Origin of the sequence: Methylobacterium sp. NMS14P, assembly GCF_028583545.1 — a bacterium.
Lineage (GTDB): Bacteria > Pseudomonadota > Alphaproteobacteria > Rhizobiales > Beijerinckiaceae > Methylobacterium.
This window is the reverse complement of record NZ_CP087106.1, coordinates 4,128,962-4,238,386: the sequence shown is the minus strand read 5'-3', so window position 1 is coordinate 4,238,386 and position 109,425 is coordinate 4,128,962. Positions and strand designations below refer to the sequence as shown.

108 protein-coding genes (2 of these 108 only partly in view) are annotated in these 109,425 nt (G+C 72.5%); 57 read left to right on the top strand and 51 right to left on the bottom strand.

The window, feature by feature from the left end; translation table 11 throughout:
• Positions 1-1,338: the 5' portion of a type II and III secretion system protein family protein gene (locus tag LOK46_RS20080; protein WP_273560106.1), read on the bottom strand. Its footprint begins 315 nt before the window's first position; the window shows 1,338 of its 1,653 coding nt (coding positions 1-1,338); it begins with the start codon at positions 1,336-1,338; its stop codon lies beyond the left edge, outside the window.
• Between the two features lie 5 nt (positions 1,339-1,343).
• Positions 1,344-2,159 carry a Flp pilus assembly protein CpaB gene (gene cpaB / locus LOK46_RS20075; RefSeq protein WP_273560105.1) on the bottom strand — a complete coding sequence of 272 codons (816 nt, stop codon included), beginning with the start codon at positions 2,157-2,159 and terminating at the stop codon, positions 1,344-1,346.
• A 257-nt stretch (positions 2,160-2,416) separates the two neighbouring features.
• Between cpaB and LOK46_RS20070 the strand changes: the two genes are divergently transcribed.
• The gene (locus LOK46_RS20070) at positions 2,417-3,646 is read left to right on the top strand and encodes an ABC transporter substrate-binding protein (RefSeq protein ID WP_441011108.1); all 1,230 of its coding nucleotides are present in this window, start codon (positions 2,417-2,419) and stop codon (positions 3,644-3,646) included.
• Positions 3,647-3,771: 125 nt separating this feature from the next.
• Here LOK46_RS20070 and LOK46_RS20065 read toward each other — a convergent pair whose 3' ends face one another.
• Positions 3,772-4,935: an iron-containing alcohol dehydrogenase gene (locus LOK46_RS20065; RefSeq protein WP_273560104.1), complete on the bottom strand. Its 1,164-nt coding sequence runs from the start codon at positions 4,933-4,935 to the stop codon at positions 3,772-3,774.
• 87 nt (positions 4,936-5,022) lie between these two features.
• Positions 5,023-5,931, bottom strand: a complete 909-nt coding sequence (locus LOK46_RS20060) for a LysR family transcriptional regulator (RefSeq protein ID WP_273560103.1) — start codon at positions 5,929-5,931, stop codon at positions 5,023-5,025.
• A 116-nt stretch (positions 5,932-6,047) separates the two neighbouring features.
• Here LOK46_RS20060 and LOK46_RS20055 point away from each other — a divergent pair, with 116 nt between their 5' ends.
• The 7 genes from LOK46_RS20055 (at position 6,048) to LOK46_RS20025 (ending at position 14,526) form a co-directional block, all read left to right on the top strand.
• Positions 6,048-7,544 (top strand): CoA-acylating methylmalonate-semialdehyde dehydrogenase, encoded by a 1,497-nt coding sequence (locus LOK46_RS20055; protein ID WP_273560102.1) that lies wholly within the window; start codon positions 6,048-6,050, stop codon positions 7,542-7,544.
• 122 nt (positions 7,545-7,666) lie between these two features.
• Complete coding sequence (locus LOK46_RS20050) at positions 7,667-8,812, top strand: isobutyryl-CoA dehydrogenase (protein ID WP_273560101.1); 1,146 nt, start codon at positions 7,667-7,669, stop codon at positions 8,810-8,812.
• Positions 8,809-9,870: an enoyl-CoA hydratase/isomerase family protein gene (locus LOK46_RS20045; RefSeq protein WP_273560100.1), complete on the top strand. Its 1,062-nt coding sequence runs from the start codon at positions 8,809-8,811 to the stop codon at positions 9,868-9,870. The genes LOK46_RS20050 and LOK46_RS20045 overlap by 4 nt, the downstream gene beginning before the upstream one ends.
• A 234-nt stretch (positions 9,871-10,104) precedes the next feature.
• Positions 10,105-10,998: a 3-hydroxyisobutyrate dehydrogenase gene (gene mmsB / locus LOK46_RS20040; protein WP_273560099.1), complete on the top strand. Its 894-nt coding sequence runs from the start codon at positions 10,105-10,107 to the stop codon at positions 10,996-10,998.
• On the top strand, positions 10,995-11,774 hold the full coding sequence (locus LOK46_RS20035; protein ID WP_273560098.1) for an enoyl-CoA hydratase: 780 nt from the start codon (positions 10,995-10,997) through the stop codon (positions 11,772-11,774). Before mmsB ends, LOK46_RS20035 begins: the two co-directional genes overlap by 4 nt.
• A 62-nt stretch (positions 11,775-11,836) precedes the next feature.
• The gene (locus LOK46_RS20030) at positions 11,837-13,570 is read left to right on the top strand and encodes an AMP-binding protein (RefSeq protein WP_273560097.1); all 1,734 of its coding nucleotides are present in this window, start codon (positions 11,837-11,839) and stop codon (positions 13,568-13,570) included.
• Positions 13,571-13,926: 356 nt separating this feature from the next.
• The gene (locus LOK46_RS20025) at positions 13,927-14,526 is read left to right on the top strand and encodes a transglutaminase-like cysteine peptidase (RefSeq protein WP_273560096.1); all 600 of its coding nucleotides are present in this window, start codon (positions 13,927-13,929) and stop codon (positions 14,524-14,526) included.
• Between the two features lie 7 nt (positions 14,527-14,533).
• Here the strand turns inward: LOK46_RS20025 and LOK46_RS20020 are convergent, their stop codons facing one another.
• Entirely contained in the window at positions 14,534-14,791 is a 258-nt protein-coding gene (locus tag LOK46_RS20020; protein ID WP_273560095.1) for a hypothetical protein, read from the bottom strand.
• Positions 14,792-15,110: 319 nt separating this feature from the next.
• Here LOK46_RS20020 and LOK46_RS20015 point away from each other — a divergent pair, with 319 nt between their 5' ends.
• Positions 15,111-15,818 (top strand): transglutaminase-like cysteine peptidase, encoded by a 708-nt coding sequence (locus LOK46_RS20015; RefSeq protein ID WP_273560094.1) that lies wholly within the window; start codon positions 15,111-15,113, stop codon positions 15,816-15,818.
• Positions 15,819-15,824: 6 nt separating this feature from the next.
• On the opposite strand, the gene LOK46_RS20010 is transcribed toward LOK46_RS20015, so the two are convergent.
• The 7 genes from LOK46_RS20010 to LOK46_RS19980 form a co-directional block, all read right to left on the bottom strand.
• On the bottom strand, positions 15,825-16,154 hold the full coding sequence (locus LOK46_RS20010; protein WP_020095662.1) for a DUF6949 family protein: 330 nt from the start codon (positions 16,152-16,154) through the stop codon (positions 15,825-15,827).
• Positions 16,155-16,301: 147 nt separating this feature from the next.
• Positions 16,302-16,517: a DUF3126 family protein gene (locus LOK46_RS20005; protein ID WP_007565940.1), complete on the bottom strand. Its 216-nt coding sequence runs from the start codon at positions 16,515-16,517 to the stop codon at positions 16,302-16,304.
• A gap of 91 nt (positions 16,518-16,608) precedes the next feature.
• A complete protein-coding gene (gene cysE / locus LOK46_RS20000; protein ID WP_273560091.1) occupies positions 16,609-17,460 on the bottom strand; it encodes a serine O-acetyltransferase in 852 nt (283 codons plus the stop codon).
• Positions 17,461-17,665: 205 nt separating this feature from the next.
• The gene (locus tag LOK46_RS19995; protein ID WP_273560089.1) at positions 17,666-18,550 is read right to left on the bottom strand and encodes a helix-turn-helix transcriptional regulator; all 885 of its coding nucleotides are present in this window, start codon (positions 18,548-18,550) and stop codon (positions 17,666-17,668) included.
• Between the two features lie 337 nt (positions 18,551-18,887).
• Positions 18,888-19,874 (bottom strand): lytic transglycosylase domain-containing protein, encoded by a 987-nt coding sequence (locus LOK46_RS19990; protein WP_273560087.1) that lies wholly within the window; start codon positions 19,872-19,874, stop codon positions 18,888-18,890.
• A gap of 154 nt (positions 19,875-20,028) precedes the next feature.
• Positions 20,029-20,850, bottom strand: a complete 822-nt coding sequence (locus LOK46_RS19985) for a Cof-type HAD-IIB family hydrolase (RefSeq protein ID WP_273560086.1) — start codon at positions 20,848-20,850, stop codon at positions 20,029-20,031.
• A gap of 4 nt (positions 20,851-20,854) precedes the next feature.
• Positions 20,855-21,421: a gluconokinase gene (locus LOK46_RS19980; RefSeq protein WP_273560085.1), complete on the bottom strand. Its 567-nt coding sequence runs from the start codon at positions 21,419-21,421 to the stop codon at positions 20,855-20,857.
• 174 nt (positions 21,422-21,595) lie between these two features.
• Between LOK46_RS19980 and LOK46_RS19975 the strand changes: the two genes are divergently transcribed.
• The 4 genes from LOK46_RS19975 to LOK46_RS19960 all read left to right on the top strand — a co-directional run bounded on the left by LOK46_RS19975 (position 21,596) and on the right by LOK46_RS19960 (position 25,043).
• Complete coding sequence (locus LOK46_RS19975; RefSeq protein WP_273560083.1) at positions 21,596-21,880, top strand: DUF3072 domain-containing protein; 285 nt, start codon at positions 21,596-21,598, stop codon at positions 21,878-21,880.
• A 185-nt stretch (positions 21,881-22,065) separates the two neighbouring features.
• Positions 22,066-22,314, top strand: a complete 249-nt coding sequence (locus tag LOK46_RS19970; RefSeq protein WP_273560082.1) for a Flp family type IVb pilin — start codon at positions 22,066-22,068, stop codon at positions 22,312-22,314.
• Between the two features lie 272 nt (positions 22,315-22,586).
• Entirely contained in the window at positions 22,587-23,756 is a 1,170-nt protein-coding gene (locus tag LOK46_RS19965; RefSeq protein WP_273564646.1) for a polysaccharide biosynthesis/export family protein, read from the top strand.
• A gap of 150 nt (positions 23,757-23,906) precedes the next feature.
• Complete coding sequence (locus LOK46_RS19960) at positions 23,907-25,043, top strand: branched-chain amino acid ABC transporter substrate-binding protein (RefSeq protein ID WP_273560080.1); 1,137 nt, start codon at positions 23,907-23,909, stop codon at positions 25,041-25,043.
• A gap of 24 nt (positions 25,044-25,067) precedes the next feature.
• Here LOK46_RS19960 and LOK46_RS19955 read toward each other — a convergent pair whose 3' ends face one another.
• Complete coding sequence (locus LOK46_RS19955) at positions 25,068-25,637, bottom strand: tyrosine phosphatase family protein (protein ID WP_273560079.1); 570 nt, start codon at positions 25,635-25,637, stop codon at positions 25,068-25,070.
• Between the two features lie 147 nt (positions 25,638-25,784).
• Between LOK46_RS19955 and LOK46_RS19950 the strand changes: the two genes are divergently transcribed.
• The 7 genes from LOK46_RS19950 (at position 25,785) to LOK46_RS19920 (ending at position 33,679) form a co-directional block, all read left to right on the top strand.
• A complete protein-coding gene (locus tag LOK46_RS19950) occupies positions 25,785-26,918 on the top strand; it encodes a TRAP transporter substrate-binding protein (protein WP_273560077.1) in 1,134 nt (377 codons plus the stop codon).
• A gap of 109 nt (positions 26,919-27,027) precedes the next feature.
• Complete coding sequence (locus LOK46_RS19945; RefSeq protein WP_273560075.1) at positions 27,028-28,440, top strand: phosphatase PAP2 family protein; 1,413 nt, start codon at positions 27,028-27,030, stop codon at positions 28,438-28,440.
• Positions 28,441-29,033: 593 nt separating this feature from the next.
• Entirely contained in the window at positions 29,034-30,422 is a 1,389-nt protein-coding gene (locus tag LOK46_RS19940) for a deoxyribodipyrimidine photo-lyase (protein ID WP_273564645.1), read from the top strand.
• Between the two features lie 271 nt (positions 30,423-30,693).
• On the top strand, positions 30,694-30,999 hold the full coding sequence (locus LOK46_RS19935; protein WP_337251945.1) for a GCG_CRPN prefix-to-repeats domain-containing protein: 306 nt from the start codon (positions 30,694-30,696) through the stop codon (positions 30,997-30,999).
• 119 nt (positions 31,000-31,118) lie between these two features.
• Entirely contained in the window at positions 31,119-32,498 is a 1,380-nt protein-coding gene (locus tag LOK46_RS19930; RefSeq protein WP_273560073.1) for a chloride channel protein, read from the top strand.
• Between the two features lie 136 nt (positions 32,499-32,634).
• Positions 32,635-32,814: a DUF1328 domain-containing protein gene (locus tag LOK46_RS19925; RefSeq protein WP_010685332.1), complete on the top strand. Its 180-nt coding sequence runs from the start codon at positions 32,635-32,637 to the stop codon at positions 32,812-32,814.
• A gap of 10 nt (positions 32,815-32,824) precedes the next feature.
• Entirely contained in the window at positions 32,825-33,679 is an 855-nt protein-coding gene (locus tag LOK46_RS19920; RefSeq protein ID WP_273560068.1) for an SDR family oxidoreductase, read from the top strand.
• A 26-nt stretch (positions 33,680-33,705) separates the two neighbouring features.
• Here LOK46_RS19920 and LOK46_RS19915 read toward each other — a convergent pair whose 3' ends face one another.
• Positions 33,706-34,104 carry a nuclear transport factor 2 family protein gene (locus LOK46_RS19915; protein ID WP_273560066.1) on the bottom strand — a complete coding sequence of 133 codons (399 nt, stop codon included), beginning with the start codon at positions 34,102-34,104 and terminating at the stop codon, positions 33,706-33,708.
• A gap of 33 nt (positions 34,105-34,137) precedes the next feature.
• Positions 34,138-34,860, bottom strand: coding sequence for an SDR family oxidoreductase (locus LOK46_RS19910; protein ID WP_273560064.1), 723 nt, complete (start codon positions 34,858-34,860; stop codon positions 34,138-34,140).
• A gap of 107 nt (positions 34,861-34,967) precedes the next feature.
• Between LOK46_RS19910 and LOK46_RS19905 the strand changes: the two genes are divergently transcribed.
• Complete coding sequence (locus LOK46_RS19905; protein WP_273560062.1) at positions 34,968-35,927, top strand: LysR family transcriptional regulator; 960 nt, start codon at positions 34,968-34,970, stop codon at positions 35,925-35,927.
• Positions 35,928-35,963: 36 nt separating this feature from the next.
• Here LOK46_RS19905 and LOK46_RS19900 read toward each other — a convergent pair whose 3' ends face one another.
• The gene (locus LOK46_RS19900; protein WP_273560060.1) at positions 35,964-36,923 is read right to left on the bottom strand and encodes a cation diffusion facilitator family transporter; all 960 of its coding nucleotides are present in this window, start codon (positions 36,921-36,923) and stop codon (positions 35,964-35,966) included.
• A 158-nt stretch (positions 36,924-37,081) separates the two neighbouring features.
• Here LOK46_RS19900 and LOK46_RS19895 point away from each other — a divergent pair, with 158 nt between their 5' ends.
• Entirely contained in the window at positions 37,082-37,519 is a 438-nt protein-coding gene (locus tag LOK46_RS19895) for an HIT family protein (protein ID WP_273560058.1), read from the top strand.
• Between the two features lie 16 nt (positions 37,520-37,535).
• Here the strand turns inward: LOK46_RS19895 and LOK46_RS19890 are convergent, their stop codons facing one another.
• The 3 genes from LOK46_RS19890 to LOK46_RS19880 form a co-directional block, all read right to left on the bottom strand.
• Entirely contained in the window at positions 37,536-37,946 is a 411-nt protein-coding gene (locus LOK46_RS19890) for a PilZ domain-containing protein (protein ID WP_273560057.1), read from the bottom strand.
• A 354-nt stretch (positions 37,947-38,300) separates the two neighbouring features.
• Positions 38,301-38,531 (bottom strand): hypothetical protein, encoded by a 231-nt coding sequence (locus tag LOK46_RS19885; protein WP_273560055.1) that lies wholly within the window; start codon positions 38,529-38,531, stop codon positions 38,301-38,303.
• Between the two features lie 115 nt (positions 38,532-38,646).
• Positions 38,647-40,746, bottom strand: a complete 2,100-nt coding sequence (locus tag LOK46_RS19880; RefSeq protein WP_273560053.1) for an NAD(+) synthase — start codon at positions 40,744-40,746, stop codon at positions 38,647-38,649.
• A 340-nt stretch (positions 40,747-41,086) separates the two neighbouring features.
• On the opposite strand from LOK46_RS19880, the gene LOK46_RS19875 reads away from it, so the two are divergent.
• Positions 41,087-44,557 (top strand): DNA translocase FtsK, encoded by a 3,471-nt coding sequence (locus LOK46_RS19875; RefSeq protein WP_443192829.1) that lies wholly within the window; start codon positions 41,087-41,089, stop codon positions 44,555-44,557.
• Between the two features lie 139 nt (positions 44,558-44,696).
• Positions 44,697-45,605, top strand: a complete 909-nt coding sequence (locus LOK46_RS19870) for a LolA family protein (protein ID WP_273560051.1) — start codon at positions 44,697-44,699, stop codon at positions 45,603-45,605.
• An 11-nt stretch (positions 45,606-45,616) separates the two neighbouring features.
• Here LOK46_RS19870 and LOK46_RS19865 read toward each other — a convergent pair whose 3' ends face one another.
• Positions 45,617-46,351 (bottom strand): lysophospholipid acyltransferase family protein, encoded by a 735-nt coding sequence (locus LOK46_RS19865; protein WP_273560049.1) that lies wholly within the window; start codon positions 46,349-46,351, stop codon positions 45,617-45,619.
• 159 nt (positions 46,352-46,510) lie between these two features.
• Between LOK46_RS19865 and xth the strand changes: the two genes are divergently transcribed.
• Both xth and LOK46_RS19855 read left to right on the top strand, forming a co-directional pair.
• A complete protein-coding gene (gene xth / locus LOK46_RS19860; protein ID WP_273560047.1) occupies positions 46,511-47,320 on the top strand; it encodes an exodeoxyribonuclease III in 810 nt (269 codons plus the stop codon).
• 268 nt (positions 47,321-47,588) lie between these two features.
• On the top strand, positions 47,589-48,467 hold the full coding sequence (locus LOK46_RS19855) for an SDR family oxidoreductase (protein ID WP_273560045.1): 879 nt from the start codon (positions 47,589-47,591) through the stop codon (positions 48,465-48,467).
• A gap of 111 nt (positions 48,468-48,578) precedes the next feature.
• Here LOK46_RS19855 and LOK46_RS19850 read toward each other — a convergent pair whose 3' ends face one another.
• Positions 48,579-50,909, bottom strand: a complete 2,331-nt coding sequence (locus tag LOK46_RS19850) for an FdhF/YdeP family oxidoreductase (protein WP_273560043.1) — start codon at positions 50,907-50,909, stop codon at positions 48,579-48,581.
• Positions 50,910-51,050: 141 nt separating this feature from the next.
• On the opposite strand from LOK46_RS19850, the gene LOK46_RS19845 reads away from it, so the two are divergent.
• The 6 genes from LOK46_RS19845 to LOK46_RS19820 all read left to right on the top strand — a co-directional run bounded on the left by LOK46_RS19845 (position 51,051) and on the right by LOK46_RS19820 (position 54,199).
• Entirely contained in the window at positions 51,051-51,281 is a 231-nt protein-coding gene (locus LOK46_RS19845; RefSeq protein WP_273560041.1) for a hypothetical protein, read from the top strand.
• Between the two features lie 175 nt (positions 51,282-51,456).
• On the top strand, positions 51,457-52,239 hold the full coding sequence (locus LOK46_RS19840; protein WP_273560040.1) for an SDR family NAD(P)-dependent oxidoreductase: 783 nt from the start codon (positions 51,457-51,459) through the stop codon (positions 52,237-52,239).
• A gap of 105 nt (positions 52,240-52,344) precedes the next feature.
• The gene (locus LOK46_RS19835; protein ID WP_273560038.1) at positions 52,345-52,611 is read left to right on the top strand and encodes a hypothetical protein; all 267 of its coding nucleotides are present in this window, start codon (positions 52,345-52,347) and stop codon (positions 52,609-52,611) included.
• Positions 52,612-52,747: 136 nt separating this feature from the next.
• Complete coding sequence (locus LOK46_RS19830) at positions 52,748-53,062, top strand: hypothetical protein (protein WP_273560036.1); 315 nt, start codon at positions 52,748-52,750, stop codon at positions 53,060-53,062.
• A gap of 139 nt (positions 53,063-53,201) precedes the next feature.
• The gene (locus LOK46_RS19825) at positions 53,202-53,522 is read left to right on the top strand and encodes a GCG_CRPN prefix-to-repeats domain-containing protein (RefSeq protein ID WP_273560034.1); all 321 of its coding nucleotides are present in this window, start codon (positions 53,202-53,204) and stop codon (positions 53,520-53,522) included.
• A 203-nt stretch (positions 53,523-53,725) separates the two neighbouring features.
• A complete protein-coding gene (locus LOK46_RS19820; protein WP_273560032.1) occupies positions 53,726-54,199 on the top strand; it encodes a hypothetical protein in 474 nt (157 codons plus the stop codon).
• Between the two features lie 161 nt (positions 54,200-54,360).
• Here LOK46_RS19820 and ssb read toward each other — a convergent pair whose 3' ends face one another.
• Positions 54,361-54,933 (bottom strand): single-stranded DNA-binding protein, encoded by a 573-nt coding sequence (gene ssb, locus LOK46_RS19815; RefSeq protein ID WP_273560030.1) that lies wholly within the window; start codon positions 54,931-54,933, stop codon positions 54,361-54,363.
• Positions 54,934-55,101: 168 nt separating this feature from the next.
• The gene (locus LOK46_RS19810; RefSeq protein ID WP_273560027.1) at positions 55,102-56,118 is read right to left on the bottom strand and encodes an NADP-dependent oxidoreductase; all 1,017 of its coding nucleotides are present in this window, start codon (positions 56,116-56,118) and stop codon (positions 55,102-55,104) included.
• 123 nt (positions 56,119-56,241) lie between these two features.
• On the opposite strand from LOK46_RS19810, the gene LOK46_RS19805 reads away from it, so the two are divergent.
• Both LOK46_RS19805 and LOK46_RS19800 read left to right on the top strand, forming a co-directional pair.
• Complete coding sequence (locus LOK46_RS19805) at positions 56,242-56,658, top strand: DUF4174 domain-containing protein (RefSeq protein WP_273560025.1); 417 nt, start codon at positions 56,242-56,244, stop codon at positions 56,656-56,658.
• A 149-nt stretch (positions 56,659-56,807) separates the two neighbouring features.
• Complete coding sequence (locus tag LOK46_RS19800; protein WP_012320668.1) at positions 56,808-56,984, top strand: hypothetical protein; 177 nt, start codon at positions 56,808-56,810, stop codon at positions 56,982-56,984.
• 14 nt (positions 56,985-56,998) lie between these two features.
• Here the strand turns inward: LOK46_RS19800 and LOK46_RS19795 are convergent, their stop codons facing one another.
• The 3 genes from LOK46_RS19795 to LOK46_RS19785 all read right to left on the bottom strand — a co-directional run bounded on the left by LOK46_RS19795 (position 56,999) and on the right by LOK46_RS19785 (position 58,916).
• Positions 56,999-57,394: a hypothetical protein gene (locus tag LOK46_RS19795; protein ID WP_273560023.1), complete on the bottom strand. Its 396-nt coding sequence runs from the start codon at positions 57,392-57,394 to the stop codon at positions 56,999-57,001.
• A gap of 110 nt (positions 57,395-57,504) precedes the next feature.
• On the bottom strand, positions 57,505-57,906 hold the full coding sequence (locus LOK46_RS19790) for a hypothetical protein (protein ID WP_273560021.1): 402 nt from the start codon (positions 57,904-57,906) through the stop codon (positions 57,505-57,507).
• A 68-nt stretch (positions 57,907-57,974) separates the two neighbouring features.
• Positions 57,975-58,916 carry a sulfite oxidase heme-binding subunit YedZ gene (locus LOK46_RS19785; RefSeq protein ID WP_273560019.1) on the bottom strand — a complete coding sequence of 314 codons (942 nt, stop codon included), beginning with the start codon at positions 58,914-58,916 and terminating at the stop codon, positions 57,975-57,977.
• Between the two features lie 207 nt (positions 58,917-59,123).
• Between LOK46_RS19785 and LOK46_RS19780 the strand changes: the two genes are divergently transcribed.
• The 11 genes from LOK46_RS19780 (at position 59,124) to LOK46_RS19730 (ending at position 73,683) form a co-directional block, all read left to right on the top strand.
• Positions 59,124-60,134 (top strand): aldo/keto reductase, encoded by a 1,011-nt coding sequence (locus LOK46_RS19780; RefSeq protein WP_273560017.1) that lies wholly within the window; start codon positions 59,124-59,126, stop codon positions 60,132-60,134.
• Between the two features lie 321 nt (positions 60,135-60,455).
• Complete coding sequence (gene rimP, locus LOK46_RS19775; protein ID WP_273560016.1) at positions 60,456-61,223, top strand: ribosome maturation factor RimP; 768 nt, start codon at positions 60,456-60,458, stop codon at positions 61,221-61,223.
• Between the two features lie 64 nt (positions 61,224-61,287).
• The gene (nusA, locus tag LOK46_RS19770) at positions 61,288-62,913 is read left to right on the top strand and encodes a transcription termination factor NusA (protein ID WP_273560014.1); all 1,626 of its coding nucleotides are present in this window, start codon (positions 61,288-61,290) and stop codon (positions 62,911-62,913) included.
• Between the two features lie 23 nt (positions 62,914-62,936).
• Entirely contained in the window at positions 62,937-63,659 is a 723-nt protein-coding gene (locus LOK46_RS19765; protein ID WP_273560012.1) for an RNA-binding protein, read from the top strand.
• A gap of 76 nt (positions 63,660-63,735) precedes the next feature.
• Positions 63,736-66,672 (top strand): translation initiation factor IF-2, encoded by a 2,937-nt coding sequence (gene infB, locus LOK46_RS19760; protein ID WP_273560011.1) that lies wholly within the window; start codon positions 63,736-63,738, stop codon positions 66,670-66,672.
• 104 nt (positions 66,673-66,776) lie between these two features.
• A complete protein-coding gene (rbfA, locus tag LOK46_RS19755; RefSeq protein ID WP_012320660.1) occupies positions 66,777-67,205 on the top strand; it encodes a 30S ribosome-binding factor RbfA in 429 nt (142 codons plus the stop codon).
• 66 nt (positions 67,206-67,271) lie between these two features.
• A complete protein-coding gene (gene truB / locus LOK46_RS19750) occupies positions 67,272-68,288 on the top strand; it encodes a tRNA pseudouridine(55) synthase TruB (RefSeq protein WP_443192902.1) in 1,017 nt (338 codons plus the stop codon).
• A gap of 134 nt (positions 68,289-68,422) precedes the next feature.
• Complete coding sequence (locus LOK46_RS19745; protein ID WP_273564641.1) at positions 68,423-69,808, top strand: dihydrolipoyl dehydrogenase; 1,386 nt, start codon at positions 68,423-68,425, stop codon at positions 69,806-69,808.
• Between the two features lie 84 nt (positions 69,809-69,892).
• Entirely contained in the window at positions 69,893-72,508 is a 2,616-nt protein-coding gene (locus LOK46_RS19740; protein ID WP_273560007.1) for a histidine kinase dimerization/phosphoacceptor domain -containing protein, read from the top strand.
• The gene (locus LOK46_RS19735; protein WP_273560005.1) at positions 72,505-73,098 is read left to right on the top strand and encodes a biliverdin-producing heme oxygenase; all 594 of its coding nucleotides are present in this window, start codon (positions 72,505-72,507) and stop codon (positions 73,096-73,098) included. Before LOK46_RS19740 ends, LOK46_RS19735 begins: the two co-directional genes overlap by 4 nt.
• 138 nt (positions 73,099-73,236) lie before the next feature.
• Positions 73,237-73,683, top strand: a complete 447-nt coding sequence (locus LOK46_RS19730) for a DMT family transporter (RefSeq protein ID WP_273560003.1) — start codon at positions 73,237-73,239, stop codon at positions 73,681-73,683.
• Between the two features lie 70 nt (positions 73,684-73,753).
• On the opposite strand, the gene gmk is transcribed toward LOK46_RS19730, so the two are convergent.
• Together gmk and LOK46_RS19720 are read right to left on the bottom strand one after the other, a co-directional pair.
• The gene (gene gmk / locus LOK46_RS19725) at positions 73,754-74,416 is read right to left on the bottom strand and encodes a guanylate kinase (protein WP_012320654.1); all 663 of its coding nucleotides are present in this window, start codon (positions 74,414-74,416) and stop codon (positions 73,754-73,756) included.
• A gap of 76 nt (positions 74,417-74,492) precedes the next feature.
• Positions 74,493-75,350 carry a YicC/YloC family endoribonuclease gene (locus LOK46_RS19720; protein ID WP_273564640.1) on the bottom strand — a complete coding sequence of 286 codons (858 nt, stop codon included), beginning with the start codon at positions 75,348-75,350 and terminating at the stop codon, positions 74,493-74,495.
• 477 nt (positions 75,351-75,827) lie between these two features.
• Here LOK46_RS19720 and LOK46_RS19715 point away from each other — a divergent pair, with 477 nt between their 5' ends.
• Positions 75,828-76,349 carry a PAS domain-containing protein gene (locus LOK46_RS19715; RefSeq protein ID WP_273560001.1) on the top strand — a complete coding sequence of 174 codons (522 nt, stop codon included), beginning with the start codon at positions 75,828-75,830 and terminating at the stop codon, positions 76,347-76,349.
• Positions 76,350-76,372: 23 nt separating this feature from the next.
• Here LOK46_RS19715 and mltG read toward each other — a convergent pair whose 3' ends face one another.
• The 5 genes from mltG to LOK46_RS19690 all read right to left on the bottom strand — a co-directional run bounded on the left by mltG (position 76,373) and on the right by LOK46_RS19690 (position 81,589).
• Positions 76,373-77,788, bottom strand: coding sequence for an endolytic transglycosylase MltG (mltG, locus tag LOK46_RS19710; protein WP_273559999.1), 1,416 nt, complete (start codon positions 77,786-77,788; stop codon positions 76,373-76,375).
• Between the two features lie 150 nt (positions 77,789-77,938).
• Positions 77,939-78,829, bottom strand: a complete 891-nt coding sequence (gene mutM, locus LOK46_RS19705; protein WP_273559997.1) for a bifunctional DNA-formamidopyrimidine glycosylase/DNA-(apurinic or apyrimidinic site) lyase — start codon at positions 78,827-78,829, stop codon at positions 77,939-77,941.
• A 173-nt stretch (positions 78,830-79,002) separates the two neighbouring features.
• Positions 79,003-79,650 (bottom strand): Smr/MutS family protein, encoded by a 648-nt coding sequence (locus LOK46_RS19700; RefSeq protein ID WP_273559995.1) that lies wholly within the window; start codon positions 79,648-79,650, stop codon positions 79,003-79,005.
• Positions 79,647-80,843 (bottom strand): MltA domain-containing protein, encoded by a 1,197-nt coding sequence (locus LOK46_RS19695; RefSeq protein ID WP_273559993.1) that lies wholly within the window; start codon positions 80,841-80,843, stop codon positions 79,647-79,649. The genes LOK46_RS19700 and LOK46_RS19695 overlap by 4 nt, the downstream gene beginning before the upstream one ends.
• 32 nt (positions 80,844-80,875) lie before the next feature.
• Positions 80,876-81,589, bottom strand: a complete 714-nt coding sequence (locus LOK46_RS19690; protein WP_273559991.1) for a Tim44/TimA family putative adaptor protein — start codon at positions 81,587-81,589, stop codon at positions 80,876-80,878.
• Between the two features lie 347 nt (positions 81,590-81,936).
• On the opposite strand from LOK46_RS19690, the gene secB reads away from it, so the two are divergent.
• The gene (secB, locus tag LOK46_RS19685) at positions 81,937-82,437 is read left to right on the top strand and encodes a protein-export chaperone SecB (protein ID WP_012320646.1); all 501 of its coding nucleotides are present in this window, start codon (positions 81,937-81,939) and stop codon (positions 82,435-82,437) included.
• 22 nt (positions 82,438-82,459) lie between these two features.
• On the opposite strand, the gene LOK46_RS19680 is transcribed toward secB, so the two are convergent.
• Positions 82,460-83,338 (bottom strand): LysR family transcriptional regulator, encoded by an 879-nt coding sequence (locus tag LOK46_RS19680; protein ID WP_273559987.1) that lies wholly within the window; start codon positions 83,336-83,338, stop codon positions 82,460-82,462.
• A gap of 87 nt (positions 83,339-83,425) precedes the next feature.
• On the opposite strand from LOK46_RS19680, the gene LOK46_RS19675 reads away from it, so the two are divergent.
• From LOK46_RS19675 to LOK46_RS19665, 3 genes are all read left to right on the top strand, one after another.
• Positions 83,426-83,986, top strand: a complete 561-nt coding sequence (locus LOK46_RS19675) for a DUF4865 family protein (RefSeq protein ID WP_273559985.1) — start codon at positions 83,426-83,428, stop codon at positions 83,984-83,986.
• A 27-nt stretch (positions 83,987-84,013) separates the two neighbouring features.
• On the top strand, positions 84,014-84,406 hold the full coding sequence (locus LOK46_RS19670) for a tautomerase family protein (RefSeq protein WP_273559984.1): 393 nt from the start codon (positions 84,014-84,016) through the stop codon (positions 84,404-84,406).
• A gap of 114 nt (positions 84,407-84,520) precedes the next feature.
• Entirely contained in the window at positions 84,521-85,753 is a 1,233-nt protein-coding gene (locus tag LOK46_RS19665; protein WP_273559982.1) for an MFS transporter, read from the top strand.
• Positions 85,754-85,908: 155 nt separating this feature from the next.
• Here LOK46_RS19665 and LOK46_RS19660 read toward each other — a convergent pair whose 3' ends face one another.
• From LOK46_RS19660 to LOK46_RS19625, 8 genes are all read right to left on the bottom strand, one after another.
• Complete coding sequence (locus tag LOK46_RS19660; protein ID WP_012320644.1) at positions 85,909-86,784, bottom strand: RNA polymerase factor sigma-32; 876 nt, start codon at positions 86,782-86,784, stop codon at positions 85,909-85,911.
• A 313-nt stretch (positions 86,785-87,097) separates the two neighbouring features.
• Complete coding sequence (locus LOK46_RS19655) at positions 87,098-87,703, bottom strand: CarD family transcriptional regulator (RefSeq protein WP_273559979.1); 606 nt, start codon at positions 87,701-87,703, stop codon at positions 87,098-87,100.
• Positions 87,704-88,206: 503 nt separating this feature from the next.
• Entirely contained in the window at positions 88,207-88,545 is a 339-nt protein-coding gene (gene fdxA / locus LOK46_RS19650) for a ferredoxin FdxA (protein ID WP_273559977.1), read from the bottom strand.
• 217 nt (positions 88,546-88,762) lie between these two features.
• The gene (locus tag LOK46_RS19645) at positions 88,763-89,071 is read right to left on the bottom strand and encodes an RNA-binding S4 domain-containing protein (protein WP_273559975.1); all 309 of its coding nucleotides are present in this window, start codon (positions 89,069-89,071) and stop codon (positions 88,763-88,765) included.
• A 10-nt stretch (positions 89,072-89,081) separates the two neighbouring features.
• Positions 89,082-92,420 carry a helicase-related protein gene (locus tag LOK46_RS19640; protein ID WP_443192901.1) on the bottom strand — a complete coding sequence of 1,113 codons (3,339 nt, stop codon included), beginning with the start codon at positions 92,418-92,420 and terminating at the stop codon, positions 89,082-89,084.
• 101 nt (positions 92,421-92,521) lie between these two features.
• Positions 92,522-92,830: a hypothetical protein gene (locus LOK46_RS19635; RefSeq protein WP_273559970.1), complete on the bottom strand. Its 309-nt coding sequence runs from the start codon at positions 92,828-92,830 to the stop codon at positions 92,522-92,524.
• Between the two features lie 156 nt (positions 92,831-92,986).
• Entirely contained in the window at positions 92,987-93,277 is a 291-nt protein-coding gene (locus LOK46_RS19630; protein ID WP_273559969.1) for a DUF1330 domain-containing protein, read from the bottom strand.
• Between the two features lie 93 nt (positions 93,278-93,370).
• Complete coding sequence (locus LOK46_RS19625) at positions 93,371-94,300, bottom strand: DUF3108 domain-containing protein (RefSeq protein WP_273559967.1); 930 nt, start codon at positions 94,298-94,300, stop codon at positions 93,371-93,373.
• 379 nt (positions 94,301-94,679) lie between these two features.
• On the opposite strand from LOK46_RS19625, the gene rpmB reads away from it, so the two are divergent.
• The gene (gene rpmB, locus LOK46_RS19620) at positions 94,680-94,982 is read left to right on the top strand and encodes a 50S ribosomal protein L28 (protein ID WP_012320636.1); all 303 of its coding nucleotides are present in this window, start codon (positions 94,680-94,682) and stop codon (positions 94,980-94,982) included.
• Positions 94,983-95,340: 358 nt separating this feature from the next.
• On the opposite strand, the gene cobT is transcribed toward rpmB, so the two are convergent.
• The 4 genes from cobT to LOK46_RS19600 form a co-directional block, all read right to left on the bottom strand.
• Positions 95,341-97,245 carry a cobaltochelatase subunit CobT gene (gene cobT, locus LOK46_RS19615; protein WP_273559963.1) on the bottom strand — a complete coding sequence of 635 codons (1,905 nt, stop codon included), beginning with the start codon at positions 97,243-97,245 and terminating at the stop codon, positions 95,341-95,343.
• Positions 97,246-97,250: 5 nt separating this feature from the next.
• The gene (locus LOK46_RS19610; protein ID WP_273559961.1) at positions 97,251-97,748 is read right to left on the bottom strand and encodes a DUF29 domain-containing protein; all 498 of its coding nucleotides are present in this window, start codon (positions 97,746-97,748) and stop codon (positions 97,251-97,253) included.
• Positions 97,749-97,765: 17 nt separating this feature from the next.
• Complete coding sequence (gene cobS, locus LOK46_RS19605) at positions 97,766-98,749, bottom strand: cobaltochelatase subunit CobS (RefSeq protein ID WP_273559960.1); 984 nt, start codon at positions 98,747-98,749, stop codon at positions 97,766-97,768.
• 208 nt (positions 98,750-98,957) lie between these two features.
• Positions 98,958-99,584 (bottom strand): J domain-containing protein, encoded by a 627-nt coding sequence (locus tag LOK46_RS19600; protein ID WP_273559958.1) that lies wholly within the window; start codon positions 99,582-99,584, stop codon positions 98,958-98,960.
• Positions 99,585-99,692: 108 nt separating this feature from the next.
• On the opposite strand from LOK46_RS19600, the gene LOK46_RS19595 reads away from it, so the two are divergent.
• Positions 99,693-99,989 (top strand): BolA family protein, encoded by a 297-nt coding sequence (locus LOK46_RS19595; protein WP_024829170.1) that lies wholly within the window; start codon positions 99,693-99,695, stop codon positions 99,987-99,989.
• A 204-nt stretch (positions 99,990-100,193) separates the two neighbouring features.
• The gene (arfB, locus tag LOK46_RS19590; protein ID WP_273559953.1) at positions 100,194-100,625 is read left to right on the top strand and encodes an alternative ribosome rescue aminoacyl-tRNA hydrolase ArfB; all 432 of its coding nucleotides are present in this window, start codon (positions 100,194-100,196) and stop codon (positions 100,623-100,625) included.
• Between the two features lie 23 nt (positions 100,626-100,648).
• On the opposite strand, the gene LOK46_RS19585 is transcribed toward arfB, so the two are convergent.
• Both LOK46_RS19585 and LOK46_RS19580 read right to left on the bottom strand, forming a co-directional pair.
• Positions 100,649-101,443 (bottom strand): YoaK family protein, encoded by a 795-nt coding sequence (locus LOK46_RS19585; RefSeq protein WP_273559951.1) that lies wholly within the window; start codon positions 101,441-101,443, stop codon positions 100,649-100,651.
• Between the two features lie 69 nt (positions 101,444-101,512).
• Positions 101,513-102,460: a class I SAM-dependent DNA methyltransferase gene (locus LOK46_RS19580; RefSeq protein ID WP_273559949.1), complete on the bottom strand. Its 948-nt coding sequence runs from the start codon at positions 102,458-102,460 to the stop codon at positions 101,513-101,515.
• A 68-nt stretch (positions 102,461-102,528) separates the two neighbouring features.
• On the opposite strand from LOK46_RS19580, the gene LOK46_RS19575 reads away from it, so the two are divergent.
• From LOK46_RS19575 to LOK46_RS19560, 4 genes are all read left to right on the top strand, one after another.
• Positions 102,529-103,584, top strand: a complete 1,056-nt coding sequence (locus LOK46_RS19575) for a ligase-associated DNA damage response exonuclease (RefSeq protein WP_273559947.1) — start codon at positions 102,529-102,531, stop codon at positions 103,582-103,584.
• The gene (locus tag LOK46_RS19570) at positions 103,581-105,299 is read left to right on the top strand and encodes a cisplatin damage response ATP-dependent DNA ligase (protein WP_273559945.1); all 1,719 of its coding nucleotides are present in this window, start codon (positions 103,581-103,583) and stop codon (positions 105,297-105,299) included. Before LOK46_RS19575 ends, LOK46_RS19570 begins: the two co-directional genes overlap by 4 nt.
• Positions 105,296-105,778, top strand: a complete 483-nt coding sequence (locus LOK46_RS19565) for a secondary thiamine-phosphate synthase enzyme YjbQ (RefSeq protein WP_273559943.1) — start codon at positions 105,296-105,298, stop codon at positions 105,776-105,778. The genes LOK46_RS19570 and LOK46_RS19565 overlap by 4 nt, the downstream gene beginning before the upstream one ends.
• Before the next feature lie 136 nt (positions 105,779-105,914).
• Entirely contained in the window at positions 105,915-106,706 is a 792-nt protein-coding gene (locus LOK46_RS19560) for a flagellar hook basal-body protein (protein ID WP_273559941.1), read from the top strand.
• A 21-nt stretch (positions 106,707-106,727) separates the two neighbouring features.
• Here the strand turns inward: LOK46_RS19560 and LOK46_RS19555 are convergent, their stop codons facing one another.
• The 3 genes in view from LOK46_RS19555 to LOK46_RS19545 are tightly spaced (at most 16 nt apart) and all read right to left on the bottom strand, a layout consistent with a single transcriptional unit that may run on beyond the window.
• On the bottom strand, positions 106,728-108,056 hold the full coding sequence (locus LOK46_RS19555; RefSeq protein WP_273559939.1) for an SDR family oxidoreductase: 1,329 nt from the start codon (positions 108,054-108,056) through the stop codon (positions 106,728-106,730).
• Positions 108,053-108,520 carry a DUF2269 family protein gene (locus LOK46_RS19550; protein ID WP_273559937.1) on the bottom strand — a complete coding sequence of 156 codons (468 nt, stop codon included), beginning with the start codon at positions 108,518-108,520 and terminating at the stop codon, positions 108,053-108,055. Before LOK46_RS19550 ends, LOK46_RS19555 begins: the two co-directional genes overlap by 4 nt.
• Positions 108,521-108,536: 16 nt before the next feature.
• On the bottom strand, positions 108,537-109,425 hold the 3' portion of the coding sequence (locus LOK46_RS19545; protein WP_273559935.1) for an efflux transporter outer membrane subunit. 647 nt of this gene lie beyond the right edge of the window; only the last 889 of its 1,536 coding nucleotides appear in the window; its start codon lies off the right edge, out of view; it ends in the stop codon at positions 108,537-108,539.

Sequence of the window (109,425 nt, the reverse complement as noted above, 5' to 3'; positions counted from 1 at the left end):
CTGGATTAGGCCGGCGGTCATCATCACGCCGCCGGAGGGCAGCTCGACGGTGGTCTCGGACCGGCGCACCCGGGTGCCCGGCACCGCGACCGAGGTGTTGCCGATGACGTAGCTGAAGCTCTGCTGCGGATCGATCTCGGTCACGTCCGTGGCGACGCGGATCGAGATCCGGTTGTCGGCCAGCACCGTCGGGGTGAACGACAGGGCGACGCCGTAGGGCTTGTAGGTGATGCCGGGCGAGCAGACGCCGCCGACCGCGCAGGTCGCTGAGGCCGGGACCGCGAACTCGCCGCCGGCCAGGAACTTGGCGGCCTCGCCCGAGATGGCGGTCAGCGTCGGCTCGGCCAGGATGCGCGAGACGCCGGCCTGCTCGAACGCCTTCAGGGTCGCCTGGAGCGAGAAGCCGCCCCCCTGCACGGAGGCCTGGATCAGATTCCCGCTCGGCGTGTTCGTGTTGATCGGGAAGGGCAGGTTGTTGGTGAGCACGTTCGGGTTCATCGCCGGCACCTGCGTGGCCGCCGCGGTCCCGCCGTTCACGAGCGCCTGGCCCAGGTTCCCGACCGGGTTCAGCGCCGACCAATTGCCGGCCATGTTGATCCCGAACTGCTTCACGACGTTGCGGGACACCTCCACCACGGTGACGCGGAGCATCACCTGATCCTTGTTGCGGATCGTGAGGTTGTTGATCACCGCGCCCCGCGACCCGGCGGCGACGCCGCCGCTCGCCGCGCCCGCCGGCCCGGCGGCCCCGCCGCCGCCCAGACCCACGAAGGCGTTGGCGATGTCGATCGCCTGCTGCGCGTCCGCCGAGGAGTTGACCGAGCCCGACAGGAGCACCGACGCGCCCGAGGAGCGCACGTCGAAACGGCCGCCCGGGATGCTCTGGTTGAGCAGCTCGCGCAGGGTCCCGAGGTTGAGGTCCCGCGCCACCGTCACGTCGAGGGCGGCGATCTGGCGCCCCTCGGCATCCATGATGAAGATCGAGGTCGCGCCGTCGGCCATGCCGATCACGAAGACCTTGCGGGTCGAGCGGACCACCGCGTTGGCCACCGCGGGGTTGGCCACGAACACCTCCTTGGCGTCCCGCGGCAGGTCGACGATGACGGAGCGGCCCGCGGTCAGCTCGACCCGGCGGGTCGCGTTGGCTTCCGCGGCCCCGACCGTCAGCACCGGTGCGGGACCGAAGGTCTGGCGGTCCTGGGCGGGGGCCGGCCCGGTCAGGGCGGCCAGCAGGGCGAGGGCGCCGGCCGAGCGGCGGCGCGGGCCGCGGTCAGGGCGCCGCAGCGGGCGGGCGTCGGGCAGCGTGGCGGGCAGGGAGGCGGGCAGCGGAGCGGTCATGGCGGTCACGGCGTCTGCTGCCGCGCGACGCCGAAGCGCACCACGGTCAGGGCGGGTTCGGGCATCTGCGCGGCGGGCGCGTCGGCCAGCGGCGTGGCTTCGGGCGGGCGCCCGGCATCGGCGAGGCTGCGCAGGGACAGGGTCAGGGCGCCGACCTTCTGGGCGAGGGCCAGGGTCTCGGCCTGCGCGGGCGTGACCGCCAGCGTCGCGGTCTCGCCGGTGACGACGTTGGTGCCGTTCTTCTCTTGGACCAGCTGACCGATCGCCAGGACGCGGATGTCGGTCAGGATCGTCTGGGAGAGCTGCACGTCGCTGTTGTTGGCCCGCGAATTGGACTCGTCGCGGAAGGTGCGGATCACGTCGACTCGGTCGTTCGGCAGGATGAAGCCGCCGGCCGAGTTGGTGCCGCGGCTGTCGGTGACGATGGCGACCGCGCGCATGCCGGGCGACAGGATCGCCGCCATGAACCCGCTCTCCGGGCGCACCAGCTTCTGCGCGCGGATCGGCTCGCCCGTCAGGAATCCCGAGCGCACGGACGCGCCCACGGTCTCCTCGAGGGCCTTGGGGTTGATCGTACGGGTCATGTAGCCGTTGGCCACGGCGCCGTCCGGCCAGGGCTGCCAGCGCAGGTCCGCGGCCCGGAGCACCTGGCCCATCGGCATGTCGATGGCGGCCACGAGCACGTCGGTCGTCGGCTGCGGCGGCGCCTCGGCCTTCGGCGGCGGCGGCGGCGGTGGCGGGTCGCCGCCGCTCATCAGGAAGGCCGCCCCGGTCCCCGCCGCGAGGGCGATACCGAGGACGGCGAAACGGGCTGGGTTCATCGCATCGCCACGCGCCGGAGACGGCCGGATTGCCGTCCATGACCGGAACCTGCGCGGGGATTCGTGTAATTATGGTTAAGGTATTATAACCTCTGCCGTTGTCGCCGGTCCGGAAACGGGGCGACCGGAATCGCGTCACAATCCGCGGAATCCTTCAGCCTCGGCCCGACCTCGGCCGTGGCGCGGCGCCGGGTCGTCCCCTATCGTGCCGCCGGAACCGCCTCAGAAGCGGGCACTCGGGCGAACCGGGGGGAGACATGATCAGGACAATCGGCGGCGCGGTGATGGCGGCCGCTCTCGCGGGGACCGCGCTCGGCTCCGCTCCGGCGGCCGCGCAAGGAAGCTTCTCGGACAACGCGATACGGATCGGCGTCCTCAACGACCAGTCCGGCCTCTACGCCGAGTACGGCGGCCAGGGCTCGGTCGAGGCGGCCCGGATGGCGGTGGAGGACATGGGCGGCAAGATCGGCAGCGTGCCGATTGAGATCCTCACGGCCGACCACCAGAACAAGCCCGACATCGCCTCGGCGATCGCCCGGCAATGGTACGACCGCGACAATGTCGACGCGATCATGGAGCTGACCACCTCCTCGGTGGCGCTGGCGGTCCAGGGCCTGTCCAAGGAGAAGAAGAAGATCACCATCACCACCGGGGCCGCGACCAGCGACCTCACCGGCAAGGCGTGCTCGCCCTACGGCTACCACTGGGCGTTCGACACGCGGGCGCTGGCGGTGGGCACCGGCGGCGCGCTGACCCGGGCGGGCGGCAACACGTGGTTCTTCCTCACCGCCGACTACGCCTTCGGTTCGGCGCTGGAGGCCGACACCAGCAAGGTCGTGCTCGCCAACGGCGGCAAGGTGCTGGGCAGCGTCCGGCACCCGCTCTCGAACCAGGACTTCTCGTCGTTCCTGCTCCAGGCGCAGGGCTCGAAGGCCAAGGTGATCGGGCTCGCCAATGCCGGCCTCGACACCTCGAACGCGATCAAGCAGGCGGCCGAGTACGGCATCGTCGAGGGCGGCCAGAAGCTCGCGGCCCTGCTGTTCACCCTCTCGGAGGTGCACGGGCTCGGCCTCAAGGTCGCCCAGGGCCTGACGCTCACCGAGGGCTGGTACTGGGACGCCAACGACGAGACCCGCGCCTTCGGCCAGCGCTACATGAAGCGCACCGGCCGGATGCCCAACATGATCCAGGCCGGCACCTACTCGGCGGTCCTGTCCTACCTGAAGGCCGTCAAGGCGGCCGGCACCGACGAGACCGACGCGGTCAACGCCAAGCTCAAGGAGCTGCCGGTGGACGACGTCTTCGCCCATGGCGGGATCGTGCAGCCGAACGGCCGCATGGTCCACGACATGTACCTGTTCGAGGTCAAGAAGCCGGCCGAGTCGAAGGGTCCGTGGGACCTCTACAAGCTGATCTCGACCATCCCCGGCAAGGAGGCCTTCGCCACCGCGGCCGAGAGCGGCTGCCCGTTGACGGCGGCGAAGTAGGTCGCCCCGTCATCGCGCGCGCAGCGACCCAGGCTGCGCGACCGTGGAGAGCGTAGCGCTGCTGGATTGCTTCGCTCCGCTCGCACGGACGACGGCGCTCACGGTCCGCCGATGGGACGCCGTCGTCACCCCGCCCAGACGCGCCGGTACAGCGCCACGATCTCGTCGGCACTGGGCTCCACCGGGTTGTTGGCCGGGGAGCCGGAGGCCAGCGCCTGGGCCGCCATGGTGGGGAGCAGCGCCTCCCAGCGGGCCGGGTCGATGCCGTATTCCTGCGGCCCCGGCACGTCGAGGTCGTCATTCAGCGCCTCGAGCTCGGTCACCAGGGCCGACACCGCCGAGCGGTCGTCGGTGTCCGGGCCGGCGATCTTCATGGCGCGGGCGCAGGCGGCGTAGCGGTCGATCGCGGCCGGGGCCGAGAAGGCCGTGACCGCCGGCAGCAGCATCGCGTTCGAGAGCCCGTGCGCCACGTGGAAATGCGCGCCGATCGGCCGGCTCATGCCGTGGACGAGCGCCACCGAGGCGTTCGAGAACGCGATGCCCGCCTGGGTGGCGCCGAGCATCATCGCCTCGCGCGCCGCCCGGTCGCCGGGATCGGTCCAGACCCGGCGCAGGTTCGGGGCGATCAGCCGCATCGCCTGCAGCGCCAGCCCGTCCGAGAACAGGTTCGACTTGCGCGAGACGTAGGCCTCGATCGCGTGGGTCAGGGCGTCGATCCCGGTATCGGCGGTGAGCCGCTTGGGCTTGGTGAGCGTCAGCTCGTAATCGACCAAGGCCGCCACCGGCAGGTAGGCGAGGCCGATGCAGAGCATCTTCTCGTCCGAGGTCTCGTCGGTCACGATGGTGAAGCGGGTCGCCTCCGAGCCGGTGCCGGCGGTGGTCGGGATCGCCACAATCGGCAGGCCGGGCTCGTCCTGCTGGCGCGGCGCCTTGTAGTCGCGCATGTGGCCGCCGTGGCGGGCGAGCACCGCCACCGCCTTGGCGGTGTCCATCGGGCTGCCGCCGCCGAAGCCGACCACGCAGTCAAAATCGCCCGCCTGGAGGGCCGCCAGCGCCGCCTCCACGGAGGCGACGGTCGGATCCGGCACGGTCTCGGAGAAGATCGTGGCCCGCGCGCCCGCCTTGGTGAGCCGCTCCAGCAGCGTGTCGGTGCGGCCGCTGCCGGCGAGGTAGGGATCGGTGACCACGAAGGGCCGCGACAGGCCGAGCTGGCCGAGCACCTCCGGCAGGAGCCGCGAGGCGCCGGCGCCGACGCGCATCAGCCGGGGCAGGGCGATCGAGGCGACCATTCTCTTGCTTCTCCCACCCGGCGCCTCTGCTGGTCGGCCGGGACGGTGATCTTAGGACCTGCGCCCGCCGGGCGAAACTGCCGGCGCTTACACTGCCGGTCCGGCGAACAGGCCGGCGGCGGCCTCCACCTCGCCCGCGATGAACCCCGCCACCGCGCGGATATGGGCCGCCTTCCGGTGATCCTCGTGGATGTGCATGTGGAATGAGCGGGTCAGGGACACCGCCCCGGGCAGCACCGGCACGAGGCCCGGATGGGCCGCCGCGATGAAGGCCGGCAGCACGCAGAGGCCGGCGCCGCCGAGCGTCGCGTGGACCTGGGCCAGGAGGTTGGTGGAGCGCAGCCGCGCGGAGACCGGCGGACCCAGGGCGCCGAGGTAGTTCAGCTCGCGCGTGAACAGCATGTCCTCGATGTAGCCGACGAAGGGGTGCCCTGAGAGGTCCCCGACCTCCGCGATCGGACCGGCCCCCGCGAGGTAGGACTCGGACGCGTAGACGAGCAGCCGGTAATCGGTCAGGCGGCGCGCCACCACACGCGCCTGCTGCGGGCCGGAGAGGCTGATGACGATGTCGGCCTCGCGCTTCGACAGGCTGAAGATCCGGGCGGTCGCCATGATCTCGACCTCCAGGCCCGGGTGGCGGGCGGTGAGCCGGTGCATCCGGGGGGCGAGGAACACGCTGCCGAACCCGTCCGGCGCGCCGATCCGGACCGTGCCGGAGACCGCCTGGGCGGCCTCCGTGGCGGCGCTCGCCGAGAGGAACGCGCTCTCCATGGCCTCGGCGACGCCGAGCAGGTTCGCGCCGTCCTCGGTGAGCGCGTAGCCGAGGTTGCTGCGGTGGAACAGCCGGGCGCCGAGCCCTTCCTCCAGGGCGCGGATCCGGCGCCCGACCGTGGTGTGCTCGGTGCCGGTGCGGGCCCCGGCGGCGCTCAGCGTTCCCGTCCGCGCCACCGCGAGGAAGAAGCGGAGGTCGTCCCAGTTGGGCCCCGTCCTGGCCATGGCCGCACCCTCGCTGTGCATCGATGCACGACGGCTGTAAGCGCATCCGGCTTTATCGCTCAAGCGATCCTGATAGGGTTCGCCAAAATCGAACGCCACATCACAGGGAGGCGCACATGCGCACGATCGGGCACTACATCGGCGGCCAGAACGTCGGCGGCGAGAGCGGGCGGTTCGCCGACGTCTTCCATCCCTCGACCGGCGAGGTCCAGGCCAAGGTCGCGCTGGCCAGCAAGGCGGAGCTCCGCGCCGCCGTCGAGAACGCCAAGGCGGCCCAGCCGGCCTGGGCGGCGACCAACCCGCAGAAGCGCGCCCGCGTGATGATGCGCTTCCTAGAGCTGATCCGCGGCGAGAACGACGCGCTGGCCGAGCTCCTCGCCTCCGAGCACGGCAAGACTGTGCCGGACGCCAAGGGCGACATTCAGCGCGGCGTCGAGGTCGTGGAGTTCGCCTGCGGCATCCCGCACCTGCTCAAGGGCGAGTACACGGAAGGGGCGGGCCCCGGGATCGACGTCTACTCCCTGCGCCAGCCGCTGGGCGTCGTCGCCGGCATCACGCCGTTCAACTTCCCGGCCATGATCCCGCTGTGGAAATGCGCCCCGGCGATCGCCTGCGGCAACGCCTTCATCCTGAAGCCGTCCGAGCGCGACCCGAGCGTGCCGATCCGCATCGCCGAGATCTTCCTGGAGGCCGGCCTGCCGCCGGGCATCCTCAACGTCGTCAACGGCGACAAGGAGGCGGTCGACGCCATCCTCGACGACGAGGACATCAAGGCGGTGGGCTTCGTCGGCTCCTCGCACATCGCCGAGTACATCTACGTCCGCTCCGCCCAGACGGGGAAGCGCGCCCAGTGCTTCGGCGGCGCCAAGAACCACATGATCATCATGCCGGACGCCGATATGGGCCAGGCGGTCGACGCGCTGATCGGCGCCGGCTACGGCTCGGCCGGCGAGCGCTGCATGGCGATCTCGGTGGCGGTGCCGGTGGGCGAGCAGACCGCCGACCGCCTGATGGAGCGGCTGATCCCGCGGGTCGAGTCGCTCAAGATCGGCCCGTCGCACGACGGCTCGGCCGATTACGGCCCGCTGGTCACCGCGGAAGCGGTGCAGAAGGTCGCGAGCTACATCGACAAGGGCGTCGCCGAGGGCGCGCAGCTCGCCGTCGACGGCCGCGGCTTCAAGCTCCAGGGCTACGAGAACGGCTTCTACATGGGCGGCTCGCTGTTCGACCGCGTGACGCCCGACATGACGATCTACAAGGAGGAGATCTTCGGCCCCGTGCTCTCGGTGGTGCGGGCCAGGGATTACGAGGAGGCGCTGGCGCTGCCCTCGACCCACCAGTACGGCAACGGCGTCGCGATCTTCACCCAGGACGGCGACGCGGCCCGCGACTTCACCGCCCGGGTCAACGTCGGCATGGTCGGCGTGAACGTGCCGATCCCGGTCCCGATCGCCTACCACACCTTCGGCGGCTGGAAGCGCTCCGGCTTCGGCGACCTGAACCAGCACGGGCCGGACTCGATCCGCTTCTACACGAAGACCAAGACCGTGACGCAGCGCTGGCCGAGCGGCATCAAGAGCGGGGCGGAGTTCTCCATCCCGACGATGCGGTAGAGCAAGACGGCTCAAGGTTGGGGGCGGGTCCCCTCTCCCGTTCGGGAGAGGGGGCACCTCGCGACTCATGCGGCGGAGGTGCAAGCCTCGCGCGGTTGAGTGGCGAATCAGAGGAAGCGTTCATGATTTTCGGGCTCGACGAGGACCGGACCGCGATCCGCGAGATGGCCCTCGGCTTCGCGGCCGAGCACGTCGCGCCGCACGCCCTCGACTGGGACCGGGACAAGACCTTCCCGGTCGAGACCCTGCGGGCGGCCGCTGCCCTCGGCATGGCGGGTATCTACGTCCGCGAGGATGTCGGCGGGTCGGGCCTGTCGCGCCTCGACGCGACCCTGATCTTCGAGGCGCTCAGCACCGGCTGCCCGACCGTGGCGGCGTTCCTGTCGATCCACAACATGTGCGCCTGGATGATCGACGCCTACGGCGGCGACGATCAGCGCCAGCGCTGGCTGCCGTCGCTCATGGGCATGGAGCGCATCGCCAGCTACTGCCTGACCGAGCCGGGCTCCGGCTCCGACGCGGCGGCGCTCCGCACCCGCGCCGAGCGGGACGGCGACCATTACGTGCTCACCGGCGAGAAGCAGTTCATCTCCGGCGCCGGCGCCAGCGACCTCTACGTCTGCATGGTCCGCACCGGCGCGGCCGGCCCGGCGGGCATCTCGGCGGTCGTGGTCGAGAAGGGCACGCCCGGCCTGTCCTTCGGGGCCGACGAGCGCAAGATGGGCTGGAACGCCCAGCCGACCCGCGCCGTGCGCTTCGACGGCTGCCGCGTGCCGGTGGCGAACCGTCTCGGCGCCGAGGGCCAGGGCTTCAAGATCGCCATGAGCGGTCTCGACGGGGGTCGGCTCAACATCGCGGCCTGCTCGCTCGGCGGCGCGCAGGCGGCCCTCGACAAGGCGCTCGCCTACATGGGCGACCGGCGCGCCTTCGGGGCGAAGCTCACCGACTTCCAGGCGCTGCAGTTCCGGCTCGCCGACATGGCGACCAGCCTGGAGGTGTCGCGCACCTTCCTGCGCCACGCGGCCGCCGCGCTCGACGCGAAGGACCCGGCCGCGACGCAGCTCTGCGCCATGGCCAAGCGCCACGTCACCGACGCGGCCTTTGACGTGGCCAACCAGGCGCTCCAGCTGCACGGCGGCTACGGCTACCTCGCCGAGTACGGCGTGGAGAAGATCGTCCGGGACCTGCGCGTGCATCAGATCCTCGAAGGCACGAACGAGATCATGCGGCTGATCATCGCCCGCGGGCTGACCGGGGGGCGCCGATGACCGACGTGATCGTCGAGCGGGTCGGCGCCCTTGGGCGCCTGCGCCTCGACCGACCGAAGGCCCTGAACGCCCTGACACACGGCATGGTCCTGGCGATCGACCGGGCCCTCGACCAGTTCTCCGCCGATCCCGGCATCGCCGCGGTGCTGCTCACCGGCGAGGGGGAGCGCGGCCTGTGCGCGGGCGGCGATCTGCGCGGCCTGTACGAAAGCCAGGGCACCGCCTTCGCCGAGGCCTTCTGGCGCGACGAGTACCGGCTCGATGCCCGGATCGCCGATTACGAGAAGCCGTTCGTGGCGGTGATGGACGGCATCACCATGGGCGGCGGCGTCGGGCTCGCCGGCCATGCCGCCCACCGCATCGTCACCGAGCGCTCCCGCGTCGCCATGCCGGAGACCGGCATCGGCTACCTGCCGGATGTCGGCGGCACGTGGCTGCTGCCCCGGGCTCCCGGGGAGCTCGGCACCTATCTCGGCCTGACCGGCGAGCCGGTCGGTGCCGCCGACGCGATGCTCTGCCGGCTGGCCGACGCCCAGGTGCCGTCCGCCGGGCTGCCGGACCTGATCGACGCCCTCGTGGCGCTCGATCCGGATGCCGGGCACGACGGCGTGCGGGACGCGATCGCCCGGTTCGCGCAGGATCCGGGCCCGCCGCCGCTGGCGGAACACCGGGCCCTGATCGATCGCTGCTTCGCCTTCGACATGGTCGACGAGATCCTGTCCGCCCTCGACGCGGACGGCTCGGGCTTCGCGGCCGCGACCCGGAAGACCCTGCTGACCAAGGCGCCGTCGAGCCTCGTCCTGACGCTGTGCCTGCTGCGGCTCGGTCGCGGTGCCCCGAACCTGGAGGCCTGCCTGGAACGCGAGTACCACGCGTCGCTGGCCCTGCTGGAGGAGGGCGATTTCCGCGAGGGGATCCGCGCCGCGGTGATCGACAAGGACAAGCACCCGCGCTGGAACCCGCCGACCCTCGACGCGGTCGATCCGGCGCGGATCGCCCACTGGCTGGAGAAGCGGGCCGAGCCGGTTTTCTCGGACGCCCGCACGGGGCCGGTGTGATGTGAGATCGCGCGTCCCCGCATCGCTTCAAGGGCGCCTCCGGATCCCTTCGGAGCGCGGGTCCCCTCTCCCGTGCGGGAGCGGGACAGGGTGAGGGACCAGGTTTTTCCGGAGAGGGCGTATCCCTCACCCCGACCCTCTCCCGCACGGGAGAGGGGGCGTGTCGCGCTCGGTGCAGACCGACGGGGCCTGCCGTCGAGGTGAGGGTGCGCGAGGAGAGCAGGGAGAAGCAGGATGGCGCAGACCATCGGGTTCATCGGTCTCGGCAACATGGGCGGGCCCATGGCGGCCAACCTCGTGAAGGTGGGCCATACGGTGCGCGGCTTCGATCTGGTGCCGGCCTCGCTGGAGGCGGCGCGCGCCGAGGGGATCGCGGTCGCGGGCTCGGCCCTGGAGGCGGCCGAAGGGGCGGATGTCGTGATCACCATGCTGCCCGCCGGGCGGCACGTGGTCGAAGTCTGGACGCGGCTCGCCGAGGCGCTGCCCGCCGGCACGCTGCTGATCGATTCCTCGACGGTCGACGTGGAGAGCGCCCACAGGGCCCACGCCCTCGCGGAGGCGCGGGGCTGCCTGTCGGTCGACGCGCCGGTCTCCGGCGGGACCGGCGGCGCCAAGGCCGGGACGCTGACCTTCATGGCGGGCGGCGCCGCGGCGGCGTTCTCGCGGGCCGAGCCACTGCTCAAGGCGATGGGCAAGAACGTGTTCCATTGCGGCGATGCCGGCGCCGGGCAGGCGGCCAAGATCTGCAACAACATGATCCTCGGCATCTCGATGATCGGCGTCAGCGAGGCCTTCGCGCTCGGCGAGAAGCTCGGGCTGTCGCACCAGGCGCTCTACGACGTGGCCTCGGTCTCCTCGGGACAGTGCTGGTCGCTGACCACCTACTGCCCGGTGCCGGGACCGGTGCCGACCTCGCCGGCCAACAACGGCTACAAGCCGGGCTTCGCCGCCGCGCTGATGCTCAAGGACCTCCGGCTCGCCCAGGCCGCGGCACTCGCCTCCGGCGCCGCGACGCCGCTCGGTGCCGAGGCGGCGCAGATCTACGGATTGTTCGAGAGCGCGGGCCACGGGGGAGAGGACTTTTCCGCGATCATCCGTATGCTCCGCGGGCAGGGAGGCGAGTCGTGAGCGACACGTACGAGACGATCCTGACGGAGACGCGCGGGCGCGTCCTGCTGATCACCCTCAACCGGCCGAAGGCGCTGAACGCCCTCAACGCGCAGCTCACCCGGGAGGTGATCCGGGCGGCCACCGAGGCCGATGCCGATCCGGGGATCGGCTGCATCGTCCTCACCGGCTCGGCCAAGGCCTTCGCGGCCGGCGCCGACATCAAGGAGATGCAGCACGCCACCTACGCGGAGATGTACGCCGGCGACCGGTTCGCCGACTGGGACCGCTTCGTCGCGGTGCGCAAGCCGATCATCGCCGCGGTGGCGGGCTACGCGCTGGGCGGCGGCTGCGAGCTCGCCATGATGTGCGACATCATCCTGGCGGCCGACACGGCGCAGTTCGGCCAGCCCGAGATCAAGCTCGGCGTGATGCCGGGGATCGGCGGCAGCCAGCGGCTGACCCGCTTCGTCGGCAAGGCCAAGGCCATGGAGATGTGCCTGACCGGCCGGATGATGGACGCCGCCGAGGCCGAGCGCGCCGGCCTCGTCTCGCGGGTGATCGCCGCGGACCAGCTCCTCGACGAGGCGCTGAAGGCGGCCGAGACGATCGCGTCGATGTCGCTGCCGATCGCCATGATGACCAAGGAGGCGGTCAACCGGTCCTACGAGACCACGCTGACCGAGGGGATCCGGTTCGAGCGGCGGGTCTTCCACGCGATGTTCGCCACCAAGGACCAGAAGGAGGGCATGGCCGCCTTCGTGGAGAAGCGGCCGCCCCGGTTCGAGAACACCTGAACGCGGCCCGCCCCGGTGGAGGGGGCGGGAAGCAAGACTATGAGACGGGGAGGGGAACGACCATGCCGAGCTTCCGGGAGGCCCGCGACCTTCTGCTGGCCCATCGCACCGACTACGCCGCCGCCGTCTCGGCCTTCGCGTGGCCGGACCCGGTGCCGTTCAACTGGGCGCTCGACTGGTTCGACGCCGTCCTCGCGGGTCCCGAGAGCCGCGACCGCGCCGCCCTGCGGATCGTCGAGGCCGGCAGCGGGGCCGAGCAGAGCCTCACCTTCGGCGAGCTCGCCCGCCGCTCCGACCAGGTGGCCAACCACCTGCGGCAGCTGGGCCTGAAGCGCGGCGACCACCTGCTCCTGCTGCTCGGCAACGTGCCGGCCCTGTGGGAGACCATGCTGGCCGCGATGAAGCTCGGCGCGGTGGTCATCCCGGCGACCACGCTGCTCACCGCCGACGAGCTCGCCGACCGCCTCGCCCGCGGGCGCCCGCGCGCGATCGTGGCCGGACCGGAGCAGATCGCGCGGTTCGCCGGCCTCGACACGGGCGGCGCCGTCCGCCTCGTCACCGGGGCTCCGACGGAGGGCTGGGCGGCCTACGACGACGCGTTCGGGGCGGCCGAGACCTTCGCGCCCGACGGTCCCACCGGCGCCGACGACCCGCTGCTCCTCTACTTCACCTCCGGCACCACGGCGAAGCCGAAGCTGGTGCGCCACAGCCACCGCTCCTACCCGGTGGGGGCGCTCTCGACGATGTACTGGCTCGGGCTGCAGCCGGGGGACGTGCACTGCAACGTCTCCTCGCCGGGCTGGGCGAAGCACGCGTGGTCCTCGCTCTTCGCGCCCTGGAACGCCGGGGCGACGATCCTGGTGATCAACCAGGCGCCGTTCAACGCGGCCGCGCTGCTGGCGCAGCTGGAGCGCACCGGCGCCACCACGCTCTGCGCGCCGCCGACCGTCTGGCGGATGATCATCCAGGAGGACCTGACCGGGAAGCGTCTCGCCCTGCGCGAGGTCTGCGCGGCGGGCGAGCCCTTGAATCCCGAGGTGATCGAGCGCGTGAAGACCGCCTGGGGCCTCACGATCCGCGACGGCTACGGCCAGACCGAGACCACCGCGCTCATGGCCAACACGCCGGGGCAGCCGGTGGTGCCGGGCGCCCTGGGGCGGCCCCTCCCGGGCTACCGGGTGCGCGTCCTCGACCTCGACGGCCAGCCGGCCGCGGAGGGCGAGGTCTGCCTCGAACTCGGGGCCCACCGCCCCGCCGGCCTGATGCAGGGCTACGACGACGGCCAGGGCCGCCTATCGGGGGCGGAGGGTGACCTCTACCACACCGGCGACGTCGCCTTCGTGGACGAGCAGGGCTGCTACACGTTCGTGGGCCGCGCCGACGACGTGTTCAAGTCGTCGGGCTACCGGATCAGCCCCTTCGAGCTGGAGAGCGTGCTGATCGAGCACCCGGCCGTGGCCGAGGCGGCCGTGGTGCCGGTGCCCGATCCGATGCGCCACACCATCCCGAAGGCCTACGTGTCCCTCGTGGCCGGAGCCAGCCCGGGGCCCGAGACGGCGCTCGACATCTTCCGCTTCACCAACGCCCGGCTCGCGACCTTCAAGCGCCTGCGCGGGCTCGAGTTCGTCACCGACCTGCCCAAGACGATCTCGGGCAAGATCCGGCGGGTGCAGCTGCGCCGCCTGGAGCACGAGGGCATCACCGAGGACCCGCACCGGGGCCGCGCGTACACGCAGGCGGACTTCCCGGAGCTGAAGGGCGAGGCCGAGCGCAAGCTCGACCAGACGGCGGGGTGAGCGTTCCCGCCCCGTCATCGCGCGCGCAGCGAGGCGACCCAGGGCAGCGCGACATCGGTCGGCGTGGCGCAGTCCTGGGTCGCCTCGTGCTGCTCGCAAAGACGGCGGCGCACCTGACGGCTCAGGTCCGCGGGTGACGAACCCTCAAGGTTTCCGGTTTCCGAAGCCGAAGCCAGCGATTTACGGGGGTTCTCAAGCCTCCCGTCGACGCTGTCGCGCGTGACCGGGCCCGCACCGGCGGATCGATAAAATTGCGCGCATCCGCTTCAGCGCCGCGGAGGCTCTGCGGCGCAATCCTGTCCTCAACAACGGGGACGGGTTCGATGGGCGCGGGGCTTCTCAGGACGGTTCGGGGGATGCTGGTCGGAGCGGCGACGCTGCTCGGCCTCGCCGCTCCGGTTCAGGCGCAGACGCTGGCGAGCCTGCCCGCGGACGTGGGCGCCAAGATCCTGGGCGACGCCAAGCCGATCGCGGCGTGGGTGACGTTCTGCCAGACCTACGCGGCGGAGTGCGCACTGGACCGGGGCGAGCCGGCCCGGATCAGCCTGACGCCGGCGACCTGGGCGACGATCGTGTCGGTGAACCGGCGGGTCAACAAGGCGGTCGAGCCGATGACCGACCAGGACCACCTGCACGTGGCCGACCGCTGGGACCTGGCCGAGGACGGCATCGGCGACTGCGAGGACTTCCAGCTGCTCAAGCGCCACCTGCTGGCCGAGGCCGGCCTACCGCGACGGGCGATGCGCATGACCGTGGTGATCGACGAGAAAGGCGAGGGCCACGCCGTGCTGACCCTGATCACCGACCGGGGCGATCTGGTGCTCGACAACAAGACCAGCGCGATCCTGCCCTGGCACAAGACCGGCTACGTGTTCATCAAGCGCGAGAGCCAGGACGCCGTCGCCTGGGTCTCCCTCGGCGGCGTCACCTCGCCGGTCACGACCGCCAACCGGTGACGCGGCTTCAGGCCGCCCGGCTCAGGGACGGCCGGGCGAGGCTCGCCACGTAGGACTCGACCCGGCCGATGAAGGCCGCGAGATGCGGGGCGACGCCCCGGAGGCTAGCGAGATCCCGCACCAGGATGTCCCGCGACAGCGCCCTGTCGCCCTCGCTCGGCGCGTCGGCGAGATAGGAATCGACCGCGTGCTCCGCGATATTGATCGCGCCGGCCCGACCATCCTCGGCGAGCGCTCTGATCACCTGCTGGATGGCGGGCTGCATTGCGGGTCCTTTCCTGGGGCGCGGCCCAGTCCGCGACGGGCTGGCCGGCTTCACGCGCTTCGATCGGGCCCGCCGCGAATCCGCCGCGCGAGCCGTTCTGAGAAGCCGGCAAAGCTGACCTGAATCAAGGCCTTCCGAGAGGGCGCAGAGCGGCTATTCCCTGAGCGCATGCGTTCTCGCCGAGCTCCGCGGATGCAACACTCTCTTAAATCGGAACCGATACGGCTCCCCGCGCGTTATCGACCTTGCCCTGACCCATTGTGCGTCGCACGTGGCCGTGTCACCCTTCCGTCATCATCGGGCGGCGGGGGCTTGAACCATGCGGCACGCGGATGGCGGTATCTCGTGTCAGGTCTTCGGCCCGCTGCGATGGCGCGGGTGGACGCACGCGGCGTGCCGGGCGCGGCAGGCGGCCAGTTTCGCCCTGCTGGGCACGATCCTCGCGATGGGCGGAGCCACGACCCACGCCCACGCGCGGCTGGTCCTGCCGGATCAGGTGACCGCCGCCGAACCGACCGGGACGGTGCGGGCGATCGCCGGCTGGACGGATTTCTGCACCCGCACACCCCAGGAATGCACGGTCGACACGGCCGAGCCGGCCGAGATCCCGCTGTCCGTGGCGGTGTGGCGAACCCTCCAGAGCGTCAACCGCCGCGTGAACGCGCGCATCCGGCCGATCACCGATCAGGCGCACTGGGGCGTCGTCGACCGCTGGGACTTCCCGGATGACGGGTTCGGCGATTGCGAGGATTACCAGCTGCTGAAGCGGCGGATGCTGGTGGAGCGCGGCCTGCCGCGGCGCGCCCTGCTGATGACCGTGGTGATCGACGAGACCAACGAGGGCCACGCGGTGCTGACGGTCCGGACCGACCGCGGCGACTTCATCCTCGACAACAAGACCGACGCGATCCGCTCCTGGCGCCGCACCGGCTACAACTTCATCAAGCGGGCCGGCCAGGACGGCGCGGCCTGGGTGTCCCTGGAGGGCAAGGACGGCACCGCGCAGGTGGCCACCGCCGAGCCCTGAGCCCGCTCAGGCGCCCACCAGCATCGCGGCGAGGTCGAGGGCGACACGGCCCGAGAGCAGGCTCCAGCCGCACGCGATGACCGTCGCCAGCATCACGAACGGGATCGGACGCCCCTCGATCCGCCGGCCTCGCACCGTGTTGCGCAGGATGATGAACGGCGCCGAGAAAGCCAGCATCGGCAGGGCGGCCACCGCCGGCAGGCCGCCGCGCTCCAGCAGGCTGAAGCTCGCCCGCCGCGCCGCGAACAGCTCGAAGGCGCTGGCGATCAGGCCGGACAGCGCCAGTCCGATGCACAGGGTCCGGATCGACTCGAGGGCGACGGGCGTGAGAACCATTATTCGCGCTCCTGATACAGGTTGCGCGCACTGTACTCACGCCGTTTACCGCTTGTTAAGCACGACCCGCCGTTAGCGTTAATCCGTGCACAGGCGCGGGCCGGCGGGACCCGGCCCGGGAGGTGGGGTCAGCCGAGGCGCGGTGCCTCAGGCCTCTTCCTCGAGATCGATGTCGAGGATCGCCATCCGGAAGACGAAGGAATCGTCGCCGTCCTCCTTGTCGTCAGCGATCACGCCGATCGACTCCTCGCCGATGAACACCTCGGCGGAGTCGCCGGTCTTCATCGCGGTGAGGCGGATATTGTTGTTCGCGAACTTGCGGCGCAGATAATCCTGAAGCTTCGCGGTCTCGGCTTTGGTCACGCTGGTCGATCTCCCCTGGCGGCGCTGGCGCCGCGGATGGGTCGAGGGCTTGCCACGCCGCGGGCGGAGCGGCAAGCGCGACGGCCCCGGGTCAGATCCCGTCGCCCAAGTGGATGAACTGGTCGAGGGCGACGAGCTGGTCCATCGCCCGGGCCGGATCGTCGCAGCCGGCGGTGCCGACCACGCGCGCCGGCACGCCGACGACCGTCGTGTTCGGCGGGACCGGCCGCAGCACCACCGAGCCCGCCGCCACCCGGGCGCAGGCCCCGACCTCGATGTTGCCCAGGATCTTGGCGCCAGCGCCGATCATCACGCCGCGGCGGATCTTGGGGTGGCGGTCGCCGCGCTGCTTGCCGGTGCCGCCCAGGGTCACGGCGTGGAGGATCGACACGTCGTCCTCGATCACCGCGGTCGAGCCGACCACGAGGCCGGTGGCGTGGTCGAGGAAGACGCCCCGCCCGATCCGCGCCGCCGGATGGATGTCGCACTGGAACACCTCCGAGACCCGGCTCTGGAGGTAGAGGGCGAGGTCGCGCCGGCCGCGATTCCAGACATGGTGGGCGAGGCGGTAGGCCTGCAGCGCGTGGAAGCCCTTGAAGTACAGGACCGGCTCCAGGGCCCGGAGCGTCGCCGGATCCCTGTCGATCACCGCGCCGATATCGGCGCGGAACGCCTGCCCGATCGCCGGATCCACCGCGATCGCCTCGTGGAAGGCGTGGGCCACGAGTTCGGCCGGCAGCGACGGGTGCCCGAGCCGGGCCGCGACCCGGTGGGAGACCGCGCCTTCCAGCGTGGTGTGGTTCAGGATCGTCGCCACGATGAAGGAGGCGAGCTGCGGCTCGGTCCGCAGGACGTCCTCCGCCTCGTCCCGCAGCCGCGACCAGACCGGATCGACGACCGCGAGATCGTGGGCTTTGTGATTGAAGGCTGGACTGGCGCTCATAGGCGGATGCTCATGTCCGGGACTTCGCAGGGTTGGCCGGTCGCGCGTGCGGCGGGGCCGGTCCAGCGCCCGCCCGGGACGGGAGCGGGCCGCGACGACGCCGGACCGCGGGTTCGGCCCTAGCGTGGTGCGCTGCACCGCGGCGATCAAGGGCCGGGGCGGCCCGGAGGTCGCATCGGCCGCGTGGCTGTCAGCGAACGGCGGGTCAGTCCGCCAGCGGCACCGCCTGCCCGAACCGCGCCTCGATCGCCGCCGTCAGGCGGTCCAGCATCGCCTGGACCGGGATGTTGGAGGTGTCCACCGTGGCCGGGGCCCGGGCGTAGAGCGGCTCGCGGCTCGCCAGCACGGCGCGCAGCTCCTGCATCGCGGAGGCGTGGTCGCCGGTCGTGGCGAGGTGCCCCTGCTCGCGGACGCGGCTCATGTGCTCCTCCGGCCGGGCGCGCAGCCAGACCGTGTAGAACGCCTGCAGGAGCAGATCGTAGGTGAGCGGTTCCGCGACGATGCCGCCGCTCGTCGCGAGGATCAGCGGCCCGGGATGCTCGGTGAGGCGCCGCAGGGCCGCCTGCTCCAGGCGGCGATAGCCCTCCTGGCCGTAGATCGCGAAGATCTCCTGGACCGAGAGGGCGTTCTCCCGCTCGATCTCGGCGTTGAGCTCCACGAAGGTCCAGCCGAGGCGCTCGGCCGCGAGCTTGCCCAGGGTCGACTTGCCGGCGCCGCGCAGGCCGATCAGCGCCACGCGCGGCCGGTTGCTCGATTCGGGCCGGCTGCCGCCCGACAGGGCTTCCTTGGCGGCCACGATCTGGGCCGGGCTCGCCTGGGCGAGGAGGTCGCGCACCACCGGCCAGTCGGGCAGGGCGTCGTTGCCGGTGATCAGGTCGTCCAGCCGCACGCCCATGGCGTTGGCCACCCGCCGCAGCAGGATGATCGAGACGTTGCCCTGGCCACCTTCCAGCTGCGCGATGTAGCGCTCGGACAGGCCCGAGGTCTGCGACAGGACCTTGCGCGACAGCCCGCGCACGGTGCGCGCGTGTCTAACGCGCCGCCCGAGGTCCGTGAGGAAGAGAGATTCCTGTTCTACCACGCCGGTCATGGCGCCGTCCGCTTTCCTGCCAGCTCGAAAGCAGAGTCCGTGCCCTGCATGCCTGCCGCTTCGAGATCCATCGCGCTTTGGCGTTCCGCCGGGCAGGAAGCTGCCCGAACGTGCGCGCGTAGACCGGCGTTTCCTGCCCTGAGATCTGTCGTGCGCCACCCGCGTACGGCCGCTGTCTTGCGGCGCCGGTCCGTACCGTACCGGTCTGACGACGTTGCTGGCGTGGCGCCTATGTGTTGCGGATCGACCCGATGGTCAAGCCTTGGGCATGATCCTTGTGTGGGCAGGGAGCCTATCCGGGCGGCCGCGGCGGGTGCGCCGCCGGTCGGAAGGCGCGCTACTCGACCGGGAGGGCGGTGGCTTCCTGCACCGGCGCGGCGGCCGGCGCGCGCCGCGGCGTGGCGGCGGCGAGCATCTGGAGCGACGGCCGGCGCGGCGGCAGCGGCACCTCGACGGCCTCGACCGCGGCCTCGGTGGCCGGCGCCGAAGCGGCCGCGGGGGTCATCGGGGCGGGGGTGGCCTCGGGCTGCGGCGAGAGCCGGAGCTCCGCGATCTGCGCCGGCGCGGCCGCCGCGACGGCGCTGCCCAGGGCGGAGGGCCGGCGCGGCGGCAGCGGCACCTCCACGGAGGGGGCCGCGGCGGCCTGCGCGGCGGCCGGGGCCGGGCCCGCTGCCGGAGCCGCGGCGGCCGGGTCGATGGACAGGCTGGCGAGCGCGATCGTCGCGCCGGCCAGGGCGGCGGGCCGGCGCGGCGGCAGCGGCACCTCGACGGTCTCGGTCGGAACCTCCGCCACCGCGGCGGCGGTGGGCGCGTAGGCCAGGGCGGCGGCCGCGGGGTTGTTCCGGGTGTCGGCGACGCCGCCGCCGAACAGGCTCGCCAGGGCGCTGGCCGACGCCGCCACCGGTGCCACCACCGAGGCGACCTCGCTGGAGATGCCCTGGCGCTTGGCGGCGTAGTAGTAGCCGCGGTTGTAGTACTGGTAGGCTTGGCTGACGTTGCCCTTCGCCGTGCGGTAGGCGCCTGCCAGGTAGGCCACGCCGTAGCGCAGGTTGGTCTCCGGGTCGTACAGGCCGGCGGCGTCGCCGGTGTAGCCCAGGCTGCGCGCCGTCGCGTGCTTGATCTGCATGAGGCCCAGCGCGCTGCCGCCCTTGGCCCGCGGATTGTAGTTGCTCTCGCGCTTGACCACGGCGTGCACGAAGCTCGCCGGAACGCCGTTCGCCTTCGCCTGCTGCTCGATCAACGCGTCGATATTGTCGCGCGCGCCCTGCCCGAAGGCGGCGGCGGGCGCGACCGCGAGGACGGCGGCCAGGATGAGGCGATGCATTCCGAGACCCGGTGCTGCTTGTTCTGTGGTCAAGCTAGGTCACGGGGAAATGAGGCCGGAAAGCGGCCCCGGTTCGGCAGCCTGTGGGCGGCCGGGGCGACGGGCCCGCTTGTGATCCGCGCGCCACAGGGCGGTGCGCGCCGGCCGTCGATGCTCAGGGGAGGATGAAGCGCTCGACCGCGTGGGCGAACCCGTCGGCGTCGTTGCTGTCCGTCACCGCGCTCGCGGACGCCTGCACGCTCGCCTCGGCATTGCCCATCGCGACCGCGTAGCCGCTCTGCGCGAACATCGGGCGATCGTTGCCGGCGTCGCCGAAGGTGGCGATCCGCTCACGCGGGATGGCGAGGTGCGCGCTCATCCAGGCGACGAAGCGACCCTTGTCGAGGTCGGGCGGGGTCACGTCGAGGTAGTATTTCTGCGAGCGGTGGACGGTGGCCCGGCCGGCCAGCGCCGCCGCGATTCGCGTCTCGCAGGCCGCGAGATGGGCGTGATCGCGGCTGACGCCGACGATCTTGGCGGCCGATCCCGTGAGCGTTCCGAGATCGGCCACGACCCGGGGCTCCGCGCCGATCGTACGGCGCTCCAGGTCGGTGTAGGGACCGTCCGGGTCGCGCAGGCACCACGCGCCGTCGGCGAAGACCCAGACATCCAGCCCCTCCGCCAGGAGCCGGTCGAGGGCCGACCGGGCGGCCGCCTCCGGGATGGTCCGCTCCTCGATGATCGACAGGTCCGGCCGGACGACGCTCGCGCCGTTGAAGGCCCCCATCGGCAGGTCGAGGCCGAGGTCCGCCACGAGGCTCCGCAGCCCGATCGGCGGCCGCGCCGAGGCGATGCTGAAGCCGATCCCGGCCGCGCGCAGGCGGCGCACGGCCGCCACCGTCGCCGCGGTCAGGCGCTTGTCGCCGGTCACCAGGGTGCCGTCGACGTCCGAGATCACCAGGGCGATCCCCGCGGCCTTGCCGGTCTCTGCTGTCATCACGTCATTCCCCGCCCGGATCCCGGCGCGCCGCGGCGGCGAGTTCCGCCACGACCCGGTCGGCAATCGCCTCGGGTGGCTCGAGGATCCCGACGGTGATCGGGTACTCGTCGGGGCCCGGGACCTCGAGGATCGCGAACTGGCTGTCGAGGAGGTACGGCGACATGAAGTGGCCCTGGCGCTCCGCGAGGCGCCGCGCGATCAGGGCCTTGTCGCCGTCGAGGTAGACGAGGCGGACCCGCCGGCTGCCCCGGGTGAGGACGTCCCGGTACGCGCGCCGGAGCGCCGAGCAGACGACCACGCCGGACTCGCCGGCGTCGAGGCGCTGCTGGATCCAGGTCGCGATCCGGGCGAGCCAGGGCGCGCGGTCCGCGTCGTCGAGGGCGTGGCCCGCGTGCATCTTCGCCACGTGCTCCGGCGTGTGAAAGCTGTCGCCGTCCACGAAGATCCAGCCGAGCTTCTCGGCGATCAGCGCCGCCACGGTGCTCTTCCCGGAGCCCGAGACGCCCATGACCACGAGCACCTGCGCGGCCGTCCCGACCTCGGGTGTCGGCTCTGATTGGGACGTCATCCGGATCACCGTGCCTCCGAGGCGCGCCGGGGCGCCGCGCGTCGCGATCATGAGCAGCGGGCGCGCGGAAGGGAAGATCGCCGCGCCCGACGGCGCCGCCGCCTCGGCAGGAACCGCGGCGCGGCCGGGTGCGTTGATGCCTCAGGACGTGAACATTCAGGGAACATCAGTCGCATGGCTACCACCACCGCGAAGGCGACGTCGAAGGCGGATCGGGATACCGGAGCGCGCCAGGACGCCCCGGAGAACCCCAAGACCGACCCGAAGGACGTGTCGAACCAGATCAAGGATCCGGATCAGTGGACGACCGGCGGCGAGCCGATGACCGGCGCGCAGGCCTCCTATCTGAAGACGCTGTCGGAGGAGGCGAAGGAGCCGAAGGCGTTCGATCCCGACCTCGACAAGGCCGAGGCCTCGAAGCGGATCGACGACCTGCGCCACAAGGCCGGCCACGCCTGAGCCGTCGCGGGCGCGCCCGCGACGGGCGTGCTTAACGACCGCGCCGGGCGGTGCGTATCCCGCCCGGAATCGATCCGCTCCCGTGTTTCGAACACTTCGTTAAGCCGGCGGCAATCGCGGGCGGGTACCAGCTTCCGGAGCGCGTGAGGTCACGCGGGCTGCGGGACTGGAAGGCGCGTTCGACCATGGCTGAGCCGGGCGGCGACGGAGCGGGGCGGCGCGCTGGGCGATCCCGGGCGGCGTTCGCCCTGACGGATCGGATCCGTGCCGCGGCCGCACGGTTCGCCCGCGACTCCGGCGGATCCACCGCGACCGAGTACGCCCTGCTCGGCGGCCTGATCTTCCTCGCCGCCGTCGGCAGCATCCGCTACTACGTATCCCGCGTCAGCGCCGTCTACGGCGACATCACCGCGGCGGTGACCCAGGGGCAGTGAGGGACAGGGAGCGCATCGCGCCCGGTCCGGCCGGCCCTGGGAGTCGATGGGCCGATCCGTTACCGCCGATAGCGTCCTGATTTGTGTCCCGATATTTCGGCTGCGCGCGATGCGCCCGGCATTTGTCGTTCCAGTGCCCCGAAAAAGCTGTGCTTAACGAGGATGACTTAGCAGTCTCGGCCGTGGCGGGCGGAGTGTGGCTCACCCGCTACGGACACCTGGACCGCTATGGGCTAGGCACGGGCTCGGCAATACCGATGGGCAACATCTGGATGCGCAAACTTCCCCTCGTCCTGCTCGCCGTCACGGCGATGTCGGGCTGCACGTACCTGCCCGCGGCGGGTCCGACGGCGAGCGCGATCCAGGCCGGGGCTGAGGTCGCCACGGCCGACGGCGGGATCCTTGCCCGCTACGAGATCATCGACGTCACCCCCTCGGTGGTCGAGGCCCTGCGCGGCCGCCCCCTGGACAGCCTGCTCGCCTCCTTCGGCGATCACCGCCCCTCTTCCGAGCCGGTCATCGGCATCGGCGACATGGTCTCGGTCTCCGTCTGGGAAGCCGGGTCCGGCGGCCTGTTCTCCGGGCCGCTCGTCGCCGACCGCTTCTCCGCAGGCTCCAAGTCCGCCCTCATCCCCGAGCAGCCCGTCGGGCGCGACGGCGCCATCTCGGTGCCCTACGCCGGCCGCATCAAGGTCGCCGGCCGCCGCACCCAGGACGTCCAGTCGCTCATCGAGAACGAGCTCGCCGGCAAGGCCATCCAGCCCCAGGTGCTGGTCTCGGTCACCCGCCCGATCTCCCAGGCCGTGACCGTCACCGGCGAGGGCGCCGCCGGCGCCCGCCTGCCGCTCTCGGGCCACGGCGATCGCATCCTCGACGTCATCGCCGCCGCCGGCGGCAACCGCGCGCCGGTCAACGAGACCTTCGTGCGGCTCTCGCGCGGTCCGGTGACCGCGACCGTGCCGCTGACCACGGTGGTGTCGAACCCCAGGGAGAACATCTACCTGCGGCCCAACGACGTGCTCACCCTGGTGCGCGACCCGCAGACCTTCATCGCGGTGGGCGCGCTGGGCAACAGCACCGAGCTGCCGTTCCAGGCCGACGGCATCACGCTGGCGCAGGCGCTGGCCAAGGCGCGCGGCCTGTCGGACTTCGCCGCCGACCCGGCCGGGACGTTCATCTTCCGGTTCGAGCCGGCCAGCGTCGTGCGCCGGCTCAGCCCCAGCTCGAGGCTGCTCGGCACGCCGCTGGTGCCGGTGGTCTACCGGATCGACATGCGCGACCCCAACAGCCTGTTCGTCTCCCAGGCGTTCCGCATGCGCAACCGCGACCTGATCTACGTGTCGAACGCGCCCTTCACCGAGGTGTCGAAGGTCCTCACCGCCTTCAACGGCGTCACCGGGCCCCTGGCCTCCGCCGCGACGGCCTACGCCTACGCCAAGTAGGCGTCGGCGTACCGACCGGGCCGCTGCGGAAAAAAATCGCGTTTCGCCGCGTCCTCGCGTATGGGCACTGGGTGCGGGGCGGGATCGAGGCTACGGAGCCGCATCCGCCGTCGCGCCGACGTGTCGCGCAAGGATGCCCAGAAGAGCCCGATGAAGATCGGACGTTTCGTCCCCGCCCGCGGGCCGCTCCGGCCCGCGCTGATCGCCCTGAGCCTGTGTCTCGCGCTCCTGCCGGCCACCCACGCGGCGGCCGACGTCGTGGTCGGCGTGGCGGTTCCGCGGTCTGGCCCCTACGTGGCGGTCGGCGAGCAGGTCCTGCGCGGCGTCGAGGCCGCGGCCCGGGACGCCAACGCCATGGGTGGCCTCGACGGCCAGCCCGTGACCCTCGACGTGCAGGACGATGCCTGCGACTCGAACACCGCGATGGCGGTGGCCAACCACTTCGTCCGGTCGAACGTCCGGCTCGTCGTCGGCCATGTCTGCTCCAACGCCTCCATCGCGGCCTCCGACATCTACGCCCAGAACGGGGTGGTGATGATCACCGCGGCCTCGGTGGCGGCCCGGCTCACCGACCGGGGGCTGCCGAACATCTTCCGGGTCTGCGGCCGCGACGACGATCAGGCGCGCCTGTCCGCAGCCGTGCTGGCCGAGCGGTTCCGCGACCGGAAGATCGCGCTGATCCAGGACCAGACGCCGGCGGCCCGCAGCCTCGCCGCCGCCACCAAGGACAACCTCAACCGCATCGGGGTGAACGAGGCGCTGTTCCTGTCGTTCTCGCCGAGCGACGCCGACGACACCGCCCTGGCCGACCGCCTCAAGGGCGCGGGGATCGAGGTCGTCTACTACGGCGGCGACGCCGCCGAGATGGGCCGCCTCGTGAAGATCGCGGCGGACCGGGGCTTCCGGCCGCAATGGTTCGGCACCTCGGCCATCGCCACGCCGGATTTCGCCAAGATCGCCGGATCGGCCAGCAACGGCGTGCTGATGACCTTCTATCTCGACCCCAGTCGCCAGCCCGCCGCCGCGGCCGTCGTGAAGGCCTTCAAGGCCGAGGGCGTCGATCCCACCGGCTCGACGATCTACGGGTACGCCGCCATGCAGGCGCTGGTGGCGGCCGGCAATTTCGCCCACTCCACCGAGCCGAAGCCCATCGCGCAGGCGCTGCACACAGAGCGCTTCGATCTCGTGCTCGGCACCGTCGGGTTCGACGCCAAGGGCGACGTCACCGCGCAGGGCTACGTGCTCTACGTGTGGAAGGACGGGAGCTTCACGCCGGCCGGGAAGTGACGGGCCGGCCCCTCACAGGGCCCCTCACAGGGCTTCTGCGGCCTCGACCTCCGCGCCGCGACCGAGCCCGCGCAGCAGCTCGGCGAGATGCGGGCGGACCCGCAATTGCAGGGCGTGCAGCCGCCGGACCGCCGCGCTGAGTTCCCCGTCCCGCTCCAGCATCGTGTCGGCGAAGCCGATCATGCGCGCGTTCGGCCAGGCCGGCTCGCGCAGGGCGTGGAGGCGCTCCACCAGGGCGGCGGCGGGCGCGTCCGGCTCGGCCTGCGCGAACAGGGTCAGCAGCGCCGCCGTGGAGCGCGACAGGCCGTAATGGCAGTGGACCAGGAGATGGCCGGCGCCGTCGAGCGCCCGCCCGAAATCGAGGATCGCCGCGACGTGCTCCGGCTCGGGCGGGACGAGGCCCTCGCCCGGGCCGAGGCAGTCGTGGAACCGGAGGGTCGTGCGGGCGTGGGCGCCGTAGGCGGTGAAGGCCCCGGGCTCCGGCGTGCCGGGATCGAGCAGCGACAGGACGTGGCTCACGCCGCGCGTGCCGTGGCCGGCCAGCTCCTCCAGGCCGCAGACGGTGTGCAGGGTGACGGCGGGCTCGGTGCGCATCCCGGGCGCCTAGCACGGGCGCGGGCCGGTTTCGAGGCGCGACGGAACTGCCCCGCCCGCCCGCGGCTTTCGAGAACCGGCACGGACGTGCTACCTGCGACCCCCGATCCGGCCCGGCCGGGCCGGACCTGCTCGGACGAGATGCCGTTGGACGAACCTCACCTCGCGCGATCCCCCTCGGCCGGGACGCGGCGCCGCAGCGTGCTGACCGCCGGCCTCGGCGCGGCCGCGGCGCTCACCGGGCCCCTCACCGCGCCGGCCCGGGCCGAGTCCGCCCCGGAGCTGCGCTGGCGCCTGTCCTCCGCCTACGCCAAGACTCTCGATATCCTCTACGGCGCGCCCGAGGCGCTCAGCCGGATCGTCGCGGAGGCCACCGACGGGCGCTTCCAGATCCAGGTCCAGGGGCCCGGCGAGCCTGTCCCGGCCGAGGGCCTGCTCGACGCCGTGGCCGCCGGCACCGTCGAGATGGGCCACGGGCCGGCGACCCTCGGCATGGCCAAGGATCCGACCTTCGCGCTGGCGACCGCGGTGCCCTTCGGCCTCAACGCCCGGGGCGCCGCCGCGTGGTGGCAGGCGGGCGGCGCCGCCGAACTGTTCGCCGAGGTCTTCGCCAAGGCCGGGCTGGTCTGCCTGCCGGGCGGCAACACCGGCGCCCAGATGGGCGGCTGGTTCCGCCGCGAGATCAAGAGCCTCGCCGACCTGCAGGGGCTGAAGTTCCGGATCGGCGGCATGGGCGGCCAGGTGCTCGCCAAGTTCGGCGTCCAGCCGCAGGCGGTGCCGGGCCCCGAGATCTACGCGGCCCTGGAGAGCAAGAAGCTCGACGCCGCCGAGTGGATCGGGCCCTACGACGACGAGCGGCTCGGACTGCAGAAGGTCGCGCCGATCTATCACTATCCCGGCTTCTGGGAGGGCGGCGCCATGCTGCACTTCTGGTTCAATGCCGAGAAGTGGAAGGCGCTGCCGAAATCCTACCAAGGGATCCTCCGGGCAGCGGCCGCCGAGGTCGGCGCCGATGTCCAGGCCAAGTACGACGCCCGCAACCCGCAGGCCCTGCGCCGGCTGGTGGCCGGGGGGGCGCAGCTGCGGCCGTTCCCCCAGGACGTCATGGAGGCCGCCCTCAAGAACGCCAACGACGTCTACGCCGAGATGGCCGCCAAGAACCCCGACTTCCGCCGCGTCTACGAGGCGATGCGGACCTTCCGCAACGAGGAGTACCTCTGGTTCCAGGTGGCGGAATACACCTACGACAACTTCATGATCCGCGCCCGGGCGCGGGGCTGAGGCGCGCCCCGCGGGCGCGTCAAAAATGGGGACGTCGGGGCCGCGCCCGATTGCAACGCGATCGGGAACGGCTCTAGCGTCCGGTACGGCATCGGCGAGGGAGGGCTGCATGTTCGGGACGCTGCGGGTCGGATTGGCGCTGCTCGGGGCGGTGCTGCCCCTCCAGGCCTTCGCACAGTCGGCCGCCAACCTGTCGGCCCTGCGCGGGCTCGTCCCCGTGGCCCGGCTGCAGACCACGCCCGACGGCAAGGCGGCGCTGGACGCGAACCTGCGGGTCACCGGCGACATCCAGACCGGCGCGCTGAAGCAGCCGACGCTCCTGCCGTTCCCCGAGCAGCAGCAGCTCGCCCTGCGGGACTGCTTCATCACCGACGGCAACGCCGCCAACCTCGCCGACGGCCTGGGCACCGCGCTCGCCCAGGCCTACCACGCCAAGGCGACCTACAGCGACTACAAGACCTTCACCAGCATCGCGCCGGCGGTCGCCAACCTGATCGGCTACACCAACAACGTGACCAAGTCGGATTCGAATTCCGGCAAGTACTTCTTCGCCAACGCCACCACGAACGGCAAGCATCCGGTCTCGGAGGAGGCCGCCGCGATCCTGTCGAACGGCGCCGTCACCGACGTGTTCGGCAAGGCCTATGACCGGCCGGCCGGGAGCCCCGGCGCCGACCGCTACGGCAATTCGCGGCCGTTCCAGACCCTGCCGCGCCTCCTCACCTATCGCGGCAAGGACTATTTCGGCGACGCGTCCGACAGCCTCGACTGGCTGCGCGGCCCCTCGCAGGACCTCGTGAACAGCCCGTCCTACCCGAGCGGTCACACCACCTACGGCTTCACTGAGTCCATGGTGCTCGCGCTCCTCGTGCCCGAGCGCTACCAGCAGATGGTCGCCCGCGCCGCCGAGTACGGCAACGACCGGATCATCGTCGGGGCGCACTACGCCATGGACGTGCTGGGCGGTCGGGCGACCTCGCTGCACGCTCTCGCGCACCTGCTCGCCAACGATCCGGCCTATGTCGGCCAGATCCGGAAGAACCCGGCCGTCCTCGACAAGGCGGCCGCCGAGGCCGACAGGGCGGTCGGCGTGACGGATTACCGGGCGCTCCTGACGGAGGCGCGCGCGGCGATGACCGAGGCGCTGAAGGCCGGCTGCGGCGACACGGTGGCGGCCTGCGCGGCGAAGGACACGGGCCGGTTCAAGGACGCGGCCGCCAACGCGGCCTTCTACGCGGCGACCCAGACCTACGGCCTGCCGGCGGTGCATGCGGACACCGCCGGCCGGCGGGAGGATGTGGGCAAGGTCGCGCCGGAGGCCGGCCACCTTCTGACCGCGGCCTTCCCGGCTCTGACGCTGGACGAGGCCAACGCGATCCTCACCGAGACGCAGGGCCCGGGCGGCGGCTTCCTCGACGACGGCTCGGAATTCGGCGTCTACGCGCGCCTCGACCTCTACACGGCGGCCGGCAAGGCCGCCGCGCGGGTGGCCGGCCGGGCGGGGGCCAGCGCGACGCGCTGACCGCCCTCACGCCGCGGCCGACGGCCCCGGCGGATCGCAGGCGGAACGGGTCCCCGCGGAGGCGGGGCCGCCCGACGCGGCGCTCGTCGCGCCTCGCTCGGTAGAAGACCGCGCCGCCGCTCACCGCGCTCGTGGACGAGTCGGCTCGGGCTCGCGCGCGCTCCGGACAGAAAAAAGGCCACTCCCGAAGGAGCGGCCCGAAGTCTAGGGAGGAAACGCCCAAGAAGGGCTGCGAGAGGGCGACGCCATCGCCTTCCCGCGCTGCACAATCTGCGCGCCCGGCGGGAAAATTCAAGGGCATCAGGACAGCAGGGCTGTCCTTTCGTGCGCCCGCGCACCCATCGCCGCGGGCCTGTGTTGAAAATGTCGCAGACTGCCGGGCGCCATCGAAACCTGCATTGCCCGTGCAGGCGGTGATCCATCCTCCCGCAAGTCCCTGATGAGGCGGGGTTCTGGCGGATCGAGCCGCGGTTCGGCCCGCACTCTCGACTGCGGCTTTTCATCCGCCTCGCCGGGACGGACGAAATTCCCGCCCGCTCTACCTTCTCCAGCCAAGGTTCCGGCGCGGCGCGCCAAGCAAGAGGCAGGTGAGCATGGCGATCCAGGGCGAGCGGATCCGGATCCTCAACGATGTCGAGCCGCGCGGAGACGGCGCCTACGTCCTGTACCTCCTGCAGCAGGCCAACCGGGCGACGTTCAACCCCGCCCTTGAGCTCGCCATCGAGGAGGCGAACCGCCTTGACCTGCCGGTCGTCGCCTGCTTCGGCCTGCTCGACGGCGCCAGCGGCTTCCCCGAGGCCAATGCCCGGCACTACGCCTTCCTGCTCCAGGGTCTCGCGGACGCGAAGGCGGGCCTGGAGAAGCGCGGGATCGGCTTCGTCATGCGCAAGTGCTCGCCCGCCGAGATCGCCATCGCCCTGGCCGAGGACGCCGCGCTCCTCGTGCTCGACCGCGGCTACCTCGCGATCCAGAAGGGCTGGTACCGGGAGATCGCCGCGGCGGTGAGGACGCGGATCGTCCAGGTCGAGGGCGACGTCGTCGTGCCGGTCGAGACGGCCTCGCCGAAGCACGAGTACGCCGCCCGGACGCTGCGGCCGAAGCTGAACCGGCTGTGGGACCCGTTCCTGGCGGCGCTGAAGCCCCGCAGGGTGAAGCGCGCGGCCGATCGCCTGACGCTGAAGAGCGCGATCGACGTCTCCGATCCGGAGGCGGTGCTCGCCGGGATGACCCTCGACCGGGAGGTCGGCCCGGTGAGGCGCTTCACCGGCGGCGAGACGCAGGCCCGCAAGCGCCTGAAGGCGTTCCTGAAGGACGGGTTCGCGGGCTACGGCGCGGGACGCAACATGCCGGAGGCGGCCGCCGCCTCGCACATGAGCCCGTACCTGCATTTCGGGCAGATCTCGCCGGTGGAGATCGCCCTGGCGGTGCGGGAGGCCGGGGTCGGCGATGCCGATGACCGCGGCGCCTACCTGGAGGAGCTGATCGTCAGGCGCGAGCTCGCCATGAACCACGTCTTCTACACGGAGGGCTACGACGATTACGACAGGGCCGTGCCGGACTGGGCGCGCAAGACCCTGGCCGAGCACGCCGGGGACGAGCGCCCGCACGCCTACTCGGAGACTCAGCTCGCCGCCGGCGAGACCCACGACCGGTACTGGAACGCCGCCATGCGCGAGATGCGCGAGACCGGCTACATGCACAATCAGCTGCGGATGTACTGGGGGAAGAAGATCCTCGAATGGTCCCCGTCGCCCCGGGAGGGCTTCGCCCGGACGCTCCGCCTGAACAACCGCTACTTCCTCGACGGCCGAGACCCCAATTCCTTCACCAACGTCGCCTGGGTGTACGGCCTGCACGACCGGCCCTGGCAGAAGCGCGGGATCTTCGGCACCGTTCGCTATCAGAGCGAGAACTCGCTCAAGAAGTTCGACGCCAAGGCCTACGTGCGGGCGGTGGAGAGGCTCTGCGCCGCCGAGGGCTGAGGCGACGCCGCCAATGCGCGATCGCACGGGCGCGGCGACGTCCTCACAGTCGCCGCGCGATGGCCGGCCCGGCGGGAAGGGTATTGAGGCGCTCTCTGGCTGCCGGAGCGCAGTCGTCTCACGCACACAGGTTTGTGAAGAAACGTCCGCCGGCGCTCGGATGTTTCGAGCGCACTTCCGGCGCATCGCGAGCGGCCGGACATCATCCGGTGGCAACTCGGTCGGACCGGGACCGGATCATCACTGTGCTCGCGACGAAAGGAGGACGACGATGCGGATGAAGCTGGCAGGCGCAGCACTTCTCGCGCTCGGAGCCTTGACCGCCACGGCCGGTACGGCGGAGGCCGCCCAGGGCTGCGGCCCGGGCTTCCATCGGGGCTGGTCGGGCTGGTGCAAGCCGAACTGGCGCCCCTACGCGTACCGCCCGGTCTACTACGCGCGGCCGGTGGTCTACGGCTGGCACCGGCCCTGGGGCTGGCACCATCGGTGGGGCTGGCGTCACGCGGGCTGGCACCGCCCCTGGGGATGGCATCATCACGGCGGCTGGCGCCGGGCCGCTTGGCACCACAGGTGGTGATCGGGTGAGCGGCGGGGCCGGCAGGCGGGTGCCGGCCCTCGGCCGTCCCGCGCAGGAGGCCTTTCCTTGACCGTTGCGCTATAGCGTCCGCTCCGGCTGCGCGGACGAGGTGCACTTTCATGGTCGAGAAGCGGGACGACGTGCGGGAAACGACGGATGCCCCGCCCCCGCAGCGGTCGCGCTACCGCCGCTCGATCATGCGCCTGCGGTCGGCCTCGATGGAGGCCTACCCGCTGTGGCGCGGGCGCCTGCTGTTCCTCGTGGGCGGCATCGGCGTGGGCCTCGCCGCCGTGCTGATGGCCAAGGGTGCCGACCTGGCGCAGGACGGGTTCCGCCGGCTCACGGCGCCGTCGCCGCTGATCGCCCTGGTGCTGACCCCCGCGGGCTTCGCCCTCGCCGCGCTTCTCGCCCTCACGGTCTTCCCGAACTCGCAGGGCTCGGGCATCCCGCAGGTGATCGCGGCCCGCCACGCGCGGGATACCGGCTTCCGCTACTCCCTGATCTCGCCGCGCGTGGCCTTCGGCAAGGTGCTGGTCCTGTTCCTGGGCCTATTCTGCGGCGCCTCCGCGGGCCGCGAGGGGCCGACCGTGCAGGTCGGCGCCGCGATCATGGCCGCCTTCGGCCGCCTGACCCCGGAGCGCCTGCCCGGACTGCTCCTGGCGGGCGGCGCGGCCGGCGTCGCGGCGGCCTTCAACACGCCCCTCGCCGGCATCGTGTTCGGCATCGAGGAACTGGGACGCGCCTACGAGGCGCGCTCCTCCGGCCTGATCGTGGCCGGGATCGTGGCCGCGGGCCTGACCTCGCTCGGGCTTCTCGGCAACTATACCTATTTCGGGACGACCGACGCCGCCCTGCCGCTGGCGGCCGGCTGGATCGTCCCGCTGATCGCGGTGATCGGCGGCCTCGCGGGCGGCCTGTTCAGCCGCCTCGTGATCCTGTTCGCCCGCGGCCTGCCAGGCGCGGCCGGGCGGACGGTCCGGAAGCGGCCCGTGATCTTCGCGGCGGCCTGCGGGCTGTGCGTCGCCCTGTGCGGCCTCGCCTCCGGGGGCGCGGCCTACGGGACCGGCTACGAGGAGGCCAAGGCCATCCTCCACGGCGACGCGGCGGCCGGATGGACCTACGCGCCCCTGAAATTCGCCGCCACCGTGCTGAGCTCGATCAGCGGCATTCCGGGCGGCCTGTTCGCGCCGTCCCTCGCGGTCGGGGCCGGCCTCGGCGGCACGGTCCACGGCCTCCTGCCGGGCATGCCCGTGGGCGCCGTCGTGCTGATCGGGATGGTGGCCTACCTGACGGGCGTGCTGCAGGCGCCGATCACCAGCTTCGTCATCGTCACCGAGATGACCCAGAACCACGCGATGGTGATCCCGCTGATGGTCGCGGCCCTGCTGGCCGACGCGGCCTCGAAGGCGATCTGTCGGGGCGGCCTCTATCACACCTTGGCGGAGATCATGCTGGAACGCGCCGACGTGCCGGCGCAGCCGGTGGCGAAGACCGGCTGACGGCGTCGCGACCCGCGCGACCGACCGCGGGTAAGAATAAAAGCGGACCGGCCGGGAATCCGCGGAACGGTCTCGCTTGGCGCCGGTTGAGGCAGCAGCATCAGGCCCCGCGCCGGGGCGCAGCCGGAGTGACGCCATGACCCTTCTGAAATGGGCCCTCATCTGCTTCGTGATCTCGCTGATCGCCGGCGGTCTCGGCTTCACCGGCATCGCCTCCGGCGCCGGCTCGCTGGCCCGCATCCTGTTCGGCCTGTTCCTGCTCATCGCCATCGTGATCGTGGTCATCGCTTTCGCGGTCGGTCAGGCGGTGTTCTGAGGCCGGCGCGGTGCGCGGTACGGTCTGCCTCGTCACCGGGGCGACCGGCGGCATCGGCTACGAGACGGCTCTCGGGCTCGCGCGCCTCGGCGCGCGGGTCGCCATCGTCGGCCGGGACCCCGGGAAGCTGCAGGCCTGCGCCGACCGGATTCGCGCCGCGGTGCCCGGCGCCGCCGTGGAGCCGCACCGCGCGGATCTGTCCGCGCAGGCCGAGATCCGCCGGCTCGCCGGGACCCTGCGGGCGGCCTATCCGCGCCTCGACGTGCTGGTGAACAATGCCGGCGCGATCTTCGACCGGCGCACGCTGACCGTCGACGGGATCGAGCGGACCTGGGCGCTCGACCATCTCGGCTACGTGCTCCTGACCCTCGAACTCCTCGACACGCTGAAGGGCGCGGCGGCGGCGGGCGGGAAGCCGCGGATCGTCAACGTCGCCTCCGCGGCCCATTACCGGGGGCATATCGACTTCGACGACGTCGAGGGCGCCCGGCGCTACCGCGCGATGGGCGCGTATGCCCAGGCCAAGCTCGCCAACGTCCTGTTCACCTACGCGCTGGCCCGACGGCTGCGCGACAGCGGCATCACGGTGAACGCCGTCCATCCGGGGGTGGTCAATACCGGCTTCGCCAAGAACACGGGCGGCCTGCTCGGCGCGGCATGGGCGCTGATGCGGCCGTTCCTGATCACGCCCGAGAAGGGCGCGCAGACCTCCCTCCACGTGGCCAGCGACCCGGGCCTGGACGGGGTCACCGGCCGATACTTCTCCCACGGGCGGCCGAAGGTCTCCTCGGCCGAGAGCCGCGACGAGGCCGTCCAGGAGCGGCTCTGGGCGCTGAGCCTCCGGCAGGTGGGCCGGAGCGACTGAGTCCCGATCGTCTCGCGGCGCCGGTCTCAGGCGGCCGGCGGGTCGAGCAGCACCCAGAGTCGGCCGATCCTGCCGTCCACGATCTCGGCGACGTCCGTCCCGGTGACCGCGACCGGTCCGCCCTCCGGACCGGCTTCCCACCGCAGCGATCCCATTCCGTGGTGCCCGACCCCCCTGCCGACGGGCACGAAGCGGAAGGTCGGCCCGAACCGGTCCAGCAGCGTCCCGGCGACCGCACCGATCGCGGCCCGCCCGCGCACGACATTGTCCGGCTCGAACAGGATCGGCTCGGCCACGTAGAACTCGTCCAGGGCGGCCGCCCGCGCGTCCGCGTCCCGCTCGTTGAAGACCCGCCGCAGGTTGGCGCGCAGCAGCCGGTCGTAGTCCGGCTCCGCCGCCGGTGCGGCCTCCGTGATGTCGGACATCGCGATTCTCCTTCGTAGAGGGCGATCAGCCGCTCAGATCAGGCGGCCGCCGCCGTCGATGTGCAGGGTCTCGCCGTTCATGAAGCCGTTGCCCATCAGGAAGACGACGGCTGCGCCGGCCTCCTCGGCGGTGCCGAGGCGTCGCTGCGGCAGCCGCTCGGTGAGGCCGGCCACGTAGGCGTCGCGGTGGGCGCCGAGCGTGCGGGCCAGGAGCGGGGTGTCGGTGGTGCCGGGCGAGAGCGCGTTCACCCGCACCGGTGCGAGTTCGAGGGCGAGACCGCGGGCGAAGGCCTCCATCGCGGCCGACGCCGCCGCCAGCACGGCGGTCCCCTGAGCGTTCGGACGGTCCGCCAGGGCGCCGGAGATGAGCGTGACCGATCCGTCGCCGGCCAGCCGGTCGCCGAGGGCGCGCAGGGCATGAGCCGCGGCCCAGATCCGCTCGTCGAAGGCCCGCTTCAGGTGGTCGACCTCGGCCTCGCGGACCTTGCCGGCCACGAAGGTGCCGGCCATCAGCGCGAGGTGGTCGACGCGGGGGATGTCGGCCAGGGCGGCCGCGACCGTCTCGGGCCGCGTCACGTCGGCGGCGCGCCAGCCGGCGAAGCCGTTCTCCGCCGCGACGCGCTCGGCGCCCGCCGCGTCGCGGCCGACCACGATGACCGACGCGCCCGCCGCCTCGGCCTGGCGGGCGGCCGCGAGGCCGATGCCCGAGGTGCCGCCGAAGACGACGACGCTGCGGTCCTGGAGAGTGCTGCTCATGGCGGGAAACCTTGCCGCTCGTCGCCAGGGCAGCGCCGAGGGACGCAAGATTGGACCAAGGCCCCCGCCTTGATAATCGGGCCCCTCTTCGCTTCAGTCATTCCGTCATGGAACAGATCGGCCTCGACCGGCTCACGGGCATCGTCGCCTTCGCCCGCTCCGCCTCCCTCGGCAGCTACTCGGCGGCCGCCCGCTCCCTCGGCATCTCGCCCTCGGCGGTGAGCAAGAGCGTGCAGCGGCTGGAGGCGCGACTCGGCGTGAGCCTCTTCACCCGCACGACGCGCTCGCTGACGCTGACGCCGGAAGGTCGCGACCTGCAGGAGCGCGCGCTGCGCCTCCTGCGCGAGGCCGAGGCGATCGAGCAGGCCGCGGTCGCGGCGCGCTCCGAGCCCGCCGGAACCCTGAAGGTGGCGGCGTCGATCCCGGTCGGTGTGCACCTGCTCGCGCCGGCCCTGCCGCGGTTCCGCGCGCGCCATCCGAAGCTGTCGGTCGACCTGCGCCTCAGCGATCGCTTCGTGGACCTGATCGCGGAGGGCATCGACGTCGCGATCCGGGTCGGCGAGCTCGCGGATTCCCGGCTGGTGTCGCGCCGCCTCGCCCCGCACCGGCTCTGCGCCTTCGCCGCGCCGGGCTACCTGGCGCGGCGCGGCACGCCGCGGCATCCGGACGACCTCGTCGACCATGACTGCGTGAACTTCCGCTTCCAGAGCACCGGCCAGGCTCTGCGCTGGCCATTCCAGGTCGGCGGCCGCCGGGTCGAGTTCACGCCGCATACCGGCATCGTCGTGGATTTCAGCGACGCCGTCGCGGCGGTGCTGGTGGCCGGCGGCGGCATCGGCATCTCGCCGACCTACATCGCCGCCCCGCATGTCGCGCGGGGAGCGCTCGTGCCGGTCCTGCAGGACTTCGCGGTCGAGCGCTCGGTCTTCACGGCGCTGTGGCCGGAGAGCCGGCGCGGCAGTCCGAACGTGAAGGCGTTCCTCGCCTTCCTCGACGAGGTGTTCCCGTCGCCGGCTCCCTGGGACGGGGTGCGCCCGCCCCCGCCGGCGCGCGGGGAGGACGCCTGACAGGTATCCGCGCTCGCCGGCGAGGAGGTTTCGCCCTCAGGCTGCCGCCCGCGCCGTGTGGTCGCCCTGCTGCTGGATCTCGATGAACACCCGGGTCACGTCCGGGCTGCGCGCCTTCAGCGCCCGGTCGAGGCGCGTGACGAGGCTCTCGACCTCGCCGGCGCTGAGATCGTCGCTCATGTCGATGCTGAGATTGACCAGGATGTCGGAGGGGCCGAGGTGCTGGGTCAGCACCTCGTTGACGTGGAGCACGCCCGGCTCGGCGCGGACCAGCTCCGAGATCGCCGCGACGACCTCGGGATCGGCCGCCTCGCCGATCAGCAGGCCGTGGGTCTCGACCATCAGGAACGCCGCCATGCCGATGAGCACGAGGCCGATGCCGACCGACGCCCAGCCGTCGAGGCTCGGCATCTCTAGGAGGTGGGACAGGGCCACGCCGGCGAGCGCGATCAGCAGGCCGATCAGGGCGGCGGTGTCCTCCGCGAGCACCGTGAACAGGGTCGGATCCTTGCTGCGCCGGATCGCCCGCACGGCCGAGTGCTTGCCCTTCTCGGCCCAGAACTGGCGCATCGCCACGAAGAAGGACGTGCCCTCCGCCGCGATGGCGAAGCCCAGGATCGCGACGTTCACCCAGAGGCCCGGCAGCCGGTAGCCGAACAGCTCGGCATCCACGTCGGGCTCGGGGTGGCGGACCCGCTCGATCCCCTCGTAGACGGCGAACAGGCCGCCGCCGAGGAAGATCATCAGCGCCACCACGAAGGCGTAGAAGTAGATCTCACGCCCGTAGCCGAACGGGTGGCGGGCATCGGCCGGGCGCTCGGCCCGCTTCATGCCGACGAGGAGCAGCACCTGGTTCGCGGTGTCGACCACCGAGTGCACGCCCTCGGCGAGCATGGCGGTCGAGCCGGTCAGCGCCCCGCCCACGAACTTCGCGGCCGCGATGGCGAGGTTGGCGCCCGCCGCCGCGTAGATCGCTCCCGTGCTCTCGTGCGCCATCCGCAACTCCCTGCGCGGTCTGTGGGACGCCGGACCGTCGGGCCCCGGCACGGCGCCGCCGCGGCGATGCAAGCGTCGCGGCGGGCCGGTTGTTCCCGTGTGGACGCGGGCCGGTGCCCCGTGCAACCTGCGGCCGCTCAAGGAGTCCCGGAGGCAGCATGGCCGACGCCCGCTACGATCCCGACAACATCTTCGCCAAGATCCTGCGCGGCGAGATCCCCTGCCACCGCGTCTACGAGGACGCGCACACCCTGGCCTTCATGGACGTGATGCCCCAGGGCGAGGGCCACACCCTGGTGATCCCGAAGGCGCCGGCCCGGGGCCTGCTCGACGCCGACACGGACTCGCTCGGCGCCCTGATGGCGAGCGTCCAGACGGTCGCCCGCGCCGTGAAGGCGGCGTTCGAGGCCGAGGGTCTGACCGTGTTCCAGTTCAACGAGCCGGCCGGTGGCCAGACCGTCTTCCACCTGCACGTCCACGTCATCCCGCGGCGCGAGGGCGTGCCGTTGAAGCGCCATGAGGGCGGGATGGCCGACAACGCGGTCCTCGCCGAGCACGCCGCGCGCATCCGCGCGGCGCTCGAGGCTCAGGCCTGACGCTCAGGCCCGGGACTCAGGCCGCGCTGGCCGAGTCGCCCGACTGGGCCATGCTGGCGAGCAGCCGGCGCAGGGCCGCGTTCTCGGTCTCGAGCTCGCTGATGCGCTTCAGCAGCAGGGTCACGGAGGCGTCCGTCGCGGCCGGATCGGGCGAGGCCGGCGCGGTGCCGGCCCGGGCCGGCGCCTCGAAGGTGACGCCGATGCCGTCCTCCCGGCGCCAGCGCAGGGTGGCCCGGTAGGTCCGGTCCTTCTGGGGGATGTAGAGATCGAACCCGTCCGGAAGCGTGGTGGCCTCGCTCATCACGAGGCGGGCGCCGGTGGGGGACATGTCGCGCACCAGGCAGTCGAGGCTCGACGACCCGTTGTTGAAGACGATGCGGCCCTTGAGGAAGACCCTCTGGCGCGCCTCTCTGCGATGCTCCGACATGCGGGCGGCTCCGGACAGCTGACGGTTCCGCGAAACCTGCACGCCAGCCCTTAAGGAATCTTGGTCGCGATCGCCGAGTCGAGGCCCGCTATAGGGCTCGATACCGATGAAGTGCCGCCGCCACGACTCCGGAAAGAGGCTGTCCGCGTCCCGGACCGGCACGATTTACGCGCGACGACTTCGGACTTGTCGGCTCCGCGCTCGGAGCGGCAGCCCGGCAGCGCCGCGCCGATCATCTTCACGCCGTCCTGCGCGCCGTGACGTGATCGGTCCGGACGCGCGGCTTCGCCCGCGCGCCGAGGATCGGGTCCCCTGGGCGTCCCCCCGGAGTCGATGCGCGACGGTCAGGTCCGCTCAGGCGATGAAGCGCCGGTCCACGGTCTGGAACAGGTAGAAGCCGTTGAAGCGCACCGCGGTGTCGGCGGCCCGACCGTCGAACTCGAGGGGCTGCCGGCTGCCGTCGCAGAGCTTGCCGCCGAAGGTCCAGCGACCCGCCCCGATGAAGGGCGGGACCGTGCTGGCTTCCGGCACCGCGCAGCAGAGGCCCTCCTCGCCCTTGAGCTGGAACAGGTTGTAGCTTCGCATCCGAAGTCCTCCGCCTGGCCGCCCTCGAAGCCAATTTTCCCAATACAAGATTTCGCATTGCGAAGAATCGGCTTGACCGTGCTCATAATGGCACAATCGGTCGAGTTTGTGACGGTCAAGTTTCAGGGACGTTTCGGTTCAACTCGTCGATCCAGATCCGCGCCGACCCGTCGGAGGGCGCGCGCCAGTCCCCCCGGGGCGACAGCGAGCCCCCCGCCGAGACCTTCGGCCCGTTCGGGAGCGCCGAGCGCTTGAACTGGCTGAAGCCGAAGTACCGGCTCAGGAACACCCCGAGCCAGCGGCGGATCTCCGGAAGATCGTAGGCGACCCGCTTGGTCTCCGGGAAGTCCGGCGCCCAGGTGCCGCGCTCCCGGTCGCCCCAGGCGTGGAGCGCCAGGAAGGCGATCTTCGAGGGCCGGAACCCGTAGCGGAGCGTGTAGAACAGGTTGAAATCCTGCAGCGCGTAGGGACCGATCGTGCCCTCCGTGCTCTGCGGGCTGTCGTCCTGGTCGACCGGCACCAGCTCGGGGGAGATCTCGGTGTCGAGGACCGCCTGGAGGGTGCGCGCCTCGTCCGGGCCGACCTCGCCGTTGCCGATCACCCAGCGGATCAGGTGCTGGATCAGCGTCTTGGGCACGCCGGCGTTGACCGCGTAGTGGCTCATCTGGTCGCCGACGCCGTAGGTGCACCAGCCGAGCGCGAGCTCCGACAGGTCGCCGGTCCCGACCACGATGCCGCCCGCGTGGTTCGCCAGCCGGAACAGGTAGTCGGTGCGCAGGCCCGCCTGCACGTTCTCGAAGGTCACGTCGTAGACCGCCTCGCCCTTCGCGAAGGGATGGTCCATGTCGGCGAGCATCTGCTTGGCGGCCGGGCGGATGTCGATCTCGGCGGCCGTGCAGCCCAGCGCCTTCATGAGCGCGTGGGCGTTGGTCTTGGTGGCGTTCGAGGTGGCGAAACCCGGCAGGGTGTAGGCCAGGATGTCCGAGCGCGGGTAGCCCAGGCGGTCGAACGCCTTGGCGATCACGATCAGCGCGTGAGTCGAATCGAGGCCGCCCGAGACACCGATGATGGCCTTGCGGGTGCCGGTCGCCTCCAGGCGCTTGGCGAGGCCCGCCACCTGGATGTTGTAGGCCTCGTAGCAATCCTGGGCGAGGCGCGACGGGTCGGCCGGCACGAAGGGGAAGCGCTCGATCCGCCGGATCAGACCGAGATCGGCCTCGGGCGGGCTGACGCGGAACGGCACCCGGCGATAGGGCAGGGCGCGGCCGCGGGCGTCGTCGTCGAAGCTGCCCGCCTGCAGGCGCTCCTGGGCGATCAGGTCGAGGTCGATGTCGGCCAGCGTCGTCACCGGCTTCTCGGGGAAGCGCTCGCCCTCGGCCAACCGCACACCCAGCTCGTCGACGCTGGTCTGGCCGTCCCAGGACAGGTCGGTGGTCGATTCGCCCTGGCCGGCCGCCGCGTAGACGTACGCGCAGGCGCCCCGCATCGAGGCCGCCCGGGACAGGAGCGCCCGCGACTCGGCCCGGCCGACGGTGATCGGGCTGCCTGAGAGGTTCGCCAGCACGGTGGCGCCGGCGAGCGCCGCGCGCATGCCGGGGGGCTCCGGCACCCACAGGTCCTCGCAGATCTCCACCCCGACCACGAGGCCCGGCAGGTCCTCGGCGGGGAACAGCAGGTCGGTGCCGAACGGCGCGTCCTGACCGGCGACCCGGACGGTCTCGCCCACGATCCCGGCCCCGGAGGCGAAGTGGCGCTTCTCGTAGAACTCCCGGTAGTTCGGCAGGAAGGTCTTCGGGACGACGCCGAGCAGGCGGCCACCCTGGATGGCGAGCGCGCAGTTGTAGACGCGGTGCCGCCAGCGCAGGGGCGCGCCGACGATCAGCAGCGGCCGGAGATTCGCCGACTCGGCGATCACGCGGGCGGCCGCCACCTCGACCGCGTCGAGCAGGGTCTGCTGGAGCAGCAGGTCCTCGATCGCGTAGGCCGACAGGCCGAGCTCGGTGAAGACCGCCAGCACCGCGCCCGAATCGTGGCAGGTCCGGGCGAGGTCGAGGACGACGTCGGCGTTGCGCTCGGGCTCGGCCGGATGGCTCCGGCCCGTGCAGGCCGCGACCCGGGCGAAGCCGTGGCGGTAGAGGGACCGGAAGCGCGCCGGCGATTCGGAGGTGGCTGGAGACACGGGCACCTGTCCGGATGAGTGGTGGCTGCGAGTCATATAGGGGACGCGGGCGGGCGGCGGCGCGGAGTCTGTTCGCGCTAGCCTGAACGCGACATCATCCCGAGGCGCCGCGGCGCGGCGCCTCCGGACGGGGACCAGATCGCGATTTCCGGTACATCGGGCGTCGTTCCCTCGAGCTTGCGCGTTCAGAACGGTCTCCGGCGGCGTGACGGCACGGCCGCGGCGATGCGGGCTCCGGCCGGATGGCCGGGCCGATCAGCCCGCATGGTTTCCGCACCGCGGCCGGCGGCAAGCCTCCATTAACGACGAATGGCCTAACTCAGGAACAGCCGCCGCGCGTCGGCGGATCCCTGTTTCGAGTATCGTCTGAGAACCCATGCGCGCATCGGGACGGCCTCCGTACTCCCACCGTGACCCCGCCCGCCCTGTCCGCGGCGGCGACCGCTCGGGCCTCTCCCTGGGAGCCCTGGCGCACCGGCTGATGGCGCTCCGCGCGAGCCTCACCCGCCGCCTCTCCGGCTCCCCCGCCGGCCTGCCCGCCCGCCCGTCCTACGGCGCTCCCGGGCGCCGGGCCGAGCCGAGCTGGCTCACCCCGCCGGGCGCGATGGTCGGCCGCGAGGGCTCCGAGCGCGCACCGCGCGCCGCGGCGCCCGAGCCGCACTGGCCGGCCCAGGTCTTCGACGACCGGGCGAGTCTCGACGCCCTGGACGCCCCGCCCTTCGAGAGCCGGATCGACCGCAGCGCCTCCTCGCCGGGCGTGCTGGTGCGCCAGCCGCGCCGCCCCGCCGCCATCGCCCCCGACTACGCGCCGGCCGCGGCTCCGCTCGCGGGCCATGCGGCTGGCCATGTAGCTGACCATGTCGGCGGCCATTTCGGCGGCCACGTCGCGCCGCCGGTCGCCGCGCCGGCTCCGGCCGCACCCTCGGCCGTGCGCTACACCCGCACCCCCGATTCGGTCCTGCAGGAGCGCCGCCAGCGCGCCCTGGAGGCCGAGCGCGTCGCCCTCGAGCGCGCCCGCGCCGAGGCGCAGGCGGCCGCCCTCGCCCTGGAGACCGAGCGGGCCGCCCGCGACGAGGCCGAGCGGGAGCGGATCGAGCGCGCGCGGATCGCCGCCGAGGAGGCCGAGCGCGCCGACGCCGTGCCGACCCTGCCCGAAGCCGCCGCGTCGGACGCGGAGCCGGTGCCCCTGTGGCGCCAGCCCTTCGTCGCGCCGCCGGGCGTCCGCTTCTTCCGCACGCCCGACCGCCGCCCGGTCCGGCCCGCCGTCGAGCTGGCCGCTTCCACGGCGGCGATCGCCCCGGTCGCGGCCGCCCCGGTCGCGGCCGCACTGGTCGAGACGGTCGCCGAGGCCCCGGCCCGCGACTGGTCGGACCTGCCGGACTGGTCCGAGGTCCAGCCCTGGTTCGACGGCGGCGACTGGTCGTCCGTCGATGCCTGGTCGGCCCTGGAGGCGCAGCCCGCCGAGGTCGCGCCGAATCCGGCCGCCGTCGCGGCGCCGGCGGCGTCCGACGAGCGCTTCGTCTCGATGCCCCTCGACATCTCGCACCTGCGGTCGCTGCCGCCGCGGCCGGTCTACGTGCTCGACCGGCTCGTCCGGTTCGACCAGCCGCCGCGCCCCGCCGACGGGCAGGATAACGGGACGGAGGCGGATCAGCGGATGGACGAGGCCGCCTCGATCCGGAGCGCCTTCCTGCCGCCCGTCGCGCCGCCGGCCGCGTCCGGCCTGTCGCTGGTCTTCGGCCCCGGCAGCGCCGCGGCCGGGCCTCCGGCTGCCCCGGCATCCGAGGCGAGCCGCCGCGCGCCGGCTCTCAGCGCCATGGCGGCCCGGGCGGCGATCCGCGCGGCCGGCCAGCCGAGCGCCGTCCCGCCGGCGCTCCCGGCCCAGCCCGAAGCCGTTCCCGCCCCGGTGGTCGCCGCGCCGGTCGCCGCGCGCGCCGACGCCGAGCGCGCCGACGCCGAGCGCGCCGACGCCGAGCGCGTGGTGATCCCGATGACGCCGCGCCCGGTCCTGCTCCGCGGCAAGCTGGCGCCCCAGCCGGAGCCGGTCGAGGCGGACGTCGTGGCCGAGGCCGAGGCCGAGCCGGTCGCGGCGACCGTCGAGGCTGTCGAGGTCGCGGCGCTGCCGGTCCCCGCGCCGGCGTCGGTCCCCATGGTGGCGCCCCGGGCGCACCTGATCCCGGCCGGCCGCCACCTCGAGATCGCGCCGATCGAGAACGCCGACTACGAGCTGCCGTCCCTCGACCTGCTCGCCCTGCCGGCGCCGGGCGGCAGCGAGGAGGTCGACGCCGACGTGCTGGAGCAGAACGCCCTCAACCTGCAGCAGACGGTTCAGGATTTCGGCGTGCGCGGCGACATCCTGGCGGTGCGGCCGGGCCCGGTCGTCACCCTGTACGAGCTCGAGCCAGCGCCGGGCACCAAGTCGAGCCGCGTGATCGGCCTGTCGGACGACATCGCCCGGTCGATGTCGGCGGTGTCGGCCCGCGTCGCGGTCGTGCCCGGCCGGAACGTCATCGGCATCGAGCTGCCGAACGAGACCCGCGAGACGGTCTACCTGCGCGAGCTGCTCTCCTCGGCCGACTTCGCCGAGAGCAAGCACAAGCTGGCGCTGTGCTTAGGGAAGAACATCGGCGGCGAGCCGATCATCGCCGATCTCGCGCGCATGCCCCACCTGCTGGTTGCCGGCACCACCGGCTCGGGCAAGTCGGTGGCGATCAACACCATGATCCTCAGCCTGCTCTACCGGCTGAAGCCGGAGGAGTGCCGCCTGATCATGGTCGATCCGAAGATGCTGGAGCTGTCGGTCTACGACGGCATCCCGCACCTGCTCTCCCCCGTCGTCATCGACCCGAAGAAGGCGGTGATCGCCCTCAAGTGGGCCGTGCGCGAGATGGAGGAGCGCTACAAGAAGATGTCCAAGATCGCCGTCCGAAACATCGACGGCTACAACGCCCGCATGAAGGAGGCCCGCGACAGGGGCGAGACCATCACGCGCACCATCCAGACCGGCTTCGACCGCCACACCGGCGAGGCTGTGTACGAGGACGAGGCGATGGACCTGGCGCCGCTGCCGTACATCGTGATCGTGGTGGACGAGATGGCCGACCTGATGATGGTGGCCGGCAAGGACATCGAGGGGGCGATCCAACGGCTGGCGCAGATGGCGCGGGCGGCCGGCATCCACCTGATCATGGCGACGCAGCGGCCGTCGGTTGACGTGATCACCGGCACGATCAAGGCGAACTTCCCGACCCGGATCAGCTTCCAGGTGACGAGCAAGATCGACAGCCGCACGATCCTGGGCGAGATGGGCGCCGAGCAGCTGCTGGGCCAGGGCGACATGCTGTTCATGGCCGGCGGCGGGCGCACGACGCGGGTGCACGGGCCATTCTGCTCGGACAGCGAGGTCGAGAGCGTGGTCGCCCACCTCAAGCGCCAGGGCCGCCCCAGCTACCTCGACGCCGTCACGGCCGACGACGCGCCCGAGGAGCCCGCCAAGGAGGGCGGCCGGTCCGGCCGGGGCTCCAAGGCCGCCGCGGCCGACAAGGCCGAGCGGTCCGACGAGCCCGAGGAGGAGGCCCCCGTCTTCGACATCGGCGCCTTCGCGGCGGCGGCCGGCGGCGACTCGGACGACCTCTACAAGCAGGCGATCGAGGTGGTGCTGCGCGACCAGAAGGCGTCGACCAGCTACATCCAGCGCCGCCTGCAGATCGGCTACAACCGCGCCGCCTCCATCATGGAGCGGATGGAGATCGAGGGCATCGTCGGGCCGGCCAACCACGCCGGCAAGCGCGAGATCCTCGTCGCCGGCGCGCCGCACATGTCGAGCGGGATGTACGACGACGAGTGAGCGGCTTCACGCCGGGCCGCGCCCTCACGGGGGCGGCCCGGGCGTCGTATCTTCGCCACAGGGCGGGTCTCTAAGCCCCGTGTCCCGCCCCCTGTTCACCGCCGGAGCCCGCCCCGCGGGCCCCCAGGAGACTCTGCCGATGATCGGCCGCCGCATCCGCACAGCCGGCTCCGTGATCGCCGCCGGGCTGTGGCTCGCGACCGCCAACCCGGCCCACGCGCAGGTGGGCGCCTTCATCGACAGCCTGTTCGGCCACAAGGAGGAGCCCGCGCCGCAGCCGGAGGCCGCCCCGGCGGCGCCGGCGCCGGCCAAGAAGCCCGCGCCCAAGGCCAAGGAGGCGAGCAAGGAGGCGAAGCCCGGCAGCACCAAGCCCGGCAAGGGCGGCGACAAGGCCGCCGACAAGGCGGACCACAAGGCGCCCGAGCCGAAGGTCGCGGCGGTGGGCGCGCCGACCGCGATCGTCACCGGCGACTCGGCCGATCCCGCCACGCTGCTGGCGCAGGCCAACGCCTACTTCAACGGCATCAGCACCCTGACGGGCAACTTCGTGCAGATCGGCGCCGACGGGCGCCGGATCGGCGGCAAGCTGACGCTCGCCAAGCCCGGCCGCCTGCGCTTCGACTACGACCAGCCCTCTCCGCTGGAGGTGGTCGCCGACGGCACCTCGGTGGCGGTGCGCGACCGCAAGCTCAACACCCAGGACCTCTACTTCATCGCCCAGACGCCGCTGAAATTCCTCCTGCGCGAGAAGATCGACCTCGCCCGCGACCTCACCGTCACCGATGTGGCGAGCGATCCGGGCAGCGTCCGCATCAGCCTCGAGGACCGCGCCACCCTCGGCGGCACCTCGAAGATCCAGCTGTTCTTCGACGCCGAGATGAAGACCCTGTCGCAGTGGCGGATCACCGACCCGCAGGGCTACGTCACCACGGTGACGCTCTCGAACCTGCAGAAGGGCAAGAGCGTCGACGGCAGCGCGTTCTTCATCAATTACGGGCGCTCCGAGGACAAGGCGATGCAGCAGCAGATCCAGCAATCGCAGAAGTGACGGGGCGCCCCTCAGGGGGCGCCGAGCCCGGCCGCGCCGCCGGGCCGCCACCGGTTCAACTCCCGATCGATCGCGCCCTCCGTCCCGTGCAGGAACTCCGCGGTCGGCAGGCCGGGGGCCAGGGCGGCGAGGTAGCTCACCACCACCGTGCCGGACCGGGTCGCCGCGCCCCCGGGCCAGAACAGGCCGGAATTGAGCGCCACCGGCACCACCGGCAGGCCGAGCCGGCCGTAGAGCAGCTCGACGCCGCGCTTGAAGCGCAGCGGCTCGCCGATCGCGCCGCGGGTGCCCTCGGGGAAGATCAGGACCGACCGGCCCGCCGCGACCGCCTCCCGACCGCCGTCGATCATGGTGCGCAGGGCCTGGGTGCCCTTGGCCCGGTCGATGACGATCATCGGCGAGCGCCGGAGGAACCAGCCGACCACCGGGATCGCCAGCAGTTCCTGCTTCGCGACGATCGCCACGTCCGGCACCAGGACCAGGAAGGCCAGCGTCTCCCAGGTCGACTGGTGGTTGGCGACGATCAGGCAGGGCTCGTCCGGCAGGTGCTGGCGGCCCTCCTCGACGTAGCGCAGCCCGACGATGCGCCGCAGCCCGCCCAGGATCCCGCGCGCCCAGAGCCGCGTCGCCCGGCGGATCGGCCGCTGCGGCGATCCGGACAGGAGGAAGATCGCCAGCGGCGCGAGGAACAGCGTGGTCCAGGCGGCCCAGTAGACGGCGAACAGGAGCGAGCGGGCATGCGCCATGGCGGGCCTCGACGAGGGGCCCGGGACAGGGCAGGGCCCGGGCATAGCGCCTGCCGGTCGATCACGCACGGCCTTTCGCCCGGCGGGCGGTGAGCGGACTGTCGCGGGCCGCGAAATCGGCTATCGGAGCGCAACGCCGTCAGAACCCCCGCGTCGCCCGTGCAACTCACCGTCACCACCTGGAACATCAACTCGGTGCGCCTGCGCATCGACCTCGTTCTGCGCTTCCTCGCCGCGCACAAACCGGACGTGCTCTGCCTCCAGGAGACCAAGTGCCCGGACGACGCCTTCCCGCTGAAGGCCCTGCGCGGCTCGGGCTACGAGCACGTGATGTTCGCCGGCCAGAAGGGCTACAACGGCGTCGCGATCCTCTCCCGCTTCCCCCTGCACACCCGCGCCGTGATGCCCTTCTGCGAGCGCCAGGACGCCCGCCACATCTCGGCGGTGCTGGGGCCCGAGGCCGGGGCGGCCTCGGGCATCGTGCTGCACGATTTCTACGTCCCGGCCGGCGGCGACGTGCCGGACCGCGACCTCAACCCGAAATTCGCCCACAAGCTCGACTTCCTGTCCGAACTGCGCGCCTGGGGCGGCAAGCGCGTCTCCGGGCCGGCGATCCTCGTGGGCGACCTCAACGTCGCCCCCCTGGAGCACGACGTCTGGTCGCACAAGCAGCTCCTCGACGTGGTGAGCCACACGCCGGTGGAGACCGAGGCGCTGGAGGTTCTGCGCGGGGAGGCGGGCTGGATCGACGCGGCGCGCCACCTCACCCCGGAGCCGGAGAAGATCTACACGTGGTGGAGCTACCGCTCCCCCGACTGGGCGGCTGCCAACAAGGGGCGGCGCCTCGACCACGCCTGGGTGTCGCCGGATCTCGCCGGGACCGTCCGCAAGCTCGAGGTGCTGCGCGAGGCCCGCGCCTGGGAGCGCCCCTCCGATCACGCCCCGGTGACCCTCACGCTGGAGCTGTGACCGGGCGCGGAACTGCGGCGCGGTCCGAGCATTGCCCGCTCACGAACCCGTGACGTGAGCGAGCCCCGATGCGCAAGATCCTGATCGCTTTCTTCCTCCCCAAGGTCGTGTCCTACCTGCGCCGCCGCTACGGCGGCCCGCACGCCACCCGCAATCGCGCCTTCTGAGACGGCCCGGTCGCGGCCACCGCCTGTGACCCCCGGGCGCAGGCGGTGGCCGCGGCGACGGCCCTAGATGCTGCGGATCCCCCTCCGAGGAACCGCACCCGATGACCCAGGACCCGCGCGAGGCCGGCCCCCGGCCGCCATTCCCCGGCGACCAGCAGCAGCCCCGCCCCGGCCTCACCACGCGGATGACGCCGCGCCCCGACCACGGCGAGGAGAGCTACGTCGGCAAGGGCCTGCTCGCCGGCCAGGCGGCGCTGATCACCGGCGGCGATTCCGGCATCGGCCGGGCGGTAGCGATCGCCTACGCCCGCGAGGGCGCCGACGTGGCGATCTCCTATCTCGAGGTCGAGCAGGAGGATGCCGAGGACACGAAGGCCTGGGTCGAGAAGGCCGGCCGCCGCTGCCTGCTGCTCCCCGGCGACATCCGCGACGAGGCCCAGTGTTGGGATCTCGTGGCGCGCACCGTCGAGGCCTTCGGGCGCCTCGACATCCTCGTGAACAACGCCGCCGCGCAGGTGGTGAACGAGGGCCTCGACGATCTGGCGGTGCCCGACATCGAGGGCTCGTTCCGCGCCAACGTCTTCGCCATGTACTACCTCGCCCGGGCGGCGGTGCCGCACATGAAGCCGGGCGGGGCGATCGTGAACAGCACCAGCGTGCAGGCCAAGGTGGCCGATCCCAGCATGCTGATCTACGCCGCCACCAAAGGCGCGATCGCGAGCCTGACCATCGGCCTGTCGAACCTGCTGGCGCCGAAGGGCATCCGGGTGAACTGCGTCGCCCCCGGGCCCGTCTGGACGCCGATCCAACCCATCGTGAAGAGCCCGGATCAGATCGAGCAGCTCGGCGCGCAGACCCCGCTCGGCCGCGCCGGCCAGCCCGCGGAACTGGCGCCGGCCTACGTGCTGCTCGCCTCCCGCGAGGGCAGCTACATGTCCGGGGCGCTGGTGCCGGTCACCGGCGGCATCCCGATGCTCTGACGCGGGTACGGCGCCCTCGGGGGCGCCCCGCGGTGAGCGTCGCGCCCCCGGGTTGCGTCGCTCCGCGCGCGGGGACGCCACCCGAAGCCCCGAGGACACCGTCCGGCCGCCTCAGCCGGTGGCGTATTCCAGCTCCGGTGCGAGGACCGCGTCGCTGTCGGGGTGCACCGTGACGGGGATCGCCTTGGCGGCGGGCGTCTTGCTGCCGATCGCGTAGTGCCAGATCGGCATCAGGACGTTGCACTCGGGGTAGTAGCCGCCGATGCAGCCGATCGGGATGTCGTAGGCCACGACCAGCAGGCCCGAGAGCTCGCGGTCGACGCCGTCGTCGGCGACCGTCCGGAGCGTGACAGGCTGGCCGATCTTGAGGCCCCGCCGGTCGATGTCCGAGCGGTTCATCAGCACCACCTTCCGGGTGTTCTTGATGCCCCGGAAGCGGTCGTAGTAGCCGTAGACCGTGGTGTTGAACTGGTCGTTGCTGCGCAGCGTCATCAGGCGGAGGGCGTCGTGGCCGACATCGGGCATGTCGGCGTCCTCGTCGAGCCCGGTCGGGGTGACGAAGTTGGCCCGTCCCGATTCCGTATGCCACTCGCGCCGGTTCGCCGGCAGGTCGCGCTGGAAGCCGCCCGGCTCCCACATGCGCCGCTCGTAGTCCCAGAACGAGTCCGGCAGCGTCTCGCCGATCTCGCGGCGGATCTCGGCGAAATCCTCGCTGTACGCCGCCCAGCGCACCCGCGGGTTCGGGTCGAGGACGCGCTGCGCCAGCTCGCAGATCAGGCGGATCTCGCTGATCAGATGCGGCGAGGCCGGCCGGCGCAGGCCGCGATTGCCGTGCACGCAGGCCGCGGTGTCCTCCATGGAGAGCACCTGCTGGCCCTTGGAGGTCTCGACGATCTCCAGGCGACCGGTGACGGGGAGGATGTAGCTGATCGCGCCCGGCAGCAGCGCGGTCCGGTTGAGCTTGGTGATGACGTTAACGGTCAGGGGGATCCGGCGCCACGCCGGCTCCATCTGGCCGTGGTCGGGGATCGCGCGGGCGAAGTTGCCGCCGAGCATGACGAAGGCCTGCACCTCATCCTTCAGGATCGCCTCGCAGGCCTCGACGGTGTTGTAGCCCGGCTCGCGCGGCGGCGCGAAGTTGAACTGCTGCCCCAGCCTGTCGAGGTCGAACAGCTCGGGCTTCTCGGTGATCCCCATCGTGCGCTGGCCCTGCACGTTGGAATGGCCCCGGATCGGGCAGATCCCGGCGCCGGAGCGGCCGATATTGCCGCGCATCAGCAGCAGGTTCACCAGCATCTGGACGGTCTCGACCCCGGCCCGGTGCTGGGTCAGCCCCATGCCGTAGACGCCGATGGTCGCCTTCGCGTGGCCGTAGACGTGGGCGGTGGATTCCATGTCGGCCCGGTGCAGGCCGGAGCGGCGCTCCAGCTCGTCCCAGTCCTGGGCGCGCAGCCAGGTGGCGAAGGCGTCGAAGCCGTGGGTGTTGTCGCGGATGAAGGCCTCGTCGAGGACGGCGTCGCCGCCCCGGGCCCGGGCCGCGTCGTGCAGGGCGAGGACCGCCTTGCAGATGCCCGCGATGGCGGCGAGATCGCCCCCGGCCTTCACCTGATGGTACTGCGAGCTGATCCGCGTCGCCTTGCCGGTCAGCATCTCGGCGGGCGATTGCGGGTTCAGGAACCGCTCCAGGCCGCGCTCGCGCAGCGGGTTGTAGGTGATGATCGGGACGCCGCGCCGGCTCGCCTCCTGCAGCGGGTGCAGCATCCGCGGCGCGTTGCTGCCGGGATTCTGGCCGAAGAACATGATGCAGTCGGAATGGGCGAAGTCGTCGAGCGACACCGAGCCGACCGCCTGGCCGATGCTCGCCGGCAGCGCCACCGAGGTCGTCTCGTGGCACATGTTGGACGAGTCCGGCAGGTTGTTGTTGCCGTAGAGCCGGGCGAAGAGCTGGTAGAGGTAGCTCGCCTCGTTCGACAGGCGGCCCGAGCTGTAGAACACGGTGCCCTTCTGCCGGTCCGGGACGGCCCTGAGTTCGCGGGCGATCTCCTCGACGGCGTGGCCCCAGGAGACCGGCACGTACTTGTCGGTGGCCGGGTCGTAGCGCAGCGGATGGGTGAGGCGGCCGGTCTGCTCCAGATGGTAATCGTCCCAGTCCAGGAGCTCCGTGACCGTGTGGGCGGCGAAGAAGTCGGGCGTGCAGCGGTGGGCGGTGAGTTCCCAGGCCACGGCCTTCACGCCGTTCTCGCAATACTCGAAGGGCAGCGGGCTCGCGGGCTTCACCCAGGCGCAGCTGTTGCACTGGTAGCCGTCGACCTTGTTGTGCCGGCTGAGCGCGATCGGCCCGCTCGCCAGCACGCCCTCGCGCCGCAGGATGTTGCCGACCGACAGGGCGGACCCCCACCCGCCGGCGGGGAGGCGGTACGGCTTGAATTCGGGCTTGTCCAAGGTGCGATCTCCGGACCGTGCAGCCGGGAAACAGCGGCCACATCGCGACGTTCTCCGTTGAAACCGCGGGCGTGATGCTTTGTTCGCGAGATTATCTTGATCCTAACGGAGGTTAATGTGGCGGTCGGTCGAGACTATCTCTTGAGAAAGCCTTCGGGCCCGTCGGGCCCGAAGCTGTTCCTCGACACGCAGGTCGTGCCGCGCGCCGCCAATATCGCGGGAAGCCTGGAGGTGGCGCTCGACCGCGCGGCGGCGCGCACGGGCGTCCGGCCCGCGCTGATCCTGGCGGGCGCGACCGGCCTGATCGGCCTCGGTCTGGTCCGCCTGTTCACCCATCGGGGCGCCGCGAAGGGCCGGTTCGACCGGGCGTGAGCGGGAGCCGGGACGCCGATCATTGCCGGTCATCGCCGGGCGGATGTTCGGGCAGGCCCTCGACGGCGCGCGCGCGATCAATCAGACCTTAACGGCGGATCGGTTCTCAACGGCGGGACGGACCCGAACGCCGCGCCGCGCCATCCGGGCGCCGCCGATCCCGACGGAGACGATCATGAGCGACGCCCAGGCCCGGACCGCGCTGGTGACGGGGGCTGCCCGCGGCATCGGCCTCGCCACCGCGGCCCGCTTCCTCGCCGACGGCTGGAACGTCGCCCTCCTCGACATCGACGGTCCGGGCGTGACGGCGGCGACCGAGAGGCTCGGCCGTCCGGAGGCCACGCTCGCGGTGACGGCCGACGTCTCCGACCCGGAGGCGGTGGCGGCGGCGATCCGGCAGGTCGCCGACCGGTTCGGCCGCCTCGACGCCCTGGTCAACAATGCCGGCATCGCGATCTTCAAGCCGCTGACGGAGACCACCTTCGCCGACTGGTCCCGGGTGCTCGCGGTCAACCTGTCCGGCCCGTTCCTGTGCACGCAGGCGGCCGTCCCGCTCCTGTCCGAGCGCGGCGGGGCCGTCGTGAACATCACGTCGATCTCGGGCCTGCGCGCCTCGACGCTCCGGACCGCCTACGGCACCAGCAAGGCGGGCCTCGCGCAGCTCACCAAGCAGCAGGCCGCCGAGCTGGCGCAGTTCGGGATCCGCGTGAACGCCGTCGCCCCCGGCCCGGTCGACACCGCGATGGCCAAGGCGGTGCACAGCCCTGAGATCCGGGCGGACTACCACGACGCCGTCCCGCTCGGCCGCTACGGGCTGGAGACGGAGCTCGCGGAGGCGATCGTGTTCCTCTGCTCGGAGCGCGCCTCCTACATCACCGGTCAGCAGCTCGCCGTGGACGGCGGCTTCGAGTCCACGGGCATCGGTTTGAAGACGCTGCGCGGCGCGCGCAACATCTGAGGGCGCCGGCCCGATCCGCCGGATTCGGACAGGGTTCGTTAACCCTGCCGCCGTAGCCCGGACGCTTGGTCAGCAGGCGCGGGCACCATGCCGAGACTCGGCTCCATGATCGTCGACGGTCTAGCGTTCCTCTTCGTGGCGATCGCCCTCGCGGCGGTCGTCGCCGGCTACGAGCGGAACCTGCCGGATCCGTCCGCGTCACCCGCGCTGGTCGCCGCGGGCGCCCCCGCGTGGACCGACCCGGAGACGACGGGCTCGATCACGCCGGTGGCGGGCCCGGTCGCCCGCTGGGCGGACGCGCAGCCCCCGTTCGCGAGGCCCGAATCGGATCGCGCCGCCGGCGGGGCCTGGGTGAGCCCGCCCCGCCGCTGAGGCGACGGACCGTCGACGCGCCGGGTTCTCCGGAAAATCGGTCCGAGCGGCACGGGCGTGCTCCGGCCGCGATCACAACTGATCGTTAACTATGGTTGCCGAACCTTCCACCGCACAGCGAAGCGGAGAGGCATCCATGGCGCGCGACGGCAACCGACCCCACCCCAGCGCCCTCGCGCGGTACCCGGTTCCGATCGAGCTGATCTCGGCCCTGTTCCGCGCCGACGACGCGGAGCGCGACCGGCTGCTCGCGCCGATGCCGGCCTACGGCCGCGCCCGGATCGCCGCCTACTGCGCCGAGCACGCGCGGCTCGAGACGCTCGGCCTGAAGGTCGCGCGGTCCTGCGACGAGGCCACGCTCGTCAGGGCTGCGGGCGAAACGGTCGGCGCCGATCTGTTCGCGCGCTCGCGGGCGCCCGCACCGGCGCCGATCCAGCTCCAGGCCGCCTGAGCGGCCCGCCGCGTCCGGACCCGGCCGGCCGAGGCCGTCGGGTTGATGAATGCCCGGGCCCGTCCCGGTTCACAGGGGCCTGCGCATCCTCCTGTCATCGGCCCGGTGCGTCCGGGCCGCAGGTTCAGGAGATCGTGTCATGATGCGCTCCAAGGTGCTCGGCCTCGTCGCGGTGGCCGCGGCGGTTCTCGCGACCGCCACCGCGGTGAACGCGGCGCCGTTCGGCTACGGCCCGCCCGAGGCAGGCGTGGTGATCGAGCGCGTGGCCGGCGGCTGCGGTCCGGGCTTCCACCCGAATCCCTGGGGCCATTGCCGGCCCAACGATCGCGGCTGGGGCTGGGGCGGCCCGCGGGGACCCTACGGCGGCCGGCCCGGCTACGGCGGCTACGACCGCGGCTACGGGGGCCACGGCGGCTATGGCGGCTACGAGGGCCCGCGCCGGTTCTACGGCGGCTGGTGATCCGCGTGGGCGACTCGACATCGAGTCGCCACGTCCAGAACTCGGCCCGCCGCGCGCCTCCGGATCCGCGGCCGGCCGGTGCCGGCCCAGTGCTCGGCCGCCGATTTGTCCCCCCCCGGAACGGACAAACCCATATTCACGACGGCATAGAGCCGTATTAATGTCTTTCGGGACGCAACATAGTGTCCCGGAGATTCTTCGTCATGAGTCGCAATGTATTTGCATCCCTGATGATCGCCGGCCTGGCGGCCGCCGCCTCGCCGGCCGCGGCGCTCTCCGCGAAGGACTGCTCGGTCAAGTACCAGGCCGCCAAGCAGGCGGGCACGCTCAACGGCCAGAAGTGGAACGACTTCCGCAAGGCCGAGTGCGGTGCGGCGGCCGACAACGCCCCGACGACCGCGCCGAACCCGGTCTCGCCGACCGCGGCGACGACAGCGCCGGCCGCACCGCCGGCCGCGGCCCCGCGCGTCGGGACGACGTCCGCCGCCGCGGCGTCGGCCACGTTCCCCCGCGCCGTCGACCCGAAATACGCCACGGAATCGGCCGGCAAGGCCCGGATGCACACCTGCCTCGACAGCTACAACGCCGCGAAGGCCGCCGGCACGCTGGGCGGCATGAAGTGGATCGAGAAGGGCGGTGGCTACTACTCGGCCTGCAACCGGCAGCTCAAGGGCTGAGCGGCGGCGATCCGGGCGCGGCGGATCTGGATCCCGGGCACCGCCGCGCGGTCCCGGGATGATGCGCTGAAACGGCTGCGCCGACCCGGCCCGGAGGTCCGCCTCACCCGAGCCGGGAGGCCCGCTCAGGCGAGGGCGCAACCCCCGGATCGGACACGATCCTAGAACGGGATGTCGTCGTCGAGATCGTAACCGCCGCGGCTGCCACCGCCACCGCCACCGCCACCCGAGGAGGCCGGGGCCGGGCGCCGCTCGCCGCCTTGGGCGCGACCGCCGCCGAAATCGCCGCCGCGATCACCGCCTCGGCCACCGCCGAAATCGCCGCCGCGGCTGACCTGGCCGCCGCCCTCATCCTCGCCGGCGAAGTCGCCGCCGCCGCCGCCACGCCCGTCGAGGATCGTCATCTCGCCGCGGAAGCGCTGGAGCACAACCTCGGTCGTGTACTTCTCGACGCCGGAATTGTCGGTCCACTTCCGGGTCTGGAGCTGGCCCTCGATGTAGACCTTCGAGCCCTTGCGCAGGTACTGCTCGGCCACCCGGGCGAGGTTGTCGTTGTAGATCACGACCGAGTGCCACTCGGTCTTCTCCTTGCGCTCGCCGCTCGCCTTGTCCTTCCACGACTCCGACGTGGCGAGCCGCAGGTTGCAGACGGGGTCGCCCGAACCGAGGCGGCGCATCTCGGGATCGCGCCCGAGATTGCCCACCAGAATCACCTTGTTGACGCTGCCCGCCATCGCTCTCTCCTAGTCGTACGGATCTCACAGGGCACCAGCCCGGCGGCGCGCGAACCATGCGCCCGGGCCTCCGGAGCGGCAACCGGTGGAGCGGGCTTGTGCCCGCTTTCCGCAGCGCCGACGGATCTGTTTGTTCTATATCCGTTCCGTTCCGGCAGCAAGGCGCTGTCAGGACACGCGGACGACGAGCTTGCCGAAATTCCGGCCTTTCAACAGGCCGATGAACGCCTCCGGGGCGTTCTCCAGCCCCTCGACCACGTCCTCGCGGTAGCGGACGCGCCCGTCCTGGATCCAGCCGGCGACCTCCTTGCGGAACGTGTCCGCCTGCTCGGCGAAGTCCCAGACGATGAAGCCCTGGATATGCAGCCGGTTGGTCAGGACCGCGCGCATCAGGCCGGGCAGGCGGTCCGGGCCGGGGGGCACCTCGGTGGCGTTGTAGGCGGAGACGAGGCCGCAGACCGGGATCCGCGCGAACGGGTTGAGCAGCGGCAGCACGGCCGCGAAGACCGCGCCGCCGACATTCTCGAAGTACACGTCGATGCCCTTCGGGCAGGCGGCGGCCAGCGCACCCGGCAGGTCAGTCCCGCGGTGGTCGATGGCGGCGTCGAAGCCGAGCTCCTCGGTGAGGTAGCGGCACTTCTCGGGGCCGCCCGCGATCCCGACGGCGCGGGCGCCGTGGATCTTGGCGATCTGGCCGACCAGGGAGCCGACGGGGCCGGCGGCGGCGGCCACCACGACGGTCTCGCCGAATTTCGGCCGGCCGATATTGAGGAGGCCGGTATAGGCGGTCATGCCCGGCATCCCGAGCACCCCCAGCGCCGTCGAGGGCGGCGCGGCGGGGTCGACCTTGCGCGACCCCTTGGCGTCGGTGACGAAGTACTCCTGCCAGCCCGCGAAGGCCGTCAGCAGGTCGCCCACGGCGTGATCGGGATGGTTGGAGGCGACCACCTCGCCCACCGTCTCGGCGGTGATCGGCGCGCCGATCTCGACGGGCGTCGCGTAGGATTTCGCGTCACTCATCCGGCCGCGCATGTAGGGGTCCAGCGACAGCCAGCGCGTGCGCAGGAGGACCTGGCCGGGTCCGGGCTGCGGCACCGGCACCTCTTCCAGGCGGAAATTCTCGGGCCGCGGCTCGCCGTGCGGGCGCGAGGCCAGGACGATGCGGCGGTTCATGGCGGTGGTCATGGCGGACTCCCGGAAACTGGCTCCCGCCCCGATCTGGGGCGCCGGGCCCGGGAGGCAAAGGCGCCGCCGTGATCGCGCGGGCGAGTCGCGCGTTGTCCCGGCTCGGGAGCGCGGAGCGGCGGCATGCGGGAGACGGCACTGGGACTCGGGCTGGCGGCCGTGGCGACGATGGCGTCATCGGCGACGGGGGCCGCCCTGGCCGGCCCCCTCGACGGCTATCGCGACCGGGCGCGGGTGCTGGTCCTGTCGGCGCCCGAGGCCAGGGACGCGCAGCTCCGGGCGCAGCGGGCGGCGCTGGCCTCGGTCCGCACCGGCGTCGCCGAGCGCGACCTCGTGGTTTTGGAAGCGGTCGGTTCCGGGGCCGAGGCGCGGGCCCTGCGCGAGCGCCTCGGCCTCCCCGCCGACAGCTTCCGCGCGGTCCTGATCGGGAAGGACGGCGGCGCCAAGATCAACGAAGCGACGCCGATCGCACCGCAGAGGCTGTTCGCCACGATCGACGCGATGCCGATGCGCCGGACCGAGATGCGCGAGCGCCGCTAGGGCTTCGGCCAGGGCCCGAACGCCTGTGCACGGCAGGGCCGCGGACACCATCGGTTAAGCCTACCGGCCTATCACCGAAACGTGTCGACGGCCGTGTACCGGCCGTCCGTTGAGGCCCGCCAGGACGCTCGGACGAGACGCTCGAATCGATGACCCGACAACAAGTCGCCACCGCCATCCGCCGCCTCGTCGACCTCCAGGTCGAGGATATCGAGCGCGCGGTTCGCGACGGCCACAAGACCATCGCGCTGAACGAGCTGGCGGATCTGAACCGCCAGCTCAAGGCCTTCGCGGCCGCCCTCAGGAAGGCGCCGGCCCGGATCTGAGCCGGGCTCTCGCGCTACCAGCGCGGTCCGCCCCAGCGACGGGGCGGGATGTCCTCCGGGGGCGGAGGCGGCGGCGGCCCGCGGTCGACGACCGGCTCGTCGCAGACCCGCACCCGCCGCAGCACCGGCTCCCCGTCGGGACCGAAGCGCCGCCGCACGAATTCCCGGCACGCCTCCGGGGCCGCGTCGGGGGGCGCCGCCGTGAAGCGGGGCCCTCGGACCTCGGGTTCGGGCCGCGGTCCCGGAGGAGGCGGGGGCGGTGGCCGGCGCTCCGGCTCGTCCTCCTGAGCGGGACCGCCGTAGTCGTGCGACGGCGGGTAGCGGCCGTCGAAATCGGCGGCCAGGGCCGGACCGGCGGCGAGGAGCAGGGCGCAGAAGCCGGTTCGGACGAGGAGACGACGAGCGGGCACGGTGGCCTCGGCGTGAGCGGGCGCGCGGGGATCGCGGCCATCATCACCGGAGGGTGCGACCGGGCGCCTGAACCGCCCCCGCGTCACCGAGTCGGCCGCCGTTCAGCCGGCTAGTTCTGCATCGCGTTCACTTCGCACTGGGCGTAGTCCGCGCTCGCCTTCACGTAGGCGTTGAGCTTCTGCAGGTAGGCCTCGGCGATCGGACGGAAGGCCTGCGCCTGCAGGTTATAGGCTTTGATCGCGTCGTTGTAGCTGTAGGCCTCCCAGCCCAGGCAGCCCTCCTTGGCGTCGAGGCAGGCGGGCTTCGGCGGCAGCGCCGGTTTGGCCGGACGCGCGGAGGCCGGCGGCGGCTCGGGCGGCTTGCAGGCCGCGGCTGCCGGCGCGGCGGTGGCCGGGGGCGGCGCGGCGGGCGCCGCCTTGGCGGCCGGCTTCGCGGGCTGGGTTGCGGGGGGCGTCGCGAAGGCGAGGGTCGGCGCGAGCAAGCCCGCGATCAGGAGAGGCGTGCCGCGCATGGCGTCTCGAAAGCTCCGCTGGGCCCGGGACCGCCGGCGGCGGAGGACCGGGAGCGGGTTCTGCGGCATCAGGCCGGCGGCGACAAGGGCTCCCGGACAGGCTCCCGCACGGCGTCCCGGCGGGGCGCGGGGGCCGGTCGCCCGCGCGGTGCCGGGCCGGCGGCGCGGGCCTTCGGGCCGCGCAGGAGCGCCACGAGCGGGAGCGACAGGCCGACGGCCAGCACCCACCAGGCCGGCCGGATCGGGCCGGAGAAGTCCAGGTTGGCGGCGAGGACGAGGTTGGCGGGGACACCGCTGGCGAGGCCGTACCAGGCGGCCTCCAGCCCGGCGGTCGCGAGCCCGGCGACGACCGCCAAGAGGAGGAGCGACCAGGGCCGTTCCGGCCACCGGAAGCGCCGCATCGCCCGCCAGCCCATCAGCAGCAGGAACAGGCCGGCCGAGAAGACCGGGTCGGTGACGTCGATCTTCGACTGCAGGAAGTAGTGGACCAGGGCCGCCACGGCGATCGTGTAGGTGAGGCGGTGCAGGCGGTTCCAGTTCGGGCCGAGCTTGCGGATCGCCGTGTCCGTGGAGGTCAACCCCAAGGCGATCAGGCCGATCAGGGCCACGAAGCCGATCGTCAGGTAGAGCCGGAGCGCGATCTCCGAGATCACCTTGGTGAGGATCAGGTTCTGGTCGACGGCGTAGAGGGTGAGGTGGGCCACCACGTAGGCCATCACGGTGACGCCGAGCATGCGCCGCACGACGATGACCTTCGGCCAGTCCGCGAGGCTGCGCAGCGGCGAGATCGCCAGCGAGAAGAGCAGGAAGCGCACGGCCCACTCGCCGGTGGCGTGGATCAGCGCGGTGATCGGCTTGGCGCCGAGGGAGTCCAGCCGGTAGGCGGCCGCGAGGTAGAGCGCGGGCGCGACGCAGCCAGCGAACACCGCGAGCTTCAGCCAGGAGAGGCGACCGGCCCGGTCGAGCCAGGGGAGGGGGATGCCGAGGGGAGCGGCCGAGCGATCGATCATGGGTCCGAACGGAAGCTTCGCGGTGGACGACGGCGCCGCGCCGGCGGAACGGGCCACCGGCGGGAACGGCTGCCCGGGCCATCGGTGCCGTCGCGGGTCGGTTCGCCGCGGGCGCGCACGGGTTACAGGGCGACGTTGACCTGTGTTGTGGTTGACCGCGCCGTTCCCGCGGCGAGATAGCGGGACGACGGACGTTGGATGGATCCCATGCAGTATCGCACGCTCGGCCGCTCCGGCCTCAAGGTCTCGCCGATCTGCCTCGGCACGATGATGTTCGGCGGTCCCACCGACGAGGCCACGGCCGGCCGCGTCGTCGCCGGCGCCCGGGAGGCCGGGATCAACTTCATCGACACGGCCAACGTCTACACGGAGGGCCGGTCGGAGGAGATCACCGGCCGGGCGATCAAGGCCGAGCGCGACGCCTGGGTCCTGGCCACCAAGGTCGCCAACCCGACCGGGCCGGGCGTCAACGACCGCGGGCTCTCGCGGGTCCACGTGATGAAGGCCGCCGAGGACAGCCTGCGCCGCCTCGGCACGGATTTCATCGACATCTACTACCTCCACAAGGAGGACCACGACACGCCGCTGGCCGAGACGGTCCGGGCGATCGCCGACCTCGTGCGGGCGGGCAAGATCCGCCATTTCGGCGTCTCGAATCACCGGTCCTGGCGGGTCGCCGAGATCTGCCGGCTCTGCGACGAGGCCGGGATCGACCGGCCGGTGGTGAGCCAGCCCTACTACAACGCGTTCAACCGGATGCCCGAGACCGAGCACCTGCCGGCCTGCGCGCATTTCGGGCTCGGCGTCGTGCCGTACTCGCCGCTCGCCCGCGGCGTGCTCACCGGCAAGTACGATCCCGACGCGCCGCCGCCGGCCGAGTCCCGCGCCGGCCGCCAGGACGCCCGGATGATGCAGACCGAGTGGCGTCCGGAATCCCTGCGCATCGCCCGGACCCTGAAGGAGCACGCCGAGGCCCGCGGCATCACGGCCGGCCAGTTCGCCACCGCCTGGGTGCTGAACAACCGCCTCGTCACCGGCGTCATCGCCGGGCCGCGGACGGAGGCGCAGTGGCAGGAATATCTCGGCGCCCTCGACTACGCCTTCACCCCGGAGGACGAGGCGCTGGTCGACGGGTTCGTCGCCGCCGGCCACCCGACCACGCCGGGCTACAACGATCCGGCCTATCCGCTGGAGGGGCGGGTGCCGCGCGGCGGCTGAGACGCAGCCGATCTCCAACCCCCTCATCCCGGGGTGCGGCGCAGCGGGCCTCGAGGGAGGCCTCCGCTACGCTCCGGCACCTCGGGACGAGGGCGAGATCGGGAAGAACCGGGCCGCGCGCCGCGGCCGATCCGCCTTGCGCTCCGGCCGAAGGGTCGCTATCTAGCTCTCAACAGTTCTGATGGCAGTCGAGAGGCTGCGGTTCGGGAGTGGGCCCCACCGGGTCCGCTCTTTTTTTTCGCCGCACACTCTCTCGTCGCACGAGGCCCCACGCCGCGGGCGGCCAAGCAGAACGCCGCGAAGGTTGCGCGCTGAACACCCATGTCGTCCGAGATTGAAGCGGATCTGTCCGAGAAGCGCCTCGTCCGCGAGGCCGGAGTCGCCGCGCGCGTCGCGCAGGCGATCGAGGGTCCGCTCGCGGGCCTCGGCTTCCGGCTGGTCCGGGTGCGGATGTCCAACGTCAACGGCTGCACCGTGCAGATCATGGCGGAGCGGCCGGACGGCACCTTCACGATCGACGATTGCGAGGCGGTGAGCCGCGCGATCTCGCCGATCCTCGACGTCGACGACCCGGTGGGCGGCGCCTACAACCTCGAAGTGTCCTCGCCCGGAATCGACCGGCCGCTGGTGCGGGTCTCGGACTTCGCCCGCTGGGTCGGCTACGAGGCCAAGGTCGAGCTGAGCCCGCCGCTGGACGGGCGCAAGCGCTTCCGCGGCATCCTGGGCGCGCCCGATCCGACGGGGACGACCGTCCCGATCGACCTGCCCGACGTGAAGGAAGGGCTGCCGAGCCGCATCGACCTGCCGCTGAAGGACCTCGCCGAGGCCCATCTCGTCCTCACGGACGAGCTGATCCGCGAGTCGCTCCGCCGCGGCGGACCGGCGGACGCGGACGACGAGGACGTGGAGGCCGGCGACGAGGCGGCCGCCGCGGAGGGCGCGCCTTCGCCGGCGCGCGCGCCCTTCCAGCCGAAGGGTCCCCGGAAGGCCAGTCCCGCGACCAAGCCCCAGAAACAGGCCCGGACCGGCTCGAAGAAGCCGGTCGTGACCAAGGCGTCCCGGCTCAAGGACCGCGACTCCCTGCACTGAGACCCCCGCGTCGGCCGCCCGGCGGCCGGCCCGAAGATTTGACGGAAGAGAAGGACCGACACCGATGGCCGTCGTCAGCGCCAACAGGCTCGAACTCCTCCAGATCGCCGACGCGGTGGCCCGCGAGAAGGTGATCGACCGCTCCATCGTGATCGACGCGATGGAGGAGGCGATCGCCAAGGCCGCCCGCTCCCGCTACGGCGCCGAGACCGACGTTCACGCCGAGATCGACAACAAGACCGGGGCGCTGCGCCTCTCGCGCCACCTCCTGGTCGTCGACGAGGTGGAGAACGACGCCCGCGAGATCACCCTCGACCAGGCCCGCCGCTACAACCCGGGCGCGCTGGTCGGCGACGTGATCTCCGACACCCTGCCGCCCTTCGATTTCGGCCGCGTGGCCGCCCAGTCGGCCAAGCAGGTCATCGTCCAGAAGGTGCGCGACGCCGAGCGCGCCCGCCAGTTCGACGAGTACAAGGACCGCATCGGCGAGATCCTCAACGGCATCGTGAAGCGCGTCGAGTACGGCAACGTCATCGTCGATCTCGGCCGCGGCGAGGGCATCGTGCGCCGGGACGAGATGATCCCGCGCGAGACCTTCCGGCCGGGCGACCGCATCCGCTCCTACCTGTTCGACGTGCGCTCGGAGGTCCGCGGCCCGCAGATCTTCCTGTCGCGCTCGCACCCCCAGTTCATGGCCAAGCTGTTCGGCCAGGAAGTGCCCGAGATCTACGACGGCATCGTCGAGGTGAAGGCGGTGGCCCGCGATCCGGGCTCCCGCGCCAAGATCGCGGTGATCTCCCGCGACGGCAGCATCGACCCGGTCGGCGCCTGCGTCGGCATGCGCGGCTCGCGCGTGCAGGCCGTGGTCGGCGAGCTGCAGGGGGAGAAGATCGACATCATCCCGTGGTCGGAGGACGAGGCGACCTTCATCGTCAACGCCCTCCAGCCCGCCGAGGTGGTGAAGGTGGTGCTCGACGAGGAGGCCGACCGCATCGAGGTGGTGGTGCCGGACGACCAGCTGTCGCTGGCGATCGGCCGCCGCGGCCAGAACGTGCGCCTCGCCTCGCAGCTCACCGGCTGGGACATCGACATCCTCACCGAGGCCGAGGAGTCGGAGCGCCGCCAGAAGGAGTTCGCCGAGCGGACCCAGGTGTTCATGGAGGCGCTCGACGTCGACGAGACCGTCGGCCAGCTGCTCGCCGCGGAAGGCTTCCGCAACGTCGAGGAGATCGCCTACGTCGACATTCAGGAGCTGTCCGGCATCCAGGGGCTCGACGAGGAGACCGGCACCGAGATCCAGGCCCGCGCCCAGGACCACCTCGCCCGGATCGAGCAGGCGCACGACGCCCGCCGCACCGAGCTCGGCGTCGCCGACGAGTTGCGCGAGATCGAGGGCATCACCACGCCCATGATGGTCGCCCTCGGCGAGAACGACGTGAAGAGCGTCGAGGATCTGGCGGGCTGCGCCACCGACGACCTGGTCGGCTACACCGAGGGCCGCGGCCCCGACGCCGTGCGCCACGCCGGCTACCTCGACGGGTTCGACCTGTCCCGCGCCGAGGCCGAGGCCCTGATCATGGCCGCTCGCCTGAAGGCCGGCTGGATCGAGGCCCTGCCGGAGCCGGAGGCCGAGGAGGGTGCCGAGGCGGCCGAGGGCGACGAGACCGCCCCGGCGCAGGCCGAGGCCTGAGCGAGAGGCGGCGCGGAGGCGCGATGGTCGCGGTCGACACGACCCTGCCCGAGGACGGGCTGGATGCCGGGGGGCTCGATGCCGGCCCCGGCCGCCGCTTGCCCGAGCGGACCTGCATCGTCACCCGCGTCGCCCAGGCGCCGGAGGCGATGATCCGGTTCGTGCGCGGGCCGGACGGCAGCGTCGTGCCCGACCTGCGCGCCAAGCTGCCGGGCCGCGGCGCCTGGATCAGCGCCCGGCGCGAGGCTGTCGCCACGGCGGTGCGGAAGAACCTGTTCTCGCGGGCGTTCAAGGGGCCGACCCCGGCCGCCCCCGACCTGCCGGACCGGATCGTCGCCGGGCTCCGGGACGACCTGCGGCAGGCCATCGCCATGGCCAACAAGGCGGGCTGCGTGGTCGCGGGCTTCTCGAAGGTCGAGGCCGCGATCGGCGGCCAGCCCGGCGCGATCGCGGTGATTCACGCCGCCGAGGCGAGCCCGGACGGCCGGCGGAAGATCGCGTCGGCCTTGCACAGGCGCCACGGTGACGCCATGTCAAGGATCCCGATCATCGATGACCTGTCCGAGGACGAATTGGACATGGCCTTAGGTCGGGATCATGTGATACACGCTGCGCTCGTCGCAGGAGCCGGAGCCGCCGGCTGCCTGTCGCGTTGGCGTCGGCTACGCTCCTTCGAGGGCGCCGCCGCGGCGACCGGGGAGCCCGATCCAGCCCGAATCGGCGGGATCGACGAAGCCTCACGTTGACGACGCAGGACGGATTTGGCCGGCGCCACCGGGCGTCGGTTCACGGGACGATGGAAACCCTCAGGGTTCAGGCTGAATGAGCGATACGAACAACCCGGGCGACAAGACTCTGAATCGGACTTCCCCGAAGCCGCTCTCTCTCAAGCGGCCGATCGAGGCGGGCACCGTGCGTCAGAGCTTCTCCCATGGCCGCTCCAAGCAGGTCGTGGTCGAGACGGTGAAGCGCCGCGTAATCGGTGCGGCACCGGCCGCGCCTGCCCGCGAGCCTGCCCCCGCCCCGCGCCCGGCAGCCGCCGCGCCGACGGCGCCGCCCCCGCGTCCGGCGCAGCGCGCCGCCTCGGGTGTCGTCCTCCGCACCCTGAGCGAGCAGGAGAGCGCGGCCCGCGCCGCAGCCCTCGCCGACGCGCAGCGTCGCGAGGCCGAGGCGCGCCAGAAGGCAGAAGCCGAAGCCGCGGCGCGCCGCCGCGAGGCCGAGGAGCAGGCCCGCCGCGAGCGTGAGGCCGCCGAGGCCCGCCGCCGCGAGGAGGAAGAGCGCAAGGCAGCGGCCGCTGCCGCCGCCGCGGAAGCGGCCGAGGCGGCCAAGGCTGCTGCCGCGGCTCCGCCGCCCGCGCCTGCCGCTCCGGCTCCCGCCGCCGAGGCCGCCGCCGCCGCGCCGTCCAGCCCGGCTCCGGCGCCTGCCCAGCCCGCCGCCACGCCGGCCCGCCCGGCGGCCGCCGCCGCTGCTCCGGCCCGTCCGGCCGCTCCGGCCCGTCAGACCGAGGCCGCGCGTCCGGCCGCGGCGCGTGCCACGCCCGCCGCTGCTCCGGCCGCTCCGCGTCCGCCTCTGACGCCGCGACCCTCCACGGGCGAGCCGCGCAAGACCATCACGGCTGACACGCGCAAGCCGCGCGACCTCAACTTCATGGCCCGCCCGGCCCCGGCCCCCGAGCCCGAGAAGAGCGCGACGCCGGCGACCGCGGCGCGTCCTGCCGGTGCGGGTGCCGCCGCGCGCCCGGCCGGTCGCGGAGCCCAGACCAACGACGATGAGTCCGAGACCAAGCGGGTGATCCGCCGTCCGGGCATGCCGCTCAAGATCATCACGCCGCCCAAGACGCCGAAGTCGCCGGGAGGCGATCGCAACCGCGGCCGTCTGACCATCGCGACCGCCACGTCGGGTGAGGACGAGCGCACGCGCTCCGTCGCCTCGTTCCGCCGCCGCCAGCAGCGGATGAGTGGCCGCGGCCATGTCGAGCAGAAAGAGAAGCTGTCCCGCGAGGTGACCATCCCCGAGACGATCACCATCCAGGAACTCGCCAACCGCATGTCGGAGCGGGCCGTGGACGTGATCCGCATGCTGATGAAGCAGGGCCAGATCCACAAGATCACCGACGTGATCGACTCGGACACCGCCCAGCTCATCGCCGAGGAACTCGGCCACACGGTCCGCCGCGTCGCCGAATCCGACGTCGAGGAGGGTCTGTCGTCCGACGAGCCGGATCTGGAGGAGGATCTCGATCCCCGTCCGCCGGTGGTCACCATCATGGGCCACGTCGATCACGGCAAGACGTCTCTGCTCGACGCGATCCGCAAGGCGAACGTGGTCGATGGTGAGGCCGGCGGCATCACCCAGCACATCGGCGCCTATCAGGTCGCGTCGCCGTCCGGCGACATGATCACCTTCATCGACACCCCGGGCCACGCGGCGTTCACGTCGATGCGCGCCCGCGGCGCCAAGGTCACCGACATCGTGGTGATCGTGGTGGCGGCCGATGACGGCGTCATGCCCCAGACCATCGAGGCCATCCAGCACGCCAAGGCGGCGGGCGTCCCGATGATCATCGCGGTCAACAAGATCGACAAGCCGGACGCCAAGCCGGAGCGGGTCCGCACGGAACTGCTGCAGCACGACATCCAGGTCGAGTCGATGGGCGGTGAGACCCTCGAGTTCGAGGTCTCCGCCAAGACCGGCGACGGCCTGTCCGAGCTTCTGGAGGGCATCCAGATCCAGGCCGAGATCATGAACCTGCGCGCCAACGAGAAGCGCGACGGCGAGGGGACGGTCATCGAGGCCCAGCTCGACCGCGGTCGCGGCCCGGTGGCCACGGTCCTGGTCCAGCGCGGCACCCTGTTCACCGGCGACATCGTCGTGGCGGGCGCCGAGTGGGGCCGCGTGCGCGCCCTGATCGACGACCTCGGCGAGAACGTCCAGTATGCCGGCCCGTCCGTGCCGGTGGAGGTGCTGGGCTTCAACGGCACACCCGATGCCGGCGACCGCGTGACCGTGGTGCCGAGCGAGGCCCGCGCCCGCGAGGTCACCGAGTACCGCGCCCGCCAGAAGCGCGAGCGCCAGAACGCCCGCACCGGCGGTGCCAACCGCTCGCTCGTCGACATGATGCGCGACCTGAAGGAAGGCGCCGGCCGCAAGGAGCTGCCGGTCGTCATCAAGGGCGACGTCCAGGGCTCGGTCGAGGCGATCTCGGGCGCGCTCGAGAAGCTCGGCAACGACGAGGTCGCGGCCCGCATCCTCCTGGCGGGTGTCGGCGGCATCACCGAGTCGGACATCACCCTGGCACAGGCCTCGAAGGCGGTCGTCATCGGCTTCAACGTGCGCGCCCTCAAGGAGGCCCGCGAGGCCGCCGAGCGGGCCGGCATCGAGATCCGGTACTACAACATCATCTACGACCTCGTGGACGACATCAAAGCCACGCTGTCGGGGATGCTGCCGCCGACCCTGCGGGAGGATCGCCTCGGCGAGGCGACCATCCAGGAGGTCTTCGAGGTCTCGAAGGTCGGCAAGGTCGCGGGTTGCCGCGTCACCGACGGCATCGTCGAGCGCGGCGCGCACGTTCGCCTGATCCGCGACAGCGTCGTGATCCACGAGGGCAAGCTCAAGACGCTCAAGCGCTTCAAGGACGACGCGAAGGAAGTCACCTCCGGCCAGGAGTGCGGCATGGCCTTCGAGAACTTCGAGAACATGCGCGCGGGCGACGTGATCGAGTGCTACCGGGTCGAGGAGATCCGCCGCACCCTCTGACGCTCCGGACTCATCCGGACAGGGCGGCCGCGGCACCTGCCGCGGCCGTCTTTTCTTTTTTCAGGACGTGCGCCGTCCGCTCCGGCGGGCCGGCCCGAGACAGAATGGCCCAGAAACCGACCTCCACCGGCCCCTCGCAGCGTCAGCAGCGCGTGGCCGAACTCGTGCGGCACGCGCTGGCCGAGGTGCTCCAGCGGGGTGACATCCAGGATCCGGTGCTCGGCACGCACGTCGTGACCGTGCCCGAGGTGCGCATGTCGCCGGACCTGAAGCTCGCCACCGCCTACGTGATGCCGCTCGGCGGCCTCGACGAGGCGCCGGTGATCGCCGCCCTGGAGCGCCACCGGAAGGTGCTGCGCCAGGCGGTGGCCCGGCGGGTGAACCTGAAATTCGCCCCGGAACTGCGGTTCCGGCGGGACGAGACCTTCGACGAGGCGGCGCGCATCGACAGGCTGCTGCGGGACGAGCGGGTCCAGCGCGACCTCGACTCCGCGCCCGAGGACGACGAACCGGAGACCGGGACGGGGCATTGAGTCCCGATACCAAGCAGAAAGGGACGGGGCATCGACCCCGGGGGACACGCGGACATGACGGTTTCCATGGAAGATATGCCGCCGGCCGAGCGCCAGGCTCCCCTGCCGAGCGCTGAGCGCCGCGGGCCGGAGGGGCGCCGTCCTCAGCGCGGTCCGCGTCCCGACCGGCCGAAGCGCCGGGACGTCTCGGGCTGGGTGATCCTCGACAAGCACGTCGGCATGACCTCGACCCACGCGGTCGCGGTGGTGAAGCGCGCCTTCAACGCCAAGAAGGCCGGCCATGCCGGTACCCTCGACCCGCTGGCCTCCGGCATCCTGCCGATCGCCCTCGGCGAGGCGACCAAGACCGTCCCGTTCGTGATGGACGGCCGCAAGGCCTACCGGTTCACCGTCCAGTGGGGCGTCGAGACCGACACCGACGATGCCGAGGGACGCCCCGTGGCGACGAGCGACGCCCGCCCGGACCGGGCGGCGGTCGAGGCGGCGCTGCCGGCCTTCGTGGGGGCGATCGAGCAGGTGCCGCCGCGCTACTCGGCCATCAAGATCCAGGGCGAGCGCGCCTACGACCTCGCCCGCGAGGGCGAGACCGTGGAACTGGTCGCCCGGCCGGTGCAGATCGACCGGCTCGCGGTGGTCGAGCACGACGGCGAGCGCACCGTGATCGAGGCCGAGTGCGGCAAGGGCACCTACGTGCGGGCGCTGGCCCGCGATCTCGGCCGGATGCTCGGCTGCTACGGCCACGTGGCCGCGCTGCGCCGGACCCGCGTCGGGCCCTTCTCGGAGGCCGAGGCCTGCGCGGTCTCGGCCCTGACCGACGGCGGCCCCGAGGCGGCCCTCGCCTACCTGCGCCCGGTGGAGACGGCCCTCGACGCCATCCCGGAGGTCGCGGTGTCGCGCGACCTGGGGCTGCGCCTGATGCGGGGGCAGCCGGTCATCCTGCGGGGCCGCGACGCTCCCGTGGAGGGCAAGGCCTTCGCGACCTGCGCCGGCATCCTGGTCGCCGTGGGCGACGTGGAGCGCGGCGAGCTGGTCCCCCACCGGGTGTTCCACCTCGGCGGCACGGCCCCCGGCCGCAGCGCCTGACATCCCGGCCCCGCGCCGCCCGGGCGGGCGGGCGCGGGGCTCCGGCCGGTTCAGGTCGGGCTGAGACGTGAGCGCGCAGGCGGAACGAACCTGAGCCGTGACGCTTTGGCCCCGGCGGACGGTCCGGGATGCTGATGCGCGAGCTCGACTACGACGTGGCGGTGATCGGTGCCGGGACCGCCGGAATCGCGGCCCATCGCGCCGCGACGGCGGCGGGGGCGCGGTCGGTGCTGATCGAGCGCGGTCCCGGCGGGACGACCTGCGCGCGGGTCGGCTGCATGCCCTCGAAGCTCCTGATCGCCGCGGGCGCGGCCGCCCACGCGGCGCGCACTGCCGACCTGTTCGGCATCCGGGTTCCCGAGGTCGCGGTGGACGGGCCCGCCGTGCTGCGGCGCCTCCGCGCGGAGCGCGACCGGTTCGTCGGCAGCGTCCTCGACGGCCTCGACGATCTCCCCGAAGACGAGCGCCTCGGCGGCACGGCCCGGTTCGAGAGCGACCGCACCCTGCTGATCGACGACGCGACCCGGATCCGCTTCCGGGCAGCTGTCATCGCCACGGGATCGAGCCCGATCGTCCCGGAGCCGCTGCGCGGCCTCGGGGCGGACGTCCTCACCACCGACACGCTCTTCGAGATCCCCGACCTCCCGGCCTCGCTGGCCGTCCTCGGGGCGGGAGCCGTGGGGATCGAGGTCGCGCAGGCGATGGCGCGGCTCGGCGTCGCCGTCACGGTGATCGACGCCGGCGACACCGTCGCCGGCCTGACCGTGCCCGACCTCGCCCAGCAGGCCGCCGCGATCTTCGGCGCGGAGCTGGATCTACATCTCGGCGCCGAGCTCCGGCAGGCCGTTCGGGACAGCGACGCCGTCTGTCTCCACTGGACTGACCGCGACGGGCGCGAACAGGTCACGCGGGCGGCGCGGGTGCTGGCCGCCACCGGCCGTTCCCCCAATCTGGAGGCCCTCGGCCTCGAGGCGACCGGTCTGTGCCTCGAGGCCGGCGGCGTGCCGGATTTCGACCGGCGCAGCCTCGTCTGCGCGGGGGCACCGATCCTGATCGCCGGCGACGTCGACGGCTGGAGGCCGGTGCTGCACGAGGCCAGCCGGCAGGGTGGGATCGCGGGCGCCAACGCGGCCGCCCTCGCGGCGGGCCGCCCGGTCGCGACGCCGGAGCCTTGGACGAGCCTCGCGATGGTCTTCACCCATCCCCAGGCGGCGGTGATCGGCGCGCCCTACGACCCGGAGGACGATCGACGGATCGTCGGCGCCCGGGATTTCTCGGATCAGGGGCGCGCCCGCGTGGAGGGGCTGAACCGCGGCGGCATGCGGATCTGGGCCGATCGGTCCGGGCGACTGCTCGGGGGCGAGATGCTCGGGCCGGCCGTGGAGCACCTCGCGCACCTGCTCACGTACGCTGTCGCGGACAAGCAGACGGCCCAGGCCGTGCATGATCGACCGGTGTATCATCCTACGGTTGAAGAAGGGCTTATCAGTATTATGTCTAAGATCATACAGACAAGCTGAGGCATTGATCTTGCCGACATCACAAGCATTGCGCTCGGCCATTCCGGTCGCCATACCCGTCTGAATGAGCCGGTTTCGCTCCTGATGCCGCCCAGCCAGGCCCCCGATACGGACGTCGATCTCGACGTCATGGCGCCGGACGCGCTCGACCGCCTGGACCAGGGCGTGATCGGGCTCGATGCGGCCGGCACCGTCGTGGCCTTCAGCGAGGGCGCGAGCGCGATCTCCGGGCTGTCGCGCGAGGCCGTCCTCGGGCGCGACTATTTCCGCGACGTGATGCCGGGCACGAACGTGCCGGGCTTCCGCGGCCGGTTCCTGGCGGGCGCGCGCCGCGGCGCCCTGGACGAGACCTTCGACTACGTCTTCGGCCGGCTGCCGCAGCCGCTCCGGGCCCGGATCCACATGCGTCACGGCCAGATCGGCGGCACGCGTCCCGTGACGTGGCTGACCATCAATCCCGTCGAGAGCCTCGGGGCCGACCTGTCGCGCGAGGCCGTCCTGGCGGCGATCGGCCGGCGCGTGCGCGCCGAGCCGGTGGACGCCAGCCTCTGCGAGCGCGAGCCGATCCACATCCCGGGCTCGATCCAGCCCAACGCCGTGATGCTCGCGGCCGATGCCGGAACCCTCCTGGTCGCGGCCTACTCGGCCAATGTCGGCGAGATCATCGACCCGATCGAGCCGCCGCTGGCGGGCCGGCCCCTGGCGGACGTGCTGCCGGCGGCGTTCGTCGCGGCGATCCGCGCGCGGCTCGCGAGCGGGACCCTCGACGACGGCGCCTCCATGCGCCGGACCCTGACCTTCCCGGACCGCGGCACCGCCTATCACGCCGTCGCCCACGCCCATGCCGGCCGCGTCATCGTCGAGCTCGAGCTGGAGCCGGATTCGGCCGACGATTTCGCCACGGCGAGCCAGGTCGACACCGAACTCGCCGTCGGACGCCTGCGCGAGGCCGGGACCCTGGTGGAGGCCGCCCGGATCGCGGCCCTCGAGATCCGGGCGCTGACTGGCTTCGAGGCGGTCCTGGTCTACCGCTTCGACACGGACTGGAACGGCGAGGCCGTGGCCGAGGACAAGGTGCCGGGCTGGTCGCGCAGCCTGCTGGGCCTGCGCTTCCCCGCCTCCGACATCCCCGCCCAGGCCCGGGCCCTCTACACCAAGGCCAAGAGCCGCTTCGTTATCGACCGCGACAGCGTCCCGGTCGGGCTGGTCTCGGCCCCCGGCGCCGGCAACGGCCCGATCGACCTGACCTTCGCCCAGCACCGCACGCTCTCGCCGATCCACCTGGAGTACCAGCGCAACCTCGGCGTGAACGGCTCCATGTCGATCTCGATCATGGTCGAGGGGCGGCTCTGGGGCCTGATGATCGGTCACCACCGCCGCCCGCACTACGTCACGCCGGAGACGCGCGCGGCCGCCACGGTGCTCACCGACGCCTTCGCCATGCGGGTGCAGGAGATCGAGTCGCGCCGGCTCTGGGCCGAGCGTCAGGCGCATCTCGACGTCGAGGGGCGTCTCGTGCGCGGCCTGACGCGATCCGACGACTTTGTGGCCGCCCTGACCGCCGGGACGACGACGCTGCTCGACCTGTTCAGCGCCACCGGCGCCGGCATCGTCTCGGGCGAGCGGGTCACGCGGATCGGCCGGACGCCGCCGGCCGGGATGGTGGCGGCGATCGCGGGCTGGCTGCGGGCGCGCGTCCCGGCGGGCGAGGTCGTCTACAGCAGCGACAGCTTCAGCGCCGATTATCCGGAGGCCGGCCCGCATCGCGAGATCGCCAGCGGCCTGCTCGCGGCCTTCGTCGACGACTCGCGCGAGAACCTGCTGGTGTGGTTCCGGCCCGAGGTGCCCAGCACGGTCACGTGGGGCGGCGACCCGCGCAAGCCCGTGCTCGCCGGAAGCGGTCCCGTGGCCGTGCTGCCCCGCCGCTCCTTCGAGCGCTGGGTCGAGGAGCGCACCGGCTTCGCCGCGCCGTTCGCGGAATGGCAGGTCCAGCTCGCCGGCTCCCTGGCCGAGGCGGTCGAGGGCGTGGTGCTGCGCCAGCGGCGCAAGATCGACGAGCTCACCAGCCTGCTCGCCGAGAAGGAGCGCCTGCTCGAGCAGAAGGACCTGCTCACGCGGGAGATCGACCACCGGGTTAAGAATTCCCTGCAGATCGTCTCGGCCTTCCTGCAGATGCAGCGGCGCCAGATCGCCGACGGCGAGGCCCGGCAGGCCTTCGCCGACACCTCCGCGCGGGTGATGAGCGTCGCGCGGGTGCACGACAGCCTGTACCAGGCGGACCGGTTCGACGAGGTCGATCTCGGCCAGACCATCGAGAGCCTGTGCAACGACCTCGCGGGCCTCGCCGGCGACGGGCACGCGGTCGACATGTCGGCGGAGCCCGGCCTGATGGTGCCCTACCGCAAGGCGGTGGCGCTCTCGCTGATCGCCACGGAACTCGTCACCAACGCCTTCAAGTACGCGGCGAACCCGGCGGGCGGCGGCCGCGTCGAGGTCAGCGTCTCGGCCTCCGGTCCCGGCGAGGTCCAGCTGCGCGTCTGCGACGACGGGGGCGGCCTGCCCGACGACTGGGCGGACGCCAAGGCGCGGAGCAAGGGCTCCGGCCTGGGCATGAAGCTGATCCGCGCGATGCTCGATCAGATCAACGCCAAGCTCACCGTCGCCAACACGCCCGGCGCCTGCTTCACGATCACCGCGTGACGACCCGCGACGGCCTGCACGCGCGGCTGCGCGCCGCGACCGATCCGGCCCACCGGGCGCTGGAGGTGTCCCTCGACTGGCAGGCGCGGGTGGCGACGCTCGGCGGCTATCGGGACCTGCTGGGGCGCCTCTACGGCTTCCACGCGGTCTGGGAAGCGGCCATCGGGTCCGGGCTCGCCGACGAGCCGTTCCTGGCGCCGCGCCGCCGCCTCGCGCTGCTCGCGGCGGACCTCGGCCATCTCGGCCTCCATCCGGGCGCGGTGGCGGCGCTCCCGGGGCCGGCCGCTCCGGTTTTCCACGGGCCGGCCGCCGCCACGGGCGCCCTCTACGTGCTGGAGGGATCGACCCTCGGCGGGCAGCTGATCGGCCGGCACATCGCCGGCCTGCACGGCTTCTCCGGCGCGGGTCTCGCCTATTACCGGGCGCACGGGCCCGCCGCCGGAGCGATGTGGGCCGCCTTCCGGACGCGCCTGGACGCGTTCGGCGACGACCCGGCCGCGGAGGCCGCGCTCACCGGCGCGGCCGTGTCGACCTTCGCGGCGATGCGCGCGTGGCTCTGCCCGGTCCCGGAGCTGCCGGCCGCCGCCTGAGCCGCTCAGGCGCGCCCGACGCCGTCGCGCTCCGCTGTCGGATGAACCATCAGCCGCGGGACAGCGCGGCATTTGACGGCATCGGCCGGGACGGTTGTCAATGCCGCCCGCCGTCCCGACCCAGAGGCCCGTCCCGCAATGCTCGCCTTCGCGCTCTCCGCCCTGCTCGCCGTGCTGGCGGGCGCCGGCCTCGTCCTGCAGCAGATCCTGAACGCGAATCTCCGCGCCGGCCTCGACTCGGCGTCCTGGGCGGGCGTCTCCAGCTACGCGGTCGGTCTCGCCTGCATGGCGCTCCTCGCCGCCGCCCTGCGCGACCCGGTGCCGACCGCCGGTGTGGCGGAGCGGATCCCGTGGTGGACCTGGAGCGGCGGCCTGTTCGGCGCGGCGTTCATCGGCCTCGCGATCCTGCTCGTCCCGAAGCTCGGCGCCGCGACCTTCTTCGCCCTCCTGGTCACGGGCCAGATGCTCGCCTCGGTGCTGTTCGACCACGCCGGCCTGCTCGGCCTCGCGCAGCGGCCCGTCGACCTGCCGCGCCTCCTCGGGATCGCGCTCCTGATCGGCGGCGTCGTGCTGATCCGCCGCTAGAGCCGTGCCCGGACGCGCTCTCTTGCGCCGAACCGGTATCCGCTTCGGCGGAGAGCGCTCTGGGGCCGGATCACGGCGTCTCGGCCAGCAGGCCCTCGACGAAGGGGGCGAGGCCGGTGCGGCGCGCCCGCCGGAGGCGCTCGGCCGCCAGGATCCCCTGGAGGGCCCGGAAGGCGTTCTGCAGGTCGTCGTTGACGATGACGTAGTCGTACTCGACCCAGCGCTGGATCTCGGTCCGGGCGTTGGCGAGACGCTTCTCGATCGTCTCGGCGGAATCCTCCGCTCGGCGCTCCAGGCGCTGGCGCAGCTCGGCCATGCTGGGCGGCAGGATGAAGACCGTCACGACGTCCTGGGCGAGCTTGGAGCGCACCTGCCGCGTGCCCTGGTAGTCGATGTCGAAGATCATGTCCCGGCCGGAGCCCAGCACCTTCTCCACCGGCCGCCGGGGCGTGCCGTAGAAATTGCCGTGGACCTCGGCCCATTCGAGCAGGTCGTCGCGGTTGCGCAGGTCGTCGAACGCCTCGCGGTCGATGAAGTGGTAGTGCCGCCCGTCGATCTCCGAGGGCCGCCGCCCCCGCGTGGTCACCGAGATCGACAGGTCGAGCGCCCAGCTCGGATCCTGCGCGATCGCCCGCGTCAGGGTGGTCTTCCCCGCCCCGGAGGGCGAGGAGAGGATCAGGATCAACCCACGCCGCGCGATCGAGTCGGAGACGTTCCCGGCCGCCTCGGTCATGCGCGTGGCTCCCCGACGTTTCGCATCCGCATCCTCACGTCCCGATCCGGCATCGTGCCCAGCATCGTGCCCGGCATCATTCGATGTTCTGCACCTGCTCGCGGAACTGCTCGACCACGGCCTTCAGGTCGAGTCCGATCCGCGACAGGCTGATATCGTTGGCCTTGGCGCACAGGGTGTTGGCCTCGCGGCCGAATTCCTGGGCGAGGAAATCCAGGCGCCGGCCGATCGCGCCGCCGGCCGCCAGCAGGTCCCGGGCGCTCGCCACGTGGGCGCGGAGCCGGTCCAGCTCCTCGCGGACATCCGCCTTGCCGGCCAGCAGCATCGCCTCCTGGTGCAGGCGGTCCGGGTCGAGGCTGCTGCCGCCGAGGGCCGCGACGGCCGCCTCCAGCCGCGCCCGCACGGCCTCGGGCTGGCGGGCCGGGTTCTCCTCGGCGGCCTGGGTCAGCGCGGCGATCCGGTCGACCTGGGCGGTGACGACCTGTTCGAGCTGGCGCCCCTCGGCGCGGCGGGCCTCGACGAGGTCCGCGACCAGCCGGACAACGCCCGCGGCTAGGTCCCGGGCGAGGGTGTCGGTGTCGGCCGCCTCGTCCTCGACCTCGATCACGCCGCGCACGCCGAGCAGCCCGTCCATCGTGGCGGGGGCGACGCCCTCGGGGACCGGCACCCGGGCCACCGCCTGGGCGAGGCTCGCCAGGAGCGTCTCGTTGATCCGCACCCGCGCGGTCGTCTCCGGCTTGGTGAGGGTCAGCGTCAGCTGGCACTGCCCGCGCGTCAGGGTCTTCTGCAGGGCGGTGCGGGCGGTCTCGCCGAGCCCGTCATAGCCGCCCGGCACGCGGGTGCGCACGTCGAGGCCGCGCCCGTTGACGCTGCGGACCTCCCAGGCCCAGTGCACCGGCCCGGCACTGCCCGCCGTCCGGGCGAAACCGGTCATGCTCGCGATCTGGGCCACGCCGACCCCCGTCCCCGTGAAGATCGGGGCCTGTAGCACGGATCTCTCCGGTGGGAAGAGGCCGGTCGCCGCCGTCGCCGCGCCGCGACCCGCACCGGGCGACCCGCGGGCTCGCCGAGATCGGCCGGCGCGATACGGTCGGGACGTGCCGGGATCGCCCTCCGTCTGGCGCCGGCCGCCCGGGATGCCGCCCGGGATGCCGCCCAGGATGCCGCTCGCGCACCCGTCGTCCCGGCCCGATCGGCGACGACACGTTTCCCCTCACGTGTCGCGCGGCTGACGTTGCATTTCACAGTGAAGGTGTGCTCGAAATCTCGCTCGTCTGCACATGAGCTCGGATGGCGCATGCCGCGATCAGTATTGGGGAGGGCCGCGCTCACGCCGTTCGGGATGTCCGCGCTGGGGGTGGGCATCTGGGAGGATGCGCCGCACACGGGATGCGTGCGCGGGGACGCGACGATGGCGCGGATCTTCGGCCTGACCGAGGCCGAGGCGGCGGACGGCATCACCTGGGAGCAGCTCTCCGCGCTCTTCCATCCGGAGGATCTCGCCCGGGACCAGAGCGAGCGCCGCCGCGTCCGCGAGGAGGGCGGTCTCTTCGCCTGGGAGCACCGCATCGTGCCCGCGCCGGGCGTCGTGCGCTGGGTGCTGGCGCGCGGCCGGTTCGAGCGGCGCCCGGACGGGCACATCTACGGCCGCGGGATCGTGATCGACATCACCGACAGCCGGGCCGACGGCCCGTTCGAGCCGCCGGCCGGCTTTCTCGGGGCGCCGATCGAGCCGGGGACCGCCGTCGAGCGGATGGCCGATTACGCGATGCGCCTGTGGGAGCTGGTCGGCGATCTCGGGCCCGGGGAGGCGAAGCGGGTGCAGCCGCTGCTCGAGGCCCTGCTGTACGAGCTGGGACGGCAGATCGCCGCCACCCTGTCGGGCGAGCCGCCGGAGGCGCCGCGGCGCCCGCGGAACCCGCGGGCGCACTGAGCCGGGCTCGACGGCGCGGCCGCCTAGCGGCGGCCCCGCGGCGCCGGTGCCGGCTCGCTCAGGGTCGGGACCGTCTTGGGCGAGCCCAGGTCGTAGCTGCGGTTCTTGAGCGGATCGAGGCGGGTGCCCTCGGAGGCGTCGAAGGCGCGCGTGCCCGGCGTGCCGGTATCCAGCGCGAAGGCCGCGTTGGTGTTGATCCCGTTGGCCGCGGGGGCGCCGCCCGGCGCGTAGGCCGAGGCGCGGCCCGGCGTCGCCGGATCGGGGCCCGGCTCGACCTTGTCGACGGCGTCCGGCGGCGCCTGCCGGCTCTTCTCCACCGCCCGCCAGCGGCCGACGTTGCGCTGGTGCGCCTCGAGGGAGTCGGCGAAGGCGTGGCCGCCGGTGCCGTCCGCCACGAAGTACAGATCCTTGGTCCGGGACGGGTTGGCCACCGCCTCCAGGGCGGCGCGGCCGGGATTGGCGATCGGTCCCGGCGGGAGGCCCTCGATCACGTAGGTGTTGTAGGGGGTCGGCCGGTCGATCTCGGAGCGCAGGATGCCGCGGCCGAGGGTGCCGCGCCCGCCTACGAGACCGTAGACGATCGTGGGGTCGGATTGCAGCTTCATCCGCTTGTTGAGGCGGTTGATGAAGACGCCGGCGACCCGGGGCCGCTCGTCGGCGCGGCCGGTCTCCTTCTCGACGATCGACGCGAGGGTGACCATCTCGGCCGGGGTCCGTACCGGCACGTCGGCGCTGCGCCGCAGCCAGATCTGGTTCAGGACCTCGCGCTGCTTGGCCTTCATCAGGTTGACGATCTGCTGCCGGGTGGCGCCGCGCTCGAACTTGTAGGTGTCCGGCAGGAGCGAACCCTCCGGCGGGATCTCGTTGATCTCGCCGGCGAGCACGTCGTTGTCGTTGAGGCGGTTGACGATCTGCTCGGAGGTCAGGCCCTCCGGGAAGGTGATGGCGTGCTGGACCTGCCGGCCCGTGGCGATCGTGTCGAGCGTGTCGGAGATGCTCGCGCGCGCCTTGAACACGTACTCGCCGGCCCGCAGCGCCGGCCGGCCGCCGAAGCGGGCGGCGAACTCGAACAGGCCGGTATGGTCGATCACGCCCTCGCGCTTGAGGGTCTCGGCGATCTCGGCCGTACCGCTGTGGGTCGGGATGACCACGACCTTGTCGGCCGCGAGCGGTCCCGGCTCGCGCACCTGCCGCTGGAACAGCGTGATCCCGATCATCGCCGCGATGGCGATGACGACCGCGAAAGTCAGGGCGCCGCTGATCAGGCCCACGAGGCCGCTCCGCTCGCGCTCGGGCTTCTCCGGCGGCGGGGGCGCGACGGTCGGCTTGATCGCCTCGCCGGGCGAGCGCGGCGACAGCCGCTGCGGGAGGGCGGGCTCGTCCGTCGGATCCTGCGCGGTGGTCTCGGGCGCGGGCGTCTTTGAGCGGCGGAAGAACATCGGGATCCTGTCTGGGCCCGCGCGACCCGTCACGCGTCGCGGGCCGGGATCGGCTGCCCGCAACCGGGTGCGCACGTCGAGGGCTGTAACCCTAGTCGGGTTTGTGGCGAAATTGCCGTTCCGCGGCGCGATAGGCGCCGGTCGGCGCGCTCAGCCCGGGGGCTGGCAGGTGGCGCAGAAGAAGGTCGAGCGGTTGGCCTGCACGATGCGGGTGATCGCGCCGGCGCATCCCGGCCGGCTGCAGGGCAGGCCGACCCGGTCGTAGACCCGGAAGGCGTGCTGGAAGGCGCCCGCGCTGCCGTCCGTGTGGGCGTAGTCGCGCAGGGTCGAGCCGCCGGCCTTCACGGCCTCCTCGAGGACCTGCACGATCGCCTTGGCCAGGGCGTTGGCCTTGGGCGTCGGGCGCCCGTCCGGCCGGGCGAGGCTCCCGGCCGGGGCCTCCGGATGCAGGCGCGCCCGGTGCAGCGCCTCGCACACGTAGATGTTGCCGAGGCCAGCGATCAGGCGCTGGTCGAGCAGGGCGGCCTTCAGCGGCGCGATCCTGTGGCGGAAGAGCTGCGCGATCACCGCCCCGGTCAGTCCGTCGAGGGGCTCCACGCCCATCCGGGCGAAGTGGCGGCAGGCCGCGAGCTCCGCGCTCGGGACCAGATCCATGAAGCCGAAGCGGCGGGCGTCGTTGTAGGTCACCGTGGCGCCGGTGCTCATCGCCATGACCACGTGGTCGTGCTTGGGCGTGCCCTGGGCGCCCTCGAGGTAGAAATCCCCCGGCGACAGGTTGCGGCCGTCGGGCAGGGCCACGTCGAACCGGCCGCTCATGCCGAGATGCATCACCAGTGTCTCACCGGAATCGAGCGCGGCGGTGAGGTACTTCGCCCGGCGCGCGAGGCCCGTGACGGTCCGCCCCTCGAGGCGGGCGGCGAAGCGCTCGGGGAACGGGAAGCGCAGGTTGGCCCGGCGAAGGGTGACGCGGCTGAAGCGCGCGCCGACCAGGGCGGGCGCCAATCCCCGTCGCACGGTCTCGACCTCGGGAAGCTCCGGCATCTCTCTCGCGGCTTTTCCGTGCGCGGCGCCCCGCGCGCCGGCTCCGGATATCGGCGGGATCGGCCCGGGCCGCAACCGCGCGGGTCCGGCGCGGTTTGCCGCGCAGTCTGCGGCTTCCGCCGGACCCCGTCGCACGGCGCCGCCGCGCGCCTCCCGCGCCGGGCCCGGCCGCCCTAGCGGCGGCGCAGGCGCACGTAGAGGGCGCCGCCGCCGCCATGGTGGCGCGCGGCCTCCTCGAAGCCGAGGACGATGCCGTGCAGATCCGGTCCCCGCAGCCAGTGCGGCACGCTGCGCCGGAGCACGCCGCGCTCGGCGAAAGCCTCGCCGTAACTCGACCCCCCCTTGCCGGTGACGACCAGCACGTAGGCGTGCCCGGCGGCCCGCGACCGGAGCAGGAAACCCGTCAGCGCGGCGTGCGCCTCCGTCTGCACCATCCCGTGCAGGTCGATCCGCGCGTCGATCGCCAGCCGCCCGCGCCGCAGGCCGACCTTGGCCGTGCGCTCGAGGCCCGTGCTCGGGGCGTGCCGCTGCGGCGGCGGCTGGTACGGCGCGGCGGTCGCCGGGCGCGGCGGCACCGGCGCCGGCTTCGGTGGATGCTTCGGCGGATGCTTCGCCCGCGGCCTCTTGGCGGCCGGCGGCGCGCTGGGCTTCAGGATCGGCGCCGAGAGGGCCGGCATGGTGGCGGTCGCCGCCGCCGCCGGCGCGGCGGCTTCCGGCTTCGCGGGCGCGCGGTCCGGCAACGGCGTCACCAGCTTGGCGATCGCGTCCCAGAGGCGGGCTTCTCCCGCGGTGAGGCGGCGCCCCCGGCGCGGGGGCCTCACGGCGCGGCTCCCGGCGCCGCGGCGCGGCGCGGCAGCAGGACCACGAAGCCGATCGCGTCGCGAAGGTTTCCGGCGGCCGCGCCGGCCTCCGCACCGGTGCCGACGAAGAGGTCGCCGCGGGCGGGGCCGACGATCGCCGAGCCGGTATCGGCGGCGATGACGAGGCGCCCGGCCGCGTCCGGCGCCGCGGCCCCCGCCTCGGCGGGGAGCGGGCCCGCGAGCCAGAACGGCAGGCCGTAGCGCCAGAGGGTCGAATCCACCGCCAGGCTGCGGCCGGGGCTGAGCGCGGCGTTCGCGGCGCCCGGCGGCCCGAGGGCCGGGTCCGCGACCGGCGCGAGGCGGAAGAAGATGTAGGAGGCGTTGGCGCGGATCAGGCGCTTGGCGATGTCGGGATGGGCGCGCAGCCAGCCGGTCCAGCGGGCGAGCGTCAGGCCCTCCAGGGGCAGGTGGCCCTCCTGAACGATCAGCTTTGCCACCGCCGTGTAGGGGCGACCGTTGCGGCCGTCGTAGAGCACCCGCACCGCGCGCCCGTCCGGCAACCGGACGCGCCCGGAGCCCTGGACCTGCAGGACCAGCAGGTCGACCGGGTCGCGCAGCCACAGGATCGGCTTCGCGCGCGCGCCGAGGGCGCCGTCGTCGATCGCCGCGCGGTCGGGGTAGGGGGTGAACCCGTCCGCGGTGGCGCGGGCGGCGCGCAGGGCCGGATCGAGGCCCGGGCGGGTCTCGCCGGGGCCGAGGGAGATCAGGTCGTCGGGGCGGGCGAGCACCGGCGTCGGGAAATCCGGGCCCGGCGCGAGGGAGCCCGCGAGTTCCGGCTCGAAATAGCCGGTCAGGAAGCCGGGCCGGTCCGCGCCGGGCCGCGCGACGCGGAACGCCGCGAACCGGTCGCGGAAGAAGGCGGCGGCGTCCGGCACGGGGCCGGCGGCGACCGCGCAGGCCGCGGCGAGGGCGACCGGATCGCCCGCGACGCCGTCGGGCTGGGGCAGGGCGGGCGGCGGGGCCGCGCAGACCCGGCGGAAGGCGTCGAGCGCCGCGTCGGCCCGCGCGCCGGGAAAGCCCGGGAGGTCAGCCGGTTCGACGGGAGTCAGCACCGCGCCGCCGACCGCCGTCGGCGCGGCGAACGCGGCTTGGCTCAGGAGGGACGCGAGGAGGACGGCCGGGACTGCTCCGGACCGGGCGCGGGGGATCGGCACGGCAAGATCGTCACGGCACGTCGGTCACAGGCTCAGGCGCCGGCCTCGGTGGCCACGAGCTGCCAGTTCGGATCCCGCGAGCCGAGCGTGCGGGCGAACGTCCAGACATCCGGCACCTCGACCACCGTCTCGGCGCTGCCGTCCACCACCTTGCCCTCCGCGTTGCGGGTGGCGGTGATCAGGTTCGACAGGAAGCGCACGGTGACGTGCGCCACGCGGTTGCGCACCTCGACGGCGACGATCTCGGCCTTGTCGATCGACACGAAGGTGGTCTCGAGCGTCTGCCGGTTGCGCTCGCGCTCCGCGATCGCCCGCTCGAACGCCTCGCCGACCTCCTTCGAGAGGAGGCCGCGCAGGGTCTTCCGGTCACCCTTGGCGAACGCGATCATGATGGCCTCGTAGGCCGATTTCGCGCCCTCGACGAAGGCGCGGGGATCGAAGCTGGGCTCGGCCTGGATGCAGGCTTCCAGGCCGCGGGCGACCTCGGATCCCGGCTCGGCGATGCCCCGCCAGTCCCGCGGCGCGGCGGAGGGCGCCGGCGCGGCCTGGACCCGGTCGGCGCCGGGCAGGCGCACGACGTTGTCGCCGTCGGAGCGCGCCTGCGGCTCGGTGCGGCTGCGGTCGACCGGCTTGAACGGCGAGCGCTCCGCCCCCGTCTTCTGGCCGAGCACGGAGCGCAGACGCCAGATCACGAAGACGGCCAGCGCGAGGAAGATGATCGTCGTAACGTCGAAACTGTCCTGCATCACCGATCCGATGGTGGCCGCGGCGAGACCCTGTGCCCCTTGCTCAGGTCGCGCGCGGTGCGGCGCCGGCTAAGCGCGCAGAGGTCTGGCCGACTCATATCCGACCAACGCGTCGGGAGCGAGCCGGTTGTGTCGGCCGGACAATCGAACCCACGCGTCAATTGCGATACCGGTCGATATGGGTCGCGGCGGCCGCCGGCGCCAGCGCCGCGCCCGCTCGCTTGTCCAGGCTCGGCCCGCGTGTTAGCGGCCCTGCCGTTTGGGCAGTTCCGCGGCGTGATCCAGCCGCTCCCGCCGCGACAACAACCCGCGCCGGCCCTGCCGGTCGATCGAGAAGGATGATCCGCATGGCCGATTCCCCGGCAGCGAACGGCAACGGCGGCGGCATGCCGCAGGGCGATGTGCCGACCATCAATGCCCTGGCGCAGTACACGAAGGACCTGTCGTTCGAGAACCCGAACGCGCCGCGCTCGCTCCAGCCCAAGGAGGGCCAGGGGCCGCAGATCAACATCCAGGTGAACGTCAACGCGCAGCAGCTCTCCGAGACCGATTTCGAGGTCGAGCTGAAGCTCGAGGGCGACGCCAAGATCCAGAACGAGGTGCTGTTCGCCTTCGAGGTGACCTATGCCGGCGTGTTCCGGCTCCTGAACATCCCGGCCGACCAGATCCATCCGGCGGTGATGATCGAGTGTCCGCGCTTGCTCTTCCCCTTCGCCCGCCAGATCGTGGCCGAGGCGGTGCGCAACGGCGGCTTCCCGCCGCTGTACATCGACCCGATCGACTTCGTCGGCCTCTACCGGCAGAAGGTGATGGAGCAGCAGGGCGCCCAGGGCCCGCTCGCCTCCTGAGACAGGACGCGCCGGCGGCCGCTCAGCGGCCGCCGGGACCGCGGTAGGCCGCCGCCAGCGCGCGCAGGGCCTCCGCGGGGCGCCCGGCCAGGCGGCGGGCGCGCAGCACGACGAACGTGCGCGGCAGGTCGGGCAGCCCGAACCGGCCGCCGACCTCCACGGCGCCGGCCGGTGCCGTACTGGGCGCCAGGGCCGCCACCGCCAGCCCCGCCATCACCGCCGCCCCCACCGCCAGCACGCCGCCGCCGACGAAGACCTCGGTCCAGGGGAGGCCGGCCGCGTCGAGAACCCGCATCGCCGCGCCCCGGACCGTGCAGGGGCCCGCGAGCCCCGCCAGTCGCAGCGTCTCGCCCGGCCGGGGCGCCGGGAAATCCGGTGCGGCGAACCAGCCCAGCCGCTCCTCCGCCAGGACCGCGCCGCCGTGGCCGGCCTCGTCCTCCGTCCGGAAGATCACCGCGTCGTAGCCCCCCTCGCCGGAGGATCCGAACGCCGCCGCGAGGTCGCGCGAGGGGACGATCCGCACCTCCGTGATCAGCCCGGCCCGATCCAGCCCCAGGCGCCGCAGCAGCACCGGCAGGTCGGGGCCGGCGACGTGATCGCTGATCCCGAGGCTGAGACGGGCGGGAATGGCCGTCGCGGCGTCGGCCACGGCGCTGTCGTGCGCGTCCAGGAGGCGCCGGGCCGCGGGCAGGAACAGCGCGCCCTGGCGGGTCAGGTCCACGTGGCGCGGGGTCCGGTCCAGGAGGCGCGTGCCGAGCCGGTCCTCGAGCCGCTTCAGGCGCAGGCTGATCGCCGCCTGCGAGGTGGCGAGCGCCTCGGCGGCCCGGGTGAAGCTGCCGAGATCGACCACGCGCACGAAGGCCAGGACGCCTTCGAGGTCGAGGGGGCGGTCGGTGGCCATAACGCGCTCTTATCACAGATATCGGTGTCGATATGTCGCTGTTATCACGGCGGCGTGCAAGCCTGCGGGCCTCTTCGGGAGTGCCCCATGCTGATCACCCGCTACCGGCATCGTCTGCCGGCCGACTACGCCATGGACAGGATCCGCGCGCGCGTGGCCGCCCGCGCGCCGGCCTGGGACGCGGTGCCCGGCCTCGTCTTCAAGGCCTTCACGATCGAGGACCGGGCGCGCGGAGCCGCCGCCAACGCCTACAGCTCCCTCTATCTCTGGCAGGATGCCGGCGCCGCCGCAGAGTTCCTGGCCGGGGCCGGGTTCCGCGCCGTGGTCGCGAGTTTCGGCCGGCCGCGCATCGAGACGTGGCTGGCGGTCGCCGCCGCGTTCGGGCCGGGCGACGCGGCGGGCGCCCTCTCGGAGGAGACGCGGCTCGTCGGGCCCGCGGAGGATCTCGCCGCCCTGCGCGACGGCGAGCGGGGCCGCGGGCGCGACATCGCGGCGGGGCGCGACGTCCTCGCCACCGTGGCGGGGCTCGATCCCGACGGATGGCGGCTCGCCCGCTTCACCCTCGGCGCGGAGCCGGCCACCGGACTGTCCGGGACCGCGATCGCCCATCTCGCCGCGCCGGGCCTCGCCGCGGCGCGCGGCCGCTGACCACCCGATCCGCCGAGGAGCGACGCCATGCCTCTGACCCGCATCTCCCTGCGCGCCGGGACGACCGAGACCTACCGGGCCGCCCTCGTGGCGGGTGTCTACGACGCCATGCGCGAGACCTTCGCGGTGCCCGAGGGCGACCTGTTCGCCCTGGTGCACCAGCACGACGCGCCGGATCTCGCCTACGGCCCCGACTATCTCGGGATCCGGCGCAGCGACCGCCTCGTGATCGTCCAGATCACCGCCAACGCCACGCGCGGCACCGCGCAGAAGCGTGTCCTCTACGCCGCCGTGACCCGAAACCTCGCCCGCGACCCCGGCGTGGCGCCGGCGGACGTCTTCATCAACCTCGTCGAGGTCAACCCGGAGAACTGGTCGTTCGGGGACGGGCTGATGCAGTACGGGCCGCCGGAGCCGTGAGGCCGGCGCAGCGAGGCCGCCGCGGGGGCGGTGCGGCGATGGTGGCCAGCATCCGGGCTTGACCGTTCCGGGGGCGGAGTACAGGTCCGGGGCCCGAAACGGCTCCAGGATCGCATGGCCCCCACCGCAAACCTCGCCCTGATCAACCTGTTCATCGGAGACATCCAGGGCGGCCTCGGACCCTTCCTCGGGACCTGGCTGGCGCAGTCGGCCTCGTGGAGCCCGGCCCGGGTCGGCTTCGTCATCACGCTGGTCGGGTTCGGCACGCTGTTCCTGAGCGGTCCGTTCGGCGCCCTGGTGGACCGGTTCCCGCGCCCGCGCCTGCTGATCGCGCTGGCCTGCGGGGCGATCCTGGTGGGAACGCTGCTGCTCCTGCCGGCCCGCAGCTTCCCGGCGGTGCTGGGCGCGCAGCTCCTCGCCGCGGCCGGCGGCACGCTGCTGCTGCCGGCCGTCGCGGCGCTGACCCTGGGCATCGTCGGGAAGGACGGGTTCCCCGCGCAGCAGGGGCGCAATCAGGCCTTCAACCACGTCGGCATCCTGATCGCGGCGGGCGGCATCAGCCTCGGCACCGGCTACTTCGGGCCGGCGATCGCCTTCTGGGTCCTCGGCGGCATGGCGCTGGCGGCGATCGTCGCGACGGTGACGACGCCGGCCGGGGCCTGGAACCGCCGCCGCGCCGTCGGCTGGAAGGAGGACGACGCGGACGAGCCGGAGCGCAGCGGCATCCGCCAGGTCCTGGGGAACCGCCGCCTGCTGGTGCTGACCGTGGCGCTGACCCTGTTCAACCTCGGGAACGGCGGCATGCTCTCGCTGCTCGGCCAGAAGCTGGTCGCGACCGCGGCCGACGCGACGACCTGGACGGCCCGCTACGTCATGGTGGCCCAGCTGGTGATGGTCCCGGTGGCGCTGTTCGCCGGATCGCTCGCCGACAGGCGCGGTCGCCGCCAGCTGCTCATGGTCGCCTTCGCGGTCCTGCCGGTGCGGGCGCTCCTGTCCGGCCTGATCGACGATCCGGTCTGGCTGATCGCCGCCGAGGTGCTGGACGGCGTCGCCTCCGGGATCGTCGGGGTGGCGGTGCCGGTGGTCGTCGCCGACCTGACCTGGGGATCCGGCCGGACCCAGACGGCCCTCGGCAGCGTCAACGCCGTGCAGGGCGTCGGCGGGGCGCTGTCGGGCTGGTACGGCGGCCTCTCCTACGGGCTGTTCGGCTGGACCGGCGCCTTCCTGGCCCTCGGCGTGCCGGCGCTCGCCGCCCTCGCGCTGGTGATCTGGCTCGACGCGACGCCCGAGCCCGGCCGGCGCCGTCGCCGGCGGGAGCGGCGCAGCGCCGCCGTCCAGGGAGCCTGAACCGGGCGCGCTGTCGCGGTCCCGCGTCGCCCCGTGCGCCGGTCCGTCGGCGCGCGCTCCGCGCCAAGGCGTCGAGGCGCCGAACGACCGGCTCTCTGAAACACGAAAGCCCGGCCTCAGGGCCGGGCTTCGAAGAAATGGCGCGGGACTGAGGGTCAGCCGATATGCGGGCTGCCCGTGGCGGCGGGGAAGCGGTCGGCCAGGGCGCGGCGCAACTTCTCCAGGGCCCGGTTCTCGATCTGGCGGACGCGCTCCTTGGAGATGCCGAGCCGCTGGCCCAGGGCCTCCAGGGTCGCCTGGTCCTCGGCGAGGCGGCGCTCGCGCAGGATGCGCAGCTCGCGCTCCGACAGCACCGTCAGGGCCTGCTGGAGCCAGCTCAACCGACGCTCGCCGTCGACCGTGGCGCTCACGGTCTCGTCCGGCAGGTCGGCGCCGTCGACGAGGAAGTCCATCCGCTCCGAGGAGGCGTCGCTGTCCTCACCCACGGGGGCGTTGAGCGACATGTCGGGGCCGGACAGGCGCGCGTCCATCAGGGCGACGTCGTCCCGCGACACGCCGATGGCGCTGGCGATGCGGCGGTGGATCTCGTCGCCGACATGCTCCTCGGTGGACTGCATCAGCCGGGCGCGCAGCCGGCGCAGGTTGAAGAACAGGGCCTTCTGCGCGGAGGACGTGCCGCCGCGGACGATCGACCAGTTGCGCAGGATGTAGTCCTGGATCGAGGCGCGGATCCACCACGTCGCGTAGGTCGAGAAGCGGACGTCCCGCTCGGGCTCAAACCGGGCCGCGGCCTCCATCAGGCCGACATGCCCCTCCTGGACGAGGTCGGCCATGGGCAGGCCGTAGTGACGAAAACGCCCCGCCAGGGCGATGACGAGGCGCATATGGGCCGAGATCAGACGGTGGAGGGCGCGCTCGTCGCGCTCGTCCTTCCAGCGGACGGCGAGGCCGCGCTCTTCTTCCCGAGCCAGGAAGGGTGCCTCCATGGCAGTCCGTATGAACTGCCGTCGAATTCCCGCGATCTCAGCCATCCGCCTGCCTCTTGTTGTCGAGTGCTGTTGCGGCGTCGAGCCAATAGGCCGACGCGCAGGCGCCACCGGGAGGCGACGCCAGGCAACCGACAACGGAAGGCCGAACGCGAAAGTTCCGCCCGGATGCCCCACAATGCGACAACCGAGCGGCCACGAAATCGTGTTCTGTCCCGATCAGATGGGATCCGCCCGCGCGTCGTCCAGCCCGGACGTCCCGAAACGACCGCGTTTGGCGCGTCGTCCGGCCCGCCCGAGGCACAAAAAAACCCGGCCCCCAGGGCCGGGTTCGATGTCGTCCGGGGTTGGAGGTGCCTCAGGCGGCCTCCTCCTGGATGTCGTCGCCCTCGCTGTCCCCGTCGGCCTCGGCCTCCGGCTCCGCCTCGCTCTTCGCCCGGCGGGGCGACTTGGCGAGGCTCTGCTCGATCAGCTTCAGGGCCTCGGTCTCGGTGATGCGGTTCACCGACGAGATCTCGCGCACGATCCGGTCCAGCGCGGCCTCGTAGAGCTGGCGCTCGGAGTAGGACTGCTCCGGCTGGGCCTCGGACCGGAAGAGGTCGCGCACGACCTCGGTGACGGCGAGCAGGTCGCCCGAGTTGATCTTGGCCTCGTACTCCTGCGCACGGCGCGACCACATGGTGCGCTTGATCCGGGCGCGGCCGGTCAGCAGGTCGAGGGCCTTCTTCACCAGCTCCGGCTCGGCGAGCTTGCGCATGCCGACGCTGTTGGCCTTCGCGGTGGGGACGCGCAGGACCATCTTGTCCTTCTCGAACGATACGACGAACAGCTCAAGCTTGTAGCCGGCGATCTCCTGCTCCTCGATCGCGGTGATGCGACCGACGCCGTGGGCCGGATACACGACAGCCTCGCCGGTCTTGAAGCCCTGCCGGCCTGTGGTCGTCGTCTTCTTGGCTGTGGTCATGCGAGAAGGGCCTCCACTGGCGCGCAGCGTTCGGCGCCGCGCGAAACCGTGTTCTTCCGGGCGGGACACCCGGTCTGCCTCGCCGCTCCCGAACCCGGCGCCGAGCGCGCGAGTCCGGACGTTCCCCGGCGCGACCGTGCAGACGCCTGGCCCGTCCGCCGAAGTCACCTTCGGCGGTCGAGCGCGTACTACCCCTAACCCACGAAATTCGAAGGCGTTTCAGACGGAGGGAGCACGTCAGGCGCGAGCGACGGCAGGCGGATTGTCTACCACAATCCGGCGCGCAGATCAAAGCATCCCTGAAGACGCACGCGCGGACCAAGCGCGGCGCCAAAGAGTTTTACACTGGTGCAGCGGGACAGGAATGACCTGGCCGCGTATCAGGGCTTCGCATGACGCAGCCCCACCCCGAGGTTCAGCGGCGGGGCCGGCTCGGCAGATCTTCCCGCAATCTGGAAAGCGGGCCGCGGGCCGGCGTCAGAACCTGCGGGGCTGGCGCACGCTCAGTCCCCCGAGCCGGGGTTGGCCGAGAAATGCGCCTCGAGCTTCCCCGTCTTGCCGTCCCACTCCTTGGCGTCGGCCGGGGCTTCCTTCTTCTGCGTGATGTTCGGCCAGCTCTTGGCGTAGTCGGCGTTCAGCTTCAGCCACGTGTCGAGATTCGACTCGGTGTCGGGCTTGATCGCCTCGGCGGGGCATTCCGGCTCGCAGACACCGCAATCGATGCACTCGTCCGGATGGATGACGAGCATGTTCTCGCCTTCGTAGAAGCAGTCCACCGGACAGACCTCGACGCAGTCCGTGTACTTGCACTTGATGCAATTGTCGGTGACGACGTAGGTCATCGGATGTCTTCGTCCTAAAACTCGACTTGGCCCGGGCGGAGCCTGGAGACGGCCCGCGCGCCCGGAGGGTGCTGCGAGGGGAACGCCGGTGAGACCCGGCACGGAGCCGGGCCTCGGAGGCCCACGGCTCTAGACGCTGCCTCCCGGGCTGACAAGCGTGCGGGCGCCGCAGGGGTTCGCGTCGGGTCGCTCGCGCGGCCGCTGTGGCGCGGCCTCATCACTCGGAGGACTCGTCAGGCCCGGCCTCGACCGACAGGGTGCCGCCGGACAGGTCGTCGTAGAGCAGCCGCGCCTCCGGCGCCGGGCCGCGGCGCAGGCCGAGACCGAGCACCCGCACCGCCAGGGTCGCGTGCGGCGCGGCCACCGTCACCACGTCGCCGACGCCGATGGCCTTCGCGGGGTTCTCGGCCCGGCTCCCGTTCACCCGCACGAAGCCGTCCGAGGCCAGCCGCGCCGCGAGCGACCGGGTCCGCGCGAAGCGCGCGAACCACAACCACTTGTCGAGGCGCTGCCGGTCCTCGCGCATCCGCCGCGGATCAGCGCTTCCCGCCGTCGCCGGCCTCGAGCTGCGCCTTCAGGGCCGCGAGCTTGGCGAAGGGCGAGTCCGGGTCGGGCGCCCGCTCGCGCCGCGGCGGCCGCTGGTCGGGCCGCGGACCGGAATGGCGCTGCTCCGCGCTGCGCTGGTCGTCGCGGCGCTCCGGCCGCCCGCCCTCGAACCGGTCGCGGCGCGGGCCGCGGTCCCGGCCGGGGCGCGGGCCGTCGCCCTCGGCCCGGCGCTGCTCTGGTCGGCCGCCCTCGGGCCGACCCTGTCCCGCATGCTGGCCCTGCTGACCGCCGTCGCGGCCCCGGCCCGCCCCGCGGGGGCGGTTCTGCGGGCGCTGGTGGGCCGGACGCTGGTGGCGCTGCAGGCGCCAGACCTCGATCTGCGGAATCTCGGCGGCAGCCTCGCCCTCGGCACCGGCGGTCTCGGCCGCGTCGACCCCGGCGGGCTCCGCCTCGGCGGCGGTGTCGGGCGCGGCCTCCTCGGCGGCGACGGGCTCGGCCACATCCTCGGCCGGCGGCTCCGCCTCGGCGTGCGGCAGCTCGGTCGCGGGTGTCTCGGTCGCGGGTGCTGCGGCAGCCTCCTCGGCGGGCGCGGAGGCCGCGTCCTCCGGAGCCTCGCCCTCGGCGGGCGCCGCCTCGGTGTGGGCGGCCGAGGCCTCCTCTGCCGCGGGCGCGGTGTCGGCGGCGGTCTCGCCGTCCGTCGCGGTCCCGTCCTCGGCGGCCGGGGCCTCGTCACCGACCGGCTCGGCGGCGTCCGCCTGCGCGGCGACGGCCTCCTCGGAGGACGCCTCGGCGGCGGCGGCCGGTGCCGCAGGCGCTGTGGCGGCGGCGGGGACGAGCGGCACCGTGATGGCCGGGCCGGGGCGCGCCTCGGAATTGTAGCCGAGCGACTTCAGGATCGAGGCGAAATCCTCGCCCGAGCAGCCGACCAGCGAGGTCATGCCGACGGTGGCCACGAAGGCGTCGCCGTCGGCGGTGCCGTCCGGCGGTGCGCCCGGGGTGGTCCCGGGCCGGTAGGCGATCGCCGGGCGGATCAGGTCGGCGAGCCGCTCCAGGATGTCGACGCGCACGGCCCGCTCGCCGCTGACCCGGAAGCCGGCGGCGCGGTAGAGCCCCTTGGCGATCTCGCGGTCGACCTTGATCGAGGTGCGGCCTGAGCCGGCGAGATGCGCGATCTCGTCGAGGCCGCGCTGGTCGAGGCCGCCGTTGCGCAGGGCCCAGAGCTGGGCCGCGAGCGTGCGGGGCGCCGGCTTCAGCAGGGCCGGCAGGAAGATGTGGTAGGCGCCGAAGCGAACGCCGTGGCGGCGCAGCGCCCCGCGGCCGTCCTGGTCGAGGCTGCGCATCTCCTGCGCCACCTTCGACCGCTCCAGGACGCCGAGCGCCTCGACCACCTGGTAGCCGATCCCCTTGGCGAGGCCGGTGAGGTCGGCCGCGGTCTCGATCTCCATCAGCGGCCCGAGCAGCCGCACGATGTAGGCCTTCAGCCACGCGTCGAGGCGGGCCTCGACCTTCTCGCGATGCGCGCCGGTCAGGCTGTCGTCCGCCAGCAGACGGATCTGCGGGGCGAACAGCTTCTCGCCGGGGGTGAGCTTGGCGACGGGCGCGCCGGTCCAGCGGATCGTGCCGTCGTGCGAGAGCACGAGGGTCGAATCGGCGGTGGCGGCGAATCGCTCGGCCCGCGCCTCGATCTCCCCGGCGAGCGCCTTCTCGGCGGCGCTCCTCAGGGTCTTGGCCTCGTGCCCCTCGGCGCTGGCATCGGGAACGAACAGGAATCCGTGAAGGTGGCCGACATGCTGACCCTCGACGGTGACGTCACCGTCGGCGGTGATCTGGGCTTCGAGCATCGTGTTCTCTCTCAGGCGCCGCATCAGGACGCTTGTGCGCCGGTCGACGAAGCGGCTCGCGAGGCGTTCGTGCAGGGCGTCGGACAGCCTGTCCTCTACCCGACGCGTCTCGCCCTGCCAATGTTCTGGGTCGCGCAGCCAGTCGGGACGGTTCGCCACGAACGTCCAGGTGCGTCCCTGGGCGATCCGGCGGGACAGCGTGTCGATGTCGCCGTCGGTCCGGTCGATCATCGCGACCTGCTCGGCGAACCACGTGTCGGGGATCCGGCCCGCCATGCCCTTCATGAGGAACCGGTAGAGCTGGGCGACCAGGTCGGCGTGCACCTGCGGGTGGACCTTGCGGTAATCCGGCACGCCGCAGACGTCCCAGAGGCGGCGCACGGTGGCGGCGCTGCGCGCCATGTCGCGGATGTCGTCCTCCTTCATGAGGATCTCGAGGGCCTGCTGATCCTCGCCCATCGGGGCGCGGGTCAGGCCCGATTCGCGCGGGTGCTCGTCGAGGCTCGCCTGCAGGCCCTCCAGGCTGCCGAAGCGCAGATCCGGGTTGCGCCACTGCAGGATGCGCAGGGGATCGAAGTCGTGGCTCTCCAGCCGCTCCACCAGCTCGGCCTCGAAGGGCGGGCAACGCCCGGTGGAGCCGAAGGTGCCGTCCGCGAGGTGGCGCCCGGCCCGGCCGGCGATCTGGCCCATCTCGGCGGGGGTGAGCTTGCGGAAGCGGGTGCCGTCGTACTTCCAGTTGGCCGCGAACGCGACATGATCGACGTCGAGGTTGAGGCCCATCCCGACCGCGTCGGTGGCCACGAGGTAGTCGACGTCCCCCGCCTGGTACATCTCGACCTGGGCGTTGCGGGTCCGCGGCGACAGGGCGCCGAGCACCACCGCGGCGCCCCCGCGCTGGCGGCGGATCAGCTCGGCGATCGCGTAGACCTCCTCGGCCGAGAACGCCACGATGGCGGTGCGCCGGGGCAGGCGCGAGAGCCGTTTCTCCCCCGCGAAGGTGAGCTGCGAGAGCCGCGGCCGGGTCGTGGTGTGGACGTTGGGGATCAGGTCCTGGACCAGCGGCAGCATGGTCGAGGAGCCGATCAGCAGGGTCTCCTCCCGGCCGCGGACGTAGAGCAGGCGGTCGGTGAAGACGTGGCCGCGGTCCATGTCGGCGGCGAGCTGGATCTCGTCGATGGCCACGAAGGCCACGTCGAGGTCCCGCGGCATCGCCTCGATGGTGCAGATCCAGTAGCGCGGCCGGTCCGGCTTGATCTTCTCCTCGCCGGTGACGAGGGCGACCTTCTCGGGGCCGACCTTCGCGACGACGCGCAGGTAAACCTCGCGGGCGAGCAGCCGCAGGGGCAGCCCGATCATGCCGGTCGGGTGGGCGAGCATCCGCTCGATGGCGAGATGCGTCTTGCCGGTGTTGGTCGGCCCGAGGACCGCGGTGACGCCGCGGGCGCGGGCCTCGCGGGACAGCGAGCGGCTGGGCGTGGGGCGGAGCAGCGCGTCGATGGTCGGCGGTTCCTTCGAGCGGGAAGGCCGTCGCGGCGCCGTCGCGGCGCGGGCGGGGAGGCGGGTTCGACCGGCCGGCCGCGTCAGGGACGCTAGGGCCGGTACGGTCCTCCCCCATATGGGATGCCGCCGCCGCCAGGTCCAACCTGCGGCGTGATCATCGGGTAGATGTCGATCTGCGTCGTCGGCGTGCCCGGCTGCGGCGCCAGGTCGGCGCAGAGCGTGTCGGGGGTCGCGACGAGGGGGCCGCGGCGGGGCGGCCTGTTCTCGACGACCGCGGCCGACGAGAAGGCGTCACCGCCGCAGCCCGGATCGGCGGAACCGACGGTCAGGGGCTGTGCGGCGGCCGGCCCCGCGAGCGCGGCCAGGGCGAGGGCGATTCGGAGGGCAGGCGAGCGCATCCGGGCATTATCGCCGGGAACGTGAAGATTCCCTCCACCCGCGCGGCCGCGGCCCCGCCGCGAGGGTTCCCGCCGGCCCGGCGCCTCCCTGGGTCATTTCGCAGCACGCGCGGACCGCGAGGGCCGCGTCGAGTCCGGCCGCAACCGGTACGGCGCTCAGTCGACGCCCTCGACGAGCACCACCTCGCCGATGCCCGCGGGCCGGCGCTTGGCCACGGCGGCCTGGTACTCGGGCGAGAAGTAGTAGGTGCGCGCCGCCTCGTAGGACTCGAATTCCAGCACGACGTTGCGCGGACGGCCCTCACCCTCCAGCGCCTCGCAGCGGCCGCCGCGCACCAGCGGCGTGCAGCCGTACTTGCGCATCGCCTCGGACGCCATGGCGGCGTAGTCCTTGTAGGTGTCCGGGTCGGTGACCGTCATCCGGACGATGATGTAGCCCTTGGGCACTGCTGACCTCCCCGCGCGGCTGCCGCGCCGCGCCCGGGTGCCGGGAAACCGGCCGCCGGTCAAACGGCCCCTGCGCCGCGCTCTGCGGCGCCGCTACTGCCCGGACAGGCTCGCCTGCGCGATGCTGCTGCCGGCGGCTCCGGCCGTGCCGGTGGTCGTCGGCGTGCCGCTCTGGCTCCAGCGCGTGGCCTCGATGATGTTGGTGCCGATCGTGGTGAGCACCGAGATGCGGAGCGGGATCAGGACGCGCGTCCCCTCGACGGGGGCGAGCCAGACCGACATCTCGCGATTCTCCTCCATGAACTTCACCCCCGGCCGGTCCGGGCGGTGGCCGGCGACCGCCTGGTAGCGGGCGTTGCAGACCAGGACGTGGCCGGCATAGCCGGGCTTCTGCACCGGGCGGGTCTCGGCGTAGCTCAGCACCACGTTGAAGCGGGTGGCGCCGTCGAAGACCGGCAGGGTCCGGTTGCAATTCTCCGGGTCGAGGGGCTCGCCGCGCCCCTGGGTCGGCATCAGCAGCGCGCTCACCGGGTCGATGATGCCGCGCTTGTTGGCCGGCGTCACCGGCACGCGGTCCTGCATGTCGACGAGCGGCGGCGTGATCTCGGCCTGGACGACGTTGCCGCGCGCCAGGGCCATGCGCACCGCGATGCCGGAACTCGCCGTCTGGGTCGCGATGGCGAAGGCGCCGGGCTGCGGCGCGGCCGAGAAGCTTCCGGAGGCCCGGGCGGAGCCCTTGCCGCCGGTGATCGCGCCGACGAGGCCGGTCAGAACGGCCGACACGTCCATCATGTAGCGGTCGCGGTCGAAGGAGCCGGCGAGGCGCGCCGTGCCGATCGGGAGGCCGGCGAGGTTGATGCCGTAATCGACCGCCACGGTCGCGGCGGCGGGCGTGGCCCGCTTAGCCCGCGACGCCCGCGCGCCGGCATCCGTCGGGGTCGCGAGGGCCGCGACCGCGAGGAGGCTGCCCGCGAGGCGCCCGGCAGCGTGCCTCGTCAACGTCTTGGTCAACGTCTTGGTCATTCGACGGACTGGCGTGGCGCTCATGATCCGGATCGCATCCCAGGGCGGGCGGGCCAAGACACTCGCTCGAACGCGCCCTCTCGAACACACCCGCTCGCCGGCATCCTCTGCGACGCACGGAGCGAGGAGAGGCGCCTTCCTGCAGGTGGAAGAAGGCTATATCCCGGCATCGTGGTTAACAGACCGTTGGGCGGCCGGCGCGACGCCGGGTGCCCGTCGGCACCTTGACGCACCGCGCCTTCGTCGCCTATAGGCTCGCGCCTTCAACAGGACTCCGCTGGACCTGGAACACGCACTGGGCGCCGCCCGCTGCGACGATGATCGCGCCGGCCGCGATCGGGTCCTCACCGGGCGGAACGAGACGGGATCGTTTTTTATCATGGCGCGCCGCTGCGAACTCACCGGCAAGGCCGTTCAGGTCGGCCACCTCGTGAGCCACTCGAACCGCAAGACCAAGTGCCGGTTCCTGCCGAACCTGTGCAACGTCACCCTCCAGTCCGACGCGCTGGGCAAGCGCGTCCGCCTGCGGGTCACCGCGCACGCCCTGCGCTCGGTGGAGCACCGCGGCGGGCTCGACGCCTTCCTGATCAAGGCCGGCGAGGGCGACCTGTCGCAGACCGCACGCCTCCTGAAGCGCGAGATCCACAAGAAGCTCGCCGAGACCCCGGCCGCCGCGGCCTGAGTCGTCGGGCTTCAAGCCATCCTTCATCGGACGGTTCGAACCGCCGTGGCCCCAGGGGCCGCGGCGGTTTCCGCTTGTTCACGGCTGGCATGCCACTCCAAGCAATCCAGAGCTCGGCCGCAGGCTGCTGTCAATGTCCGGCCGATGCCCCTGCGCCGTCTTTGCGAGCGTAGCGAAGCAATCCAGGCGGCGCCACGTTGACAAGCCCCGCGCTGCCCTAGGTCACTTCGCTGCGCTCGTGATGACGGAGGGGGCTTCACCGTTCGAGTTGCGAACGAGAACGGTGCCGAAGTTTGGTCCGAATTTGCCAGCTTCCTCGACGCGGATCGTCTATTGCGCGCGGCAGCGCGGGACCTGATTACCGCCGCCCGCCCGCGGCGCGCAGCATCCGGCCCGTCGGCGCCGCGCCGTCCTCCTCGAACAGCTCGGCCAGCTTCTCGGTCATCGCTCCGCCGAGCTCCTCGGCGTCGATGATCGTCACGGCGCGGCGGTAGTACCGGGTCACGTCGTGGCCGATGCCGATGGCGAGCAGCTCCACGGGCGAGCGCGTCTCGATCTCCTCGATCATCCAGCGCAGGTGCCGCTCGAGGTAGTTGCCGGCATTCACCGACAGGGTCGAATCGTCCACCGGCGCGCCGTCGGAGATCACCATCAGGATCTTGCGCTGTTCCGGACGCCCGAGCAGGCGCTTGTGCGCCCAGTCCAGGGCCTCGCCGTCGATATTCTCCTTGAGCAGCCCCTCGCGCATCATCAGCCCGAGGTTCTTCCGCGCGCGCCGCCAGGGCGCGTCGGCCGACTTGTAGACGATGTGGCGCAGGTCGTTCAGGCGGCCGGGATTCGGCGGCTTGCCGGCGGCGAGCCACGCCTCCCGGCTCTGACCGCCCTTCCAGGCGCGGGTCGTGAAGCCCAGGATCTCCACCTTCACGCCGCAGCGCTCCAGCGTCCGCGCCAGGATGTCGGCGCAGGTTGCCGCCACGGTGATCGGCCGGCCGCGCATCGAGCCCGAATTGTCGAGGAGCAGCGTGACGACCGTGTCGCGGAAGTTGGTATCCTTCTCCTGCTTGAAGGAGAGCGGCTGGTAGGGGTCGATGACCACGCGCACCAGCCGCGCCGGGTCGAGCTGACCCTCCTCCAGGTCGAACTCCCAGGCGCGGTTCTGCTGGGCGAGAAGGCGGCGCTGCAGCCGGTTGGCGAGCCGGCCGACCACCCCCTGCAGGTGCGAGAGCTGCTTGTCGAGGTAGGAGCGCAGGCGCGACAGCTCGTCGGCGTCGCACAGCTCCTCGGCGTGGATGACCTCGTCGAACCGCGGATTGAACACCCGGTACTCGGGCCCGCGCGCCTCGTTGCCCTGCCGCTGCGGCGGGCGCGACGCCTCCGAGGCTTCCTCCGACTCCGCGTCCTCAGCCTCTTCCGGCAACTCGCCCGACGGCGCGTCGGCGGATTCCTGGGCGCCCTCCTCGATTTCGTCGGAGGCCTCCTCGGAGGTCTCGATCTCGGCGCGCTCGCCCTGGCTCTTCTCCTCCGAATCGCCCTCGCTGGGGTTCTGCTCGTCGTCCTGAGCGTCGTTCTCGTCGTCGTTCTCGTCGTCCTCCGCGTCGAACGGCGTCTCGTCCGACATGTCGAGGGAGGTGAGGAGGTCGCGCACCGAGCGGGCGAACTTGCGCTGATCCTCGATCGAGCCGAGCAGCCCGTCGAGGTTCGGGCCGGCCTTGGCCTCGATGTGCTCGCGCCACAGCTCGACGATCTTGGCGGCGGCCTCGGGCGGCTTCTGACCGGTCAGCCGCTCGCGCACCATCAGGGCGACGGCGTCCTCCATCGGGGCGTCGGCCCGGTCGGTGATGGTCTCGTACTTGCCGCCACGGTGGTAGCGGTCCTCCAGCATCGCCGAGATGTTGCTGGCGACGCCCGCCATCCGGCGCGAGCCGATCGCCTCGACCCGGGCCTGCTCGACCGCGTCGTAGACCGCCCGGGCGGCGGCGTTCTCGGGGGCGAGGCGGCGGTGGACGGCCACGTCGTGGCAGCCGAGGCGCAGGGCCATGGCGTCGGCGTTGCCGCGCAGCACCGCGACGTCCTGCGCCGAGAGCTTGCGCGGCGGCTCGGGGAGGCGGGCCTTGTCGCCGGTCAGCGCCGGCCGGTCGGTCGCGTAGGTGACCTCGACCTCGGAGCGCCGGGCGATGGCGCGCAGGCACCCGGCCACCGAGCGCTTCAGGGGCTCGGCCACGGGTTCGCGGCGCTCGCCGGGCTTGCGGTTGGAGATGGACATGCGGGCTACTTCTTCGCGGAATCGAGATCGAAGGGGCGAGCCCGGATCTCATCCCAGCTGTAGGGACAGGCAGACGGAAACTCGTCCGGCATCAGATGGGTCTCGTCGGCGGCCCAGTCGCGCGCGTCCGGGTAAGCCTGTGTCACAGCCTCCTCGAGGCGCGCCTTGAGGCTCGGGCTCTCGGTCAGCAGGCGGTCGAGCCGGCGGCGTTGCTCGCGGATCGAGTAGATCCAGCTCGGCGTGCGGTGCTCGGGCTGCTGATCCCACTTCAGCATGTGCATCAGGAGGACGCGCAGACAGCTGTAGAGCTTGGAGAATTCGCGCCTCGACACGTCCTCCAGCTCCTCCGCGACGCGCTCGACGTCGATCTCGTCGAACCGGCGCGCGCGGAGCAGGGCGACTTGCTCCCGCGCCCAGCTATGGAGGTCATCCTCGTAGCGCGTGCGGATGGCCGCGGACGGGGCGTCCACGTCCATCACAGCGGTCTCGGCCGGACGCGCCACGGGCTCCTCCATGCAGGTCAGCTCAGCGCGACGTTCACCGCGCTCTCGGGCAGCTCCTTGCCGAAGGCGCGCTGGTAGAACTCGGCCACCAGCGTCCGCTCCAGCTCGTCGCACTTGTTGAGGAAGGTCACCCGGAAGGCGAAGCCGATATCCTTGAAGATGTCGGCGTTCTCGGCCCAGGTGATTACCGTGCGCGGGCTCATGACGGTGGAGAGGTCACCGTTCATGAAGGCGTTGCGGGTGAGGTCCGCGACGCGCACCATCCGGTTGACGATGTCGCGGCCCTGGTCGCCCCGGTAATGGGTCGCCTTCGAGAGCACGATGTCGACCTCGCGGTCGTGTGGCAGGTAGTTGAGCGTCGTGACGATCGACCAGCGGTCCATCTGGCCCTGGTTGATCTGCTGGGTGCCGTGATAGAGGCCCGACGTGTCGCCGAGGCCCACCGTGTTGGCGGTGGCGAACAGCCGGAAGGCCGGGTGCGGGCGGATCACGCGCTTCTGGTCGAGGAGCGTCAGCCGGCCCGACAGCTCCAGCACGCGCTGGATCACGAACATCACGTCCGGGCGGCCGGCATCGTACTCGTCGAACACGAGCGCCACGTTGTTCTGCAGCGCCCAGGGCAGGATGCCGTCCTGGAAGGCGGTGACCTGCTTGCCGTCCTGCAGGACGATGGCGTCCTTGCCGACGAGGTCGATGCGCGAGACGTGGCTGTCGAGGTTGATCCGGATGCACGGCCAGTTCAGCCGGGCGGCGACCTGCTCGATATGGGTCGACTTGCCGGTGCCGTGATAGCCGGTGACCATCACGCGGCGGTTGCGGGCGAAGCCGGCCAGGATCGCGAGCGTCGTCTCCCGGTCGAAGATGTAGTCGGGATCGAGATCCGGCACGTGCTCCTCGGGCTCGGCATAGGCCGGGACCTTGAGATCGAGGTCGATGCCGAAGACATCGCGGACGGAGACGGTGCGGTCGGGCAGCGCGGCGGGCGTGGCGTCAGAGAGCATTCGGAACCTCGTGAGGCGCGGGCGCTCCACTCCCAAACAGTGAAGCATCCGCGCGGAAGAACGTCGAGCCGGGCCTCCGCGGCGGGGCGGAGCCATCCTTAGACGGCGGCGCGCTCGCGCGCCACCGACCGGCATGGATCCCATATAGGGTCGCCCCGCGCGGTTTGCCCTATCCTGGATGCGAGCCGGCGTGCATCGTTCGTGCCGCTCAGCAGAGACCGGCCGCGCGGAGCACGTCGTGGGCGCGGATGATGTCGCGCAGGCGCTCCTCGAACGACCGGTCGCCGCCGTTGGCGTCGGGGTGGAAGCGCTTCACCAGCACCTTGTACTGCGCCTTGATGGCGGCCGAGTCCGCGCCCTCCTCGAGGCCCATCACGTCGAGCGCGCGGCGCACCGTGGCCGAGTGTTTGGGCTTGCGCGGCTCCTCGGGCTGGCGGGCGCGCCGGCGCGCGTCGCCGACGCCCTCGCCGCGCAGGATGCCGAGCGGGTCGACGTAGGCCCAGTCGCGAACCGGCTCGTCCGCCGGCTTGGCCTCGCCGGTCCGGTTCACGCCCATCGCCCAGGTCGGGCGATGACCGATGATCGCGTCCTTCTGGTAGGCCTGCACGGCGGCGTCGTTCATGCCGTCGAAGTAGTTGTAGGTGGCGTTGTAGGCGCGGACATGGTCGATGCAGAAGCGCCAATACTGGCCCTCCGCCTTCCGCCCCTTCGGCGCCCGGTACAGGCCCGGATGGGTGCAGCCCGGACTCTCGCAGCCGGCCTCGGCCGCGGGCTTCGGCTCGTCGCAGGACGGTTTGATCCGGATGCTGTCGAACAGGCGCGAGTTGAGATCCATGACGGGCCGATTATGAGGGGGCGGACCTGAGACACAAGGGCACCGGGCCTGATGACGCATGCGCGGGATCGGGCTTGACGGCGCCCACGAACACGACGCGAGGGCACGATGGCGGACGGTGCGGGCGCGGGGGGCACCCTGCGGGACTGGATGGAGGCGCGGCTGCGGGAGCAGCTCGCGCCGGCGCGGCTCGACGTGATCGACGAGTCGCATCTGCATGCCGGCCATGCCGGAGCACGGCCGGGGGGCGAGACCCATTACCGGCTCGACATCGTCGCGTCGGCCTTCGAGGGCAAGAGCCGCGTCGAGCGGCACCGCTTGGTGAACGCGCTGCTCGACGACGCGTTCAAGCGGGGCCTGCACGCCCTGGCGCTCCGCGCCCGGACGCCGGCCGAGGCGGCCTGAGCCGACGCGCGGCGATCGGCGGCGCGGCCCGGATTCGCGGGGCATCGCCGTACCTCGCGCGCGACGCGATCCGGTCGGGGCGATGTCGGGGATCGCTCCGACGGTGCGCGGTGTGCGAGGCGGGAAGCACAGGACAGATATGGTGATGGACCCGCCGATCCGCATCCGCCCGCGCGCCGTCTGCCCGCTGCCGGGGAGGCCGCCATGCTCCTGCGGGTGACGCCGCGCATCGCCATCGACGAGGACGAGATCGCGCTGTCCTTCATGCGCGCCTCGGGCGCCGGCGGACAGAACGTCAACAAGGTCGAGACCGCGGTCCAGCTCCGCTGGGCGGCGCTGGCGTCGCCCGCCATCGACGAGCGGGTGAAGGCCAATCTCGTGCGGCTCGCCGGGCGGCGGATGACCAAAGACGGCGTCCTCGTCCTCGCCGGGCAACGGCACCGGACGCAGGAGCGCAACCGGGCCGACGTGCTGCAGCGGCTGGTCGATCTCGTGGCGGAGGCGGCCAAGCCGCCGCCACCGATCCGCCGGCCCACGAAGCCCACCCGGGGCTCGCAGGAGCGGCGGATCGGCGCGAAGAAGAGCCGCTCCACGATCAAGCAGGGCCGGGGCAGCGTCCGGGATTCCGACGGCTGACCCCGCACTGCCCCGGCCGGGTTTCAGTGGATCGCGTCGATGACCTCGGCCTTCGGGTTCGCGTCCGGCGCGGGCGAGGAACCCGCCACCAGGGTGCTGCCCGGCTTGGCGACGGTGAGGGCGATCGCGATCAGGGCCAGGATGGCGGCCAGAGCCGCCGGGAACAGGAAGGCCGATTCGCCGTAGCGCATGTCGAGCAGGCCGCCCACGACCGCGCCGGTGCTCAGCCCGGCCCAGAGCGGCGCCTGGATCCAGAAGGAGGGCGCCACCGTGCCGAGCAGCAGGTTGGCGCAGCCCGTGCCGAAACGCACCACGGCGCCGGTGACGTAGGTGAGCGCCAGGGAGCGGCCGCCCTCGTCCTGCAGCGTCGCGTTCTGGAGGCCCAGGGCCAGGACGATCGGATAGGCGTGCAGCGGGTAGGCGAAGGTGCCCCAGGGCATCAGCAGGCCGCCCGCGAGCAGCAGGGCCTGGAGCGTCAGCAGCACGGCGAGGCGCCAGCGCCCGACCCAGGCGGCGATCAGCGTCCCCAGGAAGGCGCCGAAGCAGAACATGCAGATGGTGCTGGCGACGCGGCTGACGTTCTCCCAGTCGGCGTTGGCCACCGCGACGCCGAAGCGGGTGGTGTTGCCCGACATGAACGACATGAAGAGCTGCGAGAATTCCAGGAAGCCGATGGAGTCGGCGCAGCCCGCGAGCGCCGCCAGGGCTATCGCGAAGGGAATTCGGGTCCGCGGATCGGCGGGAAACGACTTGTCGGCTGGAGGCTCAGGTTTCCGCTCCGGTGCTGCACCGCCTGTCCGACTTCCGTATTCCGCCATGCTGATCCCCCGATCGAGCCGCCGCGCCTAGTCGCGGTCGACTGACAATGGACGAATAGCGGAGCGGTTTCATGCCGATGTGCGCCGCAACACAACGACGCGCCCCGGCACCGGCCGCCCACCCTCGCGCCGGACTTCCGCGGGGCTCGTCGTCAGCGGCTCCAGTCCGGACGCGGCGGCCGTCGCCGCGATATGGGCATCCGCGTGGGCGTAGCGGCCGTCCTCGCCCAGGACGGAGCCGGGGCCGTCGTGGGATTGCACCGTGACGGCGCCGAGCCCGCCCGGCCGCAGGACCCGCCCCACGCCGGTCAGGAACGACGCGAGATCCGCGACGTAGATCAGGACGTCCGCGGCGAGGCAGAGGTCGGCCGAGGCCTCCGGCAGGTCGGCCAGGGCGGCGGCCACGTCGCCCTCGACGAGGCGCTCGTAGAGCGGCCGGCCCTGCGCCGTCTTGGCCCGCGCCACCGCCAGCATCCCGGGGGAGAGGTCGATCCCGGTGAGATGGTCGACCCGGTCGCGCACGACCTCGCCCATCAGCCCCGTGCCGCAGCCGAGATCGAGACCGACCGCGAAGCGCTCCGGAACGCGCGGCAGGGCGTCGCGGACGAGCTGCGGGCCGACATAGCCGAGGCCGTCCACGAGGTGGCGCTCGAAGCGCGGCGCGTAGCCGTCGAACAGGGCGCGGACATAGGCCGGCGACAGGACCGGGAGGGTGTCGCCGCCGCCCAGGCGGGCGAGATGCGTGCGCACGCCCAGCCTGTCCTCGGGATCGATTGCGAGGGCGCGGGCATAGGCCCGCGCCGCCGCGTCGCGCAGGGCCGGATCGGTGCCGGCGGCGGCCAGACCGGCGCGCGCCCGGCCCAGCAGGAGCCAGGCCGGCGCGTAGCGCGGGGCGCGTTCCAGGACCTGCTCGGCGAGGTCGGCGGCGCCCACGTGGTCGCCGTCGGCGAGGCAGGCCTCGGCGTAGCGGTAGCGGCGATCGGCGAGGAGGTCACCGGAACTGAGCTGCGAGGCCATGCGTCTGCCGGGTCGGGGGCGCCTATATACCGGGGCCACCGGCGGACTCCACCGGCAGCACGGACCCGATGCCGACACGCGCCAGCGATCTCCTCACCCTGACCCGCGAGGGTCTCTACTGCCCCCTCGGGCGCTTCCACGTCGATCCGACATGGCCAGTGGAGCGCGCCCTGATCACCCACGGGCACGCCGACCACGCCCGCGCGGGCCACGGCCAGGTGCTGGCGACGCCCGAGACCCTGCGGATCATGGCGGTGCGCTACGGCGCGGAGTTCTGCCGCCAGCGGCAGGAGGCGCAGCTCGGTGCGGCGCTCCGCGTCGGCGACGTCACCGTCCGCTTCGCCCCGGCCGGCCACGTGCTCGGCTCGGCGCAGATCGCCATCGAGCGGGACGGCGTCCGGGTCGTGGTCTCGGGCGACTACAAGCGCGCGCCGGACCCGACCTGCCTGCCCTTCGAGGTCGTGCCCTGCGACGTGTTCATCACCGAGGCGACGTTCGGCCTGCCGGTCTTCACCCACCCCGACACGCGGGGCGAGGTCCGCAAGCTCCTCGAATCGGTGAAGCTGTTCCCGGAGCGCGCCCACATCGTGGGGGCCTACGCGCTGGGCAAGGCGCAGCGGGTGATGGCGCTCCTGCGCGAGGAGGGCTGGGACCGCCCGATCCACCTGCACGGCGCCATGGAGAAGCTGACGACGCTGTACAAGGAGGAGGGCGTGCCGCTGGGCGACACGCCCAAGGTCGTGGCCGCCGAGCGCAAGGACCTGCACGGGGCGATCGTGCTCTGCCCGCCCTCGTCGATCCAGGACCTGTGGTCCCGCAAATTCCCCGACCCGGTGACCTGCTTCGCCTCGGGCTGGATGCGGGTGCGCGCCCGCGCCCGCCAGAAGGGCGTCGAGCTGCCGCTGGTGATCTCCGACCATTCCGACTGGCCGGACCTGTGCCGCACCATCCGCGACACCGGTGCCGGGGAGGTCTGGGTGACGCACGGGCAGGAGGACGCGCTGGTCCACTGGTGCGGGACGCAGGGCATCCGGGCGAAACCGCTCCACCTGCTCGGCTACGGCGATGACGGCGAGGTCGAGGGGACCTCGGAGGCGAGCTCCGAGGCGGAGGTGGCCGCGTGAACGCGTTCGCCCATCTCCTCGACCGCCTCGCCTACGAGCCGCGCCGCAACGCCAAGCTCCGGATGCTCCAGGACTACTTCGCGCGCACGCCCGATCCCGAGCGCGGCTACGCGCTGGGCGCCATGACCGGCACGCTGAGCTTCCGCGAGGCCAAGCCGGCGCTGATCCGCGGGCTGGTGGAGGAGCGGATCGACCCGGTGCTGTTCCGGCTCTCGCACAATTACGTGGGCGACCTCGCGGAGACGACGGCGCTGATCTGGCCGGGACCGGCGGAGGCGCCGCGGGAACCGGGTCTCGGCCACAACAACCCGCCGCCGCACGTCCCGACCCTGGCCGAGGTCGTGGAGACCCTCGCGACCATCCCCAAGCGCGAGCTGCCCCGCCATCTCGCGGACTGGCTCGACGCCCTCGACGAGACCGGGCGCTGGGCGCTCCTGAAGCTCGTCACCGGCAACCTGCGGGTCGGCGTGTCGGCGCGGCTCGCCAAGACGGCGGTCGGCGCGCTGGGCGGTCACGACGCCGACGCCGTCGAGGAGGTCTGGCACGGGCTGACCCCGCCCTTCGAGACCCTGTTCGCCTGGGTCGAGGGCCGGGCCGAGCGGCCAAAGACCCTGAACCCCGCGCCGTTCCGGCCGCCGATGCTGTCCCACCCGATCGAGGAGGAGGCCGACCTCGAGAAGCTGGAGGCCGAGGCCTTCTCGGCCGAGTGGAAGTGGGACGGCATCCGCGTCCAGCTCGTCGGCGGTCTCGACCGGGCCGGCCAGCAGGTCGGGAAGGTCTATTCCCGCACCGGCGAGGACATCACCGGGGCGTTCCCGGACCTCGCCGAGGCCATCACCTTCGCGGGCGCCCTCGACGGCGAGCTGCTGATCCTCCGCGAGCGGCGGGTCCAGAGCTTCAACGTGCTGCAGCAGCGCCTGAACCGGAAGGCCGTGACGGGCAAGCTCCTGGAGGAGTTCCCGGCCCACGTGCGGGCCTACGACCTCCTCACCCTGGAGGGCGACGACCTGCGCGGAGAGCCCTTCGCGGACCGGCGGCGGAAGCTGGAGGCGCTGGTCACGCGCCTCGACCACGCGCGGATCGACATCTCGCCGCTCGTGCCCTTCGCGGACTGGGAGGCCCTGGCGGCCGCCCGGGCGGATCCGGCCTCGGTGGGTGCCGGCGCGGATGCCGACGCCATCGAGGGCGTGATGCTCAAGCGCCTCAACAGCCCCTACCTGCCGGGACGCCCCAAGGGGCCGTGGTGGAAGTGGAAGCGCGAGCCGCACATCGTCGACGCCGTGATGATGTATGCCCAGCGCGGGCACGGGAAGCGCTCGTCCTTCTACTCGGACTACACGTTCGGGGTCTGGCGGGAGGCGCCCGAGGGCGGCGACGAGCTGGTGCCGGTGGGCAAGGCCTATCACGGCTTCACCGACGCCGAGCTCGCCAAGCTCGACCGCTACGTCCGCAACAACACCACCAAGCGCTTCGGCCCGGTGCGCGAGGTCGCCCACGGCCGCGAGGCCGGGCTCGTCCTCGAGATCGCCTTCGAGGGCGTGCAGCGCTCGACCCGGCACAAGTCGGGGGTGGCCATGCGCTTCCCCCGGGTCAGCCGCATCCGCTGGGACAAGCCGCCCGCGGAGGCCGACCGGATCGACGTGCTCGAACGGATCCTCGCCCGGGGCGAGCGCGAGATCGCGCCGGGCGCGACGCTGATGGAGAAGTCCGCATGAGGCAGGGACACGGGCGGGAGGGCAGGATCGGGCCGGTCGAGGCGCTGGCCTCCGGTCCGGTGGAGCGCCACGCCAGCGGCCGCCTCACCGTCGCGACCCCGGGACCGGGGTTCACGGACTTCACCGCGGCGGTGGCCGAGTTCGTGCGCGGCAGCGGCGTCCGGGACGGGCTCGTCACGGTGTTCTGCCGGCACACCTCGGCCTCGCTGACCATCCAGGAGAATGCCGACCCGGACGTCCAGACCGACCTGATGACCGCGCTGGACGGATTCGCGCCGCGGCATGCCGGCTACGTCCACGGCGCCGAGGGGCCCGACGACATGCCGGCCCATATCCGCACCCTGGTCACCGATTCGGCCCTGACCATCCCGCTGGTCGGCGGGGCAATGGCGCTCGGCACGTGGCAGGGGATCTACCTGATCGAGCACCGCGACCGGCCGCACCGGCGGGAGATCGTGCTGAGCGTCCTCGGGTCGTGACCGGTCCGCCGGCTCGGCGCGAGCGGCGCGGGACGCCTCAGCAACACGCGGTCACACACCGTCGGTTAACCATAGCGGGCTCTTATCGGACACCGTCGGATCGGGGACCGTGCCGCTCCGGCGAACGGAGACCCCGATGGGCCTTTTCACCGCGCTCTCGAACTCGATATCCGGCGCCTCGGCGCAGTCGCTGGCCCTGAACAACATCTCGGGGAACATCGCCAACACCCAGACGGTGGGCTTCAAGTCCACCGAGACGCGGTTCGCCGACATGCTGGCCGAGACCGGCGACAGCACGCAGCTGGCCGGAGGCGTGCTGCCGAGCACGCGCAACAGCCTAAACATCCAGGGCACGATGCAGTCGACCGGCGTGTCGACCAACCTCGCGATCTCGGGCAACGGCTACTTCATCGTCAAGAAGAACACCGGGACGCCGGACAGCCCGGCCTTCGGCGGCGATACCGGATACACGCGGCGCGGCGACTTCGCGCCGGACGCCACCGGCTACCTCTCCAACGGCGCGGGCTACTACCTGTTCGCCGGCCCCTCGGCGACCACCCCCGTCCAGGTTCCGACCGGGGCGAGCACCCTCGCGAGCCTCGCGGTCTCGCCGGCCGGCACCCTCACGGGCACGGCCGCGGACGGCAGCACCCTGGCCCTCGGCACGCTGCAGCTGGCGCAGTTCGGCATTCAGGACAACCTCGCCTCGCTCGACGGCGGCACCTACGTGGCCACCGGCCAGTCCGGGACGCCGAGCTACGGCCTCAACGGCGCGACCATCACGGCCGGCTCGGTGGAGCAGTCGAATGCCGGGATCTCGGATCAGTTCTCGAAGATGATCGAGACCCAGCAGGCCTACACGGCCAACACCAAGGTCATGAGCACCACCGACCAGATGCTCCAGGACGCCATCGCGATGTACACCTGACGCGCCGCCGCGGGGCGGCCCCTAGCGGTCGTCCAGGATCGCCAGGGCGACCAGCATCAGGATCATGACCGGCCACGGCTTGATCAGGGGGCCGAGGGGGTCGAGCCACAGCTCCGGCGCCACGAGGCCGGCGGCCCCCATGTAGGCCAGCGTCAGCGCGATCCCGGCGAGAAGCCCGCGGCGACAGGTCGACCGGACCGCGACGGCGAGGCCGACGGCGATGTCGGCGAGGCTCGTGACGACGGTTGCCGCCCGGGCGGCCGCCTCCGGGAACCCGTGCGCCGTCAGGATCGCCGACGCAGCCGCGAAGCCCGGGATCAGGCTGACGAGCCCGGACACGATCCAGAACGCCGCGAGGCCTCCGACGACCAGGGGCTTCAGCAGGTACAGGCGGCCGAACCAGCGCTCCTGGACGCCCGGCGCGAGGCCGGCCAGCGCCGCCGCGCAGGAGGTGGGCTCGAGGCCCAGGGCGGCCGCCCAGGGCGCCGGATCGCCGGTGACCCCGCGGCGCATCTCCCACAGGGCCGTGCTGCGGATCGGCGGCCGCCACCCGAGCGGCGCCGCGGCGTCGCCGGCCAGCGCGCCGAGGCGCATCAGCCAGGACGGGAGCCGGAAACGCGGCGCCGGGCCGCCGATCCAGCGCCGGAACGCCTCGACGACCTGCCCGACATCGGCCGGCTGGCGCTCCATCACGTCCCACACGACGCGCCAGTCCCGCTCGCCCGCCCGCCAGCGGCGGGCGAGGCGCGCGACGGTCTCGCCGATATCCGCGACCGCCGTCGTCGCGAAGGGACTGCCGGCCTCGCGCGCCGGCAAACCGAACGGCAGCGCGGCGAGGGCCCGCAGCAGGGCGCTCCCGCCGTAGGCCGCGGGAGCGATCACGAAGCCCGGCCGCAGGATCGCGAACGGCACCGCGGCCTCGGCGATCAGGCGGTCGGCGGCGCGCTTCGACTGGCTGAACCGGGTGGTGTCCGCCTCGGGATGGCCGGGGATGGAGAGGTGCACGAGCAGGCTGGGGGCCGCCCGGCCGGCGAGCGCCGCCAGCAGGCGCCCGACGAAGCCCTGATGCGCCGCCGCGGTGCCGCCGTGCCGGCCGCCCTGAAGGACGCCGACGCAGTTCACCACGATGTCGACGCGGTGCGCGTCGAGCAGCGACCGGAGCCGGGCCGGATCGAGGTCCAGGATCGGCACCTCGACCGCCGCCGGCCCGAGATCCTGCCGCTGTCCCGCGGTGAACCGGCGCGCCACCGGGACGACCGGGATCCCGGCGCGGACGAGGTGGCGCGCGACCGCCTGGCCGATCAGGCCGGAGGCTCCGAAGATCGCGACGGTGGGCGCGGTGGCGGTCACAGGTTCGGCTTCGCGACCATGAGCCAGACGATCAGCACGACCGCGCCGAAGCCCGGGATCCCGCAGGCGAACCACAGGCGGAAGAGCCGGTCATAGGCGGCGGGCAGCGCGGTTCCGGCCCGGGCCGCCTCGGCGGCGAGGTCGCGCATCCGCGCCTGCATCCAGACAACCGGCAGCCAGAACAGGCCGGTGACGGCGTAGAGGAGCAGGGAGGCGCCGACCCAGCCTTCCCAGAGGGGATACCCCGCCGCGCGGGCCAGGAGGAAGCCCGTGATCGGCTGCGCGATCACCGCCGTCGCGGTGAACAGCGCGTCGGCCAGGACCACCGTCCCGGCGGTGCGGGCCACGAAGGCGGCGTCGCGGCTCAGGTGGGCCATCAGCATGAAGAAGGCGATCCCGGTTCCCGTCCCCAGGATCACCGCGGCCCCGAGGATGTGGGCGAACTTCAGGACGAGGTAGCTCACGGCGCCGGCGACCCCGTCACAGGATCTTCAGCAAGTCCTTCTCGGGCGGGGGCGGCGCCACGTCGGCGCGGTTCCACCAGCCGCCGCCCAGGGCCACGAACAGGGCGGCGGTGTCGGCGTACTGGGTGGCGCGCGCCGCCGCCGAGGTCACCAGCGCCGAGAGATAGCCCTGCTGGGCGATCAGCACCTGCGAGGAGGTGATCGCCCCGGCGGTGTACTGCTTGCGGATCAGCGCGAGGCTCTGGTTCGTGGCGCTCACCGCGGCGTCGGCGGCGGCCACGGCCTTCGCGTCGGCCTGGAGCGCCCGCAGGGCGTCGGCGACGTTCTGGAAGGCGGTGATCACGGTCGCCTTGTACTGCGCCTGCGCCTCCGTCAGCGTTTCCTCGGCGGCGCGCTGGCGCCGGAACAGGGTGCCGGCATCGAAGATCGGCGCCGTCGCCTGCCCGATGATCGTGAAGAACGCCGCACCGGGACTGGTCACCTGCGCGATCCGCGTGGCGCTGGAGCCGCCCGTGGCGGTCAGGCTGAACTGCGGCAGGCGGTTCGCCAACGCCACGCCGACATTGGCGCTCGCCTGCTGCACCAGGGCCTCCGCCGCCTTCACGTCGGGGCGCTGCTGCACGAGCCGCGAGGGCAGGCTCACCGGGAGCCGGGTCGGCAGGCGCAGGGCGGCGAGGTCGAAGGTCTCCGAGACCTCGTCGGAGGGCAGGCGTCCTGCCAGCGCGGTCAGCAGGTTGCGCTGCTGCGCGAGCGCCTTCTCCAGCGGCGGCAGCAGCTGCTGCGACAGCGCCAGCGCCGCCTGCTGCTGCACCACGTCGGCCCCGGCGATCTGACCCAGCGACAGCTGCTTGTTGTAGAGCTGCAGCACCTCGGTCTGCGCCTGGATCACCTTGCGGGTCGCGTCG

What these genes read in the sequence shown, in the direction of transcription:
- cpaB (WP_273560105.1), bottom strand. Translation starts at nt 2,159, where the DNA reads ATGAACCCAGCCCGTTTCGCCGTCCTCGGTATCGCCCTCGCGGCGGGG.
- LOK46_RS20070 (WP_441011108.1), top strand. Translation starts at nt 2,417, where the DNA reads ATGATCAGGACAATCGGCGGCGCGGTGATGGCGGCCGCTCTCGCGGGG.
- LOK46_RS20065 (WP_273560104.1), bottom strand. Translation starts at nt 4,935, where the DNA reads ATGGTCGCCTCGATCGCCCTGCCCCGGCTGATGCGCGTCGGCGCCGGC.
- LOK46_RS20060 (WP_273560103.1), bottom strand. Translation starts at nt 5,931, where the DNA reads ATGGCCAGGACGGGGCCCAACTGGGACGACCTCCGCTTCTTCCTCGCG.
- LOK46_RS20055 (WP_273560102.1), top strand. Translation starts at nt 6,048, where the DNA reads ATGCGCACGATCGGGCACTACATCGGCGGCCAGAACGTCGGCGGCGAG.
- LOK46_RS20050 (WP_273560101.1), top strand. Translation starts at nt 7,667, where the DNA reads ATGATTTTCGGGCTCGACGAGGACCGGACCGCGATCCGCGAGATGGCC.
- LOK46_RS20045 (WP_273560100.1), top strand. Translation starts at nt 8,809, where the DNA reads ATGACCGACGTGATCGTCGAGCGGGTCGGCGCCCTTGGGCGCCTGCGC.
- mmsB (WP_273560099.1), top strand. Translation starts at nt 10,105, where the DNA reads ATGGCGCAGACCATCGGGTTCATCGGTCTCGGCAACATGGGCGGGCCC.
- LOK46_RS20030 (WP_273560097.1), top strand. Translation starts at nt 11,837, where the DNA reads ATGCCGAGCTTCCGGGAGGCCCGCGACCTTCTGCTGGCCCATCGCACC.
- LOK46_RS20025 (WP_273560096.1), top strand. Translation starts at nt 13,927, where the DNA reads ATGCTGGTCGGAGCGGCGACGCTGCTCGGCCTCGCCGCTCCGGTTCAG.
- LOK46_RS20020 (WP_273560095.1), bottom strand. Translation starts at nt 14,791, where the DNA reads ATGCAGCCCGCCATCCAGCAGGTGATCAGAGCGCTCGCCGAGGATGGT.
- LOK46_RS20015 (WP_273560094.1), top strand. Translation starts at nt 15,111, where the DNA reads ATGCGGCACGCGGATGGCGGTATCTCGTGTCAGGTCTTCGGCCCGCTG.
- LOK46_RS20010 (WP_020095662.1), bottom strand. Translation starts at nt 16,154, where the DNA reads ATGGTTCTCACGCCCGTCGCCCTCGAGTCGATCCGGACCCTGTGCATC.
- cysE (WP_273560091.1), bottom strand. Translation starts at nt 17,460, where the DNA reads ATGAGCGCCAGTCCAGCCTTCAATCACAAAGCCCACGATCTCGCGGTC.
- LOK46_RS19995 (WP_273560089.1), bottom strand. Translation starts at nt 18,550, where the DNA reads ATGACCGGCGTGGTAGAACAGGAATCTCTCTTCCTCACGGACCTCGGG.
- LOK46_RS19990 (WP_273560087.1), bottom strand. Translation starts at nt 19,874, where the DNA reads ATGCATCGCCTCATCCTGGCCGCCGTCCTCGCGGTCGCGCCCGCCGCC.
- LOK46_RS19985 (WP_273560086.1), bottom strand. Translation starts at nt 20,850, where the DNA reads ATGACAGCAGAGACCGGCAAGGCCGCGGGGATCGCCCTGGTGATCTCG.
- LOK46_RS19980 (WP_273560085.1), bottom strand. Translation starts at nt 21,421, where the DNA reads ATGACGTCCCAATCAGAGCCGACACCCGAGGTCGGGACGGCCGCGCAG.
- LOK46_RS19975 (WP_273560083.1), top strand. Translation starts at nt 21,596, where the DNA reads ATGGCTACCACCACCGCGAAGGCGACGTCGAAGGCGGATCGGGATACC.
- LOK46_RS19970 (WP_273560082.1), top strand. Translation starts at nt 22,066, where the DNA reads ATGGCTGAGCCGGGCGGCGACGGAGCGGGGCGGCGCGCTGGGCGATCC.
- LOK46_RS19965 (WP_273564646.1), top strand. Translation starts at nt 22,587, where the DNA reads ATGCGCAAACTTCCCCTCGTCCTGCTCGCCGTCACGGCGATGTCGGGC.
- LOK46_RS19960 (WP_273560080.1), top strand. Translation starts at nt 23,907, where the DNA reads ATGAAGATCGGACGTTTCGTCCCCGCCCGCGGGCCGCTCCGGCCCGCG.
- LOK46_RS19955 (WP_273560079.1), bottom strand. Translation starts at nt 25,637, where the DNA reads ATGCGCACCGAGCCCGCCGTCACCCTGCACACCGTCTGCGGCCTGGAG.
- LOK46_RS19945 (WP_273560075.1), top strand. Translation starts at nt 27,028, where the DNA reads ATGTTCGGGACGCTGCGGGTCGGATTGGCGCTGCTCGGGGCGGTGCTG.
- LOK46_RS19940 (WP_273564645.1), top strand. Translation starts at nt 29,034, where the DNA reads ATGGCGATCCAGGGCGAGCGGATCCGGATCCTCAACGATGTCGAGCCG.
- LOK46_RS19935 (WP_337251945.1), top strand. Translation starts at nt 30,694, where the DNA reads ATGCGGATGAAGCTGGCAGGCGCAGCACTTCTCGCGCTCGGAGCCTTG.
- LOK46_RS19930 (WP_273560073.1), top strand. Translation starts at nt 31,119, where the DNA reads ATGGTCGAGAAGCGGGACGACGTGCGGGAAACGACGGATGCCCCGCCC.
- LOK46_RS19925 (WP_010685332.1), top strand. Translation starts at nt 32,635, where the DNA reads ATGACCCTTCTGAAATGGGCCCTCATCTGCTTCGTGATCTCGCTGATC.
- LOK46_RS19915 (WP_273560066.1), bottom strand. Translation starts at nt 34,104, where the DNA reads ATGTCCGACATCACGGAGGCCGCACCGGCGGCGGAGCCGGACTACGAC.
- LOK46_RS19910 (WP_273560064.1), bottom strand. Translation starts at nt 34,860, where the DNA reads ATGAGCAGCACTCTCCAGGACCGCAGCGTCGTCGTCTTCGGCGGCACC.
- LOK46_RS19905 (WP_273560062.1), top strand. Translation starts at nt 34,968, where the DNA reads ATGGAACAGATCGGCCTCGACCGGCTCACGGGCATCGTCGCCTTCGCC.
- LOK46_RS19900 (WP_273560060.1), bottom strand. Translation starts at nt 36,923, where the DNA reads ATGGCGCACGAGAGCACGGGAGCGATCTACGCGGCGGCGGGCGCCAAC.
- LOK46_RS19895 (WP_273560058.1), top strand. Translation starts at nt 37,082, where the DNA reads ATGGCCGACGCCCGCTACGATCCCGACAACATCTTCGCCAAGATCCTG.
- LOK46_RS19890 (WP_273560057.1), bottom strand. Translation starts at nt 37,946, where the DNA reads ATGTCGGAGCATCGCAGAGAGGCGCGCCAGAGGGTCTTCCTCAAGGGC.
- LOK46_RS19885 (WP_273560055.1), bottom strand. Translation starts at nt 38,531, where the DNA reads ATGCGAAGCTACAACCTGTTCCAGCTCAAGGGCGAGGAGGGCCTCTGC.
- LOK46_RS19880 (WP_273560053.1), bottom strand. Translation starts at nt 40,746, where the DNA reads ATGACTCGCAGCCACCACTCATCCGGACAGGTGCCCGTGTCTCCAGCC.
- LOK46_RS19875 (WP_443192829.1), top strand. Translation starts at nt 41,087, where the DNA reads ATGCGCGCATCGGGACGGCCTCCGTACTCCCACCGTGACCCCGCCCGC.
- LOK46_RS19870 (WP_273560051.1), top strand. Translation starts at nt 44,697, where the DNA reads ATGATCGGCCGCCGCATCCGCACAGCCGGCTCCGTGATCGCCGCCGGG.
- LOK46_RS19865 (WP_273560049.1), bottom strand. Translation starts at nt 46,351, where the DNA reads ATGGCGCATGCCCGCTCGCTCCTGTTCGCCGTCTACTGGGCCGCCTGG.
- LOK46_RS19855 (WP_273560045.1), top strand. Translation starts at nt 47,589, where the DNA reads ATGACCCAGGACCCGCGCGAGGCCGGCCCCCGGCCGCCATTCCCCGGC.
- LOK46_RS19840 (WP_273560040.1), top strand. Translation starts at nt 51,457, where the DNA reads ATGAGCGACGCCCAGGCCCGGACCGCGCTGGTGACGGGGGCTGCCCGC.
- LOK46_RS19835 (WP_273560038.1), top strand. Translation starts at nt 52,345, where the DNA reads ATGATCGTCGACGGTCTAGCGTTCCTCTTCGTGGCGATCGCCCTCGCG.
- LOK46_RS19830 (WP_273560036.1), top strand. Translation starts at nt 52,748, where the DNA reads ATGGCGCGCGACGGCAACCGACCCCACCCCAGCGCCCTCGCGCGGTAC.
- LOK46_RS19825 (WP_273560034.1), top strand. Translation starts at nt 53,202, where the DNA reads ATGATGCGCTCCAAGGTGCTCGGCCTCGTCGCGGTGGCCGCGGCGGTT.
- LOK46_RS19820 (WP_273560032.1), top strand. Translation starts at nt 53,726, where the DNA reads ATGAGTCGCAATGTATTTGCATCCCTGATGATCGCCGGCCTGGCGGCC.
- ssb (WP_273560030.1), bottom strand. Translation starts at nt 54,933, where the DNA reads ATGGCGGGCAGCGTCAACAAGGTGATTCTGGTGGGCAATCTCGGGCGC.
- LOK46_RS19810 (WP_273560027.1), bottom strand. Translation starts at nt 56,118, where the DNA reads ATGACCACCGCCATGAACCGCCGCATCGTCCTGGCCTCGCGCCCGCAC.
- LOK46_RS19805 (WP_273560025.1), top strand. Translation starts at nt 56,242, where the DNA reads ATGCGGGAGACGGCACTGGGACTCGGGCTGGCGGCCGTGGCGACGATG.
- LOK46_RS19800 (WP_012320668.1), top strand. Translation starts at nt 56,808, where the DNA reads ATGACCCGACAACAAGTCGCCACCGCCATCCGCCGCCTCGTCGACCTC.
- LOK46_RS19790 (WP_273560021.1), bottom strand. Translation starts at nt 57,906, where the DNA reads ATGCGCGGCACGCCTCTCCTGATCGCGGGCTTGCTCGCGCCGACCCTC.
- LOK46_RS19785 (WP_273560019.1), bottom strand. Translation starts at nt 58,916, where the DNA reads ATGATCGATCGCTCGGCCGCTCCCCTCGGCATCCCCCTCCCCTGGCTC.
- LOK46_RS19780 (WP_273560017.1), top strand. Translation starts at nt 59,124, where the DNA reads ATGCAGTATCGCACGCTCGGCCGCTCCGGCCTCAAGGTCTCGCCGATC.
- rimP (WP_273560016.1), top strand. Translation starts at nt 60,456, where the DNA reads ATGTCGTCCGAGATTGAAGCGGATCTGTCCGAGAAGCGCCTCGTCCGC.
- nusA (WP_273560014.1), top strand. Translation starts at nt 61,288, where the DNA reads ATGGCCGTCGTCAGCGCCAACAGGCTCGAACTCCTCCAGATCGCCGAC.
- LOK46_RS19765 (WP_273560012.1), top strand. Translation starts at nt 62,937, where the DNA reads ATGGTCGCGGTCGACACGACCCTGCCCGAGGACGGGCTGGATGCCGGG.
- infB (WP_273560011.1), top strand. Translation starts at nt 63,736, where the DNA reads ATGAGCGATACGAACAACCCGGGCGACAAGACTCTGAATCGGACTTCC.
- rbfA (WP_012320660.1), top strand. Translation starts at nt 66,777, where the DNA reads ATGGCCCAGAAACCGACCTCCACCGGCCCCTCGCAGCGTCAGCAGCGC.
- truB (WP_443192902.1), top strand. Translation starts at nt 67,272, where the DNA reads ATGGAAGATATGCCGCCGGCCGAGCGCCAGGCTCCCCTGCCGAGCGCT.
- LOK46_RS19745 (WP_273564641.1), top strand. Translation starts at nt 68,423, where the DNA reads ATGCGCGAGCTCGACTACGACGTGGCGGTGATCGGTGCCGGGACCGCC.
- LOK46_RS19740 (WP_273560007.1), top strand. Translation starts at nt 69,893, where the DNA reads ATGCCGCCCAGCCAGGCCCCCGATACGGACGTCGATCTCGACGTCATG.
- LOK46_RS19730 (WP_273560003.1), top strand. Translation starts at nt 73,237, where the DNA reads ATGCTCGCCTTCGCGCTCTCCGCCCTGCTCGCCGTGCTGGCGGGCGCC.
- gmk (WP_012320654.1), bottom strand. Translation starts at nt 74,416, where the DNA reads ATGACCGAGGCGGCCGGGAACGTCTCCGACTCGATCGCGCGGCGTGGG.
- LOK46_RS19720 (WP_273564640.1), bottom strand. Translation starts at nt 75,350, where the DNA reads ATGACCGGTTTCGCCCGGACGGCGGGCAGTGCCGGGCCGGTGCACTGG.
- LOK46_RS19715 (WP_273560001.1), top strand. Translation starts at nt 75,828, where the DNA reads ATGGCGCGGATCTTCGGCCTGACCGAGGCCGAGGCGGCGGACGGCATC.
- mltG (WP_273559999.1), bottom strand. Translation starts at nt 77,788, where the DNA reads ATGTTCTTCCGCCGCTCAAAGACGCCCGCGCCCGAGACCACCGCGCAG.
- mutM (WP_273559997.1), bottom strand. Translation starts at nt 78,829, where the DNA reads ATGCCGGAGCTTCCCGAGGTCGAGACCGTGCGACGGGGATTGGCGCCC.
- LOK46_RS19690 (WP_273559991.1), bottom strand. Translation starts at nt 81,589, where the DNA reads ATGCAGGACAGTTTCGACGTTACGACGATCATCTTCCTCGCGCTGGCC.
- secB (WP_012320646.1), top strand. Translation starts at nt 81,937, where the DNA reads ATGGCCGATTCCCCGGCAGCGAACGGCAACGGCGGCGGCATGCCGCAG.
- LOK46_RS19680 (WP_273559987.1), bottom strand. Translation starts at nt 83,338, where the DNA reads ATGGCCACCGACCGCCCCCTCGACCTCGAAGGCGTCCTGGCCTTCGTG.
- LOK46_RS19675 (WP_273559985.1), top strand. Translation starts at nt 83,426, where the DNA reads ATGCTGATCACCCGCTACCGGCATCGTCTGCCGGCCGACTACGCCATG.
- LOK46_RS19670 (WP_273559984.1), top strand. Translation starts at nt 84,014, where the DNA reads ATGCCTCTGACCCGCATCTCCCTGCGCGCCGGGACGACCGAGACCTAC.
- LOK46_RS19665 (WP_273559982.1), top strand. Translation starts at nt 84,521, where the DNA reads ATGGCCCCCACCGCAAACCTCGCCCTGATCAACCTGTTCATCGGAGAC.
- LOK46_RS19660 (WP_012320644.1), bottom strand. Translation starts at nt 86,784, where the DNA reads ATGGCTGAGATCGCGGGAATTCGACGGCAGTTCATACGGACTGCCATG.
- LOK46_RS19655 (WP_273559979.1), bottom strand. Translation starts at nt 87,703, where the DNA reads ATGACCACAGCCAAGAAGACGACGACCACAGGCCGGCAGGGCTTCAAG.
- fdxA (WP_273559977.1), bottom strand. Translation starts at nt 88,545, where the DNA reads ATGACCTACGTCGTCACCGACAATTGCATCAAGTGCAAGTACACGGAC.
- LOK46_RS19645 (WP_273559975.1), bottom strand. Translation starts at nt 89,071, where the DNA reads ATGCGCGAGGACCGGCAGCGCCTCGACAAGTGGTTGTGGTTCGCGCGC.
- LOK46_RS19635 (WP_273559970.1), bottom strand. Translation starts at nt 92,830, where the DNA reads ATGCGCTCGCCTGCCCTCCGAATCGCCCTCGCCCTGGCCGCGCTCGCG.
- LOK46_RS19625 (WP_273559967.1), bottom strand. Translation starts at nt 94,300, where the DNA reads ATGACCAAGACGTTGACCAAGACGTTGACGAGGCACGCTGCCGGGCGC.
- rpmB (WP_012320636.1), top strand. Translation starts at nt 94,680, where the DNA reads ATGGCGCGCCGCTGCGAACTCACCGGCAAGGCCGTTCAGGTCGGCCAC.
- cobT (WP_273559963.1), bottom strand. Translation starts at nt 97,245, where the DNA reads ATGTCCATCTCCAACCGCAAGCCCGGCGAGCGCCGCGAACCCGTGGCC.
- cobS (WP_273559960.1), bottom strand. Translation starts at nt 98,749, where the DNA reads ATGCTCTCTGACGCCACGCCCGCCGCGCTGCCCGACCGCACCGTCTCC.
- LOK46_RS19600 (WP_273559958.1), bottom strand. Translation starts at nt 99,584, where the DNA reads ATGGATCTCAACTCGCGCCTGTTCGACAGCATCCGGATCAAACCGTCC.
- LOK46_RS19595 (WP_024829170.1), top strand. Translation starts at nt 99,693, where the DNA reads ATGGCGGACGGTGCGGGCGCGGGGGGCACCCTGCGGGACTGGATGGAG.
- arfB (WP_273559953.1), top strand. Translation starts at nt 100,194, where the DNA reads ATGCTCCTGCGGGTGACGCCGCGCATCGCCATCGACGAGGACGAGATC.
- LOK46_RS19585 (WP_273559951.1), bottom strand. Translation starts at nt 101,443, where the DNA reads ATGGCGGAATACGGAAGTCGGACAGGCGGTGCAGCACCGGAGCGGAAA.
- LOK46_RS19580 (WP_273559949.1), bottom strand. Translation starts at nt 102,460, where the DNA reads ATGGCCTCGCAGCTCAGTTCCGGTGACCTCCTCGCCGATCGCCGCTAC.
- LOK46_RS19575 (WP_273559947.1), top strand. Translation starts at nt 102,529, where the DNA reads ATGCCGACACGCGCCAGCGATCTCCTCACCCTGACCCGCGAGGGTCTC.
- LOK46_RS19565 (WP_273559943.1), top strand. Translation starts at nt 105,296, where the DNA reads ATGAGGCAGGGACACGGGCGGGAGGGCAGGATCGGGCCGGTCGAGGCG.
- LOK46_RS19560 (WP_273559941.1), top strand. Translation starts at nt 105,915, where the DNA reads ATGGGCCTTTTCACCGCGCTCTCGAACTCGATATCCGGCGCCTCGGCG.